The following is a 112842-nucleotide window of genomic DNA, read 5'->3' as shown; positions in this document are numbered from 1 at the left end:
GCGGAATCATCCTGATCGCCCTCATGATCGCCCGTGTGACGACGGGGCGCGCCCAGGACTGAGCCCGCCCGCCCCGTCACCTACCGAAAGGCCTTCCGTGTCCTCGACCCCCGCCCGTGTCACCGCGGTAGACACCTACGACATCCGCTTCCCCACCTCGCGCGAGCTGGACGGCTCCGACGCGATGAACCCGGACCCCGACTACTCGGCGGCCTACGTCGTGCTGCGCACGGACGCGGCCGACGGGCACGAGGGGCACGGATTCACCTTCACCATCGGGCGGGGCAACGAGGTCCAGGTCGCCGCGATCGAGGCGCTGCGCGGGCATGTGGTCGGGCGGTCCGTCGAGGAACTGTGCGCGGACCCGGGGACGCTGAACCGCGACCTGATCGGCGACAGCCAGTTGCGCTGGCTCGGACCCGAGAAGGGCGTGATGCACATGGCGATCGGCGCGGTCGTCAACGCCGTGTGGGACCTGGCCGCCAAACGCGCGGACAAGCCGCTGTGGCGGCTGCTGGCCGAGGGCGACCCCGAGTGGCTGGTCGGCCAGATCGACTTCCGCTACCTCACGGACGCGCTCACCCCGGAGGAGGCCCTGGAGATCCTGCGGCGGGGGCGGGCGGGGGCCGACGAACGGGTCTCCGAGCTCCTCGCCACCGGCTACCCCGCGTACACCACCTCCGCCGGCTGGCTCGGCTACGACGACGAGAAGCTCACCCGGCTCGCGGCCGAGGCCGTCGCCGACGGCTTCCGGCAGATCAAGCTGAAGGTCGGCGCGGATCTGGAGGACGACGTACGGCGCTGCCGTGTCGCCCGCCAGGTCGTCGGCGCCGACATCCGCATGGCGATCGACGCCAACCAGCGCTGGGACGTCGACGAGGCGATCCGCTGGACCAAGGCGCTCGCCGAGTTCGACCCGTACTGGATCGAGGAGCCCACCAGCCCCGACGACATCCTCGGCCACGCGGCGATCCGCAAGGCCGTCGCCCCGGTCAAGGTCGCCACCGGCGAGCACGTCCAGAACCGGGTCGTCTTCAAGCAACTGCTCCAGGCCGGCGCCCTCGACGTCGTCCAGATCGACGCGGCCCGCGTCGGCGGTGTCAACGAGAACCTCGCCATCCTGCTGCTCGCCGCCAAGTTCGGCGTGCCGGTCTGCCCGCACGCGGGCGGGGTCGGCCTGTGCGAGCTCGTCCAGCACCTGTCGATGTTCGACTACGTGGCCGTCACCGGCACGACCGAGGACCGCGTCATCGAGTACGTCGACCATCTGCACGACCACTTCCTCGATCCCGTGGTGATCCGCGAAGGCCACTACACGGCACCCGTCGCGCCGGGCTTCTCGGCCGCCATGCGCCCCGAGTCCATCGCGCGGTACACGTTCCCCGGCGGCGCCTTCTGGGCAGAAGACCTCGCCAATGACACACAGAAGAAGGGGCAGGCGGCATGAGCGACTACGAGGGCCTCAAGGCCCTGGTGACCGGCGGCGCCTCCGGCATCGGCCGGGCCACCGCGGAACTCCTCGCCGCACGGGGTGCCCAGGTCGCCGTCCTCGACCTGGACCCCTCCTCGGTCGAGAAGCCGCTGCTCGCCTACCGCGCCGACGTCACCGACGACGCCTCCGTCCGCGAGGCCGTGGCCGCCGCCGTGGCCGACCTCGGCGGACTCGACGTCGTGGTCAACAACGCGGGCATCGGCGCCCAGGGCACCGTGGCGGACAACGACGACGACGAATGGCACCGCGTCCTCGACGTCAACGTCGTCGGCATGGTCCGGGTCGCCCGCGCCGCCCTGCCCCACCTGCGCGCGTCCGCGCACGCGGCGATCGTGAACACCTCCTCCATCGCGGCCACCGCGGGCCTCCCGCAACGGGCGCTGTACAGCGCGACCAAGGGGGCGGTGTACTCCCTGACCCTCGCCATGGCCGCCGACCACGTCCGCGAGGGCATCCGCGTGAACTGCGTCAACCCCGGTACGGCGGACACCCCGTGGATCGGGCGGCTGCTCGCCAAGGCCCCCGACCCGGCCGCCGAACGTACCGCCCTGGAGGCCCGCCAGCCCACCGGCCGGCTGGTCTCGGCGGACGAGGTCGCGGGCGCCATCGCCTACTTGGCGAGCCCCCTCTCCGGCGCCACCACCGGCACCTCTCTCGCCGTCGACGGTGGCATGCAGGGCCTGCGCCTGAGGCCGGTGGGCCAGTGAACACCCTCGGTACGAGCGGTGTGCGGGTCAGCGGACTGGGCTTCGGCGGCGCCGTCATCGGCAACCTGTTCACCGAGGTCAGCGACGAACAGGCGTACGAGGCGGTCACCGCCGCCTGGCAGCGCGGCATCCGCTACTTCGACACCGCCCCGCACTACGGTCTCGGACTGTCGGAACGCCGGCTGGGAGAGGCACTGCGCGAGCATCCACGCGCGGAGTACACGCTCTCCACGAAGGTGGGCCGCCGCCTGGAGCCGTCCGCGGACGGCGGGGACGACCTGGCCGACGGTTTCGCGGTCCCCGCCACCCACCGCCGCGTCTGGGACTTCAGCGGCGACGGCGTACGACGCACCCTCGAGTCGAGCCTCGAACGGCTCGGCCTCGACCGCGTGGACGTCGTCTACCTCCACGATCCCGACGACCAGGCGGAGGAGGCCTTCCGCGAGGGCTACCCGGCCCTGGAGAAGCTCCGCTCCGAGGGTGTCGTCGGGGCGATCGGCGCCGGCATGAACCAGGCCGGGATGCTGACCCGCTTCGTCCGCGAGACCGACGTCGACGTGGTGCTGTGCGCCGGCCGCTACACCCTGCTCGACCAGAGCGCGCTCACCGAGCTGCTTCCCGCCGCCGTGGCACGGGGCGTCTCCGTGGTGATCGGCGGCGCCTTCAACTCCGGGCTGCTGGCCGATCCGAGACCGGGAGCGACGTACAACTACGCGCAGGTCTCCGGGGGCGTGCTGGACCGGGCCCTGCGCATGCGGGAGGTCGCCGAGCGGCACGGCATCAGCCTGCGGGCCGCCGCCCTCGCCTTCTGCGCCGCTCACCCGGCCGTCGCGAGCGTCCTGGTGGGCGCCCGCTCGGCGGCCGAAGTCCAGGACGCCGCCGACCAGTTCGCGACCCCGGTGCCCCCCGCCTTCTGGCAGGAGCTGCGCGACACCGGTCTCCTGACCACCGAGGAGCCGTCATGAGAGTCGCCCTGCACACCAAGGTCCGCGCGGACCGCGTCGACGAGTACGAGTCAGCGCACCGCGAGGTCCCCGTCGAACTCACCGACGCGATCCGCGCCGCCGGGGCCCGCTCCTGGACAATCTGGCGCAGCGGCACCGACCTCTTCCACGTCCTGGAGTGCGAGGACTACGGCCGCCTCCTCGCCGAACTGGAGAAGCTCCCGGTGAACGTCACCTGGCAGGCCCGCATGGCCGAACTCCTCGACGTGGCGCACGACTACTCCGACGAGGGCGCCGACGCCGGCCTGCCCGTCGTGTGGGAGCTGCCATGACGGTGGTGGACGCGCACCACCATGTGTGGGACCTGTCGGTGCGGGACCAGGACTGGATCGACTCGGGCAGCCCGCTGCGACGGAACTTCACGATCGGGGACCTCGCCCCCGAGGCCCGCGCGGCGGGCGTCGAACGCACGGTCCTCGTCCAGACGGTCACCGTGCCCGAGGAGACCCCGGAGTTCCTGGCCCTCGCCGCCGGGCACGACGTGATCGCGGGTGTCGTCGGCTGGACCGACCTGACCCGTCCCGATGCCGCCGAGGAGTTGGCACGTCTGCGCGAACTCCCCGGCGGGACCTGCCTCAAGGGCATCCGCCACCAGGTCCAGGGCGAGCCGGATCCCGAGTGGCTGCTGCGGCCGGACGTACGCCGTGGCCTGATCGCGGTGGCCGAAGCGGGTCTGGTGTACGACCTGGTCGTCCTGCCCCACCAACTGCCCGCCTGCGCCAAGGCGGCCGAGTCGCTGCCGCAACTCACCTTCGTCCTGGACCACTTGGGCAAGCCGCCCATCGCCTCCGGCGCCCTGGAACCCTGGGCGGCCGACGTCCGTGCCCTCGCCGCCCTGCCCAACACCGTCTGCAAACTCTCCGGCATGGTCACCGAGGCGGACCTCGACTCCTGGACGATCGACGACCTGCGCCCGTACGCCGACACGGTCCTGGACGCCTTCGGCCCGGACCATCTCATGTTCGGCTCGGACTGGCCGGTGTGCACCCTGGGAGCGACATACGGCGAAGTACTCGACACCGCACGCCGGCTGACGCCCGTGTCCGCGCACCCCCAGGTCTTCGGGGCCACGGCCACGCGCGTCTACGGACTCGGCGACCCGCTCTAGGGGCTCACGGCCTCCGCCAGCCGTGTGGGCGGCAGAAACTCCCGCACATACGTCCGCTCCCAGCACGCCCCCGTCTCCCGCAGCTCCCGCCACGTCGTGTACCGGTACCGGAAGAGGCGGGCGCGGACATGGCGGGGCGGCTCGTCCGGCGGGAACGGTGAGCGGCGCAGCAGCCTCAGCGTGGCGGGGTCGTTCTCCAGAAGCCGTTCGACCATGGTGCCGAACCACGCCTGGGCGTACGCCGGGGACAGCGCGGCGAACCACATCATCCAGTCCAGGCGCAGATGGTAGGGCGCGAACTGGCGCGGCCAGCGTCGTGGATCGCCCGGCTTGCCCTTGAACTCGTACTCCTTCCACTCGGAGTCCCCGCGCGGTGCGTCGTCCGCCGTCCCCTCGACGACCACCTCGTAGCGGATCCGGCTGACGCTGCCGAACGCGCCGTAGGTGTTGACCAGATGGAGCGGGTCGAAGGAGCGGTTCATGATCTGGCTCCGGGAGATCATGTTGCGGACCGGGTGGTAGCTCAGGCCCAGGAGCAGCGCGGCGACGGCGAGGACGACCACCTCGTACCAGAGCGGGGTGGCGGGCAGGTCGGGTGCCTCGCCCCTGAGGTCCAGCGCCGGCACCGCCAGCACGATCGTGATCCAGTTCAGCCAGGCGAAGTTGCCCGAGAGCACCAGCCACAGCTGGGTCACGATCATCAGGGACGCGGCCGCCGTGGCGATCGGCTGCGGGGTGAACAGGAGGAAGGGAACCACCAGTTGGGTGACATGGTTCGCGGCCACCTCCACCCGGTGCAGCGGCCGGGGCAGATGGTGGAAGAACCAGCTCAGCGGCCCCGGCATCGGCTGTGTCTCGTGGTGGTGGTCGAGGCAGGTGAGCTTGCGCCAGCAGGCGTCGCCGCGCATCTTGATGAGCCCCGCGCCGAACTCGACCCGGAACAGGATCCAGCGCAGGAGGAACAGCACCAGGACCGGCGGGGCCACTTCGTCGTTGCCGAGGAGCACCGCGAGGAAGCCGACCTCCAGCAGCAGGGACTCCCAGCCGAAGCCGTACCAGGTCTGGCCCACGTTGACGATCGACAGATACAGCAGCCAGGGCACCAGCCACAGCAGCATCCCGCCCCACAGCGGCAGCAGGGAGTCGAGACCCGCCGCCAGCGCGACCGCCACCGCACAGCCCGTCCACGCGCAGAGAGCGAAGAACCGGTCCGAGTAGTGGAGCTGGAAGAGACTCGGCGCCCTCCGGAAGGGCACGCGGGCGACGAAACGCGGGATCGGCAGCATCCCGCGCTCCCCGAGCAGCGCCCGGAACTGCAGGGCCGCCGCCAGGAACGCGACGAAGTACAGCCCGGCCAGAGCCCGCTGGAAGACCAGCCGGCTCAGCCAGTAGTCGGGTGCGGTGAACCAGTCCACGGCCGTGTTCTCCTGCCTCCATTGTCCCGCCGAGTCCTGCGTGACTCTCCGTGTACCTTGCCTCTGCTTGCGCAACCCACGTGTGTGGAGCAGACAATAGTGACGAACTGCCCGGGACGGACGGGAGAACGTGGTGCGGACACCCCACCGGACCCTCGTCACGGCCTGCACGCTCGCGGTGGCACTCCTCGTTGCCGGATGCGGCGGAGACGGCGACAAGGGCAACGCCGAGACGAACGGCGAACTCCTTCTTCAGCCGGCCGCGGCCCACGGGCCGAGCCCCTTCACCCGCTCCACGGCGACCTCGGTGGCGTTACCCCTCACCCGAACGCCCCAGCGGGCCTCGACCGCCCCGCGGACCGTCTCCGGCGGGATGCCCGGTCTCTACGGGGGCACCGAGCGGGTCGCCAGTTGTGACGTGGCACGGCAGATCGACGACCTGACCGCGGACCGGTCAAGGCAGAGCGCGTTCGCCCAGGTTGTGGGTGTCCCTCCGGCCGCGGTGCCGGACTTCCTGCGCGGGCTCGCCCCGGTCGTCCTGCGGGCCGACACTCTCGTCACCGACCACGGGTATAGCGCCGGCCGGGCGAGCGGCTTCCGGTCCGTCCTCCAGGCGGGCACCGCCGTCCTCGTCGACGACCGTGGCGTCCCACGCGTCCGCTGCGCCTGCGGCAACCCCTTGACGCCGCCGGTGGCGATGCGGAGCGGCGCGGTCCGGGGCGGGCATCCGTGGCCCGGATACCGGCCCGACCGGGTGGTCGTGGTGGCCCCCAGCGAGCAGGTCGTCGCGGACATCACGATCATCGACCTCGTCCACCACACCTGGATCGAACGGCTGATCGACCACGACTGCCGGCACGACCATGTCGTACCCCCGCCGCAGCCGGAACCGCCGACTCCCACGCCGGCTCCCCCGACGCCCCTCGGTCCGCGCCCGGACGAGACGGCGTCCCCGGACGCCTTGCCGAGCGCCGAGAGCGACTGCACCACTCCCACCGGCACACCTGGCGCCGTCGGGACCGAGGAGCCGTACGACGAGAACTGCCCCATGGCCACCCCGCCGCCCACGACCGGGCCCGGCGTCCCCGCGGCCCCGCCGGACGGCACCCGTACGACCGTCCCCGTGGAGCCGGAGACCGGGATCGGCCCCGAGACCGTTCCGGACATCCCCGATCTCCCCGACGGCGGCGGGCTGATCCCCGACGATCCGCCGGAGCCGGCCGGCACGGCCGACGGCTCTGGTGTCTGACGGCTTCGGAGCGCCCCTGCCGCCGGGTCGAAGAATCGGACAAATCCTGGCAAGGTAGCCCCATGGTTGATCGGGGAGCGAGCGCCCTGTCACTCCCGGACGACTGGCCCGCCCACCCGGATCCGATCCTGGCGCTCAACCGTATGGGCAGCTTCGACTGGGACCTGGACAGCGGTCTGTTCCACATGGACGCCCAGGCCCACGAGGTCTTCGACCTGCGCCCCGACGAATTCGACGACAACCCCGTGAGCCTCGCCGGCCGGGTGCCGAGGGCCGAGGCCCACCGCCTGGACGCCCTGGTCGCCCAGGCGATCAAGGACGGCAGCGAGAACTACGGCACCTACTTCCGCCTGCGATGCCGCGACGGCAGCCTGCGCTGGACCCACACCCAGGGCTACATCCGTCGCGACGAGACGGGCCGCCCGCGGCGGATCATCGGCATCGTCCGCGACGCCACCCAGGAGATGGGCGAGCTGGAGGCCCGCCGGGAGCAGGCCGCCCAGGACGAGGCCAGGCGCCAGCAGACCAACGTCGTCCAGCTCACCACCGCCGCCCTCGCCCACGCCCGCACCGTCCAGGACGTCATCGACGTCCTCAAGGACACCCACGGACTCACCCACCTCGGCGCCACCAGCCTGGTCATGGGCCTGGTCGAGGCCGGCCGGATCCGGCTGATCGCCGAGGGCCCCGCGGGCAGCTTCGTGCCCGGCACCGACATCACCCGGATCGACGAGCCGTACCCGATGAGCGAGGCCGTGCGCACGCTCACCCCGCGCTTCATCGAGTCACCGCAGGAGTTCGCCGATCGCTACCCGATCCTGTGGCCGCACATCACCGGCCTCAACATCACCTCAGCCGCCTACCTCCCGCTGATCGCCGAGGCCCGTCCGATCGGCGCGATGGGTCTGCTGTACAGCGACCGGTACGGCTTCACTCCCGAGGACCGCAACGTCCTGATCGCCCTCGGCAGCAGCATCGCCCAGAGCCTCCAGCGGGCCATGCTGTACGAGCAGGAGAAGGACCTCGCCACCGGGCTCCAGCAGGCGATGCTGCCGCGCACCATCCCGAGCGTCCCCGGCGCAGACGTCGCCGTCCGCTACCGGGCCGCCAGCACCGAAGGCTCACTGGGCCGGGACATCGGCGGCGACTGGTACGACCTGATCCCGCTGCCCGGCGGCCGCGTCGGCGCCGTCATCGGAGACGTCCAGGGCCATGACACGCACGCCGCCGCCGTCATGGGCCAGCTGCGGATCGTCCTCCGGGCCTACGCGGCCGAGGGGCACACCCCGGCCACCGTGATGGCCCGCGCCTCCGTGTTTCTCCACGAACTAGACACCGACCGCTTCGCGACCTGTCTGTACGCGGAGGCCGACCTGTCCACCGGAGTCGTCCAGGTGGTCCGGGCGGGCCACATCGACCCGCTGGTCCGGCAGGCCGGGGGCAGCTGCCGCCGGGTGACCGTGGACGGGGGACTGCCGCTCGGGCTGTCCGCCGAGTTCGGGCAGCTCGACTATCCCGTGGCCACCCTCGAACTCGGCCCCGGGGACACCCTGCTGCTGTGCACCGACGGGCTCGTCGAAGAGCCCGGCGCCGACCTCGACGACGGCATGCAGACCCTCACGACCCTCATCACGGCCGGCCCCACCGACGTGTGGGAGCTGGCCGACCGGCTCATCGACGTGGCCGAGGAACGCGCCGGCGACGACGACGTGGCGCTGCTCCTGCTGCTCCGCCGCGGCCTGGACGGCCCGCAGTCCGGCGGCCGCGTCCAGCAGCACGTGGCGCCCGGGGACCCCGAGGCCCTCACCCAGGCCCGGCACATGATCCGGGCCGCGGTCGGCTCCTGGGGCGCGCGGGAGCGCTCCGACGAGATCGAACTGGTCGCCGACGAGCTGATCACCAACGCCCTGATGCACACCGAGGGCGCCGCGATCGTCACCCTGCGGGTCCTGACCCGCTCCGACCGGCGGATGCGCGTCGAGGTCGAGGACTCCTCCAGCGCCCTGCCCCGCCGCCGGGAGGCGGGCGAGTCGGGGGTCTCGGGCCGAGGCCTGCTCCTGGTCGACCTGCTGAGCGACGTCTGGGGCGTGGAGGCGCGGGGCGGCGGGAAGTGCGTGTGGTGCGAGTTCGTCGTACGGGAGCGGACCTGACCTGACCACAGCGGCCCCCGGTGGCACTCTGGACGTATGCCGGAACTCCCCGAGGTGGAAGCGCTCAAGGACTTCCTGACCGAGAACCTGGTCGGCCACGAGATCGTGCGTGTACTGCCGGTGGCCATCAGCGTCCTGAAGACGTACGACCCTCCGCCCACCGCCGTCGAGGGCCGCGAGGTGATCGCCGTGCACCGCCACGGCAAGTTCCTCGACCTGGAGACGGACGGCGGCCCGCACTTCGTCACCCACCTGGCCCGCGCGGGCTGGCTGCACTGGAAGGACCGCCTCCCCGACGGCCCGCCCCGCCCCGGCAAGGGCCCCCTCGCCCTGCGCGTGGCCCTGGAGACCGGCGCGGGCTTCGACCTCACGGAGGCGGGCACCCAGAAACGCCTGGCGGTGTACGTGGTGGCCGACCCGCACCAGGTCCCCGGCATCGCCCGTCTGGGCCCGGACCCGCTGGCCGAGGGCTTCGACGAGACGAGCTTCGCGGCCCTGCTGAAGGACGAACGCCGGCAGCTGAAGGGCGCCCTGCGCGACCAGACGCTCATCGCCGGCGTGGGCAACGCCTACAGCGACGAGATCCTGCACGCGGCGAGAATGTCCCCGTTCAAACTGGCCGCCTCCCTGACCCCCGAGGAGACGGCGACCCTCTACCGGGCCCTGCGCGAGACCCTCACCGAAGCGGTGGAACGCTCAAGGGGTGTGGCGGCGGGCCGCCTGAAGTCGGAGAAGAAGTCCGGCCTCCGCGTCCACGGCCGCACCGGTGACCCCTGCCCGGTCTGTGGCGACACCATCCGGGAGGTCTCCTTCAGCGACTCCTCCCTTCAGTACTGCCCCACCTGCCAGACGGGCGGCAGACCACTGGCGGACCGGAGGATGTCGAGACTGCTCAAGTGATCCGACGTGCTCAGCCGGGATCCAGCGTCACCAGGTGCTCCCCGCCCGACGTCCTGACCTCGTAGTGGTCGATCTGGTCGGCGTGGAAGGTGGAGCTGCCCATCATGGTGGTGTCGTCGGAGGCGTGCCCGGTGGCGTTCCAGCCGGTGACGGTCTCCTCCTTGCCGTCGCGGCTGATCGCGACGAGGTGACAGGCGCGGGGACCGGACTCGTCCTTGACCTTGAGCTCCACCTGGGTGCCCCACTCCTCGTCCTCGGCGGTGACCTGGGCCCACACGCCGGACCGGACGTCGGTGGCCTCGACACTCCTGGTCCCGCCCGGGTCGCCGCCCGCCGTCAGCGCGAGGGTGGAGCCGCCCACCGCCAGGACCACCGAGGCGGCGACGGCGTACAACAGCCGCCTGCGGCGCGCCCGGTGACGCGAAGCGACCTCGCCGAGCAGGCGGTTGAGGAGCTGAGGGCCGGGCTGGGCCATCGGGTGCACGACACGCGGAGTCGCCCGGCGGTAGAGCATCATCTGACGGGTCACGGGACCGAACTCGGTCACGTGTGCCGCGCACTTGGGGCACTCCATGAGGTGATCCTCGAAGCGGAAGGCCTCCGCCTCATCCAGCACGCCGAGCGCGTACGCGCCGACGTCGCGATGCCTCTCCAAGGACCTCATGCGGAAACCTCGTGCCGTTGAGTGTGGGTGGGGTTACTGGTTGCTCCCACCGGTACGCACCAGCCCGCCGAATCACTCAAGGCATGCACAGAATCGTGACCAAGGGATTCGGAGCGGTCGGCCCCGCGGATTGGTCCGAATCGAAAGGAATCTAGAACAGGTGGATGGCGAGGTGCCCGAGGGGCAGACCGAGCTGCCACGCCGGTGTCCACACCTTCGGACCCTCGTCCTCACCGACGCCCGCCCCGCCGCCCGGCACGGCGTTCAGATCGGGTGCGAGCAGCTCCGTCTCCTCCAGCCAGCGCCAGGCCGCCGCCGCGAGTTCGAGGTCCGGCGAGGGCTCGCCGGTGGCCACCGCCGCGGCGGTCAGCGCGGCCATCCGCTCGCACACCCAGTCCTGCCACGGCTGGTCGTACGCCGTCAGTGACAGCCAGTTCTCCAGCTGGGAGACGACCTGGATGCCCGAAAGCTCCCCCTCGGTGTCGGCGAGGAAGACGGTCAGCGCCAGCGCGTCCCGCCCGGCGCGGAACTCGAAGGACGTCGGCGGCATCAGATCGCCGGAACGCAGCAGCTCGTCGGCGATGTACTCGGCGTACAACCAGGCCATGGGGACGACGAGTTCGTCCCCGCCGGTGCCGTCCGTGCTCTCTTGACCTCTGTGCAGCATCCCTTCCTGCCTTCCTCCGGTGCGTGCGCGTCGCCCGTCGCCGGGACCCCAGTCCGGAACACGGATGAGGACAGCCGATTACTCAACCGGGGTCCTCAGCAAGGCGCTTTACGGAGGTTTGACTTTCCCATTGGTTTCACCGCAGGTCGGCCGCGTATCCCGGAAGCACCCGGCGCAGGGCCCGCAGCGCGTAGTACGCGCGGGACTTCACCGTACCGGGCGGAATTCCGAGGATTTCGGCGGCTTCCGCCACACTCGCCCCCTGGAAGTACACCAGCACCAGGACTTCACGGTGCTCCGGAGTGAGTGTCTTCACAGCCTCGCGTACATCGAGGGCGGCGGCCGCCCGTTCGGCGTGATCGGCGCACACCCGGGCGTTCTCCAGCACCGCGTCGCCGACCTCGGCGGGGCGCGCCTGCCGGGCCCGTCGCGCGTCGATGGCGAGCCGGCGTCCCACGGTCAGCAGCCATGGCCGTACGGACTCGAAGGCGTCGGCGCGCAGCGCCTCGGGGTGCTGCCAGGCGCGCACGAGGGTCTCCTGCACCAGGTCCTCGGCACGTTGCCGGTCGCCGTCACTGAGCCGGAGCAGGAGCGCGAAGAGGGGCCGGCCGTGCTCCCGCTGCAGTGCGGCGAGCTCGTGCTCGGCGGTCGTCCCGTTCGTGAGGGTGGTTCCGGCCGTCATGGCCGTATGGCACCTCAGCACGGGGCCGGGGGACAGGGCACGCACAAGGATCTGCGGCGGACGGTCGATCGCGTCGACGAACGGTCCGATGAACGGTCCCTTCCGCCTCCCTTCCGCGTCCCGTTCACCCCGGACGGGTCAAGAAGGCGGCCGGACCGTTTGCGGACACGGACAAGCTCATACCTATTCGTCAGCAAATATGACCACAGTGGGGTGAGCTGATGATTGCACGCAGACGGCAGGTTGCCCTGGCCCTCACGGCACTTCTCGCCGGGGGTGCCGCCTGTCAGGCGCACGACCACGAGACACCGGGGCGTCCGGCCCCGTCCGCCGCCGCACCGCGCGGCTTCACACTCGTCGCCTCCGGTGACGTCCTGCCGCACAGTTCGATCATCGACCGGGCCCGCTTCGACGGCGGCGGGAAGGGCTATGACTTCCGTCCGATGCTGGCCGGAATCCGCTCCGTCGTCTCCCGCGCCGATCTGGCGCTGTGTCACATGGAGACCGTCTACGGCGCGAACGGCGACTACACCGGCTACCCGACCTTCAAGTCACCGCCCGAGGTGGCCCAGGGCCTTGCCGCCACCGGCTACGACGGCTGCTCCACCGCCTCCAACCACAGCCTCGACGACGGCTCCGGCGGCATCCGCCGCACCCTCGACGCCCTGGACCGCGCGGGCGTACGGCACGCCGGGTCGGCCCGCACGGAGGCCGAGGCGCGCACGGTCACCGTCCTGCGTGCCGGGTCGGCGAAGGTCGCCCACCTCGCCTACACCTATGACACCAACGGCTTCCCGCTGCCCAAGGGACAGCCCTGGGCGGTCGGCCTGATGGACGAGAAGAAGATCCTTGCGGACGCCCGGGCCGCCCGGAAGGCGGGCGCCGACGTGGTCGTCGTATCGCTGCACTGGGGCACCGAATGGCAGGACGCGCCCGATGAGCAGCAGGTGACCCTGGCGCGCGATCTGACCGCCGCCCGCACCGGCGCGCGTCCCGACGTCGACCTGATCCTGGGCACCCACGCCCATGTCCCGCAGGCGTACGAGAAGGTCAACGGCACCTGGGTCGTCTACGGCATGGGCGACCAGATCGCCGGCGAGATGTTCAACCACGAGGGCGCCCAGGACCCGCGCGGCAACCAGTCCACCCTCGGCCGCTTCACCTTCGCCCCGCCCGCCCGGCCGGGTGAGCGCTGGCGGGTCGCGAAGGCGGAGTTCGTGCCGCAGATGTTCGACGTGGACGCCGGCCGGGCGGTGAACCTCAACCAGGCGATCGCGCGGGGCGCCGATCTCGAGGGCGTCCGCGACCGGATCCGGGAGGTGGTGCTGAGCCGGGGCGCGGCGAAGGACGGGCTGGCGATGGGGGAGTAGGTCAGCCGGAGGCGGTGTCCTCGTGGTCGAAGGTTCGCAGCATCTCCTTCAGGACGCGCGCGCAGGCCCGCAGTTCGGCGTCCGTCAGATCGCCGCCGACCTGGCGGTTCAGGGCGTGCTCGCGGGCGAGGATCGCGTCGATGACGGCCTCGCCCTCGGCCGTGATCCGGATCAGTGAGGACCGCTGGTGCGCGGGGTTCGGTGTGACCTCCGCCCGGCCCGCGGCCACCGCGTCGTTGACCATGCGCTGCACGAACTGGCGGGTCAGCGCCATGAGCCGGGCCATCTGAGGCACCGTCATGGGGCCGTACCTGCGCAGCAGGACCAGCACGGAGCGCACCCCGACGGAGACCCCCTCGATCTGTTGGCCCTGTTCGAGCTTGCGCAGGCCGCGTCGGTAGAGCGCGCCGATCAGGTCGAACACCTCGGAGACGCGGTGGCCGAGTTCGTCCGGGGGAAGCGGGGCGTCGATGTCGTTCACCCGCTCATCATGCACCGGTTCATCATGACAACCGGGTTGTCAAAGTCGCCGGAAGATGACACCTTGGTTGTCATGACAGCTGCTTCGGAACTGAGCTACTTCGCGTCCGCCGACGGGGACATCGCCTATCTCGACACCGGAACCGGGGACCCCGTGGTCCTGCTGCACGCCGGCTACGTCGACCACCGCCTCTTCGAGGCCCAGACACCGGTCCTCGCCGCCGACCACCGCGTCATCGCCGTCGACATCCGCGGCCACGGCTGGACCGCCAACGCGACCAAGCCCTTCCGCTGGGCCGACGACCTCGCCGGACTGCTCCGCCACCTCGACGCGGGCCCCGCGGTCCTGGTAGGCGTCTCGATGGGTGGGGCCATCGCCGGTGACACGGCGATCGAGTATCCGGAACTGGTCCGGGGGGTCGTGATGAGCGGGGCCTCGGTCAGCGACTTCCAGTACACCCACGAGGTGACCCGACAGGTCGTGGCGGAGTCCCAGCGGACCCTGCACTCGGGCGACATCGAGGGCTGGCTGAAGGTGTTCCTCCGGTCCGTCGCGGGCCCCTTCCGCGAGGCCGACGAGACCGACCCGCGGATCCTCGACCACCTGCGCGAGATGGCCCTGCACACCATCGCCAAGCACACGCCGGGCGAACGGAACTGGCACGTGCCCATGACCGACACCTGGGCCCGGGTCCCGAAGATCGACGTCCCGGTCCTCACCGTCAACGGCACGCTCGACTCACCGGACCTGCTCGCCGACGCGGAACGCTTCGCCGACACCGCTCAGCACGGCCGCTCGGTGCTGGTGGAGGGCACCTCGCACTTCCCGAACCTGGAGAGGCCCGAGGAGTTCAACACGATCGTGCGGGACTTCCTGCGCTCGCTCTGACGCCCCGTCGGCGCCGACCGTAGGGACGAGTACCCGAAACGGATCACGGTCAGGAACCGCATCGAACGGGCCTACGGCACCACGGTCACCGGCCACCGCCCCGCCTTGACCAGCCGCACCGCGACGGAACCGACGATCCGGTGGCCGGCCTGCTCCGAGGCTCCGACGACGACCGCGTCGGCCTTGAGCTCGTCCGCCGCCTTCGTCAGACCGCTGTAGGGGTCGCCGCGGAAGGTGTGGAACTCCCAGCGCACATCGAATATCCCCTTGTTCTGCTCGGTCGCGAGCCGGATCTGGGCGACCAGGTCCTCCGCGATCTCGTCGGTCGTCTCGGCGACCGGCGCGCCGAGCGCGGCGCCCGAGGCGATCACCGGCTGGACGTACACGACGGCGAGCAGCGCGTGCTGCCGCCGGGCCAGACCACCGGCGTATGCCGCCGCGCGGAGCGAGGAGTCGGAGCCGTCCACACCGACGACGATGACCTTGGGCCCGTCCGTGCCCCGCTCGAACTGGTGCGCATGCTGTTCCGTCACGGCTGTGAGGCTATCGGAAGCCGCAGGTCCGGACGGCGTTCGGGGACCCGTCGACATGGGTGCGCAAGTTTTTCGGAAAGGGGGCACCCGAAGGGCGGGCGGCGAGCGGGCCGCCATCGAAGCCCGCCGCCGCCCCTCGGCACCCGGCCTCGACGGAGGGGACGAGGCCGGGGCCGAAGCCGATTGCCCTCCTACGACATCGGCCTGACGTTCCGCCATGCCGCCGGGGACGCCCCTGTTCACTGGGCCGGGCGGGTGTATTCGTGCCGCCGCACCGGTGTTGCCGTGGTGCGTCTGAGCTGTCCCGGGCGACTGATGAGTCATGACGAAGGATCAGTTGCTCACACGGCTGTCGTCGACGACGGCGGTGCTCACCCGGCGCCGGGCCCTGCTGGCCGGCGCCGCCGTCGTCGGGGCCGCCGGCACGGCCGGAGTGCTCGCGTCGGTCATCGGCGAGGAGCCGGTCGGGCCGGCGCTCCCCGCCGCAGGCCCGCCGGCTCGTCGCACGGTCAAGTCGTCGGCCTACCGCCTCCAGCCCCTGACCGGATACGGGCCGCCGCACACCAGCCACCGCAGGACGCCGGTGCGCCACGAGCCGTTGCTGAAGGTCTCCGGACGCGGCAGGACCATGGTGCTGAGCTTCGACGACGGACCCGACCCCCGCTACACCCCGCACATCCTGGACACGCTGGCCGAGCACGACGTACGGGCGATGTTCTTCGTGTGCGGGGAGATGGCGGTCGGCAACCAGGACCTGCTGGCCCGGATGTCCGACGAGGGACACGTCGTCGGCAACCACACCTGGTCCCACCCCCTGCTCACCCGGCTCAGCCGCTCCCGCATCCGCTCCGAGATGGAACGCACCTGCGACGTCATCGAGGACGCCTACGGCGAGCGGCCCGAATGGTTCCGAGCTCCCTACGGCGCCTGGAACCGTGCCGCCTTCCAGCTCGGCGCCGAGCTCGGCATGGAACCCCTCGCCTGGACCGTGGACACGCTCGACTGGACCACCCCGGGCACCCGCCGCATCGTCGGCGCGGTGGAGCACGGCGCCGCCCCCGGCGTCGTGGTGCTCTCGCACGACGCCGGGGGCGACCGCTCCCAGAGTGTCCGGGCGCTGCGCGCCTATCTGCCGCAACTCATCGATTCCGGCTATCACATCACCGTCCCGCGACGGGAGTACGTATAGCCGGAACGCGCCCGCCGGGTCGGGGAACGCTCAGCGGACCTCGACCAGGCGGGCGAAGGCGACGACGTTGCCGTCGTAGCCGTTGTGCTTGGAAAATCCGCCCCCGCAGGTGATGACCCGCAATTCGGGGGTCCCCTTGGAGCCGTAGACACGGTCTCCGGGGAAATTGTTCTTCTCGAAGACCTCGATGCCGTAGATCTCGAAGACGGCCGTCTTTCCGTCCTTGCGCCTGATCTCGACGCGATTTCCCTTCTTCAGGGCCCCGAGTCCGTAGAACACGGCGGGGCCCTGTTTGTTGTCGACATGGCCGACGACGACCCGCGGTGCCCTTCTCGCCGGGGGAGACCGCGCCGGTGAACCAGCCGGCCAGATTCGGGTCCTCCGGCGGCGGCGCGCCGACCCAGCCGTCCGAGTCCAGGCCGACCGGCAGCATCGGCGCGTCGACCCGGATCGCCGGGATGGAGACCCGGTCGGGCGCGGCGTACGGCAGGGGAGCGGGGGCGTTGCCGAAGACGGAGCCGTGCACCCGGCTGTCCGCCGCGGCCGCCGACGCGGGCTGCGGCGGGCCGACGTCGAACTCCCCCGAACCGTTCCGAATGAGCGCGAGACCGGTCAGCAGAACAAGCGCTATCACGCCCCAGGGAGCGCGCTTCTTCCGCTGCTCCTCCTCTTCGGCCAGCCCGGCCAGCTCGGACGCAGACATTGACTTCCCCTCTCGACGCGGCCGTCGCCACGTCATTCGCGCATACGAGAACGCTAAGTCCCGCGCGCGAAACCGGCGACGGGGCGGAGGCGAACGGGTGGCCACCGAACGCGGCTGGTGCGCCATCCGAGTTGCCGTGAACAGGAATTTTCTGACGGTCCGTGACCTGCGAAGATATCCGATTGTGCGCTTTTCGTTCGGCGTGTCCTCTCACCAATACGGACCAGTGCCGAAATGCGGGCTCGCGCACGGCATCTGAGGGTCTGTCTGGGAGGCGTTTTCTCGCCGATACACCGGGGACCGTTCCCGGGGCGTCTCCCGCGGAGGATTCACATGCGTACTACTCGTGCCCTGGCGGCCGCCGGCGCCGCGGTCGCCGTGCTCGGACTCGCCGCCCCGGCGGCCGTCGCGCGGGACGGCATGAACCTGAGCCCCAGCAATGTCGTCGCCCTGCCCAACGTCATCGCCCGGGGCGGACAACTGACCATCACCGTCAACAACTGCACCGGCAACGCCACCGCGAGCTCGGACGCGTTCCGGACCATCAGGCTGAGGACGGGGGCCAACAACCTGGCGACGGGACGCGCCACGGTCAACCGGAACGCGGCCACCGGATCGCACAGCATCAGCGTCGTCTGCGGCAACGGCACCGTGATCAACCCCACGGCCTTCACCGTCATCGGCGGAGTCCGCGGCGGTCTCGGTGGCAGCAGCTCCGCCGGGGCCACCCCGACCGACATGGCCATCGGCGGCGGTCTCGTGGCCCTGGCCGTCATCGGCGGCGGGGTGTTCTGGATGCGCCGGCGGTCCGAGAAGCACATCTGATCTCCGCCCCCTTCGGAGACGTCCGACCGCACGTGGCACAGGCCTTCGCCCCGGATTCCGAGAGGAACCACCGGGGCGGAGGTCTGCGCGCCCGGCGGAGCCGTCAGGCCTCGTCCTCGCCGGCGTGACGGCGGGAGAAGTTGTACGCCGCCCCGATCGACCCCGTGATCAGCGCGGCGCCCATGCCGAGCTCCTTGAGGTCGAACCCGGCGATGCTGCCGCCCCCACCGGCGTGCACGCCCCGGTCGGGGTGGAGCGGCACCGGTGTGGGACCGTCCGGGCGGCCGCCGGCGATGGTCACCCTCGTGGACCCGCTCACGCCGTCGCAGGTGAACGTCACCCGGTACACCGAACCGGGTCTGGCGTCCCAGTCGACGACGGCCGTCGCGTAACTCTTGTGCGGCGGGATGATGACGGTGTCGAGGACCTCCGACGTGACGGTCGCGGAGCCCCTGCAGCCGCCGTGGTTCCGTTCCAGCAGGAGGGCCACCTGTCCGCCCGCGGCGACGGTCGAGGGCAGGACGCTGAAACCGAAGGGCGTGATGTCGGTGTCCTTCGCCACGGCGGCCGGTGCCGAGAAGGACAGGGCGGCCATGCCCAGGAGTGCGGCCGAAGCGACGCGTATCGCGCGCATGGTGGTTCCTCCGGTCCCCGAGGAGCAGCTGCGGATCTTTTCCGCCTGTGTCAGAAATGCACCTCGATAACCGAAACGCTAGGAACGGGTGTACGTCCGCGCGATCGTTGTCGCTCCGAATGGGGCATGCGTGTGGGCCGCTCAGGGGACGCCGACGGCGTGTCGGACGCCGGACATCCCCCGGATGTGCCCGCGGTGGGACGCCGTCAGCCCTTGCTGTCCGGGAAGAGGGCGAAGAACGGCTCCGCCGACGCCGTGATGCCCCGGCTGTAGGGGGCGTCGAAGTCCCAGATCAGGAAGAGCAGGAAGGCGATCAGTGCGGAGAACAGGCCGGCCAGGATCAGCTCGCGTGCCGTACGCCGGATCTGCAGCGCGAAGACCATGCCGATGGTGACGACGCCGCCGCCCAGCAGACCGAACCAGACCACCCCGGGCATGGTGGGCTCGACCGAGTCGGCGCGGGCGTTGCGGGCCTGGTCCACGGCCGCCACCTGGTCGACGAGCGGCTGGTAGGCCTGGGCCTCGAAGTCGGTCTTCGGCTGGTAGGAGGTGACGTCCGTGCGGATCCGGTCGAGGAGTTCGGTGCCGCGCCCGGTCATGCGGCGGTGGTCGGCCATCTCCTTCCACTCGGTGGTGACGACGTGTCCGACATAGGCGTTGACATCGTCCCGAATGCGGTCACGGGCGTCGGCCGGATAGACCTGGACCCGCTCCGAGATCTCGTGCAGCGCCTGGGCCTCCGCCTGGACGTGGTCCTGGGCGGAGCTGCGGGCCTCCCAGACGCCCGCGATGGCCAGACCCAGGACGATGGCGTACACCACCCCGATCCACATCGTCATGTACTCGATGACGTCCGGGGTCTCGCTGGGATCCTCGTCCACGGGTGCCGCCTTGTGGCGGATGAGCGTGATGGCGACCACCACGGCGCATGCGGCCAGCATCGCGAGGATGAGAACAAGCCATTCCGGCAAGGGATGCCTCCAGGATCGGCATTAGCGGGGCCGCAGGGCGGCCACGGCGACCACCGCGGGCGCGGTGATGAGCAGGACGTAGATCACGGGCGAGGTCGTGCTGTGCGTGGGCCGGTCGGGCGCCTTCGCGTGGTGGTAGGCCGGGTAGGTCACCGGGGCCGCGGAGGGGCCCGGGGCCGGGCTGGGCGGCGGCTTCCGCGCCGGGGTGGAGGTGGGAGTCGGGGTCGGGGCGGGTGCGGGGGGCGGGGTGGGCCGCGGCCGCGGTGTGGCCGGTTGCGGTGCCGGCGCGGGCGGCGGTGCCGGCGGGGGCGTGGGAGCCGGCGGCTCGGGGGTCGGCGTCGGCGTCGGCTTCGGCGGCTTCGGTGTCGGCGTGGGCTCGGGAGTGGGGGTCGGTGTACACGGAGGCTCAGGGGGTGTGGGTGTGGGTGTGGGGGTGGGGGTGGGTGGAGGCGGAGGCTCGGGCTTCGGGCACGGCGGGAAAGTGGGCCAGGTGGAGCTTCCGGCGACCGCCACCGCCTCCGCGCCGCCGGGGCCGGCAGAGGCGTAGGCGCAGGCATCCGCCTCGGCCACCCCCGCCGTGGGGCCGATGAGCGCCCACGTCAAGGTCAGCAGGGCCAATACCCGTATGGCGGAGGCGGATTGGGGCGATTCGGGTCGATGCACGACGGAGATCATGAGGCCTGCTACGCCACCACACGCGCGGGCGCGAAGAGATTGGTCCGAAGGAGGGACAAAGGGCCGCCCGATGTTTGAATTCTGTGCGCTCGTCCGTCCGACGGGGGGTACATCTGTGCGGCCTGGGGCGGGTGTGGTCACAGCTTCCGAAAAGAAATATGCGGGACGGTTGAACACAACCCCTGCTCCGGTGCGTACCCATTGTCGTGCGGCGGCGCAGCAGGGCGCTGCAACACCCTTTTGAATTATGGGGAGTTGACGATGAAGACCTCCTGGCGGAACGCCTCACTCGTGGCAAGCGCCGCGGCGGTGCTGGTGCTGACGACGGCGTGCGGTCAGGAAGGCGGCACGTCGTCGGTGGGCAGCCAGAACGTCGGTGCCACGGCGGCGGCGGGCGGTTATGGCGGTGTCGGCTCCGGTATCGGGACCGGTACCAGCCCGAGCGCCAGCTCGACCGTGGGCGGTGGCCAGGGGAACCTGGGAGCCCAGTCGGCCTCGGCCGGCAAGCTCGAGGTTTCCGCGAACGCCGAGCTCGGGGACGTGCTGACCGACAGCGCCGGTCTCAGCCTCTACCGCTTCGACGAGGACACCGCCGAGCCGCCGAAGTCGAACTGCAACGGCGACTGCGCGACGGCCTGGCCGCCGGTACCCGCGAACGACGCCTCGGCCGGCGCCGGTATCGACAAGGCGCTGCTCGGTGAGGTGACCCGGGCCGACGGCAGCAAGCAGTTGACCATCGGCGGCTGGCCGGCCTACCGCTATGCGAAGGACACCAAGGCCGGCGATCTGACCGGCCAGGGCGTGGGCGGCAAGTGGTACGCGCTGGCGCCCACGGGCAAGAAGGCGTCGGTCGCCGGCCTGCCCGGACTGTCCACGCGCAACGACCCCAACCTGGGCGAGATCGTCGTCGACAAGAACGGCATGACGGTCTACCGCTTCGCCAAGGACAAGGCCTGGCCCGAGCCGGTCTCCAACTGCAACGGTGCCTGCCTGGAGAAGTGGCCGGTCGTGGCGCCGGTGTCGGCGAACGACACCAAGGACGTCCAGAAGAAGGGCCTGATGAGCTTCACCCGCTCCGACGGCGCCAAGCAGCAGACGGTCAACTGCTCGCCCATCTACACCTTCGCGGGCGACAAGAAGGCCGGAGACACCAACGGCCAGGGCGTCGGCGGCACCTGGTACGCCGTCCGCCCCAACGGAGAGATGGTCGGCGTCTCCGACAAGTGACGGCGGTCCCGCCCGAACCGCCGGTCCGCCCCCTCCGCGCCGCACGGAGGGGGCGGACCGGTTTGCCGTGATTCCCCCAACTCCCCGCGAGTCGGCGCCCGCTCCGGAACTCTCCGGAGTGCGGCGCCTACGTTTCGTAGGGAATCCACAGCGTTCCCGAGCGGCACGTGCCGCAGGCAGTGACCGGGAACGGACGGTCAATTTCCGTTTCTGCTCGCTCCATTGGCGGCCGATCAGTAGCCTCAGCTCGAACACCGGATCGTCTACGCCTTGGAGAGATACATGGAGCGTCCCGCCTGGGCTCCCCGGAGCATCGACATCTCGGTGCCGAGTGTCTCGCGTATCTACGACTTCTACCTGGGCGGTTCGCACAACTTCGAGGCCGACCGGGAGGCGGCCCGCAAGGTCATGGAGTTCGCACCGGGCCTGCCGAAGACCATGCAGGCGAACCGGGCCTTCCTGCGGCGGGCGGTGCGGTTCGCCGCCGACGAGGGCATCACCCAGTTCCTGGACATCGGCTCCGGCATCCCGACCTTCGGCAACGTCCACGAGGTCGCCCAGAGCGCCCGCCCCGGCGCCCGTGTCGTCTACGTCGACCACGACCCGGTGGCCGTCGCGCACAGCCAGGCCGTCCTGGAGGGCAACGCGGACGCGGGAGTCGTCGCCGCCGACCTTCGCAAGCCCCGGGAGATCCTCGCGAGCCCCGAGGTTCAGCGACTGATCGACCTGAACCGGCCGGTGGCACTGCTTCTCGTTGCCATACTGCACTTCGTGGAAGACGCGGACGACCCCTACGGAGCGGTGGCGGAGCTGCGCGACGCACTCGCGCCCGGCAGCCTGCTGGTGCTCACGCACGCGTCGTACGAGGGAATCCCGCTGCCGCCGGAGCGGGCCGAGGGGGCGGTGGACGTGTACAAGGACATTCGCAACCCGCTGATCATGCGCTCGCGCGAGGAGATCGCGCGGTTCTTCGAGGGGTACGACATGGTGGAACCGGGACTGGTGTCGCCGCCGTGGTGGCGGCCCGAGTCGGCGACCTGGAACCCCGACGACGAGGATCCGTGGGCCTTCTCCGGGTTCGCCGGCGTGGGGCGTACGGCGTGATCGCCGAGCCGGACGGGCCGGAGGACAGACTGCGCCGGTTCGCGACGATCTGGAGCCGGGCCGTGTTCCCGGTGACGTCGACGTCCGCGACCCGGCCGGAGTTCGAGGAACAACTGCTGCCGCTGGCCCGCCGGTTGAGCGAGGCGCTCGCGGCCAGGGTCGTCGACACGGACGAGGGCCGGGCGGTCGGCGCCGCCCTCGTCGACGCGCACTGCACGGATCCGGAGGCGCTGACCCGCTCCCTGGACTGCGTCGACGCCTATCTGGTGCTCTACTGCGGCGGCGACGGCGACCGCGAGGACCTGCGGTCCCGTTCCGCACGACTCCAGCACGCCATGGCCGCCGGGTTCGCGCACGCGCTGCGGGAGCGGACGCTGGCCGAGCAGGAGGCCATCGCACAGGCCGCCCTCGAGGCGCAGGGCGTGGTGGCGCAGGCGCTGCACGCGACCGAGGCCCGGTTCCGCGCGGTGTTCGAGGGCGCGGCCATAGGGATCGGCATCGCCGACCTGGACGGCAACGTCCTCCAGGTCAACGGCGCGCTGCTGCGCATGTTCGGCATCACCGACCAGACGATGCGCGGGCGCAGGGTCCAGGAGTGGGTCCACCCCGAGGACGCCCCCCAGACCTGGACGCTCTACGACGAACTCGTCCGCGGCGAGCGCGAGCACTACCACCTCGAAAAGGCCTTCTACCGCCCGGACGGAACGGTCCTGTGGACCAACCTGACGGTCTCCCTGCTGCGCGACGCCGACGGCGTCCCGCAGTACCAGCTCGCCCTCATGGAGGACACCACCGAGCGCCGGCTGCTCAACCTCCGGCTGCGCTACGAGGCCACGCACGACGCGCTCACCGGACTGCCCAACCGCACGCTGTTCTTCGAGCGCCTGGAGAAGGCGCTGAACGCGGGCGAGGGCCAGCGGTTCGGCCTGTGCTACCTCGACCTCGACGGCTTCAAGACCATCAACGACAGTCTCGGCCACGCGGCCGGCGACCGGCTGCTCGTCGAGGTCGCCGACCGGCTCCAGTCGTGCGCGACGGCGCCGGGCGAGATGGTGGCCCGGCTCGGCGGTGACGAGTTCGTGGCGCTGACCACCGGCCCCGACACCGAGAGCGAGGTCGACGACCTCGCGGCGCGCATCATGAACGTGCTGCTCGCCCCGGTCCGTATCGACGGCCGCGAGCTGACCGTGCGCGGCAGCATCGGCATCGTCGAGGGCCCCACGGGCGAGCGGGGTCCGGCGGAGGTCCTGCGCAGCGCCGACATCACCATGTACCGGGCCAAGTCGGCGGGCGGCAACCGCTTCGAGCTGGCCGACCCGGAGGCCGACGCCCGCGCCATCACCCGGCACGGGCTGACCACGGCACTGCCCGCGGCCCTGGACCGCGGCGAGTTCTTCATCGAGTACCAGCCGCTGGTCCACCTCGGCGACGGCAGTGTGCGGGGCGCCGAGGCGCTGGTGCGCTGGCTGCATCCGCAGCACGGCGTGCTGGGACCGGACCGGTTCATCCCGCTCGCCGAGCACACCGGGCTGATCGTGCCGCTCGGCCGCTGGGTCCTGGAGCAGTCGGTACGGCAGGCCCGTGAATGGCGAGAACGGTACGGGGAGAACGGTCCCCTGAGGATCAACGTCAACCTCTCGCCGTGCCAGCTCACCCACCCCGGCCTGGTCCAGGACACCGTGTCGACATCCTGGAGCGCGCCGGCGTCGAGCCGAACGCCCTCTGCCTCGAAGTCACGGAGTCGGCCCTCATCGGCGCCGACGACGACCTCCTCAAGCCGCTGCGCCGGCTCGCCGAGATGGGCGTCGACATCGCCCTGGACGACTTCGGCACCGGCTACTCGAACCTGGCGAACCTTCGCCGCCTCCCGGTCAGCGTCCTGAAGCTGGACCGCTCCTTCACCCAGAGCATGCAGCAGTTCCCCGCCGATCCCGTCGACCTCAAGATCGTCGAGGGTATCGTTTCGCTCGCCCACGGCCTGAACCTCGCGGTGACGGTCGAGGGGGTCGAAACCGGGGCCCAGGCCGAGCAGTTGCGGATACTGGGCTGCGACACGGCCCAGGGCTGGTACTACGCCCGCCCGGGCCCGCCGGAGCGGCTGCACGAGCTGGCGCTGGTGGACGCGACGGGCTGAGTCCCGCCCGGTCCTAGGGCAGCGGGAGTGAGCGCAGGGAACCGTGGGTACGGGCCATGACGACGACGTGGCCCGTGTCCCCGCCCGGCACGACGAACACCGGGTGTTCGCCGTCTCTGGTCTGCGAGTACGCCGCGGACATGCGGGGCGCGGCATTTCCGGTCCCCTGCGGACCGGCGTGCAGGTCGATCGTGAGCACGCGGCCCCGCGCAGTGCGGTCGTTGACGGGGGTGAAGGTCACGAACCGGCCGCCGGCCACGGCGGCGTCCGCCTCGGTGGCGTACGTGCTCCACAGTTTGCGGTCGTTCGCGAGGTCGTACGCGAACCAGTTGCCCGCGCTGGTGTCCTCGGCGCCGGCCTCGTACAGCACCAGGACCCCGTCGTCGGAGATCACCCCGTGCACGGGTTTGTCGATCGTGTTCCTCGGGGTCGGCAGCGGCCTCAGCGTCGCCGGATCCAGGCGTCGCATGGGCGGGAAGGTGTCCCCGGCGGAGAACGGGCTGCCGGTGCAGACCAGGTAGTGGCCGCCGGTGACGAGGTGCGGGCACTCGACGCCCGTGGGGCTGGTCGCCACGGTGTCGCCGGTGCGGGCGTCGCGGGAGGTGACCCGGGTGCCGTCGGCCGTGTAGACGCGGCCCCGGAAGGCGGCCAGGGGTTCGCCCGTGCTCCAGGCGACGGTCCGGTGCCAGAGGGGCGTGCCGTCGGATGCGCGAACGGCGTCGAGGACGGCGGTGCCGGCGAAGGGATCCGGCGCGTCGAGAGCATAGACGGTCCCGTCCGCGGCGCCGAGAGCGAAGTACGCGCGGCTGGTGCGCAGTTGATGGGTCCACGCCTGCTCACCCGTCCGCAGGTTCGCCGCGCGGAGCCTGCCCGCGACCCCGGTCACGGCCCGTTCGTCGGCCGCGTCGACGAGCAGTCCGGCGCTCTTGCCGTGGTCGTCGGCGGGCACGGTCCAGGTGATACGGCCGTCCGCCCGCGAACGCCCCACGATTCCACCGGAGTTGGTCGCGCACACCACCTGGTGCGCCGTCGCGCCGCAACTGCCGCGGGCCTCCCCGCTGGAGAGGGACGCCGCCCACGCGCGCCACGGGCCCGAGACCGACCTCGAGGTCGTCTCCACCGTCGGCCCGGAGCTCCGCGATCCACCGGACGCGGTGTTGTCCACGCACCCCGCGAGCACCATCAGCGCCGCGCCCACCACGGCGATCCGCCGCTTCATCCGCCCACCCCCGTGCCAGAAAACCCCATGCTACGACCGCTCAGCGCTCCAGAAGCATCCGCTGCAACTCCCGTGCCGCCCGCGGCGGAGCCACATCGCTGCGGTGGGCCAGCGCGATCGTCCGGCGCAGGCCGGGCCGGGCGAGCGGGGTGACCCGCAGCCCCCGGCCCGAGCGGGTGGCGACCATGCGCGGTACGACGGCCACGCCCAGGCCCGCCCGGACGAAGCCCAGCACCGCGTCCATCTCCCCGCCCTCCACCGCGAAGTCCGGCTCGAAGCCCTCGGCGCGGCACGCGGCCACGGTCAGTTCGCGCAGGTCGTAGCCGTGCCGGAACATCACCAGGGGCTCGCTCTCCAGGTCGGCGACGCGCACGGTACGGTGGCCCGGGCCACCGGGGGCCGGCGCCTCCGGCGAGGACACGACGACGAGGTCCTCGCGCAGCAGCTCCACCGTCGTCAGCGCGGGGGACGGCGACGGCAGCGGGAGGACCACCAGCGCCAGGTCGAGGGCGCCGCGCGCGAGCAGCCGTACGAGATCGTGGGAGCCGCCCTCCTCGATCATCAGCCGGATGCCGGGATAGCGGTCGTGGAAGGCACGCAGCACGTCCGGCAGCAGGCCGGTGCACAGGCTCGGGGTCGCGCCGAGCCGCACCCGGCCGCTGCGCAGCTGCACCAGCTCCTGCACCTCGTGCCGGGCCGTGTCCGCGTCGGCCAGGATGCGTCGGGCCAGCGGCAGCAGGGCCTCGCCCGCGTCGGTGAGCGCGATGTTGCCGCGCGCCCGCAGGAACAGATCGGCCCCGAGCTCCCTCTCGAGCGCCTTGATCTGCTGCGACAGGGACGGCTGCGCCACATGGACGAGTTCGGCGGCGCGCGTGAAGTGCCGGGTCTCGGCGACCGCCACGAAGTACTGGAGCTGCTGGAACTGCATCCCCGTACGATAGTCGCTCTCTATGGAATCAAGCCGGACCATGTCTTGGACCGATGGGGCCGTTCGGCCCTAGCGTCTTGCCCATGGCTCTGGCAACGCGGACGGACCGACGGCCGTCCATGGCACGCACCGTGTGGGACAGCTCCGTCGGCAAGAAGACCGTGATGGCCGTCAGCGGCCTGATCATGCTGCTGTACCTGGTCGTCCACATGATCGGCAACTTGAAGATCTTCTTCGGGGCGGGCGAGTTCAACCACTACGCGCACTGGCTGCGCACGGTCGGGGAACCGTTCATGCACTACGAGTGGACGCTCTGGATCATCCGCGTCGTGCTGGTGGTCGCCGTCGTCGCGCACGCCACCTCGGCCTACCAGCTCAGCCGCCGCGACATCCGGGCACGGCCCAGCAAGTACGTCCACAAGAAGCCGCAGGCGAGCTACGCGACGCGCACCATGCGCTGGGGCGGGATCATCCTCGGCCTGTTCATCGTGTGGCACATCCTCGACCTGACGACCGGCACCGTGCACTCCGGCGGCTTCCAGGAGGGCCACCCGTACCAGAACGTCGTGGACACCTTCTCCACCTGGTACGGCAACGTCATCTACATCGTCGCGATGCTCGCCCTCGGCCTGCACGTCCGGCACGGCTTCTGGAGTGCCGCGCAGACCCTCGGCGTCGGCAGCCGCACCCGCGACCGTGCCCTCAAGGCCGTCGCCAATGTCCTCGCACTGCTGCTCACGGCCGGCTTCATCGCCGTGCCCGTGGGTGTCATGACCGGAGTGGTGAGCTGAACATGACGTACACCGACTACGTGACCGGCGAACCGGTCGTCGACACCAAGGCTCCGACAGGGCCGGTGGCCGAGCGCTGGGACAAGCGCCGTTTCGAGGCCAAGCTGGTCAACCCCGCCAACCGCCGCAAGCACACGGTGATCGTCGTGGGTACCGGCCTCGCGGGCGGCTCCGCGGGCGCGACCCTCGCCGAACAGGGTTATCACGTCGTCCAGTTCTGCTATCAGGACTCCCCGCGCCGCGCCCACTCCATCGCCGCTCAGGGTGGCATCAACGCGGCCAAGAACTACCGCAACGACGGCGACTCGATCCACCGCCTCTTCTACGACACCGTCAAGGGCGGCGACTTCAGGGCGCGCGAGTCCAACGTCCACCGCCTGGCACAGATCTCGGTGGAGATCATCGACCAGTGCGTGGCGCAGGGCGTGCCCTTCGCGCGGGAGTACGGCGGTCTGCTCGACACCCGCTCCTTCGGCGGGGTGCAGGTCTCCCGGACCTTCTACGCCCGCGGCCAGACGGGTCAGCAGCTCCTGCTGGGCGCGTATCAGGCGCTGTCGAGGCAGATCGCGGCCGGGAACATCGAGATGCACCCGCGCACCGAGATGCTCGACCTGATCGTCGTCGACGGACGGGCCCGCGGGATCGTGGCCCGCGACCTCGTCACCGGTCGCATCGACACGTACTTCGCGGACGCGGTGGTGCTGGCCTCCGGCGGCTACGGCAATGTCTTCTACCTGTCGACGAACGCCATGAACTCCAACGCGACGGCCATCTGGCGGGCCCACCGCCGTGGCGCCCACTTCGCCAACCCCTGCTTCACCCAGATCCATCCGACCTGCATCCCGCGCACCGGCGACCACCAGTCCAAGCTCACGCTGATGAGCGAGTCGCTGCGCAACGACGGCCGGATCTGGGTGCCGAAGGCCAAGGGCGACACCCGTCCGCCGAACAGGATCCCCGAGGACGAGCGCGACTACTACCTGGAGCGCATCTACCCGTCCTTCGGCAACCTGGTCCCGCGCGACATCGCCTCCCGCGCCGCGAAGAACGTCTGCGACGAGGGCAGGGGAGTGGGGCCGGGCGGACAGGGCGTGTACCTCGACTTCGCCGACGCCATCCAGCGCATGGGCCGGGGGGCCGTGGAGGCGAAGTACGGCAACCTCTTCGACATGTACCAGCGGATCACCGACGAGGATCCGTACGAGGTGCCGATGCGGATCTACCCCGCCGTGCACTACACGATGGGCGGCCTGTGGGTCGACTACGACCTCCAGACCACGATCCCCGGCCTGTTCGCGATCGGTGAGGCCAACTTCTCCGACCACGGGGCCAACCGCCTCGGCGCCTCCGCGCTGATGCAGGGCCTGGCCGACGGCTACTTCGTGCTGCCGGCGACCATCAACGACTACCTCGCCCGCAACCCGCACCAGGACGCGGTGACCGGTGAACACCCCGCCGTGCAGGAGGTGTTGGCGGAGACCGAGGACCGGCTCAACCTGCTCCTCGCCGTCGACGGCGACCGCACGCCTGACTCGTTCCACCGCGAGGTCGGCGAACTCATGTGGGAGTTCTGCGGGATGGCGCGCACCGACTCCGGTCTGCGCAAGGCGCTGGAGCGCATCCCGCAGATCCGCGAGGAGTTCTGGCGGCGTATCAAGGTTCCGGGCACCGGCGAGGAGTTCAACCAGTCGCTGGAGAAGGCGAATCGCGTCGTCGACTATCTGGAGCTCGCCGAGCTGATGTGCCTCGACGCGCTGCACCGCGCCGAGTCCTGCGGCGGTCACTTCCGCGAGGAGTCCCAGACGCCCGACGGCGAAGCCGCCCGCCGGGACGACGAGTTCGCCTACGCGGCGGCCTGGGAGTTCACCGGCACCGGCGAGGCTCCCGTCCTGCACAAGGAAGACCTGGTCTTCGAGTACGTCCACCCCACTCAGCGGAGCTACGCATGAAGCTCACCCTGCGCGTCTGGCGACAGAAGAACGCCGACGCCGACGGCGCGATGTCCACGTACGAGGTGGACGGCATCTCGTCCGACATGTCCTTCCTGGAGATGCTGGACACCCTCAACGAGGAGCTCATCCTGCGCGGTGAGGATCCGGTGGCCTTCGACCACGACTGCCGCGAGGGCATCTGCGGCGCGTGCTCGCTCGTCATCAACGGCGACGCCCACGGGCCCGAGCGGACGACCACCTGTCAGCTGCACATGCGGTCCTTCTCGGACGGCGACACGATCGACGTCGAGCCGTGGCGGGCGTCCGCGTTCCCGGTGATCAAGGACCTGGTCGTGGACCGGTCGGCCTTCGACCGGATCATCCAGGCCGGGGGATACATCACGGCGCCCACGGGTGCGGCACCCGAGGCCCATGCGACCCCGGTACCCAAGCCCGATGCCGACCTCGCCTTCGAGCACGCCGAGTGCATCGGCTGCGGGGCGTGTGTCGCCGCGTGTCCCAACGGGGCGGCGATGTTGTTCACCTCGGCCAAGGTCAATCACCTGAACGTGCTGCCGCAGGGGGCGCCGGAGCGGGAGACCAGGGTCCTCGACATGGTGGAGCAGATGGACGAGGAGGGCTTCGGCGGGTGCACGCTGGCGGGTGAGTGCGCGACGGCCTGTCCCAAGGGGATTCCGCTGGTCTCCATCACCAGCATGAACAAGGAGTGGCTGCGGGCGACCCGGAAGGTCGCCAGGCGCTGAGAGACGTTCGCCGACAAGGTGCGGACGGGCGGGGTCGGACGTGGTGCTCAGGTCCGGCCCCGCCAAGGTCACGTGGACTTGGACAGGGCAGCCTCTCGTCGTACGGCGGGATCGGCGTCGGTGAGACTCCCGTCACCGGCGGGACACCGGCTGGTCGACGGAGTCGGAGGCCCCGGACACCTTGCCCGAGGCGTTCAACCTCCGCACATCCGCACTCTCGGAACCCGTCACGTACACGCCAACCGGCGTCGGGAGAACAGGGACAGCGGCACCGCTCGCCGCCTCCGCCTGTGACCTGGAGAGTGCCATGAACGGCGTTTCCACCCTGGACCGTCCCCCGCAGAGCGTCGCCCCCACCCGCTACACCGTCGGCCTGGCCCGCGACGAGGACGACGTACGGGCCGCGCAGCGGCTGCGGCACGACGTGTTCGCCGGGGAGATGGGCGCCCTCCTGTCCACCCCGGAACCCGGCCTAGACGTGGACGGCTTCGACGCCTACTGCGACCACCTGCTCGTCCGCGACACCGTGACCGGCCAGGTCGTGGGCACCTACCGGCTGCTGCCCCCGGAGCGGGCCGCGGTGGCCGGACGCCTGTACTCGGAGGGCGAGTTCGACCTCGCGCCGCTCGACGGGATCCGCCCGGGTCTGGTCGAGGTCGGCCGCTCCTGCGTGCACCCCGACCACCGCGACGGGGCCGTCATCGGCCTCATCTGGGCCGGGATCGCCCGCTACATGGTGGACCGCGGCCACGACTGGCTGGCCGGCTGCTGCTCGATCCCGCTCGCCGACGGCGGCGCGCTGGCGGCCGGCACCTGGGACCGGGTGCGCACCAAGTACCTGGCTCCCGAGGAGTTCCGGGTACGGCCCCTGCTGCCCTGGGAGCCGGCCGAGGGGACGCCCGCCGCCCACACCGAGCTGCCCCCGCTGCTGCGCGGCTACCTCCGCCTCGGCGCCTGGGTGTGCGGTCAGCCCGCCCACGACCCGGCCTTCGGGGTCGCCGACATGTACGTGCTGCTGTCGATGCGCCGGGTCAACGCCCGCTATCTGCGGCACTTCCTCTCGCTCGCCCCGGCCTGATGAGCGTCTGGCTGCCCAGCGCGCCCTGCACCCCGGGGGCGTGTGTGGAGCGGACGGGGGCCGTCATGGCCGTACCCCGGGCCGTGCTGCGGCTCCTCGGGGTCACGTCGGTGCTGCTCGCCGGGATCGCGTTGCTGCCGGTCGGCCGGTTGATCCCGGCCGGCGCGGTCAGGTGGTGGTGCCGGGCGGTGGTGCGGGCCTCGGGGGTCCGGGTCCGCATGTCCGGCGCCACCACGCCCCCGGGCGGCGTGCTCCTGGTCGCCAACCACATCTCGTGGCTGGACATCCCGCTGCTCGCCGCCGTCCGCCCAGCGCGGATGCTCGCCAAGGCCGAGATCCGGCAGTGGCCCGTGGCGGGATGGCTGACGGCCCGCAGCGGGGCGCTGTTCATCGAGAGGGACCGGCTGCGTGCGCTCCCGGACACGGTCGCCCGGATCGCCGACGCGCTGCGCGGGGGCTCCGCGGTCGCCGTCTTCCCCGAGGGCAGCACCTGGTGCGGCCGCGCCCAGGGCCACTTCCGTCGTGCGGTGTTCCAGGCGGCCCTGGACGCCGGGGTGCCCGTCCAGCCGGTGAGTCTGCGGTACGGCCTTGTCGACGGCGGGTCCAGTACGGCCCCCGCCTTCATCGGCGACGACTCTCTGCTCGCGTCGGTGTGGCGGGTGGTGTCGGCGCGGGGGCTGATGGCCGAGGTGGAGGTCATGGACCCCGTCACCCCGGGCAGCCACCCCGACCGCCGCTCACTGGCCCGCGCGGCACAGTCGTGCTCGTGCCACGGCCGGACCGGAGAACACACGGCCGACCGACACCCCCGGCGGTCAACAGCCCTGAGCCTGCTGAGCGACGGCACGCGGCGGGGGCGCTGAGAGTCGGGTGCCCGCGAGTCAGGTGCCCGAGTTCAGTGCCCGTGCCAGATAGGGGGCCGTGGCGCTCCCCTCCACCCCGGCCACTTCCCCCGGCGTACCTGCCGCCACGATTCGTCCGCCGGCGTCGCCGCCGCCCGGGCCCAGGTCGATGACCCAGTCCGCGCCCGCCACGACCGACATGTCGTGCTCGACGACGATCACCGTGTGGCCGGCGTCGACGAGGCCGTGGAGTTGGCGCATGAGGACCTCCACGTCGGCCGGGTGCAGACCCGTCGTGGGTTCGTCGAGGAGGTAGAGCGTGTGGGCGCGGCGGACGCGCTGGAGTTCGCTCGCGAGCTTGATGCGCTGGGCCTCGCCGCCGGAGAGTTCGGTGGCGGGCTGTCCGAGGTGGAGGTAGCCGAGACCGACGTCGAGGAGGGTGGTGAGACTGCGGGCCACCGCCGGGGTGTCCGCGAAGAACTCCGCCGCCGACTCCACCGTGAGGTCGAGCACCTGGGCGATGTTCCGTCCCCGGTACGTCACGTCGAGCGTGGCGGGGTTGTAGCGGGCCCCGCCGCAGTCCGGGCAGGGCGCATAGGTGCTCGGCAGGAAGAGCAGCTCGACGCTGACGAACCCCTCGCCCTGGCAGGTCTCGCAGCGTCCTCCCGCCACGTTGAAGGAGAACCGGCCGACACCGTAGCCGCGTGCACGCGCCTCATCGGTGCCGGCGAAGACCTTGCGCACGACGTCGAACAGGCCCGTGTAGGTCGCCAGGTTGGAGCGCGGGGTCCGGCCGATCGGCTTCTGGTCCACCGAGACCAGACGGCCCACCCCCTCCCGCTCCTCCGTGATCTCGCCGACCAGCGTGGACTTGCCCGAGCCCGACACCCCGGTCACGGCGGTGAACACGCCGAGCGGGAACTCGGCGGTCACCCCGCGCAGGTTGTGCCGGTTGACCGGGCCGACCTTCAACCGGCCGCGCCATGAACGCACTGCACGCTCCACTGCGGGGGAGCGGTCGAACAGGAACCGAGCCGTCGCCGATTCCGCGACCTCGGCAAGCTGCTCCACCGGACCGCTGTGCAGCACCCGCCCGCCGTGCTCACCCGCCCGCGGCCCGACGTCCACGAGCCAGTCCGCCCCGCGCATGACGTCCAGCTGGTGCTCCACCACGAACACCGAGTTGCCGGCCGCCTTCAGCCGCGCCAGCACGGTGAGCAGTGCCTCGGTGTCCGCGGGGTGCAGTCCGGCGGAGGGTTCGTCGAGGACGTACACGACTCCGAACAGCCCGGACCGCAACTGGGTGGCGAGCCGCAGCCGTTGGAGCTCACCGGCGGACAGGGTGGGCGTCGCGCGGTCCAGGCTGAGATAGCCGAGGCCGAGCTCGACGATCGGCGCGATACGGGACTTGAGGTCGTCGGTGAGGACCCGCGCGGTCTCGCCGCGGGCGACCAGTGAGGCGGCCAGCTCGGTCAGCGGCAGTGCCGCGAAGTCGGCGATCGTGCGGCCCGCGAAGGTGACCGCCAGCGCCTCCGGACGCAGCCTGCTGCCGCCGCAGACCGGGCACGGGGCGGAGACCAGAAACCCCTCGGCCCTCGCCCTGAGGGTCTGGCTCTTGGAGTCCGCGAACGTCTTCAGGACATAGCGGCGGGCGCTCATGTACGTGCCCTGGTACGGGCGTTGAATGCGGTCCGCGTCCCGCACCGGGTGCACGGTGACGACCGGCTGCTCGTCGGTGAACAGGATCCACTCCCGCTGTTCGGCGGGCAGTTCACGCCAGGGCCGGTCCACGTCGTGGCCGAGCGCGTCGAGGATGTCCCGCAGGTTCTTGCCCTGCCAGGCACCGGGCCACGCCGCGATGGCGCCCTCCCGGATCGACAGCGACGGGTCGGGGACCAGCGACTGCTCGGTCGTACGGTGGACGCGGCCCAGACCATGACACTCCGGGCAGGCGCCGGCCGCCGTATTGGGGGAGAAGGAGTCCGAGTCGAGCCGTTCGGCGCCCGGCGGGTAGTCACCGGCCCGTGAGAACAGCATGCGCAGCGAGTTCGAGAGATTGGTGACCGTCCCCACCGACGAACGGGACGTCGGTGCCGAACGGCGCTGTTCGAGCGAGACCGCGGGTGGCAGTCCGGTGATTTCCCCGACCTTCGGCGCGCCCACCTGATGGATCAGCCGGCGCGCGTACGGAGCCACCGACTCGAAGTACCGCCGCTGGGCCTCCGCGTAGATCGTCCCGAACGCCAGCGACGACTTCCCCGACCCGGACACCCCCGTGAACACGGCCAGCACATCCCGCGGAATGTCGACATCCACCCCTTTGAGATTGTGCTCACGGGCACCGCGGACGCGGACGTACGGGTCGTGGGAGCCGTTGGGGTCGTACATGCAAACGACTCTAACCGGAGGTGATCGTCGACAGCCGCCGGTAGGAGTCCAGCAGGGCCTCGCGGTCGTAGGTGCTGGTCGTGACCAGGACCTCCTGCGCCGCCGTCTCCTTCAGTACCGTCTCCAGCTCGTGGGCGACCTGTTCCTCGGTGCCGGCGATGTGCCCGGCGAGACCGCCCTCGTAGAGGCCGCGTTCCTTCTCCGTCATCGCGAGACCCTCGACGCGCTCCGCGGGCAGGAGCGGCGGGAAGGTGCCGTGGGTGCGCGAGTACGCCATCGCCCAGGCCTCCGGGATCAGCAGGCGCCGTGCCTCCTCCGGTGTGGCGGCCACCGCGACCGTCCCGGAGATGACGACGTACGGCTCCCGCGCCCAGGGGGAGGGCCGGAAATGCGCGCGATAGTGGTCGATGCCGCGCCGCATCCTGTCGCGGCTCCTGAGGTCGCCGATGACCATCGGCAGGCCCGCGCGGGCCGCGATCGTGGCCCCCTCGCCCATGGCCAGCACGAAAGGCGGCACGGTCAGGCCCTCGGCCGGCCGGGCGTGCACGCCCGTCGGGGAGGTGCCGCGGAACCAGCCCAGCAGTTCCTCCAGCTGTACGGCGAAGTCGTCGGCGTCGTCCTTGCCGCGGCCCAGAGCCTTGCGCACACCGTCGGTGAACCCGACCGAGCGACCCAGGCCCATGTCGATCCGGCCGGGGAAGAGGGACTCCAGCACCCCGAACTGTTCGGCGACGACCAGGGGTTGGTGGTTGGGCAGCATGACACCGCCGGTGCCGACCCGGATCGTGTCCGTGGCGGACGCGACGGCGGCCGCCAGCACGGTCGGTGCGGAGCCCGCGACTCCCGGCACGCCGTGGTGCTCCGAGACCCAGAAGCGGTGGTAGCCGAGTCCCTCCAGCTCCCGCGCCAGCCGCACGGTGTCCTGCAGCGCCTGCGCGTTCGTACCGCCCTCGCGGGTGCGGGAGCGGTCCAGGACGGAGAAGCGGGTGGCGGCGATCACGGAACTCACACAGGGTTCAACGCGAGACCGGGTCCGGTATTCCCGCCGGAAAACCGGATGACCGCGATCGCCGCAGGTCAGCACAATGGACCGCGTGACCGCCCAGAACATCCTGCTCTCCGGCATCGTCGGCTCGACCGCGTACGGACTCGCCCGCGAAGGCTCCGACGTGGACCGCCTCGGCATGTTCGCCGCGCCCACCGAAACCCTGCTCGGCCTGCACACGCCGAAGGAGTCCCACGTCACCACGGCACCGGACCGCACCCTGCACGAGGCGGCGAAGTGGTGCAGGCTCGCCCTCGGCGGCAATCCGACCGTGATGGAGCTCGTCTGGCTGCCGGACGAGCTGTACGAGGTGCGCACCCCGCTGGGCGACGAACTCATCGGCATCCGCGGGTCGTTCCTGAGTGCCCGGCGGGTCCGGGACGCCTATCTCGGGTACGCCGCCCAGCAGTTCAGGAAACTGGAGAGCCGTGACGGCGACCACCGCACCGCCAAGCACGCCCGGCATCTGAAGCGGCTCTGCCACCAGGGCCTGGAGCTGTACACCACCGGACGGCTCGCGGTGCGGGTCGTGGATCCCGAGGAGTACCACCGCTTCGGGGACGCCGTCGCCGCCGATCCCGCGTCGGCCCGGTCACTGCTCGCCCACTACGAGACGGCGTTCGCCGAGACCCGCAGTGTGCTGCCGGACCGGCCCGACGAGGCACCGGCCGAGGTGTGGCTGCGGCGCGTCCGCGCGGAGTTCTACGACACGGCGGCGTGAGCGTGGGCTTCGGCGGCCTCGTGGTCGCAGGTGTCCTCGACGCCGTACGTCTCCCACGCGGGGAAGGGGTCCAGGAGCGGGCGGTCCTCGCCGGGGGCCATGAGGCAGGCCGTCAGAGCTCTGCGGAGTCCGTGCGGCTCCAACTGCGTCCCGATGAAGACCAGTTCCTGCGCGTACGGCGCCTCGGCGTCCCTTGCGGCGGACGGCTCGAACCGGGCCACCGAACCGGCCTGTGACCACAGGCCCGTCACATGCGGGCGGCTGGCCAGGGTGAAGAAGCCCTTCGAGCGCAGGATCCGCCCGTGCGCCCCGCTGTCCAGCTCCTCGGTGACGAAGTCCCACAACCGGCCCGGATGGAAGGGGAGTTCGGAGCGGAAGACGGTGGAGGAGACGCCGTACTCCTCGGTCTCGGGCACGTGCTCGCCGTTGAGCTCCTGGACCCAGCCCGGCGCCTGCTGGGCACGCTCCAGGTCGAACAGGCCGGTACCCAGGACTCGTTGAAGGTCCACGCGGGCGTGCTCGGCCTGGACGATCCGGGCGACCGGGTTGAGCCGTACGAGAGCCGCTCGCAGCCGGGCGGCGGCCTCGGCGTCCACGAGGTCGAGTTTGTTGAGGACGATGACGTCCGCGAACTCGATCTGGTCGACGAGCAGATCGCTGACCGTGCGTTCGTCGTCCTCGAAGGGAGCGAGGCCGCGCTCGGCGAGTTCGTCGCCCCTCTCCAGCTCGGGCAGGAAGTTGGCCGCGTCCACCACCGTGACCATGGTGTCCAGTCGGGCCACGTCCCCGAGGGTGGCGCCGTCGTCGCGGGCGAAGGCGAAGGTGGCGGCCACCGGCATGGGCTCCGAGATGCCGGACGACTCGATGAGCAGATGGTCGAAGCGGCCCTCTCGGGCCAGCCGGTCCACCTCCTCGAGCAGGTCGTCGCGGAGGGTGCAGCAGATGCAGCCGTTGGTCATCTCGACCAGGCGTTCCTCGGTCCGCGACAGCGCGGCCTCGCCGCCGCGCACCAGCGCCGCGTCGATGTTGACCTCGCTCATGTCGTTGACGATGACGGCGACCCGCAACCCCTCGCGGTTGGCGAGGACATGGTTGAGGAGCGTCGTCTTGCCCGCCCCGAGGAAGCCGGAGAGAACGGTGACGGGCAGGCGGTCGTACGGCATCGGACCCGGCCCTCAGCCTTCGGGGCGCAGCAGGCCGCGCTCGTACGCCTTGACCAGGTTCTGCGGGACGAGATGGGTGACGCCCTCGATCGTGACCGGCACCAGCTGGGTGGTGGTGGCCTTCCACTGCGAACGGCGGTGGCGGGTGTTGCTGCGGGACATCTTCCGCTTGGGGACAGCCATGGCGGGAACCTCCTCGGTGGGTGAGCACCGAGGACGCTACATGAAAATGGATCCCATTAACAATTAACGGCGGCGGCGGGACCGCACCCTCGCCTCCCGCGGCGGCTCGATGAACTGCAGCTCCAGCGTCAGCGGCGGCTCGGCGACCCCGGGCCCGCCCGCGGCCGCCCACTGCACGACCTCCTCGGTGCCCCCGTCGTCCATGACGAACCCGATCCAGGCGGCCCGGCCACCCGCCCGGCGCCCGGCCGCGGAGGGCCGCACGACGATGACGTTCGCCTGGTCGCAGGGGCCCAGACAATCGGTCGTACGGACCTGGAAGCCGTGCTCGGCCGCCCCCGCCCGCAGCAGCTCCAACTGCCAGGCGTGGTCGGTGCCGGGGTGTTTGCGGCCGTCGCCGCAGCAGCAGCCCCGGCAGACGACGACGGTGCAGGAGGCGGAGCCGATCAGGGAGGTGCGGGGCGTCGAGGGCATGGGAGAAGCATGATCCATACGGTTCGCGCCCCGTGCCACCGGGTCGGCAGGATCAGAACCTCGCGCCTACGGCGGCCCCGCTCCGCGGCACCAGGAACGACGGCGCCGACGGCAGTGAACCGTCGGCCCCGCGTGCGCCCGTGAGCGGCGCCTGGTCCGTGCTCAGTACCGAGGACGCGTTCCAAGTGCCGCCCAGATCCCAGGAGTTGCCGCTGGAGACGGTGGCTGAGCCGAGCGCGGCGGCCCTGGCGTCGGCGACGGACAGGTTGCCGGTCAGCTTGGCCTTGCCACCCGAGACGTCGGCGTCGAAGCCGGTTCCGCCGTTGGCCCACGTGGAGTTGCGCGACAGGGCGAGGGCGCCGGTGTTGCCGTTGTCCGTCACGCCGTGCGCCGCGTTCTTGAAGGCGATCGAGTTGCGCAGGGTGTGCGCCACCGCCGGTGCCGGGCTGCCGCCGCCGAGCTTGAAGCCGTTGCCGTCGCCCGCGAAGTCGGGGAAGTTCCAGCGGTTGAATCCGTTGCCGTACGCGATCGTGTTCTCGACGACGACCGGCGAGGTGAACTTCCAGTCGTCGAAGCCGTCGTCGACGTTGTTCCACAGCCGGGCGCCCCGCACGACGTTGCCGGTGCCCGAACCCTCCTTGATGGCCAGCCCGTCCGCGCTCTCGCCGTTCTTGCGCGGATCGCGGTTGCCGTAACTGTCCAGGTTCAGGATCTGGTTGTTGCTGGAGGCACCCTGGAGCTGGAAGCCGGACTCGTAGTTGTCATGGGTCCTCAGACGGGCGAAGACATTGTTGTTGCACCCGTCGCAGTAGACGCCGTAGGGGCCGTTCACGATCTCCAGGTCCGAGATCCGCCAGTAGGAGGCCTCCTGGTGGATCGCCCCGCGTTCGGCCCGCGGGATGCTGCCGCCGACCGGGGTGTGGCTCGCGGCCAGCTGCTCGCCGTCGATCACGACCCGCTCGCCCTGATAGGCGCCGAGCGAGATGGGCTGGGACGCGGTGCCGGAGGTGGCGATGGTGATGTTGTCGGTGAGCGCGTAGGTCCCCGCCCGTACCGCGATGGTGTCGCCGGGCTTCGCCAGGTCCACGGCCCGCTGGACGGTGCGCAGCGGCCGGTCGAGGGTGCCCGCGGCGGTGTCGTTCCCGTTCGTCGCCACCACCAGCGTCGTCGGGGCCGCGGATGCCTCGGTCGCCGGTAATGCCGTCATCAGTACGGCGCTCACCGCTGCCGCCGTCCAGATCGCCTTGTTCACGTGCATGGGGTCTCCCGCCTCGGCCTGACTGCTGTATCGCCAGGCAGTGGTCGCCCGGGGCGGGAAGGTTGCCGGGTCTAGGGTGGGTGAGGTGACCGACAGCAGCAAGCGCCCGCTCGCCGTGTTCGACCTGGACAACACCCTGGCCGACACGGCCCACCGGCAGCGCTTCCTGGAGCGCAGGCCGCGCGACTGGGACGCCTTCTTCGCGGCCGCGCCCGACGACCCGCCGATCCCGGAGGGCATCGCGCTGGTGCTGGAGCGCGCCGAGGAGTGCGAGATCCTCTACCTCACCGGGCGGCCCGAGCGCTGCCGGCGCGACACGCTCGCCTGGCTCGGCGCACAGGGGCTCCCCGAGGGGCACGTGTACATGCGGCGCAACGACGACCGGCGGCCCGCCCGGCGCACCAAGCTGGAGATCCTGAAGCAGCTCGCCCGCACCCGCGAGATCCGGGTCCTGGTGGACGACGACGAGTTGGTCTGCGAGGACGCCGAACGGGCCGGATTCACCGTCGTACGGGCACGCTGGACCGCCCCTTCCGCGGCGCTGGAGGTGGCGCAGGAGCGGGAGGGGCGGACCTGAGAGCCGTCAGTCGGACTCGTCCAGGCGGAAGCCGACCTTCAGCCCCACCTGCCAGTGCTGGATCTGCCCGTCCTCGATCTGGCCCCGCACCTGGGTCACCTCGAACCAGTCGAGGTTGCGGAGGGTCTGCGAGGCACGGGTGATGCCGTTGCGGACCGCCTGGTCGACGCCGTCCGGCGAGGTGCCGACGATCTCGGTCACCCGGTAGGTGTGGTTCGTCATGGTTCCACGGTGCCTCAGGCGGCGGCGGAGCGCGAGCCGTCCGACCCTATCGTTGACCCATGGACGGTATGCCCAATCCCCTGCGCCGGCTCACCTTGGAGCAGCTCCGGCGGCGTACGAGCATGAAGTGGCGGACCTACCCGGAGGACGTACTGCCGCTGTGGGTCGCCGAGATGGACGTCCCCCTGGCCGAGCCGGTCGCACAGGCGATCCGGGACGCGGTGACGCTGGGAGACACCGGGTATCCGGCCGGCACGGCGTACGCCGAGGCGCTTGCCGACTTCGCGAGCAAGCGGTGGGGCTGGGACGGGCTCGCGGTGGAGCGTACGGCGATCGTCCCGGACGTGATGCTGGGCATCGTCGAGATGCTCAAGCTGGTCTCCGGACCGGGTGATCCGGTGGTCGTCAACTCGCCCGTGTACCCGCCTTTCTACCAGTTCGTCGGAAACATGGGCCGGCAGGTCGTCGAGGCCGAACTCGGTGCGGACGGCCGGATCGACTTCGAGGTCCTGGAGGACGTCTTCGCACGGGTGCGGAAGGGCGCGGCCCGGCCCGCCTATCTGCTGTGCAGCCCGCACAACCCGACCGGCGCCGTCCACTCCGCCGCAGAGCTGGCGGACGTGGCGGCGCTGGCGCGGACGTACGGCGTGCGGGTCGTGGCCGACGAGATCCACGCCCCGCTCCTGGCGGCCGGTGCGACGTTCGTCCCCTACCTGAGCGTGCCCGGCGCGGGGAGCGGGCTGTCGCTGATGTCGGCCTCCAAGGCGTGGAACCTGGCCGGGCTCAAAGCCGCCGTGGCCGTCGCCGGGCCCGACGCGGCCGACGACCTCGCGCGCCTTCCCGAAGAGGTCGGTCACGGTCCCAGCCATGTCGGCGTCATCGCCCACACCGCCGCGCTGCGGGACGGCGGCGCCTGGCTCGACGCCCTGCTCACCGGCCTCGACGACAACCGCGGGCTGCTGGCCCGGCTCCTCGCCGAGGCGCTGCCCGCCGTGCGCTACGAACCGGCCCGGGCCACCTACCTCGCCTGGCTGGACTGTCGCGCGCTGGAACTGCCCGGCGATCCGGCGGAGGTCTTCCTGGAGCGTGGCCGGGTCGCCCTGAACTCCGGCGTTCCGTTCGGCACCGGGGGCGCCGGCTTCGTACGGCTGAACCTGGCGACGTCCCCCGAGCTGATCACCGAGGCGGTCCGGCGGATGGCCGCAGCCCTCGACTGACCGCGGGGGCCGGGACGAGCCGGCCCCCGCGACCGGTGCGCTACCGCACCACGCTCAGCGACAGCGCGAACCGGCCCTCGCTGTCCGTCCACCAGTGCGCCAACTCCAGACCGACGGCGGCCAGTTCGGAGTGGACACCCTCCTTGCGGAACTTCGCCGAGATCTCGGTGTGCAGCTCCTCGTCCGCCGCGAAGTCCACGGCCAGATCGAGCGCGGGCACCTTCACGGTCTGTTCCGTACGGGAGCGCAGCCGCATCTCGATCCACTCGTTCTCGGCGTCCCAGAGGGCCACGTGATCGAAGGCACCGGGATCGAAGTCGGCGCCCAGCTCGCGGTTGACGACGGTCAGGACGTTCTTGTTGAACGCGGCCGTCACCCCGGCCGCGTCGTCATACGCCCTGACCAGCACGTTCTCGTCCTTGACCAGGTCGGTGCCGAGCAGCAGCGCGTCACCGGGCGAGAGCAGGGCGTGGACGGAGGCCAGGAACGCGGCGCGCTCGACCGGCAGCAGGTTGCCGATCGTGCCGCCGAGGAAGGCCACCAGACGCGGGCCCGGCGTCCCCGGCAGGCTCAGACCGCCCGTGAAGTCGGCGATCAGCGCGTGCACGCTCAGCTCCGGCCGCTGGGCGATGAGCGCGTGCCCGGCCTGGGTGAGGGCACTCTCGCTGACGTCGACCGGCACGTACGTGTGCAGCCCGGTCAGCGCGTCGAGCAGGTAACGGGTCTTCTCCGACGAACCGGAGCCCAGCTCGACCAGGGTGCGGGCGCCGGTCGCCGCGGCGATCTCGCCGGAGCGCGCGACGAGGATCTCCCGTTCGGCGCGGGTCGGGTAGTACTCGGGCAACTCGGTGATCTGCTCGAAGAGTTCGCTGCCGTGGGCGTCGTAGAACCACTTCGGCGGCAGCGTCTTGGGCGTGTGCGTCAGGCCCTTGAGGACGTCGGCGCGCAGGGCGGCCCCGGTGGCGTCCTCGGGCAGGGTGCGGGTCAGAAGGAACGGACTCACGTGCTGGGCTCCTCGAGTGGTTCCGCGGACGGTTCCTTGAGCGGTGTGAGCAGGACGTCGGTGCGGCTCGCCGCGAGCAGGGTGCGGTCGGGGACCTCCTGCCAGTGCGGATCGTCGTCGTAGGGCTCGGAGGCCACGACGGTGCCGGTGCCGGGGCGCTGGAGGTACCAGAGGGTGTCGCCCCAGGCGGTCGCGGCGATGGACTCCCCGTTGGTCAGCAGGAGGTTGAGCCGGGAGCCCGGGGCCGCCTCGGCGACCTCCAGGACCGTGTCGGCCAGCGCCTGGCCCTCCTCGTCGCCGCCGTGCAGCCGGTTCAGGACCAGTGCCCACACGAACGCCGAGTCGTTGCGGGCCTCCATCGACAGCAGGTCCGCCGGGGGCAGCGCGGCGGTCAGGGGCGCCAGGGCACCTGGCCACCCCTTGACCGCGCCGTTGTGGCTGAACAGCCAGGGCCCCGAGGCGTACGGCGCCGCGGCGGCCTCGGCGTCGGCTCCCGCCAGGGTCGCGTCCCGTACGGCGGCCAGGATCGCCGTGCTGTGCACGACCCGTGCCAGATCCGCGAAGGACAGGTCCGCCCAGATGGGTCCGGCCCGTCGGTACCGGGCCGGGACCGGGTCACCCTCGGCGTACCAACCGACCCCGAAACCATCGGCGTTGACGGTGCCGTACCGCTGCCGCCTGGGCGCCCAGGACTGGCGGTAGAGGCTGTGCGGGGGCGCCACGAGGAGGTTGCCGAGCGGCTCCGCGGGTCCCAGATACGCCAGATGACGGCACATCAGACGGCTCCCGAACGGGCCGTGCGGAAGCCGGAGAAGATCTGCCGCCTGATCGGATAGTCCCAGTTGCGGAACGTGCCCCGGCAGGCCACCGCGTCCACGGCGAACGAACCACCGCGCAGCACCTTGTGGTCGGGGCCGAAGAACACCTCCGAGTACTCCTTGTACGGGAACGCCTGGAACCCGGGGTAGGGCTCGAAGTCGCTCGCCGTCCACTCCCACACGTCACCGATCAACTGCCTGACGCCGAGCGGTGACTCGCCCTCCGGGTAGCTGCCGGCGGGGGCGGGCCGCAGGTGCCGTTGGCCCAGGTTGGCGTGCTCGGGCGCGGGGTCGGCGTCGCCCCACGGGTAGCGCGTCGAGCGGCCGCCGGCCGGGTCGTGGCGGGCCGCCTTCTCCCACTCGGCCTCGGTGGGCAGCCGCCGTCCGGCCCAGCGGGCGTAGGCGTCGGCCTCGTACCAGGACACGTGGACCACCGGCTCGTCGGGCGGCACGACCTCGGTGACGCCGAAGCGCCTGCGCAGCCACTGCTTGCCGTCGCGGCTCCAGAACAGCGGTGCGTGGATGGAGTGCCGGCGGACGTGTGCCCACCCGGCCGGGGCCCACCAGCGCTCGGTGTCGTAGCCGCCGTCCTCGATGAAGGCCTGGTACTCGGCGTTCGTCACCGGAGTGGTGTCGATGTAGAAGGGCTCCACCTCACGCCGGTGCGCCGGGCGTTCGTTGTCCAGTGCCCACGGCTCGTCGGAGGTGCCCATGGTGAACGGGCCGCCGGGGACGAGGACTTCGGCCGGGCCGGTGAACAGCGGGGCCGGTTCCGGGTCGGGGGCGGTCAGGGCCTGGGGGCCCTTGCGGAGCTGATGGGTGATCAGCATCGTCTCGTCATGCTGCTGTTCGTGCTGCGCGATCATCCCGAAGGCGAATCCGGCCTCGGTGAGCCGGGTCCCGTGGAGCGCGGCGCCCTCCAGGACGTCCAGCACCCGGCCGCGTACCTCCGCCGCGTAGCGCCGGGACTCCGCGGGCGACAGCAGGGGCAGCGTGGGGCGTTCGGAGCGCGGGTGCTCGAAGGCGTCGTAGATGCCGTCGATCTCGGGCCGTATCGCCTCCTGCCCGGCGACGGTCCGCAGCAGCCACTGCTCCTCCTGGTTGCCGATGTGGGCCAGGTCCCACACGAGCGGCGACATGAGCGGCGAGTGCTGGGCGGTCAGGTCGGGGTCCTCCACACAGCTGGTGAGGAGGGTCGTGCGGTCCCGGGCGGTGATCAGAGTGGTCACGGCCCGCTCGCGGACGGTCTCGGGGTCGACGGAGGTGTCGACGGACGGGTTGGTCATGTGCGGATTTCCTTCCCGAGCGAACCGTGCGTCCGGTCCAGCAGATCGTCGGCGGGGCACCGGCCCCGGATCACATAGCGATGCAGATACGTTTCGACGGCGTCCGTGACCTCGCGTGTGGCGCCCAGCCGTGGCAGCGCCTCCAGGGCCGCCCCGAAGCACGCGATCGCCGCCTCGTGCAGTTCGGGGTCGGCCAGGCCGTGGCGGGCCGCGTCGATCCACAGCGGGTTGTGCGGCGCGGGCAGCGAGAGGGTGCGCTCGGCCAGCGGCTTCACCACCCGGTAGGCGGTCTCGGCGGCCTCGGGGTCGTCGAAGAGCGCCGTCGTCACCGCGAGCGGCACGACCCAGCCGTCCTCGCCCGGCTGGGCGTCGATCATGCGCAGCTCGAGATGGCCGCGCGGTCTGACCGGCGGGAACAGGGTCGAGACGTGGTAGTCGAGATCCTCCCGGGTCGGCTGCCGGGGCACTCCCGATCTGGCCCACTCCCGGAAGGTGAGCTGCTCCGGGACGTCCCAGGGGCCGCTGTCCCGTCGTATGCACATCACCGGCGCGTCCAGGACGTGCCGGGCCCAGGCGGTGCGGGGGTCGGTGTCCAGGGAGGGGCCGCCAGCCCGTCCCCTGCCGATCTCCGTCCACAGCAGCTGGCGGGTCGAGAGCCAGCCGGTGGGCTCGGAACCGGCGAGCGGGGAGTTGGCGAAGGCGGCCACCAGGACCGGGCCCAGCTGGTGCGCCAGCCACCAGCGTCGTCCGAGGCCGAGGGGGCCGGGCTCCTCGTGTCCGGCGTCCACGCACACCTGCACGGAGGCCGAGGTGCACATCATCGCGCGGCCCGCAGGGCCGGTGCGGTCGAGGCAGGCCTCCAGGGCGTCGTAGCGCGGTTCGTGCAGATACCTGCGGGGCGGGTGCCAGGGGTCGTGGCCGATGCCGACGAGGCCGAGACCGTGCTCGGCGAGGGCCGCCCGTACGGCGGCGAGGTCGGCGGAGACGGTACCGATGCACTCCATCAGGGAGTCGGCGGGCTGAGAACTCAGCTCCAGCTGACCGCCCGGTTCGACGGTGAGCGCCGATTTCAGGGGCACGGTCCGCAGTGCGGCGTAGGCCGCCGCGAGTCGTTCGGGTGTGACGGGGAGCCGAGGGCTGCTCAGCTCGTGCACGAGCCATTCCACTTCCACCCCGATGCGGCGGGGCGGGCCGGTCTTGAAGCAGATGCCGCGGACCAGGGCCTCGAGCTCCGCTTCGGGCAGGGATGTACGGGGCTTTGTACAGTCGCCCGGCGTACAGCCGCTGGGTGTGTCGGACATGTCGGGATCCTCCTGAGATTCCACCATGCCACCAGTCCGGGGATCATGTGGGTCGGACCGGCAACGCTCGTCCCACCCAAGACCCTCATCCCGTTCCGCACAAGGGGGCACATCCTCGCATTAGGGGCTGTGGATCTCCGTTTTCCCGGCGTTTTCGAGGCGTTTTCCGGCTGTGCCGGGCTCCGGAAACTCTGTTGCACCGCATCCATGCCATCGCCCACGATTCCTCCATGGGTACGACGGGGGAGACCGCGCGGCGCGCGGTCATGGCGCGCACGGGGGTGGCGCCATGAGCGCGCGTCTGCGCGGGATCGCGCACGAGACGGAACAGATCGTCGCGGCGGGGCACTATCGAGCCCCGGACGGGCGCGAGGTCTCGCTGGCCGCCGAGATCGCAGCGGCGCGGGCGGGGACGCGGATGTACGGACCGGGACCCGTGGGGGTGCCGGACTTCGCCGCTGTGGACACGTTCATCGAGGTCACGGGCGAGAGCAGCCTGGAGGCGGCCCATCGGCTCGGCGGGCGCACCGCCGTGCTGAACTTCGCCTCGGCGCGCAATCCGGGCGGCGGTTATCTGAACGGCGCCCAGGCGCAGGAAGAGGCCCTGTGCCGGGCGTCCGCGCTGTACACCTGCCAGCTGGAGGCCCGCGAGTTCTACGACCACCACCGGGCCCACCGCGACCCGTTCTACTCCGACCGGGTCATCCATTCACCGGCCGTGCCGGTGTTCCGGGACGATCGCGGCCGTCTGCTGGACGCGGCACACCTCGTGGGTTTCCTGACCGCGGCCGCCCCGAACGCCGGGGTGATCCGGCGGACGGCACCCGAGCGGACCGCCGAGCTGCCCCGAGCCCTCGCGGCGCGGGCCGGCCAGGTGCTGTCGGTCGCCGTCACGGAGGGCTACCGGCGGCTGGTGCTGGGCGCCTGGGGGTGCGGGGTCTTCCAGAACGACCCCGCACAGGTGGCGGGGGCGTTCCGGGCACTGCTCGAGCCCGGCGGACGGTTCGCCGGGGCCTTCGAACATGTGGTGTTCGGGGTGCTGGACCGGACGCGCGACGCGGCGGTGCGCGCAGCGTTCGCACGGGCGTTTCCGGAGCCTCAGCTCCAGCGGTGACCGTCAGCCCTGCGAAGGGGGCCTCAGCGCCAGCCGTACCGCTCGTGAAGCCGCTGCCTGACCAGGTTGAACCGCCCCCGGTCCAGCGCGCACGCCTCCCGGCGCATCCCCTCCTCGTGGAGGCGCAGGATGCGGTCGACGTCCACCCAGGAGTCCCGCCCGGTCCGGTCCCAGGGCCCGCTGCCGATCGGCACCCACTCCCGGTCCCCGTCGTGCCGCTTGCTCGACAGCTGTACGGCGAGCAGGGTGCCGGCCGCCTCACGGGCCACCACGAGCACGGGACGGTCCTTGCCGCGTCCGTCGTTCTCCTCGAAGGGCACCCAGGTCCACACGATCTCGCCGGGGTCGGGGTCGCCGTCGTGCGCGGGGGAGTACTCGGTGCGCACCCTGCCGACCTCGCGGGGATCGGCCTCGGTGGTGGCGGTGGCGCCGAAGCGGCCGGGGACGTTCTCATCGGTAAACGCAGTCACGTGGGGAACCTTAAGGCGTCCGGCGAACCGGGCCAGAGGTACGGTCGGTTGGATGAACGCAACGTCGGCCGCGACGGCGAGCGCGGTCACCTTCGTGTGGCTGGGGATGGTGCTGGCGATCTCCTTCCTGGAGGCGCCGCTGAAGTTCCGCGCCCCGGGCGTCAGTGTCCGCATCGGCCTGGGAATCGGGCGACTGGTCTTCCGGGCCCTGAACATCGTGGAGTGCGTCCTGGCCACCGCGGTCGTCGTGGCCGTCGCCGCCGGTGACCCACCGGGCCGGATCGTCGGGTGGACCGTGGCCGCGGTGGTGCTGCTGGCCGGCCAACTGGCCGTGATCCGCCCCCGTTTGAACCGCCGCTCCGACCGCGTCCTGGCGGGCGAGGACCTGCCCCGCTCGCGCGGCCACCTCTTCTACGTCGCCTTCGAGGCGGCCAAGGTCGTCGCCCTGCTCGGCCTCGGTGTCACGCTGCTCGCCGTGTGAACGCGGGCCGTCCGGGACCCTCGTACCCGAGAGCCCCGGACGGATGTCGGGGTGCCGCTGCCCGTTACTCCTGGACCGGCACCTTCTGGGAGGGCGGCGACGCCACCCCGTTGAGCGAAGTGCCGTTGACGGGCTGACCGTTCTGGTTCATCGACGCCAGCAGCTGACGGGCCAGACCCAGCCCGGTGCCGCCCATGGTGAGCGCCTTGGCGAACATGTCCGCCATGCCGTCGGCGCCGTTGAGAATCACCATGTTGTCGGCGTTGCCGAACGCGGACGCGCCGGCCCTGACGATCTCCGGCCAGTTCTCGGCGAGTTGCTGGGCGACGACCGCCTCCTGGTTCTCGGCGAGGGCGGCGGCGCGGGCCTTGATGGCCTCCGCCTCCGCGAGTCCCTTCGCCTTGGCCGCCTCGGCCTCCGCGAGACCCCTGGCCTGAGCCGAAGCGGCCTCGGCCTCACCGGTGGCCCGGGTCGACGCGGCCATGGCCGTACCACGGGCCTTTGTCGCCTCGGCCTCGGCGATCGCGGCCGTCTTGACCCGCGTGGCCTCGGCCGCCGCGGCGAGCTCGGTCTCCTTCGCCTTGGCCTCGGCCCCGGAGATCCGCGCGTCACGCTCGGCCTCGGCGAGGGTGCGCTTCTCGTAGGCCTTGGCGTCCGCCGGCTTGCGGACGTCCGCCTGGAGCTGCTGCTCGCGCCGGTTCGCCTCCAGTTCGGCGATCCGGGTCTCCTGGACGACGACCTCCTGCCGGGCCGCCGCGTCGGCGAGCGGACCGGCCTGGCGCGCCTTGGCGCCCGCCTTGTCCCGCTCGGCCTGGTAGCCGGCCTGGAGGATCTCGCTGTCCCGGGTGGCCTCCGCCATCCGGGCGAACGACTTCTGCTCGGCCTCGGTGGCGAGCCGGTTCGCCTCGGCCTGCGCGATGCGCGCGTCCCGCTGGACGGCCGCCGCGTGCGGCATCGCCAGGTTCTGGATGTACCCGGTCGGGTCCTCGATCTCGTGGATCTGCAGGGAGTCGACGATGAGCCCCAGCTTCTCCATCTCCGTGCCGCAGGCGGCCCGGGTCTGCCCGGTGAGCTTCTCCCGGTCGCGGATCATGTCCTCGACGGTCAACCCGCCGACGATGGACCGCAGATGACCGGCGAACACGTTGTGCACCCGCTCGGACATCAGCTTCTGCTGGTCGAGGAAGCGACGCCCCGCGTTGGCGATCGACACGAAGTCGTCGCCGACCTTGAAGATGACCACGCCCCGCACCTTGAGCGGAATGCCCTGGTGGGTCACGCAGTCCACATGCAGTTCGGTCTCGTTCAGGTCGAGCGAGAGCTTGCGCACCGCCTGTACACCGGGCAGCACCAGCGTGCCGCGTCCGGTGACGATGCGGAATCCCATTCCCGCTTCGAGCCCCTCCGTCTTGTGGTTGGAGCCCGAGATGATCAGTGCCTCGTTGGGTTCCGCGACACGCCACATCAGTTTGAACAGACCGATCACAACGGCGATGGCAGCTACGGCCACCCCCGCAACGACGCCGACAATCATCGGCATACGCCCCCTTTGGATGGTGCCCTTTCGGCACCGAACGAAGGGAGTCTGCGCCTGTTCGAGGCCCGGGAGAAGACGCTGACGCATCCTTGTCGAAACCTTGATACACACGCCTCTCACCTGCGCGTGAGCAGGCTCAACTGTCGTACGCCGCCTGTACGTAGACCGTCCTCGGCGGCAGGTACTCCACCACCATCACCACCGTCCCCCGCTCGATCCGGTCCGTACCGGAGGCGGGGTAGGCGAGGAAGTGCTCGGCGCCGCCCCGCACCCGGACGATCACCTCGCCGACGAGCCCCGGCCCGATCGTCCCCGTGACCCGCCCCATGAGCCCGACCATCGACGCATCGTCCATGGTCACAGGGTACGGGCCAGGGCCGCTCACACGACCGGTGAATCCGCGCCGACGCGAGGCTCCGGCCAGACCTCGGGCCAGCGCAGCTCCGCCTCCAACTGCGCCGCGAGCGACAGCAGTAGCGGCTCGCTGTTCGCAGGACCGAGCAACTGGGCCCCGACGGGCAGCCCGTCGCCGACGAACCCGGCGGGCACATTGACCCCGGGCCACCCCAGCACGTTCCAGGGCCAGGCGTAGGGACAGGCCGCGATCATCGCGCGGTCCGTGGCCAGCCCGCCCAGCTCCAGCATCGCCCCGATGCGCGGCGGGGGAGCGGCCGTCGTCGGGGCGAGGACGACGTCGTACGACGTGAAGAACCCGCCGATACGGCGGTGCAGGACCGCCTCCGCGCGCCGAGCCACCCGCAGCGGGACCCCGCCGAGCAGTCCGCCGAGCCGGGCCGCGTCCCGGGTGCGGCGATCGAGGAGCGCCGGGAAGGGCGCCTCGCGGACCCGCTCGGCGATACCAGCCGTGGCGCGCGGGATGAAGGTGAGCCCGATCTGCCCGTACGGCGGATCCGCCTCCTCGACCGTGTGCCCCAAGTCGCTCAGCTTCTCGGCGAGTTCGACGACCCGCGCCCGCACCTCCGGCCGGAGCCGGGCGGGCAGCGCGGTGAACGGCGGTTTCAGGGCGAGCGCGATGCGCAGCCGGCCGGGGTCGCGGCCGACCGCCGCCGAGGCATCGATGGCGTGCGGGCGATGGGGGTCCAGCGCGTGGTTGCCGGCGGCCGCGTCGAGGAGGAGGGCCGCGTCGGCGACCGTGCGGGCGAGCGTGCCGTTGACGGTGATGCCCTGGAAGGACTCGCCGCGCGGCCAGGTCGAGATACGGCCGCGCTGGGGTTTGATGCCGACGAGGTGGGTCCAGGAGGCGGGGATCCGTACCGAACCGGCCCCGTCCGAGCCGAGGGCTGCGGGCACCAGACCCGCGGCGACGGCCGCGGCGGACCCGCCGGACGAGCCGCCCGGTGTGTGCTCCGGGCTCCACGGATTGCGGGTGGCACCGAAGGCGGGCCCCTCGGTGAACGGCCACTGCCCGAACTCGCAGGTGTTGGTCTTGCCGACGATCACGGCCCCGGCCGCGCGCAGCCGCCGTACCGCCTCCCCGTCCCGGGCGACCGCCGGGAACTCCCCCCGGCAGCCGAACGCCGTGGGTTCGCCGGCCACGTCCATGTCGTCCTTGACGGCGACGGGCACCCCGAGCAGCGGCTTGCGCACCCCGGCGGCCAGTTGGGCGTCCGCGGCCTCGGCCTCGGCGAGAGCGGCCTTCGTCCGTACGATCCGGAAGGCGTTGAGGGAGGCCTGGGACGTCTCGATCCGCGCAAGGGCCTGCTCGACGAGGGCCCGGGAGGTGATCGTGCCGTCGGCCAGTGCGCGGGCGGTCTCCACCAGGCCTGCGGAACGGTCGTGCGTCATACGGGGGCACCTCCGGGACTCCGGGACGACGTTGCCTACCGAACGGTAACGTCGGAAAGCGCTTCGCGGAACGTACCTGGCGGGAGTGGCGGCCAGGCGGGTGCCACAGCTTTCGCACAGGGCTCACCGGGTCGTGCGCGAAGCATTGACGCGTTCAGGTCACAGCCCTACCTTCTGATCGACTTCCCGAACTGTGTTCGGTATGTCGGACATCAAGGCGACCGTCAGAGTCGCGTCTTGTTCTTGTTCCTGTTCTTGTTCGAGGGAGAGCCGCCCGTGAGCACACGACCCCCCACGCCGTCCCGCCGCACGCTGCTGCGCGCGATGGCGGCCCTGCCCGCCTCGGCCGTCCTGCTGGGCGAACTGCCCGGTCTCGCCGGCACGGCACTGGCCGCCGCCCCGCCCAGCGGCTCGGCCACCCGCTACACGATCGTGCCGTTCCTCAACAGCAATGACGGGACCGTGAACGTCTACCAGTCCGACGACGCCACGGACTTCCGGCTGCTCAGGTCCTCCGCCTACACACCGCCCAGCAACAGAATCCGCGACGCGAGCGTCTTCAAGCACACCGACGGCTACTACTACCTGACGTACACGACCCACACCTGGCAGGACGTCAGCACCACCATCGGTTTCGCGCGGAGCTCCGACCGGGCCAACTGGACCTTCCTGTACGACTACACGGTCCCGATCACCAACCTGTCCCGTGCGTGGGCGCCGGAGTGGTTCGTCGACAGCGACGGCAGCGTGAACGTCATCGTGTCCTGCTCGGTCACCAGCAACGAGTGGATCTTCACGCCGTACCGGCTGAAGGCAGCGAACTCGGCGCTGACGGCATGGAGTTCGCCGGTCGCCCTGTCCGGGATCGGCTCGAACCACATCGACACGTACATCGTGCGGACCGGCTCGACGTACCACGCCTTCACGAAGAACGAGACGACCAAGTACATCGAGTACGCGACGGCCTCCTCGCTCACCGGCCCCTACACGATCTCCCGGACCGGCGACTGGGCGGGCTGGGGCAGCTATCGCGAGGGCCCGTCCGTGATCCAGCTCGACAACGGCGCCTGGCGGATCTTCTTCGACGGCTACGGCGACGGCAACTATTACTACAGCGACAGCTACGACTCGTTCGCGACGTGGTCCGCCCCGACCGCGCTGCCGGTGGTCTCGGGCACCGCCCGGCACTTCACGGTCATCAAGGAGACGGTGTCCGGCGGCCCTTCCCTCGCGAAGAACGTCAGGCGGTCCTTCCAGTCGGCCAACTTCTCGACGCGCTACTGGCAGGTGCAGTCCTCGCTGCTCAACCTCCCGGTGGTGACCGGCTCCAGCACGGCTGCCGAGAAGTCGGCGTCCACCTTCACGGTCGTCGCGGGCCTCGCCGACTCGAACGGCTACTCCTTCCGCGACTCCTCCGGCAACTACCTGCGCCACTGGGACTTCCGCGGCCGCTTCGACGCCAATGACGGCACGTCGACCTTCGCCAAGGACGCGACCTTCATCGCCCGCACGGGCACGTCCTCGAGCGCGGTCCGCTGGGAGTCGTACAACTATCCCGGGTACTACCTGCGCCACTACAACTACCAACTCCGGGTGGACCGGACGGCAGGGACGGATCTGTTCCGGCAGGACAGTTCGTTCGTGCCGGTGGGGGCCTGGGCCTGAGCGGCCGGCGCACCGGCCTGCCAGACGGCGGCGGCTACGGCCCCCGGGCACCCCGCGTCCCCTCCCTCTAATTCCCGATCCGCACGAGCTCGTCAGGCGAGAACGTCCGCGGCGACCTCGACGAAGTCCCGGATGAGGGGAGAGCGGCGGGTGGCCATCCAGGCAAGACACACCTGGTTGGGACCGATGTCGTTGATCGGTACCGGGATGACGTCCGGCCGGGTGTAGAAGCGGGCAGTGGAGAGAGGGATGACGCAGACACCGGCTCTGGCAGCGACAAGCTCGAGTTTCTCCTCAACCTGGTAAATGGGGGGAACCTCGGTGCGGTTTCCTTCGCGCATCTCCAAGGCCACGTCGCGCCATTCGGGAACCGCGTCCGGGTCCTGCAGGAGATGTTCGGCGGCCAGATCCGCGATCGTCACCGACTGCCTGTCGGCCAGATGATGGCCGGCCGGGAGTACGACGACCCTGGGCTCCTGGAACAGCGGCCGCACCTGCAGGCCGTGTTGGTCGATGGGCAGACGGACGATGCTCACATCGGCGCGCCCGTCACGTAGAACCTCCACCTGGTTGTCCCAGCTCGTGCGCAGGAGCCGGACGTTGACCCCGGGGTGGCGCGCGGTGAGGGCGACAACGGCGGGAGTGAAAGTGATACCGGGCATGAAACCGATGGTGAAGGTCCGACTCGCCTCGGTCGCCGATCTCACCCGCCGAAGCAACGCCTCTGATCCGGCAAGCAGAGGAGGCGCGTCCTCCAGCAACTGCTCGCCCGCGGCCGTGAGGGTGGTGCCGCGGCGATCGCGCCGGAACAGCTCCGCCTTCAGTTCTTCTTCCAGGGCTCGGATCTGCCGGGACAGCACCGGCTGGGCGATGTGCAGCCGTTCCGCGGCACGCCCGAAGTGCAGTTCCTCGGCCACCGCCACGAAGTACCGCAGCTTCCGCAAGTCAAGATCCATAGTGACCGTCCGTTCGCTCCCTTGTCACTACGGCGACCGGGCGCGCCTGCGCAAGGAGGCGTGCCCGGCTCACGTGCCATTTTCCCTCAGCCGTGTGCAAGCACCGCAAGGGGATCGGTGTGGAGAGGGGACCACCCCAGCTCGGTCCTGGCACGTGCCGGTGTGAGCTGCTGGTCGAGGGCGAAGGCGTCAGCGACCGGGCCCATCCGCTGACGGGCCTGTGCCAGGCTGATCGAGATGGTCTTTCCGCCCAGGCCTGCCGCCCGGCTCACCGCCACGGCCACCTCCTTGGCGGTCGGGTTCACGCCTCCGACGCCGGCATAGACCGAGCCTGCCTTCGCCCCGAGCGCGGCGACGTAGAGCTCGGCGGCGTCGTCGATGTGGATCAGCGCCCAGTGATTGCCGCCATCACCGATGTAGGGGACGGCACCGGCCTGCTTGCCCGGGCCGGTGTAGAAGAGGTCGATCAGACGGTTCTCACCTCCGTACAGCAGGCCCGGCTGAACCACGACCGGGCGGCCGCCGTGCTGGGCTCGCTGCAGCACCGCCTCCTCCACGGGCCGGCGCCAGGCGACGATGGCGGGCGGGTTCCAGGCCGCCGTTTCGTCGACGACGCCGTCGGTGTCACCGTAGACCCAGGTACCGCCTGTGTGGATGTACGTGCCTGTTCCGACCCCGTCCTGCATGGCGGTGGCGGCGGCGAGGTCGGCCTCACCACTGTCGGCCTGCGCCAGGTGCACCACCGCCTCGGCCCGCGCGGCTGCCGCATTGAGTACGCCCAGGTCACCGAGGTCGCCGATGACCGGGACGGCACCCAGGGCGCGGACCGCCGCGGCCGATCCCTCGCTGCGTGCCACCGCCTCCACGGCGTGGCCGTGCCTGATCAGGGCAGCGATCGTGGCCTTGCCGATGTAACCGGAACCGCCGGTGACGAATACCTTCATGAGCCTTGCACCTCGTTGGTCTGGAAACGTGTGCTTCCAGGCTGCGGCCGACGCACGCGCTTGGTCCAAGACCTGTCTCGGCGCCTGTGATGCCCTGAAGGTATGAGCTCCGCGGGCTCATCTCGGCGGCCTTGGGCGGGGTGGCTGCGGGTCGGCGGTGAACGCCTTCGCCTTCGCCGAGGCCGCGACGTCCACGGTCGCCTTCCGCTCGACGGCCACCTCGCCGCCGTCGAGGTCGTACCGGCGGGCCGTCACGGCGGCCCCGCGGGTCGCGCCTGAGCGGTCTCGGAGTCGGCGGCCGGCATTCGGCTCACGTCGACCGGCCAGGTGCGGTTGCCTCGATGAGGCACTCGGCACAGTGGTGCAGGGCGACGGTCACCGGGGCCTCACGGAGCCGGGTCTCCTTGGTGGGCCGCTCGGTGGCCGCCAGGCGGGCCTCGTGGATCACCGCCGACAACTCCTCGCGCGAGGCGGACCGCCGGTAGACGGTACGCCGGTCCACTCCGGCCTCCGTCGCGATGGCGGTGATGCTCGCCGCCTGATCGGCGGCCAGCATGAGCGAACCGGTCGTCATGACTGCTTCCAAGTTGCGCGCCGCGTCTGCTCCCATCCCCGGAGATAGTCAGCCCTGGGCGGAAAGACCCATCTATCGCCACGGCGATGTGCATCTCAGTGATCTAAGTACTACAGTAGCGTGACAGTTATCGTCCGGAATCCTCCGCTGTGCACTTGGGAGAAAGCGCATGCTCACCTATGACAGGCTCTTCATCGGCGGCACCTGGACCGAGCCGAGCAACCCGGAACTGCTCGACATCCTGTCTGCGCACGACGAGTCGCTTGTCGGCCGGGCGGCCCAGGCGCAGCCGGCCGACGTGGACCGTGCCGTGGCCGTCGCCCGCGCCGCCTTCGACGCGGGCACCTGGCCGAACACCCCGCCGACCGAGCGGATCGCGGTGCTGCGCAGGCTGAACGCCCTGCGCGAGGCCCGCGCCGAGGAGATTGCCGCCGTGATCACGTCGGAGAACGGATCGGCCGGCTGGTTCACCCGAGCCGGGCAGCCGGGCCTGTCCCGCCAGGCCAACGCCTACCTGAAGGCGGCCGAGGAGCTGGCCTGGGAAGAGGTCCTGACGCCCTCCGACCCCGCAGCCACCGTCCGCAGCGTGGTCCGCCGGGAGGCCATCGGCGTCGTCGCCGCTGTCATCCCGTGGAACTCACCGTTCTCCGCCTCCCTTGCGAAGATCATTCCGGCACTGCTGGCAGGCAACACCGTCGTCCTGAAGGTCTCTCCGGAGAACTCGCTGAGCATGGGCCTGCTGGCCGATCTGCTGGCCGAGTGCGGGCTGCCCGAGGGCACGATCAGCGTGCTGCCGGCCGACCGCGAGACCAGTGAGCACCTGGTGTCCCACCCCGACGTCGACAAGGTCGCGTTCACCGGCTCGACCCGTGCCGGGCGCCGGATCGCCTCCATCGCCGGTGAGCAGCTCAAGCGGGTCAGCCTGGAGCTGGGCGGCAAATCCGCCGCCATCTTCCTGCCCGACGCCGAGCTGGAGAGGTTCAAGGCGGGTCTGAAGTTCTCCTCCCTGGTCAACAACGGTGAGGCGTGCATCGCGCACACCCGCATCCTCGCGCCGCGCGACCGTTACGAGGAGGTCGTGACCGCAGTCAAGGAGGTCGTCGAGTCGTTGCGGGTCGGCGACCCCCGGGACCCGGACACATTCATCGGCCCGATGGTCCGCCGAGACCAGCAGCAGCGGGTGCGCGACTACATCAAGATCGGCGTCAAGGAGGGTGCGCGCCTGGTCACCGGCGGCCCCGAGGTGCCTGTCGGCCTGGAGAAGGGCTACTACGTCACCCCGACCGTCTTCGCCGACGTCGACAACTCGATGCGGATCGCCCAGGAGGAGATCTTCGGCCCGGTGCTGGTCGTCATCGCCTACGACGACGAGGACGACGCCGTGCGCATCGCCAACGACTCCGAGTACGGCCTGTCCGGCGGCGTGTGGTCCGCGGACGAGGCCCGGGCCCTGGAGATCGCCCGCCGCATGCGGACGGGCACGGTCACGATCAACGGCACCTCCGTCGGCTTCGACGGCCCGTTCGGCGGCTTCAAGGCCAGCGGCCTGGGCCGCGAGTACGGCTTCGCCGGCCTGAACACCTACATCGAGTACAAGACCGTCACCGTCTGATCAGCCGTCATCCGGGGCGTGCGGGCACCGGGGGCGCAGATGACGGCCACCGTCGCACCGAACGCCACCCGGCTTGCGCGCCGCCTGCTGGGAGTACGGCTCCCGCCCGCCTCCATCGCGAGCGAGCTGAGGGAAAGCCGGGGCAGCCTCCAGGCGATTTCCGGCGAGGTACCCGCGCGGATACGCGCAGCGCCTCTCGTGGTCGTGGTCGTATCGGCTCCTCACCCCCGCGGCCGTCCGGTTGTTCCTGCCTGCACTGAATCCGGGCCCGATTTCGCTGGCCGCCGCCGCGAGCGTGGCCGCGGCCGGCGCCCGGAGCATGGGCGCCGGCTGCTCGCGGAACTGGTCCGGGACCACCTGGTGTCCGAGCACGCGAAGGCTCTGTTCGCTTACGCCGGGAAGCTGCCGCACGCGGAGCGGCTCCACAGCACCGAGGGCTCGGTACGGGGCCGGCTCCTCACCGTGACCCGCAACCTCGTCGTCGACCGGATGCGCAGCGCCTCGGCCCGGCACGAGACCGTCGGCGCCGACGACCGTGACCGCACTTCATGGCCGAGCGAGCCAAGGCCGAGGTGGTCGTTGCCATCGACGGGGCCTCCCACGCGGTGTTCGCTTCCCAACCCGGCAGAGGTCGCAGAGGTCATCCTGCGCGCCGCAGTGCTTCACGACTGAAGCAGGCCCGGACAAAGCTGTCCGGGCCTGCTTCATGTCTCGATCCCGGTGTCGACTCACCGATCATGAGCATGATCATGAGCACTGGCCGGATCGTCCACGACCGCCTGCCAGGCTTCGACTGCACCCGGCAGCAGGTGCGGGAGGCCGCGCTTCGGGCTTCAACAGCATGGCGCTGCCTGTCGGCAGGGCCGGTACGTCGGCTCGGGCTGCCAGAAGACTCTGGCGGCGCGGGCGACGTCCCGCGCCGAGGCAATGCCGATTTCACGTTCGGCCCAATGCCCCAGGCAGACCCTGCCCTGAAGGCGTAGGACCTTCCGAGCCTCGTGACAAGGTGTCCGGCGCCGACCGTCATCGCCCCAGTCATCTGACGGTCGCAGGATGACGAGGGCTGTTCGATATTGGATTGAGCAGGGTCGAGCAATGGAGCAGCCACCGTGGACAGGGGGAGGATTTCGGCTTGACCCGAGCAGCCCACACGTGGACCGAGAACGGAGATCGGAAATGCCTTTCATCACCACGGACGACGGTACGGAGATTTTCTACAAGGACTGGGGTTCGGGTCAGCCGGTGGTGTTCAGCCACGGTTGGCCGCTGTCGGCGGACGACTGGGACAACCAGATGCTGTTCTTTCGTCGGAACGGCTACCGGGTAGTCGCTCACGACCGGCGAGGGCACGGCCGATCGGCCCAGGTTGACGAGGGGCACGACCTGGACCACTACGCCGACGACCTGGCTGCGGTAACCGCTCACCTCGACCTACGCAACGCCATCCACGTCGGCCACTCGACGGGCGGCGGTGAGGTGGTGCGCTATCTCGCCCGCCACGGCGAGGAGCGCGTGGCCAAAGCGGCGATCATCGCTGCCGTCCCGCCTCTCATGGTGCAGACCGAGGCCAACCCGAACGGCGTGCCCAAGAGCGTATTCGACGACATTCAGGCGCAACTGGCCCAGAACCGCTCAGAGTTCTACAGGGCGCTGCCGTCCGGCCCGTTCTACGGCTACAACCGCCCGGGTGTCGAGCCGTCCGAGGCCATCATCCAGAACTGGTGGCGACAGGGGATGATGGGTGGCGCGAAGGCGCACTACGACGGCGTCGTGGCGTTCTCGCAGACCGACTTCACCGAAGACCTCAAGAAGATCTCGGTCCCGGTTCTGGTCATGCACGGCGACGACGACCAGATCGTGCCCTATGAGAACTCCGGGCCGTTGTCGGCGAAGCTGCTTCGGAACGGCGAGCTCAAGACGTACGCCGGATTCCCTCATGGCATGCCGACCACGCATGCGGACACCGTGAACGCTGACCTGCTGGAGTTCTTCCGGTCTTGACGTCCTGAGGAGGACGACTGAGCCCGGGTATCTCCTGTACGTCAGGATTTCCCGGGCCGGACGCTTTGACGCCCCGGGTGGCCGTCCCCTGTGGAAGTGGGACACCGTCGGCTTCACATGATGCGGGAGGTGGGTTCCGGAAGCGGTCTAGTTGGTCGCCGCGCGCCAGGAAGCGGCTGCGTACATGCCGGCCTCGGACACGCCATGTCTGGCCTATCCGTCGCTGCCCGAGGGGTAGGGCAACCGCTTCATGGAGCTGCTCGTCGGTGATCCGGAGAGCATCGGCGCACTGCGCATCGATCCCGGCAACCCCGATCCCGCGGTCCAGGCCGCCATACGTGCGGCGTTCTACGGCAGCGGGGGTTGTCCGCGCGCGAGGGGCTCCCGGTATCCGTACCGACGAAGTGTGTCCTGGCCGAGCGGCCTCGCCTCGTCAGGACACCGAGAACCGTCGCGGGTCTTGTCACCAGTGCGGGTGGCGTGCCAGTGTCCGGGCAATGGTTACGTAACCATTGCCGGTTTGAACGGGTTTGAGGGTCTGTTTCCGGACCCTCATTCATCACTGCCTCGGCTCAGGTGACGAACCCGCACTCCGCTTTCCACGCTTTCCGTCACTGGAGACGACATGACCAAGACCCCGACGAGACCGAGAAGACTGGCCAGTGTGCTCATGGCCGGGTTCGGCGCGACACTCATGTTCCTGACCGCCCCCGCCTTCGCCCAGCCGGCGGCCGAGACGTCAGCCGCCTCGTACGCGCCGGTGAAGCCCGCGCCGAAGGGTGCTACCAGTGACTTCCGCGGGGTGAACTGGGCAGACCCGCGGGACAACTACGCCAGTGACGCCGTGGTGCCCAGTGGGCTGAAGGTGACCGACGACTACCGCACGGTGTACCGCACCACGGGTCGCATGGTGCGCGGCTTCAAGAAGAACCTGGGCGCCAACACGCTGCGACTGCCGATCAACCCGGCGAGCGTGGGCACCACCTGGTGGAAGTCGTACCGGGCGACCATCGACGCGGCCACGGCCGACGGTGACAAGGTCATCGTCAGCTACTGGGAGGCCGACAGCAGCAAGGACGGTCTGGTCGACGACACGGCCGCCTGGAAGACGATGTGGAACACCGTGGTGCGGGAGTACAAGCACAACCCGCGGGTCTACTTCGAGCCCATGAACGAGCCGCACGGCTACACCCTGGACCAGTGGGTGTCCGTCACCAGTGGCTGGCTCGCCCAGCACAAGGACGTCCCGCGCGGCCGTGTCGTGATCAGCGGTACCGGCTACAACGACAACGTCACCGGTGTCGGCGCGGCACCCGAACTGCGGGGAACCCTGCTGTCGCTGCACTTCTACGGCTTCTGGGCCAGCTACACCCAGCAGGCGGACTGGACAGCCGACCTCGAGGCCCGCATCGGCACGTACGCCGGCCGGACCGTCATCGACGAGGCCGGCTCCCCGATGACCATCGGTCTGAACTACGGCGCCTGGAACGGCAACGTCTACACCTCGTATCTCGCGGCTGTGGCCAACACCGCCCGCAGCAAGGGGATGGGACTGGTGTACTGGCCGGGGCTGCGGTTCGGCGACGCCTACTCCATCGAGTCGCTGGACTCCGAGGGCAACATGGTGGACAACAGCGCCACCGGAGTCGCCCTGCTGCGCTGGGGCTACGGCTTCGGCAAGACCCCGCCCGTCAACGACCTGCCGCCCGCGCCTCCCGGAGAGGTCCTGCGCGGAGTGGGCTCGGGCCGCTGCGTCGACGTGCCCGGCTTCAGCACGGCCAACGGCACGCAACTCGACCTCTGGGACTGCAACGCCGGTGGCAACCAGACCTGGAACTGGAACGCGGACAAACAACTCACCGTCTACGGCAACAAGTGCATGACGGTGGGAGGCACCGGAGCCACGGCGGGAGACCCCGTGGTCATCGACGACTGCACCGGCGCAGCGGCACAGCAGTGGAATGTGAACGCGGACCTCTCCGTGACCAGCGTCGCCAACCCGGCGCTCTGCCTGGACGCGGCCGGAGCCGGCACCGGCAACGGCACGGCGGTCGATGTCTGGTACTGCAACGGAAGCAGCAACCAGCAGTGGGCCAGAAGCTGATGACGGCACCCGTTCCCCGCGACCACTGATCCGCACCGTACGGGCCCTTCGAACACTCTCGCCGGCCCGTACGGTCAGCGCGCGCGGATCACCTTCCGGGGTTGACCCCTTGCGCCCCCGCCAGAGCCAGATAATGGAGTCCTCCGGGCCCGGCTCCGGTGGTGTGTCAGGACGCCCCGAGGCCGTTCAGCAAGGTGTCGACGACGACGTCCGCGGCCTGGCCCGGGCTCAGCTCGGGCAACTGGCGCGACACGAGGTGCATGAGCTGTGGCAGCAGCGCGCTCGCCCATCCCTCCCGGAGGCCGGGGCGCAGGAGGCCTTCGTCGGTGGCCCGTTGGAGGAAAGTGTCGACCTCGCGGACGGAGGTGTCGCGGCGTGCGCGGACGGCGTCGTCGACGAGCATGCGGGTGAGGTCGACGGGCCAGGTGCGGTTGACCGCGATGATGTTCTCGACGTAGCGGTGCAGGGCGACGGCGACGGGGGCCTCGCGCAGCCGTGCGTCTTCGATGGCGTGCTCGATGGCCGTGAGGCGGGCGTCGTAGACGGCCGCGAGCAGGTCCTCCCGGGAGGCGAAGCGGCGGTAGACGGTGCGGCGGTCCACACCCGCCTCTGCGGCGATGGCCGCGATGCTCGCGCCGGGGTCGGCGGCGAGCATACGTGCTCCTGTGGTCAGGACTGCTTCCAGGTTGCGTGCTGCGTCGGCTCTCACCGCACCGAGTCTAGATGGCCGAATGTGAAACCTGAGACCTCTAACGCCTCGCTGGAGTGGACCTCTAGGTGCTAAGTGCTACATGAATCGGGTAGCTAGGGTCTCTGCTGTCACGGTACTCAGAGACGGTCGGCGTCGATCACGGCCCGGGCGAAGACGCTCGGCGCCTCCTGCGGCAGGTTGTGACCGATGTCCGCGATGGTGCGGTGCTCGTAGGCGCCGGTGAAGTGACCGCGGTACGCGGAGCCGTCGCCGGGCGCCGTGAAGGGGTCCAGGGCCGCGTCGAGGGTGATCGTGGGAACGCCGATGGAGGGCTGGGCCGCCAGCAGCTTCTCGTAGCGGTCGTAGCGGGGCTCACCCTCGACGAGGCCGATGCGCCAGCGGTAGTTGTAGAGCACGACGGCGGCGTAGTCGGGGTGCTTGAAGGCCTCGGCGGTGCGCGCGAAAGTGGCGTCGTCGAAGTTCCAGTTGGGGGAGACGAGGGTCCACACGTAGCGGCACAGCGCGATGCGCTTGTCGACGTCCTCCATCGTCTCCTTGCCGCGCTCGGTCGCGAAGTACCACTGGTACCACCAGTTGTGTTCCACGGCCGGGATCGCGGGCGTCAGCTGCGCCTTGCGGTCGGTGATGAGGTAACCGCCGGTGGAGACAAGGGACTTGACTCGTTCGGGCCACAGCGCGGCGATGATGTCCGCGGTGCGTGAGCCCCAGTCGAAGCCGGCGAGGACGGCCTTGTGGATCTTGAGGGCGTCCATCAGGGCGACGATGTCCAGCGCGACGGCCGACTGCTCGGCGGTACGCGGGGTGTGCCGGGACAGGAAGCGGGTGCTGCCGTGGCCGCGCAGGTGAGGAACGATGACGCGGTAGCCCTGGTCGGCGAGCAGTGGTGCGACATCGACGAAGCTGTGGATGTCGTACGGCCATCCGTGCAGGAGGAGGACGACAGGGCCGTGGGCGGGGCCGGCCTCGGCGTAACCGACGTTCAGTAGCCCCGCCTTGACCTGCTTGATCGCGCCGAACCCGGTGTGGGTGCCCGGGGTGACGATGGGCACGGTGGCGCTGCTCGGCTGAGCCGGGCCGGTCGCGGCGGAGGCGTTGGGCTGCAGGGCGGACAGCGAGACCGCGGCCGCGCCGGTGCTCAGGCCTACGGCCCTGTTGAAGGTACGCCTGTTGATCATGTGAAGCCCTCCGTCGTGTGTTTTCCGGTGCCACCGTCGTTTTCGACGCGATGACGCTCCCATGGCGGTCGTCACCTGTCAAACCGGTGATGGCAAGGTTTGGGTGTGGCGTTGGTGGCTGTCGCCGGGGGGGATGGCTAATGCTTCGGCAACCGTGATCTGAAATCCGTCACCACCTTGACTGGTGATGCCGATGACTGCAATGGTTGCGTCACCGCACAGGGCGGTGACCAACGAAAGTGAGATCACAGCCATGGACCTGAAGCTCGAAGTCGTCGTTCTGCCCGTCTCCGATGTCGACCGCGCCAAGGGCTTCTACGTGGAGCAGCTCGGCTGGCGCCTCGACGCCGACTTCCCCGTCAACGACGGCTACCGGATCGTGCAGGTGACTCCGCCCGGCTCCGAGTGCTCGATCATCTTCGGGAACGGTCTGACCCGGCAGGAGGCCGGCACACTGCACGGTCTCCAGCTGACCGTCACCGACATCCTCAAGGCCAAGGAGGAGTTGACCTCCTGCGGTGTGGAGGTCTCCGGACCGTTCCGCGACGAGACCGGCGCCTTCCACCACGCCGGTGACTCCCACCGGGTGCTCGGTCTGCACCCCGAACGGGCCAGCTACGGCACGTTCGCCGCCTTCAAGGACCTGGACGGCAACGAGTGGTTCCTGCAGGAGGTCACCGAGCGCGCCCCCCGGCCGCTGAGCCCCGGCTGCGCCAGGCGAGTGCTCCTACTGGGCCTGCGTGCCCGGCAAGAGAGCTCAACCCCTACGGGGGAGCAGCGCGGCTCGGGTGCTGCAGCGGGCCTCGGCCGGCCATGGACGGAATCCGTCCCGGAAGCCGGCCCGGCGCTCCACCTCGCTCGCCGCCATGTCGCTCGGTCACCACCCAGGCCGGGCGAGGACAGAACCGCGCCCCCCATGCGCGTCCCCGCGGCCCCGGCGGGGGAGAATGAGGGCCGTACTCAACGGTCGACCTTGCGGAGGAGCCGGGAAATGCAGAACGCGCGAGCGGGGCAGGTCGCCGGGCACGAGGACCTCATCGATGTGGCCCGTCTGGTCACGGCGTACTACACGCTGCACCCCGACCCGGCCGAACCGGGACAGCGGGTGGCCTTCGGCACCTCGGGACACCGCGGTTCGTCCCTCGCGGCGGCGTTCAACGAGGACCACATCGCGGCCACCAGCCAGGCCATCTGCGAGTACCGCGCCGCCCAGGGCACCGACGGCCCCCTCTTCCTCGGCGCCGACACCCACGCCCTGTCCGAGCCCGCCCGGGCCACGGCACTGGAGGTGTTCGCGGCCAACGACGTGACCGTCCTCATCGACCAGGCCGACGGCTACACGCCCACCCCGGCCGTCTCGCACGCCATCCTCACCCACAACCGGCACCGGACCGCGGCGCTCGCCGACGGGGTCGTCGTCACCCCCTCGCACAATCCGCCCGCCGACGGCGGCTTCAAGTACAACCCGCCGAACGGCGGTCCCGCCGGATCCGAGGCGACCTCCTGGATCCAGGACCGCGCCAACGAGATCATCACCGGCGGCCTGAAGGACGTACGGCGTATCCCCTACGCCCGCGCCCTGGCCGCACCCGGCACCGGCCGCCACGACTTCCTCGGGGCGTATGTCGCCGACCTGCCGAACGTGCTGGACCTGGAGGCGATCCGGTCCGCCGGTGTGCGCATCGGCGCCGATCCGCTGGGCGGCGCCTCGGTCGCCTACTGGGGCCGGATCGCCGAACAGCACCGGCTCGACCTGACCGTCGTGAACCCGCTCACGGATCCCACCTGGCGCTTCATGACGCTCGACTGGGACGGCAAGATCCGCATGGACTGCTCGTCGCCGTACGCCATGGCCTCGCTCATCGAGCAGCGCGACCGGTTCGACATCGCCACCGGCAACGACGCCGACTCCGACCGGCACGGCATCGTCACGCCGGACGCGGGCCTGATGAACCCCAACCACTATCTGGCCGTGGCGATCTCGTACCTGTTCTCGCACCGGGACCAGTGGCCCGCGGGCGCCGGGATCGGCAAGACCCTGGTGTCCTCGAGCATGATCGACCGGGTCGCGGCGGACCTCGGCCGGACGCTGGTCGAAGTACCCGTCGGCTTCAAGTGGTTCGTGGACGGCCTGTCCGACGGCACGATCGGCTTCGGCGGTGAGGAGTCGGCCGGCGCGTCCTTCCTGCGCCGGGACGGCTCGGTGTGGACCACCGACAAGGACGGCATCATCCTGGCCCTGCTCGCCTCCGAGATCACGGCGGTCACCGGCAAGAGTCCCTCGCAGCACTACGCCGAGCTCACCGAGCGCTTCGGTGCCCCCGCCTACGCGCGCGTCGACGCCCCGGCCTCCCGCGAGGAGAAGGCCCTGCTCGCCAAGCTGTCCCCGCGCCAGGTCACCGCCGACACCCTCGCCGGAGAGCCGGTCACCCAGGTGCTCACCGAGGCCCCCGGAAACGGTGCCGCCCTCGGCGGTATCAAGGTGTCCACCGCGAACGCCTGGTTCGCGGCCCGCCCTTCGGGCACCGAGGACGTCTACAAGATCTACGGGGAGTCGTTCCTCGGCCCGGACCATCTGCGCCGGGTCCAGGAGGAGGCCAGGTCCGTGGTGCTGGCGGCGCTGGGCGCCTGACCCGACATGGACGATCGCGACGTGGAGTCGAACGAGGAGGCCGACGAGATCCGCCGTTTCTGGGGCGGGCTCGGTCTGCCGGGTCTGATCGACGTCCACACCCACTTCATGCCCGAGCGGGTCCTGCACAAGGTCTGGGACTACTTCGACACCAACGGGCCGCTGATCGGCGGGCTGGGATGGCCGATCACCTACCGCAAGGAGGAGGCGGAGAGAACGGCCTTGCTGCGGGCCTTCGGGGTCAGGGCCTTCACCGCGATGCTCTACCCCCACAAGCCCGGCATGGCCAGGTGGCTGAACGGATGGGCGGCTGACTTCGCCCACCGCACCCCCGACTGTCTGCACACCGCCACCCTCCACCCCGAGCCGGACGTCGAGACCTACGTCCGCGAGGCCGTCGAAGCAGGGGCGCGGGTCTTCAAGGCGCACGTCCAGGTGGGCGCGTACGACCCGGCCGACGAACGCCTCCACCGGGCCTGGGGCCTGCTGGCCGAGGCCGGCATCCCCGTGGTGATCCACTGCGGCTCCGGGCCCGCGCTCGGCAAGCACACCGGCCCCGAGCCCGTCGCGCGGGTGCTGGCACGGCACCCGAAGCTGCGGCTGATCGTCGCGCACATGGGCATGCCCGAGTACGAGGAGTTCCTCGACCTCGCCGAGCGGTACGACCAGGTGCGGCTGGACACGACGATGGCGTTCACCGACTTCACCGAGGGGTTCATGCCGTTCCCGCGCCAAGCCCTGCCCCGGCTCGCCGCACTCGGCGACCGCATCCTGCTCGGCTCCGACTTCCCCAGCATTCCCTACGCCTACCTGCACCAGCTCCACGCCCTGGAACGGCTGGACCTCGGACCGGAATGGCTGCGGGCCGTGTGCCATGACAACGCGAGAAGCCTGTTCGACCTGTGACGGCGCTGCCGCGCACGGGCCAAGGGGTGGGAGAAGGGCCGCCTCGACCTCCCCAGGTGCGACGGCCCTTCCCCCGGGTAAGCATCGACTCTGCTACCCCGAAGATCCGGACTCATGCAGGAGGGGTTGACGGACACGCGTGGTGCGGTCACGTTGAACAGCGCCAGGGGTGTGGGAGCGCTCCCGTGCCGTACGGGTCGTACAGGCAGTACTGGCCGTACTGAGCATTCCGGGGCGGGCACCGCACCCCGCCCGACCGCGCCCACCAGCCAAGGATGGCCAGATGCAGCCCCCTTCGCCCCGTCGCTTGTCCCGCAGGACACTCGTGACCGCCACCGCTGCTGGCCTGGTCGCCGCCGTCGCCGCTCCCTCGCGGGCGTCCAGCGCCGCCCCGACCAGGTTCCACACCGTGGGCCGCGTCAAAGCGGCCGCCGACGGGTTCGTGCGGTACAGCTGGCCCGGGATCTCCTTCGAGGGCCGGTTCCGCGGTACCGGAGTCGGCGTCGTCCTCGACGACTCCGTCAACGACTACGACGTCCAGATAGACGGCAGAACCACGGCCACCCTCGTGACCCCGGGCCGAACCACCGCCTGGGTCAAGGGACTCACCGACACCGAGCACCGCGTGCGGCTCGTCAAGCGGACGGAATGCCCTTGGGCCGAGGGCCGGTTCGGTGGCTTCGTCGCCGCTCCGGGCGGCGCGATCCTCGCCAGGCCGCCCGCCCGGCGCAGGCAGATCGAGTTCATCGGCGACTCCTACACCGCGGGCTACGGCAACGTCGCCGGCACGCGTGACTGTTCGAACAACGGGGGAGTCGACCGGAACACCAACTCCGACCTCTCCTTCGGCGCCCTCACCGCCCGACGCCTCGGCGCCGACTACCAGATCAACGCCTTCTCCGGCCGCGGCATGGTCCGCAACTACAACGGCAGCAGCCCCGGCACCGACTTCCGCACCTACTACGACCGTGCCCTGCTGAACGTGGAGGGCGACGTCTGGCGGAAGCCGGCCGGCTGGCGGCCGCAGGCCGTCGTCGTCGGGCTGGGTCTCAACGACTTCTCGACACCCCTCAATCCGGGCGAGCGCTGGAGCACGGAGGCCGATCTGGTCGCCGCCTACGAGTCCGCCTACCACGGCTTCCTCGACAAACTGCGTGCCCGCTACGGCCCCAGGACGTTCCTCGTCGTCAGCGCCACCAACCTGGGCTCCAGCCCCTTCGCCGAGACCGCCGAGCGCATCGTCCGGACCCGCGAAGCACAGGGCGACGAACGAGTCGGCTACTGGTACTACGACGACCCCGCCCTGGACCGCCTGGGCTGCGACTGGCATCCCTCCGCGGGGGACCACCGGATCATCTCCGGCCTGCTCGACGACCACCTCGCGACGCTTCCGCTGCGCTGGTAGCCGACGGGCGGTCAGCACGCCCTCATGCCGCTCCGGTGTTTCAGTTGATGCAGAGCAGGTTGAGCACGCACAGCCCTGATGGATCGGTGGCAGAGGACGAGGACGTCGTCGTCTGCGAATTCTGCGAGCTGTTGCTGCTCGTGCCCGTGTTCGTGGTCGTGTCCGTCGTGCTGTCCGTGGCCGTGGACGAAGGAGTCTGCTCCGTCGTCGTATCGGTGGTGCCGGACGTGCCGCCGGTGCCGGCGCCCGCCGCGACCGACGTCGAGAGCGTGGCATGAGACGTCGACTGCGAGGCGGTCGTCGCCGTGGGCGTGGGGGAGACGGCGGAGTCCGTGTGGACCGACGACCGGGTCGTGGTGGACGCCGCGTCGCCCGTCCGCCGGTGCGAGGCGACCGACTTGGAGGGCGTGGTCGTGGACGCCTGCTGTGCCTTGGCGGGCGTCGACGCCGGCAGTGCGTCGTCCGAGGTCGGCAACTCCGCCACGCCCATGGACCGGTTGTCCGGCGAAGTGGCCGCCTGGGTCCGGACGTTGGACTGCTGGTTCATCGCGGAGACGGTCAGGCCACCACCGACGAGGGCGACGGCGGTCGCGACCACCGCCTTGCGCTGGTTCTTCCGCCAGCGGGCCCGCTGGCGTCGGCGCGCCGCCCGGCCCTCCGCCGCCACCGGCGCGTCCGTCACGTCGTCGGACGGCACCTCGGCCGGGTCGGACCCGGCAGCCGGCTCCTCGTGAAGTCCCGCGTCGTGCCACGTGGGTGCTTCGTCCCATGCCGCTGCCGCCGCGCCGGTCGTCGCGTAGAGGTGGGCGGGGGGAGCGATGTCCGGGGCGTAGGCGCCGCATCCGGGACACGCCAGGGCGCCGTTGAGATGCCGACGGCACGAGGAGCAGTAGTCCATCTGGTCTTCCTGAGTCGACTGCACCATCGGCCCAGTGGCCGTGGCCGGTCTCGTTCGCACGGAGGATCGAGCCGGAGGCAAAAGTAGCGAGGCTTTCGAAAGGCGGTGTGCAGCCTGTGTGATGCTCCTGCGCAGATGTCCGAGGGGTGCGGTGGGCAGGAGGGACGTAAGGCGTATTCGCGCCCTTGTTCCTCCGTGAGGCGGCATCTGTCGGGTCGACGGGTGGTCGGCGGCTGGGGAGCGAACTGGCGCCAGGTTCGCTCCCCCCGGTTGCGGTCAGGCTCCGCCGCTCAGGCCGAGCCCGGGTGATCCGGCCGGCAGCAGTCTGCCGAGGGTCTCCGGGGTCGCGATGCCGGGCAGGATCTGCTCCCACCAGTTCGTCAGGCGGTCGTGGAGATCGCGGTGGGCACTGGTGACGTGAGAGAGCATCTGGATGCCGGTGAACGAGCCCACCACGCTTGCCGCCACGTCTTCGGGCGCCAGCTCCTTGCGGAGTTCTCCGGCCCCCTGGGCACGCGCCAGCTCCCGGCTGAAGGCCCGCAGCCACCAGTCGTACATGTCGGAGTCGTTCGTCTGGAACGTCCCCCGCTCCACGGTGAGCCGGATGCTCGCGCGGAACAGGACGTCCGTGCGCAGCCGACGGGCCAGCTCGTGGGTGAGGTCGATGGCTTGCTGCATCGGTGACGCCGAGGGGCTGCGCACCTCGACCGGCACCTCGGTCTGGGCGGTCATGACGCCCTTGGCGATCTCCTCCTTGGATGCGAAGTGGAAGTACATCGCTCCTTTCGTGACGCCGCTGCGCTCCTGGATCTCGTTGATACTCGCCGCGGCGTAGCCCCGTTCGTCGAAGACCTCGGCCGCCCCGACCAGGAGCCTCTTCCTCGTCTCGATCGCTCTTTCCTGTCGTGCCATCGGGTCAGTCCTTGTTTCAAGGGCGTGTCAGCCATGTGAGCAGTTTGGTCAGTTAATTCAAAAACAAACCGTACGTTGGGTATTCTATGCCCCCGTAACCCGTACGTCGATCACCCGCTGGAGTCCGTGCCATGTCGGTCCACCTGTCCCTCCCCGCCGAACTCGCCGACGACCTCTCTGCGCCCGCCACCGAGTCCTTACATTCCCTGACCTTCGAGCGGACGGCGCCGCGCGATCTCGTCCACCGGCGGGCCATCGGCGAGGTGCTGCTGACCGACGACTGGATACGTCTCGGCGCGCACCGCTTCAAGGTGGGAGCCCAGTGGCCGCGCGGACACGGCTTCTACGGCCCGGTCGGAGGCCGCTGGCACGATCCGCTGCTGGCCGCCGAGAGCATCCGGCAGACCTCCTCTCTGGTCAGCCACGTCTTCTACGACCTGCCCCGCGACCACCCGACCCTGATGACCGAACTGAGCCTCGCCCTGTCCCCGGACGCCCTGCGACTCGACGACCGGCCGGTCGACGTCGAACTGACCGTCGGCTGCGGTGAGGTGACCCGGCACGGCAGTCGGCTCGCGGGGATGACGATGGAGATCGGACTGGTCCGTGACGAGGTGCCCCTGGGGCGTGGCCGCATGACCTTCAACTGCATGCGCCGCTCCGTCTACCGGCGGCTGCGGGGCTCGTACGCCGAGATTCCCGCCCGCCTGCCCGAGCAGCCCGAACCGCTGCCTCCCCATGAGGTCGGCCGGGCCGTCGAGGCCGACGTGGTGCTCGGCCTGCCCCTGGACGATCCCGGTGCGGCCGATCCGCGCCGGGGGGCCTGGCCGCTGCGGGTCAACTGGGCGCACCCGACCCTCTTCGACCACCCTACCGACCATGTGCCGGGGATGCTCCTGCTGGAGGCCGCGCGGCAGGCGGCGCAGCGCCTGGCGGGTCCCGACCCGGTGCTGGTCACCGTGATGACCAATCAGTTCCACCGCTATGTGGAGTTCGACGCACCCTGCCTCGTCCGGGCGCGGCTGTCCGCCTCCGGCGACGGCGGGCACGAGGTGCGGGTGGCCGCCGAACAACACGGTGCCGTCGTCTACGAGTGCACCCTCACCCTCCATCGCGCACCGGCGTCCGCGGGCGGCCCGCGATGAACCGTCCGCTCGTCCTCGTCACCGGCGGATCCGGGTTCGTCGGCGGCACGGCCGTCCCGCTGCTCCGGTCCGCCGGAGTGCGGGTGCGCGTCCTGGCTCACCGGCGACCCGTGACGCCGATACCGGGTGCCGAGGTCGTGGACGGCGACCTCACGGATCCCGCGGGCCTGCGCGGCCTGTGCCGCGATGTGGACGCCGTGCTGCACCTGGCCTCCTACATCGGCAAGGACGAGGACCGGTGCTTCGCGGTGAACGTCGACGGCACGCGCCGCCTGGTGGCTGAGGCCGGCCGGGCCGGTGTGAGCAAGTTCGTGCAGCTGAGCACCGCGGCCGTGTACGGCAACGGGCCCTTCCGCGAGGCGGCCGAGGGCGCGGTGGAGCCGCGCCCGGTCTCGCCGACCAGTCGCAGCCGCCTGGCCGGTGAGCGGTTCGTGCTCGCGGCGGGCGGTGCGGTCCTGCGCCCGTACCTCGTCTACGGCACGGGAGACCGGTGGGTGATGCCTGCGCTGCTGCGCATGGTGCACGCCTTGCGATCGGGACTGCCCGAGCGGGGCTCGGCGCTGCTGTCGCTCACCGAGGTCGGCTCTCTCGCCACTTCCCTCACCCGCATGGCCGTCACCACGCCGCCCCGGCGGGCGACCGGTGTCTTCCACGCCTGTCCGCCCCAACCGGTCAGCCTGCGCGAACTGGTCGTCGCCGCGCACCGCCACCTCGGGTTCCCGCTCGTGGGTGGGGGCCAGCCCTTCGAGCAGGCTCGGGAGGAACTTGTGGCCGCCGGATGTGACCCCCACATGCTGGACCTGCTCGGTGTGGACCACTGGTTCGACGCGACCCGGCTGCGCACCGTGGGCGATCACGCCCCGGACGTCGGCCTGACAGCGGGGCTGTCGGCCCACGCCGCCTGGTATCGGGGCCAGTTGCTCTGACGCTCCGGGCCGCGATGTCCCGGCACTCCGCTGCCGGGGCCGCGGCTCACCTCCTCCTGCCACGGTCCCCGGATTGAGTGACCGAGGACACACAGGGAGTTCCTTGCCCGTGAAACAAACCGAACGTTAGGGTTTTTCTAGAAACAAACCAAACGTTCGGATTAATAAAGTGGACCCGACACCTCCCGAAGGAGAGCTCCGTGCCCGCACCGGTCGTGATCGTGAGCGACGTACTGCCCGGCGACAGCATCGCCGCCCTGAGGGCCGTCTGCGACGTCCGGCACGTCGACGGCCGTGACCGCCCGGCGCTGTTCGCCGCGCTGCCCGACGCGGACGCCCTGATCGTGCGCAGCGGCACCCGGGTCGACGCGGAAGTCCTGGACCGGGCGCCCGGCCTGCGTGTCGTCGCACGCGCCGGCGTCGGCCTCGACAACATCGACACCGACACCGCCAGGGCCCGCGGCATCACCGTGCTCAACGCCCCGGACTCCAACACCGTGAGCGTCGCCGAACTCACCGTGGCACTGATCGTCGCCTCGGTGCGCCACCTCAACGCCGGGGTGCGCTCCCTCGCGAACGGCGAGTGGCGTCGCACAGAACTCACCGGCGTCGAACTCGCCGGCCGCACCCTCGGCATCGTCGGCTACGGCCGCGTCGGCAGGCAGGTCGCGCGCCGGCTGGCCGCCTTCGACATGCACATCCTCGTGCACGACCCCTACGCGGACACCCTCGGCGACGACGTGCACCCCACGGGCCTCGACGAACTGCTCACCGCGAGCGACGTCGTCACCCTGCACCTGCCCAAAACCCCCCGGACCGCAGGACTCATCGGCGCCCGGGAGCTGTCCCTGATGAAACCCACCGCACATCTGGTCAACGCCGCCCGGGGCGGCATCGTCGACGAGACGGCCCTGCACCGGGCACTGCGCGACGGCCGGCTCGCCGGTGCCGCACTGGACGTCTTCGCCACCGAACCACCCGGCACCTCACCCCTGTTGGCCCTGCCGAACGTGGTGGCCGTCCCGCACCTCGGCGCGAGCACCCACGACGCACAGCTGCGGGCAGGACAGGAGGTCGTCCGCAAGGTCCTCGCGGAACTGACCCCGGTCGCCGTCCCCGCACCCACCGCCGTCTGAGCGGTGCCACCCGCACGCCGGAGACCCACCATGCCTGCCCCACTCTCAGCAGCGATCACCCCCGCCCTGATGACCAGAGCCCGCGACGACCTCGCCGAACTGGTCGCCCTGCGCACCGTCGTCGGAGCCGCGCCGCCGGACCACTTCCCCCGAGCGGCCCGCACCATCGCCGATCTGCTCGCCGAAGCCGGCCTTCCCGAGATCCGGCTGCTGCCCGCCGACGACGGTACCGAGACCGTCCACGCCCGCCGCCCCGGCCCGCCCGGCGCACCCTCCGTGGTTCTCTACGCCCACTACGACGTCGTCTCGGCCCAGGACGAGACGGTCTGGCGCACACCGCCGTTCGCACTGACCGAACGCGACGGACGGTGGTACGGCCGCGGCAGCGCGGACTGCAAGGGCAACGTCGTCACGCACCTCACGGCGCTGCGCGCCCTCCAGGAGGCCCTGCCCCACGAGCCCTACCCCGACCTCGACATCACGGTCCTGGTCGACGGGAGCGAGGAACCCGGCGAAGGAAGCCTGGAGAAGGTGCTGCGCGCGCACCCCGGGCTTGTGGCACCTGACGCGGTCGTCATCGCCGACACGGGTAACGCCGCCCCGGGCATTCCGACCCTGACCACTTCCCTGCGCGGCATGGCCGTCGTGGAGATCACGCTCTCCACCCTGTCCAGGACCCTGCACTCGGGTCAGTTCGGCGGACCCGCACCCGATGCGATGACCGCCCTCATCCGTCTCCTGGCCACGCTGCACGACCACCGCGGCACACCCTGCCTGCCCGCCGTGGACACCGACCAGGCCGGGTGCGACGCCCGCCAGGACCAGGCGGAGTACAGCGAAGCCGACTTCCGCGCGGACGCCGGAGTCCTGGACGGCGTCGAACTCATAGGTACCGGCTCCGTCGCCGACCGGCTGTGGCGGCTGCCCGCCGTCACCGTCCTCGCCGTCCAGTCGCCGTCGCTCGACGATGCCGTACCCGCTCTCCGGCCCTCGGCGAAGGCACTGGTCAGCGTGCGCACCCCGCCCGGCTCGGACGTCCTGCACACCCATGAGGCGCTCGCCGCCCATCTGCGGGCCCACACCCCCTGGGGTGCGCACCTGGACATACGCCGGGTCACCAGCGGCCCGTCCTTCCGCGCGGACACCGGCCGGACCGCGCACACAGTGCTCCGCGACGCCCTGCGGGACGCCTTCGGAACACCGCCCCGCGAGGTGGGAGCCGGCGGTTCCATCGCCGTCTGCTCCGTCTTCAGGAGGCTCCACCCCGACGCGGAGATCCTCCTGTGCGGCGTCGCGGACCCGCCGTCGAACATCCACGGCACCGACGAGAGCGTGAACCCGGGTGAGATCGCCTCACTGGCCCAGGCCGAAGTCCTTTTCCTGCGCCGCCTGGCCGCGCTCCGGAAGGACACGCCCGAGGCCGGCGACCCCGTCCCTTCGCCGACCGGCGAGCAGGAGGACCGATGATCTACCAGCGCGCCTGTGACATCGTCACCGACGACGTCTTCCTCGAGCTGGACGGCGTCCTGACGGACAGCCGGCTCTTCCTGAAGCTGGAGGGGATGAATCCGGCCGGGTCGGTGAAGCTCAAGTCAGCCCTCGGCATGGTGGAGGACGCCGAGAAGAGGGGTGTGCTCCGGCCCGGTGGACGGATGGTGGAATCCTCGTCCGGCAGCCTCGGTATCGCCCTGGCCGTCATCGCCGCCGCTCGCGGCTACCACTTCACCTGCGTGACCGATCCGAACATCTCCCCCCAGAGCCTTTCCCTCATCCGGGCGCTGGGAGCCGAGGTCGTCCAGGTCACGCGGCGGGACCGCAACGGTGGCTATCTGGGGACCCGTATCGCCCGCATCCGTGAGATGACGGGGGCCGACCCCGGGCTGGTGTGGCTCAACCAGTACGCCAACCCCGCCAACGCACAGGCACACGCCCGCCGGACCGCCACCTCGATCCTCAAGAACATCGGACACGTCGACGTCCTCCTGGTCGGCGCCGGCACCACCGGCACGCTCATGGGCTGCACACGGCACTTCCGGGCGTTCTCGCCCTGGACGAGGATCGTCGCGGTGGACACCACCGGGTCGGTCACCTTCGGTGGTCCGCCCGGCCCACGCCAGATCCCCGGCCTCGGCACCAGCCGCCGTCCCGAACTGTGCCGGCCCGACCAGGTCGACGAGGTCGTCCTCGTCGACGAGCCCGACGCCGTGCGCATGTGCCGCCGTCTGGCCCGCGAACACGGGCTGCCGCTCGGCGGCTCCACCGGATCCGTGCTCGCGGCCCTGGAGTCGATCACCGACGGGATCCCCGCGGGGTCGCGGGTCGTGGCCCTCTCGCCCGACATGGGCGACCGCTACGCCAAGACGATCTACGACGACCTGTGGGTGGCCGACACCTTCGGCGCGGACGTCCTCGACGACTCCGGCAGTTACCCCGTCGCCGTGTGACCGGCCGTCGGCACTCCAGCTCCGACAACGCAACAAGAAAAGGGAAACCCCATGTTCGACTTCCACGTGGTGGGCGGCACCGCCCTGCGCGCCCTCATCGACGTCTCCCGCCCCGAGATCGTCGAGACGGTCCGCTCCGCCTACCTCACCCACGACGCCGGGGACTCGGTCAACCCGAACAGCTACTTCCTGCGCTTCCCGCAGAAGCCGGACGCCCGCATCATCGCGCTGCCCGCCCATCTGGGCGGCGACTACGGCCTGTCCGGCATCAAGTGGATCGCGAGCTACCCCCGCAACATCGAGCGGAACATCCCGCGCGCCTCCGCCACGCTGCTCCTCAACGACTACGAGACCGGCTACCCCTTCGCCTGCCTGGAGGCGTCCCAGATCAGCTCCGCCCGCACCGCCGCGTCCGCGGTCCTGGGCGCCGAGGAACTGACCGGCGGACGCACCGCGCAGCGGATATGCCTGGTGGGCGCCGGCGTCATCGCACGCAACATCGCGGAGTTCTTCGCCGCGCAGTCCTGGTCCGTGGACCGCTTCGTCGTCCACGACCGGGAAGCCTCCTACGCCGCCGCCCTCACCCGGCGCATCACCGACCTCGGGTACCGGGCCGAGCAGGAGGACTCCTTCGAGCGGGCCGCGGCCGACGCCGACCTCGTCGTCTTCGCCACCACCTCCTCGGAGCCCTGGGTCACCCGGGCCGACACCTTCGCCCCCGGCCAGACCGTCCTCAACATCTCACTGCGCGACCTCGGCTGGGAGATCGTCGCCGACGCGCAGAACATTCTCGACGACGTCGACCACTGCCTGACCGCGGACACCTCACCGCACCTGGCAGAACAGCGGCTCGGCCACCGCGACTTCATCGACGGCACCCTCGCGCAGGTGCTGCGCGGCAAGGTCGCACCGGCCGCCGACCGGCCGCGGATCTTCTCGCCCTTCGGGCTAGGTGTCCTCGACCTCGCGGTGGGACAGCGCCTCCACCGGCAGGCCGTCGAGAAGGGGCTCGCTGTCGGTGTGCCCGACTTCTTCGGCGAGACACAGCGCTGGAGCTGACACTCGCGCCCTCCCCGCCGTACGACGAAAGGCACTCCCTGATGCCGCACACCGCCACCGCCCTCGCCACCCGCACTCCCGCACGGGAGGCCGAACTCGCCGCTCTCGCGGCCGGTCACGCCCAACGCTTCCCCTGGTACCGCGATCTCCTCCTGGGCCGCGGCGCCCTCGGTTCCGGCAACCTCGCCGACCTGCCCCTCATCGGCACCGACCTGCTGGCGGCCCACTACTACACCGCCGGACACCCGCACCTGCCCGAGGCCTCCGTGTACCACACGTCCGGAACCTCCGGCGGACAGCGCAAGCGCATCCTCTACTCGCCCGCCGACGAAGACGCGTACGTGGCCCAACGACGGGAGTTGTTCGGGGAGTTCACCCGGACCCTGCCGCGCGGCGCCGTCGCGGTCGCCGACCTCGGCACCGGCCACGCCGCGGCCTCGGCACGCCGCGTCTTCCTCGAACTCGGCTTCCAGGCCCACGACATCGACTTCACGCGGCCCGTCGACGAACACGTGGCGAAGCTCAACGAGTGGCGCCCGGACGTGTTCTTCACCATGCCGATGATCCTCGACCGGCTCCTCCAGGCCCGCCCCGGCCTGGACATCCGGCCGCGGAAGATCATGGTCGTCGGCGATGTGGCGCCACCCGCCTGGCGCGCCCATGTGGCGGACCGGTTCGGCCTCGAACCCGCGGACGTCCTCGACGTGTTCGGCTCCATCGAGATCGGCGCCATCGCCCACTCGTGCGCGCAGACCGGCCTCTACCACTTCCACGACCACATCGTTCCCGAGGTGCTGCCTCCCGAGGAGGTGACCGGCCGCACCGAGAACGACCGGGTCCCCTCCCGTCAGGAAGGCAGCGGGGCTCTCCTGCTCACCTCCCTCACCCGCGGATACTTCCCGGCGATCCGCTACGTCACCGGCGACGCCGTCACCGGGTTGCGCCGCATCCACCACGACGGCCGCGAGGTGTTCGCGTTCGAACGCATCGACGGACGCCTCGCCGGTGACCTGAAGCACGGCGAGCGCATCAGCAACCACGACCTGGCCCAGATCATGGCCGAGGTCTTCCCGGGCAGCCCGTTCGAGGCGGCCGACGACGACGGCCTCGTCATCCGGGTGGTGGCCGACACCGTCGACCACGACCGGCTCGCCGCGATCCGCTCGGCCGTCGACCGGCGGGCCCCCGACGTCGCCCAGATGATCGCCTCGGGTCTCGTCGGACCCGTGCGGGTGATCGGTGTCAGTCCCGACGGACTGCGCTCCGGCCATGCCAAGCGCCGTCTCGACCTCAAGGAGGGCTGACCCGTGTGCGGAATCGCCGGATCGGTGTCCCTGGGACACGCTCCCGTCCACGCCCCCTACACGTCGGCCGCCTGTGCGGCCATGGCACACCGGGGACCCGACGAAACGGGGTCCTTCGTCACCGCCGAGGCAGCCCTGGCGATGTGCCGGCTGAAGGTCATCGGCCTGCACGACGGCTCGCAGCCCGTCTTCAGCGACGACGGCACCGTCGTGTGCGTCCTCAACGGTGAGATCTACAACCACCAGGAACTGCGGGACCTGCTCGCCACCCGCGGCCGTCCGGTGCGCGGCGGCAGCGACGCCCAGGTACTGCCGCACCTGTACCAGGAGTTCGGCGAGCACTTCGTCGAGCGGTTGCACGGCATGTTCGCCCTCGCCGTTCACGACACGCGCCGCGACCGGCTCGTCCTGGCCACCGACCGCGTCGGCAAGAAACCGCTGTTCTATGCGCGGCCCGCCGGCGGAGGGGTGGCGTTCGCCTCCGAACTGCCCGCGCTGATGCTGCACCCGGGGATCGGCCGGGAGACCGACCCCGTCGCGATCGACCAGTACCTCAGCTACCGGGTCGTGCCCGCACCGCACACCATCTACCGGCAGGTGCGCAAACTGGAGCCCGCCACGGTCCTCGTCCTTGAAGCGGGCCGCCCCGAACGCCGCCGCACCTACTGGCAGTTCGACTTCACCGCCGAGCTGACGGACGTGCCGCAGGCCGAGATCGACGACCGGATCGACGCGTTGCTCCAGCAGGCCGTGCAGGACAGGCTGGAATCGGAGGTTCCACTGGGAGCGATGCTCAGCGGCGGGCTCGACTCCAGCCTGGTGGTCGCCCTGGCCACCCGGCAGCTGGGCCGGCCGATCCACACGTTCTCCGTCGGGTTCGAGCACGCCGCGTTCGACGAGTCGGAGTACGCCCGCGCCGTGGCCGAGCACTGCGGCACCCGGCACCACGTGTACCGGATCGGCGCCGAGGACGCGCGGGAGGCCGTCGACACCATCCTGACCCACATGGGCGAGCCCTACGCCTTCCCCTCGGCGATCGCCGCGTCATGCATGTACAAGCTGGCCCGGCAGCACGTCACCGTCGTGCTTACCGGCGACGGATCCGACGAGATCTTCTGCGGATACGGCCGCTACCAGCGCCTGCGCGACCTCCCGGGCGATGACGGACTCGCCGACCGCTACGAGCATGTCCTCGCTGACGGCGTGCCCCACCCGCTCAAGAACAGGCTGTACGCGCCCGACTTCGCGGCCCGGATCCCGGACCGTCCGCACAACTACCTGCGGGCCCGCTTCGACCGCACCGACCCCTCGGTTCCGGACCTGGACCGCGCCATGCAGGTCGACAGCCGTTTCTGGCTCTCCGACGCACAGCTGGTGAAGATCGACCGGATGTCGATGGCGCACTCCGTCGAGCCCCGGAGCCCCCTGCTCGACCACCGGCTCATCGACTACGTCACACGGGTCCCCGCGGCCCGGAAACTGGTCGGCGCGAACGAAAAGGCCCCGCTCAAGCGCGTGGCCGCCCGCTACCTGCCCGCATCCGTCCTGGAGCGCCGCAAGCAGGAGCTGGCGGTGCCCCTGGAGAGCTGGCTCGGCGCGGAGCTGCGCTCCTCCATCAGCGACACACTGCTGTCCGAAGCCTCCCTGGAGCGCGGCTACTTCCGCCCGGACGCGCTGCGCTCGGCGGTCCGCGAGTTCCGTCCCGAGCACACCTACGCGCTGTGGACGCTCTACATGCTCGAACGCTGGCACCACCTCCAGGAGAACGGCACGGCCCGCGAGGCGGCCGCCGTGGCGCACGCCTGAGCCCGCGATGTCCTGCCGCGGACCTCCGCCGACCCGACGCCCACCCGAATCCCGACACCCGCGAAGGAACCTCCATGTCATCCACCACCTCGCTCGTCGACTCCCCGCCCATGCCCGCCGAGGGCGTACGGCTCGAGCCCTCCTTCGACGCCGGCCGGCTGCTGCGCGAACTGACCTCCCTGCGCGAGCACACCTGGGACCAGCAGCGCGTCTACACCGAGGACGGCGTCGGCGCCGCCACCGAGGTCGACTGGCGCTGCCTGGCCCTGCGCAGCCCCGGCGGCGACGCCGACCGCACGGACCCGGGCGGCCCCGGCCCGCGGGACTTCGAGGAGACCGTGTGGCTCGACCGCATCCCGTACGTCCGTGACGTGCTGGACTCCATACCGGCCCCGCTGCACGCCGTACGGTTCATGGCGCTCGGCCCCGACACCGTCGGCATGGACCACACCGACCCCAAGTACGGGCCGCGCTGGGGCGTCGGGCGGCTGCACGTGCCGGTCGTGACCAACCCGGGCGCCGTGCTCGTCCTCGACGGGGTGGAGCACCGCTGGCAACCGGGGGAGTTCTGGTTCGGCGACTTCAGCCGCACCCACCGGGTCCAGAACACCGGCACCGAGCACCGTGTCCACCTCGTCGTCGACGTCCTGGTCACCCCCGGTCTCGCGGCCCTGTTCCCGGAGACCTGGCAGGAGTACTTCCGCCACGGCGAGGTGCTCTTCAACCGCCAGGAGTGCCCGCAGACCGCGGACGAACGACGGCGGCTGGCCACCCGCTTCCCCGTCCCGGCGACGTTCCACCTGTGGGAGGACGACACACCGCTGTCCGCCGACGCGCACCAGGAGACGGCGACCCTCGCCGAAGAGGGCGACCGGATGACCCTTCGGCTGCCCGGCGACCGTGTCTTCGCGCTGGTGCACCTCGGCGACAACGAGTACCGGCTGAGCGGCTGGAGCGAGGAGCGCACGCTCCAGGTCTTCCCCGACGGCCCGGAACCCAGGGTCGTGCTGCGCACCCGTGAGGGCAGCCAGGTCCACGAGCTGACCGTGACCGCCGAGCGCCTCGCCGCCTGAGACATCACCGTGCGGGGCGCGGCACGGCCGCGCCCCGCACCCGACCGAGGGAAGCCATGACCGACTTCCGCGACAGCGGCGCCCCGTCCGCAGCGGACGCCGCGCACCCGCCCGCCGTCATCGTCATCACCGATCTGGTCGTGCTCGCCAAGCACCTGCGCCTGCTGGACGCGGCCGGACGACGCGGACTGACACCGCTGTTCGTCTTCGGACCCGAGACACCCGCCGACGAGCTCGCCCGCCGCCGCGCCGACCCGGAGCACCCGCTCTTCCGTCTCGCCGACGAGGAGTTCCGGCACCTCGCGGACACCTCGCTCGACACCCTGCTGCGCGCCGTCACGCCCTGGCTGCACGACCGCACGGTACGAGCGGTGCTCAACGTAGGGGAGGTGTTCGTGGAGGCCGCCGGAGCCCTCGCCCAGACCCTGGGGCTGCCCGGGCCCGGCACTCATGCCGCCCTGGTCTGCCGCAACAAACTGCTGCAGCGGCTGACCGCTCCCGCCCTGGCACCGCGCTTCACCCTCGTGGACCCGGACCGCCACACCACGGTGACGGACTTCCCGGCCTTCCCCGCCGTCCTCAAACCCGCCTCCAGGATGTCCAGTTCGGGCGTGCGCGCGGTCGCCGGGCCGGACGCCGTCCTCCCGCTGCTGCCCGACTACGGCCCCGGTGAACTGCTCCTGCTGGAGGAACGCGTGACCGGGCGCGAGTTCTCCGTGGAGACCTTGGTGCGCGACGGCCGCCTGCTCTGGTCCGGCATCACCGCCAAGGACACCAACGAGTCCGGCACGTCGTTCTTCACCGAGACCGGCCACACCTCTCCCGCGCCGCATCTGACCCCTGCCCAGGAGAAGCTGCTGCTCGACGCCAACGCGGACTTCCTGCGCGCCGTCCGGTTCCGGACCGGCATGAGCCACGCCGAGTTCCGGCTGACCGCCGAGGACCGGGTGGTGCTGATGGAGGCCGCCGCGCGTCCGCCCGGGGACGCCATCACCCGCCTGTGGCGGCTGGCCACCGGCATGGACCTCGACGCCGCCCTGCTGGACCTCGCGCTCGGCACCGAGCCCGCCACCGCACCGGCCGCCCGCCGTGCCCGGCAGGTCTATCTCGACCACCCACGGGGCCGCCTGACGGACGTGACCTGCGACGGCGCACCGGTCCACTGGGTCGGCGAACAGGGCCGGTGGCCCGACCTGCCGCCCGTCGCGGCGGACGCCCCGGCCCGCGGCCACGCCGTCCTCGTGAGCCGGCACCGCGGCGACCTGCTCGGCGCCCAGTCCGACTCCCAGGGCCGCTCGGTCTCCGTGGTCCTGGACGGCCCCCTCGACACCGACCTCGACCTCGCGGCAACCGAGACCGTCCGGAGGGTGACGATCCACACCGAGCGGGCCTCGGGAGCCGAGGGGATCGCGAGCGTCGGACCCGGTGAGGGCGCCGGGAGGGCCGAGGCCGTCGAGGAGGTCGTACGGTGACCGGCCGTCCCGGCGCCGCGCCCGCGCCGCACGACACCGTGGCGACGGCGCGCGACGCGGCCAACGCGCGGGCGGTGGCCCGTCTCACCGAGGCCCGCCCGGTCCTGGAGACCATCGCTCCCGCCGGCGAGGTGGTGCCCGGCATGACCGCCCGGACGATCCTCGTCTCCGGACCGCCGATGCTCTGGCAGGGGTACGAGGGCGGTCAACGGCGGGCCGTCATCGGGGCCGCACTCTACGAGGGGCTGGCCGGGGACGAGGCGGAGGCCGAGGCCCTGCTCGCCGACGGCACCCTCGCGGTGCGCCCCTCGCACGACCACGCCACCGTCGGCTCGCTCACCGGCGTGTGCACCGCGTCGATGCCGGTGGTCGTCGTGCGGGACGAGGCATCCGGGCGGCGCGCGTTCTGCCGTATGAACGAGGGCGCCGACCGGAACTCGCTCACCTTCGGTGTCTGGGACCAGGGAGTCGACGCCCGACTGCGGCACGTCTGCGACGTCGTGTCACCCGCACTCGCCGAGGTCCTGGACCACCTGGGCGGGATTCCCCTCGCCCCGATCGTCCGCCGGGCCCTGGCCATGGGCGACGACCTGCACAGCCGGCACCGGGCCGCCGGGACGCTGCTTCGGGCCGCGCTGCTGGAGGCCGTACTGGATCTCTCCCGCGACCGGGTCGCCGAGCGCCACCGGCAGCTGGCCGCTTACCTGCGCACGGCCGACTACCTGTTTCTGCACCTGGTGATGGCGGCCGCCAAGGCGGCGGCCGACAGTGCTTCCGGCATCCCCGGCAGCACGCTCGTCACCGCGATGAACCTCAACGAGAAGGAGTTCGGGCTCCGCGTCTCAGGTCTCGGCGACCGCTGGTTCACCGCTCCGCTCCCGCCGGTGTCCACGCTGCGCGGCCGACTCGACGACGGCTTGACCACCGACGATCTGGCGTATGTCGGCGGCGAGAGCCTGATCACGGAGACGGTCGGCCTCGGCGGCATGGCCGCCGCGGCCGCCATGCCCCTCCAGGACCACTCCGCCGGGAGCCCCCGGGAAATGATCCGCCTGACCGAGCGCATGTACCGGATCACGCTCGCGGAGCACCCCGAGTACCGCGTTCCCGCCCTCGCCCACCGCGGCGTGCCGTGCGGCATCGACGTACGGCGAGTCGCCGACACCGGCATCGTCCCCGCCATCCACCTCGGCGCGACGCTGCGCGACGGCGGTCACGCCGGCGCCGTCCTGTTCCTTCCCCCGATCGAACCGTTCCGGCGAGCCGCGGACCTGCTGTCCGCGTCCGCGCCCGCCACCGCATCCGCCTGACCCGGAGATCCCCGTGACACCCTCGTCCCCCTCGCGCCACGACACGGCCGCCGTGCCCGACACCACCCCGGAGGGCGCCGAACGGCAGGCCGCGCCCCCCGCCCTCCTCGGCCCGCTGCGCAGCTGGCTCGCCGTCGTCGCCGTCGGCATGGGCGTCTTCGCCTTCACCACCACGGAGATGGTCCCCATCGGACTGCTCCCCGCCATGAGCGGCGACCTCGGCGTCTCCGAGGGCACCGTCGGTCTCTCGGTCACTCTGTACGGTGCCATCGCGGGCCTGTTCGCCCCCGTGCTCACGGTGGCGACCCGCCGCTTCGACCGCCGGCTGCTACTGCTGGTCGTGCTCACCGTCTTCGTCGCGGGCAACGCCTTCACCGCTCTGTCGTCCTCGTACGCGATCCTCATGACCTCACGGCTGCTGACGGGCTTCGCCCACGGCGTGATGTGGTCGATCGCGGCGAGCATCGCCATCCGCCTGGTGCCGCCGGAGAAGTCCGTCCGGGCCACCGCGGTCGTCTTCAGCGGCATCTCCATCGCCTCGGTGGCCGGCGTGCCGTTCGGCACCTTCGTCGGCGGACTGTCCGGCTGGCGTACGGCGTTCTGGGCCATCGCCGCGATCGGTGTGCTGATCCTCGCCGCGGTGGCCGTCCTGCTGCCCCCGCTCGCGCCGCGTTCCGTCGTGCGGCTGGCCGAAGTGCCCAGGCTGCTGCGGGACGGCAACCTCAGGATCGCCACGCTCGTCACAGCGGCCATGGTGATCGGCCACTTCGCCGCGTACACCTATGTCGCGCCCTTCCTGGAGCAGGACGCCGGCATCCCGTCCCACTGGGTCAGCGCACTGCTGCTCCTGTACGGCGTGGCCGGCGTCGTCGGCAACTTCGCCGGCGGTGCGGCGGCCGCCCGAGCACTGCGCGCCACCACGCTCACCTGCATCCTGCTGCTCGCCGCGGCCGTCGTGCTGCTGGTGGTCAACGGCCGGTGGCATCCCGGCACGGTGATCCTGCTGCTGGTGTGGGGCATCGCGTACACGGCGCTGCCGGTCTGCCTCCAGACCCTCGTCTTCGCCAGCGCCCCCAAGGCCCCCGAGGCCGCGACCTCGCTGTACATCTGTGCCTTCAACGTCTCCATCGCGCTGGGCGCCATGGTCGGAGGCTGGTTCGTGGATTCGTCCGGGCCTTCCGCGGTGATGTTCCTCGGTGCTGGATTCAGCGTCCTGGCTGCCCTGTTGATGACCCGGTACCGCGTCGCACGGCCCGAGTGACCGGCTGTTCCTTTCGTGGAGGCTTCCGTGACACCACCCCCGACCGGACCGCCGGTCGACCTGCGCTCCGACACCGTCACCCGTCCCGACGCACGGATGCGGGAGGCGATGGCCCGTGCCGAGGTCGGCGACGACGTCCTGGACGGCGACCCCACCATGCGCGCGCTGGAGGAGGAGGTCGCGGGCCTCCTCGGTACCGAGGGCGCCCTGTGGGTGCCCAGCGGGTCGATGGGCAACCTGATCGCGCTGTGCGTGCACCTCGACCGCGGCGACCGCTTCCTCGCCCCGGACCGCGCGCACATCCTGGACCACGAGGTCGGCACCGCCGCCTGGCTGGCCGGCGGCATGCCGCGCGCCCTGGCCTGGACTGCCGGCCCCGGCGCCATCAGTCCCGCGGACATCACCCGGGCGGTCGGTCGCGGCGGACCGTACTTCGCGCTGCGCGACCGGCTGTTGTGCCTGGAGAACACGCACAACGCGGCGGGCGGCACCGTCACCACCCCGCCGGAACACCGTCGGCTGACCGACGCCGCGCACGCCGCCGGGCTGTTGGTGCACCTGGACGGCGCCCGCATCTGGAACGCCGCGGTCGCCCTCGGTGTGACCCCGGCGGAGCTGGCCGAGGGTGCCGACACCGTCCAGGTCTGCCTGAGCAAGGGGCTGGGCGCGCCGGTGGGTTCGGTACTTGCGGGCGACAGGGCGTTCGTGGGAGAGGCGCGCAGGGTCCGCAAGATGCTCGGGGGCGGAGTCCGGCAGGGCGGCGTACTGGCGGCAGCCGGCCTCGTGGCGCTGGAGCGCGTCGACCGCCTCGCCGAGGATCACGACCATGCCCGGCTGCTCGCGGCCGGACTGGCCGACCGCGGCTGGCAGACCGGGGTCCCACGGACCAACATCCTTGTCCTGCCGGTCGACGACCCACCGCGCACCGTCTCCGTCCTCGCCGAACGCGGTGTACTCACGGTCCCCACGGACACCGGCGTGCGGATGATCACCCACTGCGATGTGTCGCGCTCCGACATCCTGCGGGCGGTGGAGTCCTTCCCACCGCCCGGCTGAGCGCGTGCGCGCGAAGCGCCCGAGCGCCACCACCCGCGGCCACTGCCGCCCCACTCCACCGGGAGTAACCATGCCGTTGTCGCGTACGTCGCACGGTCGAACCCACGAGGTGAGCCCGGCGGCCTCACCCGGGCCGCCCGCCCCACCGCGGGCCCCGGCCCGGTCCGGGGCCCTGCCGCTGACGGGGGCCGTCGCCGGCGGTGCCGCGCTGGCGCTGGAGTCCGTGGTCAACGGCAGGCTCGGTGAGCACACCGGAGCCGTGGCCGCGGCCGCCTGGTCGAACACGCTCAGTCTGGGCGTCGCGGCGATGGCCGCCTTCCTCCTGGCAGGACTGCGGCCTGCGTTCGCCGCACTGCTCCTGGCGCTGCGTTCCCGCGGACTGCGGCCATGGCACTGCCTGGGCGGCCTCGCGGGCGGCGGCATGGTCCTGACGCAGGCGCTGACCGCCGCCGCGCTCGGGCCCGCCGCCTTCACTCTGGCGCTGGTCGCCGGCCAGACCCTGAGCGGCGTGGTCATGGACCATCTCGGCCTGGGCCCCGGCACGCCCCGCCGTGCCACCCGGCGCCGGCTGTCGGGCGGGCTGCTCGCCGTGTGCGCTGTGGCGATTCCGGTGCTGGCCGCCCCGGACGCGGGCCGTACGCTCGCGCTCGCCGTCCTGCCGTTTCTCGCCGGCTGCGCTCTGTCCTGGCAGATGGCGGTGAACGGCCGGGTGGACGAAGCCGCCGGACACCATCCGTACCCGGCGGTCCTGCTGAGCTTCGCCACCGGCACCGCGCTCATGGTCACCGCCGTGGTCGTGCTGACGGTGTCCTCCGAACTGCCCCGGCCTCGGTCCGGACCGCTGTGGCACTACGCCGGCGGCCTGCTCGGCTGTGTGGTGGTGCTGTCCGCGGTACTGACCGTGCGCCGCATCGGAGTCCTGGCCGCGGGCCTGGGCATGATCAGTGGTCAGGTGCTCGGTTCGCTCGCTCTGGGGCCGCTGCTCGGGGAGCCGCCGGCACACCAGGGGGCGGTCGCGGCCGCGGCGGTGCTGCTGATCGGCGCAGCCGCGCTGGCGGCGCCCTCGCCCGCGCGAGCCCCGCGGCTCGGTGGGAGAGGGGACTGACCTGCCGTGCCACGACAACAACGCGCCGTCCGCTCGCGCGAGGCCATCGTGAGGGCGGCGGCTCACGTCGTCGACCGCTACGGTCTCAAGGGCGCGACTCTCTCCAGGGTGAGCGGTGAGGCCGGACTGTCCAAAGGCGCGGTCTACTTCCACTTTGCCGACAAGGACGCGCTGGCCACCGCCTTGGAGCAGGAGGCGCAGCGTGCTCTGGACGGACTGGCCGCCGCCCGCGGACGCCCGTCCGGCCCGGCCATGGCATCCCTGGTCGGGACAACCCGTGAACTGGTCGGACTGCTGAGCCGGGACGTCGTCGTACGAGCCGGCTTCCAGGTCAGCTGCGACCGCGCCGAAGGCGGCGTCCCGACGCTGCGCCGCCGACTGGTGACCCTCCTGCTGCGACAGCTGGAGGACGCCCGGCGCGACGGAAGCCTCGCGCCGGGCGTCGCGATCGAGGACCTCGTCGCCACAGTCCTCACGGTCACCATCGGCGTCCAGATTCTCTCCCGCGAACCGGGCGCCGCACAGAACGTGCCACGGGCACTGGAGTACTTCTGGCAGGGCGCACCCGCTCTCGGAACCGACGGGCGGGTGCGCGCGGAGCACGAAGGCGGGTCGGGAGGCACCTGCTGACGCGCCGAGGCCGAGCAGTGCGAATACGAGCGCCGTGACCGTGGCACGGGCACTTGATCGTCTGCGTCTCATGGAGTCCCCCCTGTGGACGCCCGGCGCACCGGGGCGCGCGCCTCCAGCGCCTCCAGCAGCAGGTCCACCGCCTCCTCGAACGAGCTGTCCGCCATGCTCGGCAACTCGCGCCGTACCGCGGTGAGCGCCGGGTACGCCACCGGGTCCAGGTCCTGGTAGACGTCCCGCCACGCCCGATGGTCGGCCTCGCGCTGCTGCCGGGGGAGTGCCTGGAACGCCGCGTCGGTCGCCGCGTGGCTGAGCACGGTGTCGATGAAGGCCAGGTACAGGCGCGCGGCGGCGGCCCGCTCGAAGCCCGCGGAGAGCAGCAGGCCGATCCCCGTGTCCACCGCCTGGATCTCGCTCCTGCGCCGGGTCACCCGGTGCGCGGCCAAGGCGGCCGCCCGCGGATGGGCGAGGTATCCGGCACGGACCCGCAGGGCCATCTCGCGCAGCGCGGCCACCCAGTCCTCCCCGGGGACGAACCCCGCCATCGCGTCCCCGATGATCCGGTCGGCGATGGCGAGCACCAGGTCGTCGGTGTCGTGGAAATAGCGGTAGAGGGCGGTCGGGTCGCAGCCCAGCGCCGCGCCGAGCCGGCGCACGCTCAGCGCCTCGGGGCCGTGCTCGCCGATCAGCCGCAGGGCCGTCTGCACGATGAGGTCCTCGGACAGCAGGACTCCGGAGCGGGTGGGCCGTCGGCGTCGGCGCTCCTGGGGGACACGGCTGGACATGGGCACGTTCCTCTCGTCCGGGCGCGCTCAGTGAACGGCTCCCACCCGCCTTACGTCAACAGGGTTGACCCAATGTGGACGTCGGCTGTTCCATCACCTCACCGCGCGGCTCTTCCCCGTCTCCCGTCCCCGAGGAGCCCTTCATGTCGTCAGCACCGCCCCTCCCCTCCGCTCCGGGCTCGGCCCTGCGCCGTTCCCTCGGCGTCGTCGACGGCGTGGCCATCGCCGCGTCCAGCACCGCGGCCACCACCAGCATCGCCATCGGCATGGGCACGATCGCGACCATCGTGGGCCTCCAGGCCCCGGCACTGCTGCTTCTGGCCTTCCTGCCGGTCCTCGGCATCGCCACCGCCTACGCCCGCCTGAACCGCTCGGAGCCGAACTGCGGCAACGGCTACGTCTGGGTCGGCAGGGCCCTCGGCCCCTGGCCCGGCTTCCTGACCGGCTGGGTCACCCTGGTCGGCTCGGTCATCTTCTGCGCCTACACCAGCGCGATCATGGGCTCGGTCGTCCTGGCCTTCGCCAACAAGGCCGGACTGCACAGCCTCGCCGGCATCGCCCTCGACCCCACGTCCACCGGTGTCACCACGGCCGTCGGGCTGGTGATCCTCCTCGGCCTCACCGCCCTGGCCGTCACCGGGGTGCGGTCCGCCACCCGCTTCCAGTTCGCCCTGCTGATCTTCGAGTACGCCGTGCTGCTGGCCTTCTGCGGCTGGGCCCTGGTCACCGGGGACCACGCCGTCTCGCTGTCCTGGTTCAACCCCTTCGAGATCTCCAGCGGCACCACCTTCGCCCAGGGCATGGTGCTCGCGGTCTTCTTCTTCTGGGGCTGGGACGCGGCCTTCAGCGTCAACGAGGAGACGAAGAGCCCGGGCGACGCGGCCCGCGGCGGCCTCATCGCCCTCTTCGCCATGCTCGGTCTGTTCCTCTTCGCCTCGGTCGCCTTCCAGCGCGAGATGAGCCTGGCCGAACTCGTCAGGAACGGCCCCCAGGCCCTCCCGTACCTCGGCGAGAAACTGGCCGCCGAACCCTGGGCCACCCTGCCCCTGGTCGCGCTGATGTTCTCCGCCGTCGCCTCCGTGCAGGCCACCCTGATCCCCACGGCACGCGGCCTGTTCGCCATGAGCCGTGACCGCACGATGGGACCGGTGTGGACCCGGATCCACCCGCGCTACGGCACCCCCGCCGCCGGCACCGTCGTCGTGATGGGCATCGCCGGAGTGATCGCCCTGCTCGCCGTGGCGATCCCCAAGCTGAGCGACATGCTGCTGGCCGCCGTCAACGCCATCGGTCTGATCGTCGCCCTCTACTACGGCCTCACCGCGCTCGCCTGCGCCGTGCGCTTCCGCTCCGCACGTCACGAAGGAGCACGGGAGGCGCTGCTCGCCATCGGCGTGCCCGCCGTGTCCGGCCTGATCCTGCTCGGCCTCGGCGGCTACCTCGGATACTCGTACCTGACCATGAGCGACCACTTCGAACTCAGCCCGGACAACGGCTGGTTCATGTTCTCGCTGCCCGCCGCGATCATCCTCGCAGGCCTCGGCATGGCCGCCGTCGCCAAGTACGTGAGGCACTCGCCGTACTTCACCACGGGGCGCGGCACCGACGCCGAGTCCCTGACCCTGCCGATGGACCGTACGGCGGTCTGATCCCTTCTGGAGTTCACTCACATGTCACACACCGCGGACCTCGTCCTCACCGGCGGTCCCGTGCACACCGTCGATCCCGCCCGCAGCCGCGCCACCGCCGTGGCCGTGCGCGACGGGCGGATCGCCGCCGTCGGCCACGACGAGGTGCGCGAGCTGATCGGCCCGCGCACCGAAGTCGTCGACCTGGCCGGGAAGTTGCTGCTCCCCGGCTTCCAGGACGCCCACGTCCACCCGCAGGGCGCGGGCCTCGAACTCGGCCTGTGCCACCTCGCCGACACCGTCGACCCGGCCGAGTACCTGCGCAGGATCAAGGCTTACGCCGATCAGCACCCGGACGCCGAGTGGATCACCGGCGGCGGCTGGTCCCTGGAGGCGTTCCCGGGCGGCGCTCCCACAGCTGCGGCCCTCGACGTGATCGTCCCGGACCGACCCGTCTTCCTGCCCAACCGCGACCACCACGGCGCCTGGGTCAACAGCCGGGCCCTGGAGCGCGCGGGCATCGACTCCCGTACCCCGGACCCGGTCGACGGCCGGATCGAGCGCGACGCCGACGGCAACCCCACCGGCATGCTCCAGGAGGGCGCGGTCCACCTCGTGGGAAGACTGGTTCCGGACCCCACGCCGCAGGAGCAACTCGCGGCCCTGCTGCGGGCCCAGGCCGTGCTGCACTCGTACGGCGTCACCGCCTGGCAGGACGCCATCGTCGGCGCGTACGCCAACATGACCGACCCGGCGCCCTCCTATCACGAGGCCCTCGACCGGGGACTTCTCACCGCCCGCGTGGTCGGCGCCCTGTGGTGGGACCGTGAGCGGGGTGCCGAGCAGATCCCCGAACTCCTCGCCCGACGCGAGGAGTTGAACCGTGGCCGGTTCCGTGCCACCACGGTGAAGGTCATGCAGGACGGCATCGCGGAGAACCACACCGCCGCGATGCTCGCCCCGTATCTGACCGGCTGCGGCTGCTCCTCGGACAACAGCGGCATCAGCTTCGTCGAGCCGGACGAGCTGAGGAAGTACGTCACCGAACTCGACGCGTCCGGCTTCCAGGTCCACTTCCACGCGCTCGGCGACCGCGCGGTGCGTGAGGCCCTCGACGCCGTGGAGTCCGCCCGCGCGGCCAACGGGTGGCGCGACACACGGCACCACCTCGCACATCTGCAGGTCGTGCACCCGCACGACATCCCCCGGTTCCGCACCCTGGGCGCGAGCGCCAACCTCCAGATGCTGTGGGCCGCCCACGAACCGCAGATGGACGAACTGACCCTGCCCTTCCTCGGCGCGGAACGCGGCGCACGGCAGTATCCGTTCGGTGATCTGCTGCGCGCAGGCGCGACCCTGGCCGCCGGCAGCGACTGGCCGGTCAGCAGCCCCGACCCCTTCCAGGCCATCCATGTCGCCGTCAACCGGATCGCCCCCGACGCCCCCGAGGGCACCCCGGAGTTCCTTCCGGAGCAGCGCCTCGACCTGGGCACCGCCCTCGCCGCGTACACGGCGGGCAGCGCCCATGTGAATCACCTCGACGACATCGCCGGCAGCATCACCGTGGGCAAGTCGGCCGATCTCGTCGTCCTCGACCGCGACCCGTTCGCGGGGCCGCCCGAGGAGATCGCCGCCACCCGGGTCCTGGAGACATTTGTCGACGGGCAGCGGGTTCACGCGGCGCGGGACGCCTGAGCTGATGTGTGCCGGCTCGACCGACCCTCAGGTGATTTCGATGTCCGGGGAGGGGGAAGGTGGGATGGAGCGCGCAAACCTCCACAACATCCGCCGCCCCTGAAGCCCCTCGACCTGAGGAACGTCATGGCAACACCCAACACTGCCCGTGCCCACGGAGCGGCCCTGCTCGCCGATCCCCTCCGGAACAAGGGCACCGCGTTCAGCCCCGAGGAGCGTGCCGAACTCGGCCTGGACGGGCTGCTGCCACCGGCGACGGAGACGCTCGACGAGCAGGCGGACCGGGCGTACGAGGCGTTCCTCGGCTACGACAAGCCGCTCAACCGGCACATCTACCTGCGCCAGCTCCAGGACACCAACGAGGTGCTGTTCTACCACCTGCTCACCCGGCACCTGGAGGAGATGCTGCCGGTCGTCTACACGCCGACGGTCGGCGAGGCGTGCCGGCGCTTCAGCGAGATCTACCGCAGGCCGCGCGGTCTGTTCCTGACCTACGAGGACCGCCACCGCTTCCGGGAGATCCTGCGCAACCGGCCCGGCGGCGAGGTCGACGTCATCGTCGTCACCGACGGCCAGCGCATCCTGGGCCTGGGCGACCAGGGGGTGGGCGGCATGGGCATCCCGATCGGCAAGCTCAGCCTGTACACAGCGATCGGCGGCATCCACCCGGCGCGCACCCTCCCGGTCCTCCTCGACGCCGGCACCGACAACGAGCAGCTGCTGGCCGGCGAGCACTACCTCGGCCGCAGGCAGCACCGCGTCACCGGGGACGCCTACGACGAGATGATCGAGGCGTTCGTGTCCGCCGTGGAGGCCGAACTGCCCGGGACCCTCCTGCAGTGGGAGGACTTCGCCACCGCGCACGCCCGTCCGATCCTTGGCCGCTACCAGGACCGGCTGCTGACCTTCAACGACGACATCCAGGGCACCGCGGCCGTGGCGCTCGGCGCGCTCTCCACCGCCACGAAGGTCGCCGGAACGCCCCTGACGGACCACCGCATCGTGGTCCTGGGCGCCGGTTCGGCGGCGGTCGGGGTCGCCGACATGATCCGCACCGCGCTCGAGGAGGAAGGCCTCACCGAACAGCAGGCGGCCGACCGCTTCTGGTTCGTCGACATCGACGGCCTGCTGGTGCGCTCCCGCACCGATCTCACACCCGAGCAGCGGGTGTACGCGCGCGACGACGCGGACGTACGACAGTGGGGTGCGCTCGACCTCGCGCGGGTCGTCGGCGAGGTGAAGCCGACGGTGCTGATCGGGCTCTCCACGGCGCACGGCGCGTTCAGCGAGGAGATCGTGCGGACGATGGCCGACGCCTGCGACCGGCCGGTGATCCTGCCGCTGTCCAACCCGACCTCGAACGCCGAGGCCGAGCCCGCCGACCTTGCCCGCTGGACCGACGGCAGGGCCCTGATCGCCGCCGGCTCGCCCTTCCCGCCGCTGAAGCTGGACGGGCGCGAGGTGCCGGTCGCGCAGGCCAACAACGTCTACGTCTTCCCCGCCGTCGGCCTGGCGGTCACCGCCTGCCGGGCCACCCGCGTGACCGACCGGATGATGGTGGCGGCGGCGCGAGCGGTGGGGGAGTGCGCGGTACAGGCCGGCGTGGACGGGGCGACCCCGCTGCTGCCCCCGCTGGCGAGCATGCGGGACGCCGCCCGCGAGATCGCCCTGGCCGTGGCCAAGGCCGCGGTGGAGGACGGCGTCGCACCCCAGGCCACGGAGTCCCAGCTGCGCGAAGCGATCGCGACGACGCAGTGGACACCGAGGTACGCGTCCTGACATGCAGTTGCCGGACCTGGCAGCTCTCCGGGCCTGTGACAGGATCTGCGGTGGGCGCGAGGCCTGCTGGGGTTGAAGGCAGAGGACGAGTGACATGGACCGGCCGCCAGGCATGATGGACGTGGCCCGGGAGGCCGGCGTCTCGCACATCACCGTCTCCCGTGTCATCAACGGTCATCCTTCGGTCCGTCCGGAGACTCGCACCCGGGTCGAGGCCGCGATCCAGAAGCTGGGCTACCGCCGCAACAGCGTCGCCAGGGCCCTCAAGAGCCGACGTTCCTCGACGATCGGCGTGGTGATCGTCGGGTCGGAACTGTTCGAGCTGCCGCGTATCCTCCTGGGCGTCGAGACGGCAGCCAAGCAGGCCGGTTACTGGGTGAGCCTGGCCAGCAGACAGGGTGAGAGCACCTCCGCCGACCTCATGGAGACCCTGCGACGGCTCACCGACCAGTCCGTGGAGGCGATCGCGGTCGTGGCGGACCGGCCCGTCGTGGTGGAGGCGTTGTCCGGCCTTTCCTTCGGGGTGCCGGTGACGGTGGTGATGTCCGGCGGCGCACCCAACCCCGGTCTGGGCTTCGTCGAGGTCGACCAGGAACTGGGCGCCCGTCTCGCCGTTCGCCACCTCCTCGGCCTCGGGCACCGGGACATCGCCCACCTGACGGGTGCGCTGCGCACCTTCGACGCCCGGGCACGCGTCGACGGCTGGCAGGCCGAACTCACCGCGGCGGAAGCCGAAGGAGCCCTGCTGGAAGGCGACTTCAGCGCGGAGAGCGGATTCCGCCTGGCCCACGAACTCTGCGGCGCCGGCACCGGCCTGCCCACCGCGGTCTTCGCCGGGAACGACCAGATGGCGATGGGAGCGCTGGCCGCCTTCGCCGAGCGGGGCGTGGAGGTACCGCAGGACGTCTCCCTCGTCGGCTTCGACGACATGAAGGGCGCCGGATACCTGGTCCCCGCTCTGACCACGGTCCGGCAGGACTTCGCCCACCTCGGCAGGACGGCTATCGAGCAGCTGGTGCGGATGCTGGGCGGGGAGCGGGCGGAACGGCAGAAGATCACCCCGGAACTCGTCGTACGGCGAAGCACCGCCGCGCCTCGCGCCGGTTCCTGAATCCCGCCACATGCGCTATCGGGAACTGGGCCGCACCGGCCTGACCGTGTCGGAGAACCGGAGTGCTGGACACCGTTCAGGTCCTACAACGGGAACTCGCCGTGCTGATCAAACACCGCTGGGCGAAGAACTTCTACGGCTGATCCCCGCGAGCGGCGTCAGCGGGCCGGGGCGTACTCGAACCAGTGCACATGCGCCTCGCCCGCGTCGCCGATGCCGTACAGGCCGAGGTGGACCCCGACGAACCCGCCGGCGCGTTCCGTGCTGAAGAAGGGCCGCTCGATGCTGCCCAGAGTCGTCCACGTGCCGTCCTCCACGTGGAAGGTGTAGCCGGAATCGTCGCTGTCGACCACGAGGACGACCTCGTCGGCTGTCACGGCGACTGCCCCGACCCGGGTGGGGGAGCCCGCCTCGTGGGCGGTGAGTACGACGTGCGGGGTGCCGGAGGCGTCGGCGGTCAGCGCGAGGGTGGCGTGGTGCGCGTGCTGGAAGACGACCAGCCCCGCTTCCTGCGTCGGAGCGGTGGCGGTGAAGCGGACCCGGGCCCTGGCGCGCATACGGAGATGCCGCTGACGGCGTGCGACGAACGCGGGAGTGCCCGTACCGCTGAGGGGCTCGGGAGAGAGGCGGATGGTCAGGCCTCCCTCCTCGGCTCCGGTCGAGACGAGATGGCCGACCGGTCCGCGCAGGCTGCTCCACTCCGGGCCGAGCACTGCGCCGCCGAAGTCGTCCCGCACCGGCCCGACCGGCGCCACGGTTCCCGCGCCGACTCCCGCAGGCGATCGCTCGGACAGCCTCACGCGACCCGTGTCCGGCGCGAACACCGGCCCGTCCGCGGTCCATTCGACCGGGACGAGGAACACCTCGCGGCCGAGGGTGTGCGTGCCGTCGAGCGGTCGTATCCCCAGAGCGACGGCCCAGGTCTCCCCGGCGGGCGTGTCGACGAGGTCGACGTGACCGACGTGGTGGATCGGCTCCGCCGCCCCGCGGTGGCGGTGGGTGAGCAGCGGGCTCCTGGGGTCGGTGGAGTAGGGGCCGGTGATGGTGTCGGCGCGGGCCGCGGTCACGGCGTGATGTCGCCCGGTTCCGCCCTCCGCGCCGATCAGGTGGTAGACGCCGTCGCGCTTGTACAGATGCGGTGCCTCCACCCAGGCGCCGCGCATCGCGCCGTACCACAGCGCATGGGTCGGACCGGTCAACGCCAGCCTGTCCAGGTCGAGTTCGCGCATCCACAGCTCGCCGGGGCCCGTCACCTCCGGCTCGGCGGCGTCGCGGCAGGCGGTGAACCAGCAGCGGCCGTCGTCGTCGAAGAAGAGCGACGGGTCTATGCCTTCCGCCTCCAGGACGACCGGGTCGGACCAGGGGCCTGCGGGGTCGGACGCCGTGAAGAGGTAGGTGGTGCTGCCCTGGCGGCCCCTCGCCAGGGCCACGACCACGTAGAAGGTGCCTTCGTGATGGCGGATCGTCGCGGCCCAGAGGCCGTCCGAGACGTCGAGCCCGGTCAGCGACACCTGGGACGGGCGGTCCACCACGTGTCCGAGCGGCTGCCAGCCCACCAGGTCGCGGCTGTGGAGGACCGGGATGCCGGGGAAGTACGCGAACGATGACGTGACCAGGTAGAAGTCCTCGCCGACCCGGCAGATCGAGGGGTCGGGGTGACTGCCGGCGAGAACGGGGTTGGAGAAGGTCGGCACGGGGCGCACTCCGAGTCGGACGGAAAGGGAACGAACGAGGGCGGGACAGGGACTGGGACTGCTTGTTAACGTTAACATCGCCATCAGTCAAGACAACGGAGAGACGTGCATGCCCACTGCCGCGAACACCCAGCAGCTGACGTTCCCCGCCGGCTTCCTCCTCGGCTCCGCGACCGCGGCCTACCAGATCGAGGGTGCCGCCGACGAGGACGGACGCGGCGCCTCCATCTGGGACACCTACTCCCACACGCCGGGCAAGACGTGGAACGGCGACACCGGTGACGTGGCCGCCGATCACTACCACCGCCTCGACGAAGACCTCGACCTCATGGCGTCCCTGGGCCTGAAGGCGTACCGGTTCTCCATCGCCTGGCCGCGCATCCAGCCCACGGGCCGCGGCCCGGTCAATCCCAAGGGGCTGGACTTCTACAGCCGCCTGGTCGACGGTCTGCTCCAGAGGGACATCGCGCCCGTCGCGACCCTCTACCACTGGGATCTGCCCCAGGCCCTGGAGGACGAGGGCGGCTGGACGAACCGCGAGACCGCGTACGCCTTCGCCGACTACGCCCGTGCGGTCGGCGAAGCGCTCGGCGACCGCGTCGCGATCTGGACCACGCTGAACGAACCGTGGTGCTCCGCCTACCTCGGCTACGGCGCCGGAGCCCACGCGCCCGGCCGCAGCGACGGCGCCGCGGCGCTGACCGCGGTCCACCACCTCAACCTCGCCCACGGACTGGCCGTTCAGCAGCTCAGGGCGGTCACCACCAACGACCCGCAGTACTCGGTCACTCTCAACTTCCATGTCCTGAGGGGCCAGGGCGAGGGCGCCGACGAGGCCGTACGGCGCATAGACGCGCTGGCCAACCGTGCCTTCACCGAACCCCTGTTGCGCGGCCACTACCCGCAGGACCTCATCGAGGACACCGCCGCCGTCACCGACTGGGCGTTCGTGCAGGACGGTGACCTCGCCCGGATCCACCAGCCCCTGGACCTGCTCGGCGTCAACTACTACGCCACCACCACCGTCCGCCTCTGGAGCGGTGTGACACCGCGTCAGAACAACGACGGGCACAAGGACATGGGCGGGTCTCCCTGGCCCGGCTCGACCCACGTCGAGTTCGTCGCGCAGGAGGGCCCGCACACCGCCATGGGCTGGAACATCGACCCCGACGGGCTCGAGGAACTCCTCCTGGACCTCCACACCCGGTTCCCGGACCAGCCTCTGGTCATCACCGAGAACGGAGCGGCCTTCGAGGACCACCTCACCGCCGGCCCCGACGGCAGCCAAGCCGTCCACGACCCGGAGCGCATCGACTACCTCCACCGCCACTTCGTCGCCGCCCATCGGGCCCTCACCGCGGGTGTTGATCTGCGCGGGTACTTCGTGTGGTCCCTGATGGACAACTTCGAGTGGGGATACGGCTACTCGAAGCGCTTCGGCATCGTCCACGTCGACTACGAGACCCAGCGGCGCACGCTCAAGGACAGCGCCCTGTGGTACCGGGAACTGGCGACGACGGGAAGCATTCCGCTTGGGTGAAGTGTCAACTATGTCTACACTTTCTCCATGGGAGAGACGGTGCGATGGCTGACGCCGGAAGAGCAGCGCGCATGGCGTGGCTTCGTCCGGTTGCACGAGCGGCTCGGCGGGCGCCTCGGGCGCCTGCTGCAGTCGGAGTCCCATGTGTCGCCTGCCGACTTCGCGGTGCTGGTCCATCTGACGGACACCCCGGAGGGCCGACAGCGGTACCAGGATCTGGCCCGGGCGCTGGAGTGGGAGAAGAGCCGGATGTCCCACCACATCGCGCGGATGGCGGGGCGGGGAACGGTGGTCCGGGAGGACTGCCACGAGGACGCGCGGGGCGCCTTCGTGGTGATCACGGACGTCGGCCGAGCGGCGGTCGAGGCGGCGGCCCCGCGCCATGTCGAGGCGGTACGTGAACTGTTCATGGACCACGTCACCCCGTCCGAACTGCGGGTCCTGGCCGAGATCTCCGAGCGCGTCATCCGCAAGCTGGACGAGGACCCGTCCTGACCCGGTCCGGTCGGCCGCAGGGGTGCTCAATCAGTTGCCCGCCGGCCACGGTGAGGATGCAATGTCCGGCATGATCCCCCAGGTGTGTCCGCCGCAGCCGGTCACGATCGGCGCTCTCGCTCCGCTGACCAGGCCCGGCTGGGTCGAGGCGGGCCGACACCTGCTCGCCGGACTCGAACTGGCCGTCGGCGAAGTCAATGACGCCGGCGGGGTCGGCGGAAGACCGCTCGAGCTGCTGGTCCGGGACACCGCGGCCGATCCGCAGCGGGCCGCGGCGGCCGTGGACGAACTGGCCCAGCTGGGCGTGGCAGCCGTGGTGGGGGAGTATCACAGCGTCGTCGCCCGCGCGGCTGCCGCCAGGGCCGATGCCCTCGGACTGCCGTACCTCTGCTCCTCAGCGGTTCTCGACGCGCTGACCGAAGAGCCCACGGAATGGGTCGCGCGTCTCTCCCCGCCGCAGTCCCACGGCTGGCGGGTCTACGCGGACTTCCTTCTCGACGCGGGCCACAGCCGCATCGCCGTGGCGACCGAGCCGAGCGTCTACTGGGCTTCGGGGGTCCGCATCCTGCGGGACCACCTCGCTCCACGCGGCGGCACCGTCCTCGAACTCGATGCACGGGCGCTCGCCCCCGCGGCCGTGTGCGACGCACTCGTCGACCATCGCGCGACGGCCCTCCTTCTGCTGGTCGGCTTCCCCGAGCCCGCGGTGTCGATCGTCAGGTCCGTCCGCCGCGACCAGCGCCTCGCCGAGACCATGATCGGTGCTCCGGCCGGGCAACCGGAGTTCGCCGCATGGGCGACGTTGCTCGGCGGCGACAGCACCGCGATCCCGTTCCTGCGCTATCTGCCAGGGCGTCTCGGCCCGCTCGGCGCACGAGTCGCAACGGCCCTGCGTGAGCGGCTGGCCGAAGCGCCCTCATTCGTTGCCTTCGAGGGCTACGACACGATCACCGTCCTCGCCGACGTGCTGCGTACTCACGGCACCGACCGGGCGCGCATCGCCGCATCGTGGCCGCATGTGGCGGTCGAGGGCACCCGCGGGCAGATCCGGTTCTCCCGCACGCCCGGCATCAGCGTCTGGCAATGGGCTCGGACGCCGGTCCAGGTCGTTGATCGGGACCCGGCTGAACCCTGCCGCCTACGGATCCGGCACGTCGGCTGAGAGGCGGGGCTCCGGCCGGTCAGGCGGGCTGCCACAGCTCGATGCGATTGCCCTCCGGGTCGGTGACCCAGCCGAAGCGACCGACACCCTCCATGTCCTGCGTCTCCTCGGCCACGTCCGCTCCGCCGTCCCGCAATTGCGCGAGCATCGCGTCGAGGTCGCGGACCCGGAAGTTGAGCATGGTCTGCTGGGCGCGGGACCCGAAGTAGTCGGTCCCGGACTCGAACGTCGCGAACACCGTGGGCCCGGCTTCCTGACGCCACAAGCCGTTCTTGTCGGCGTCCAGGCCCAGGCGGTCCCGGTACCACGCGCTCAGGGCAGCCGGGTCCGCGGCCCTGAGGAAGTAGCCGCCGATTCCAAGTACACGTTCCATGCCGGTCATCCTGCCAGGAGGGCAGGAGGGCAGGAGGGCAGGCGGGCAGAAGGGCAGGCGGGCGGCGCGGCGTCGCCGGGGCGGGCGCCTACGGGGCTGCCTCGCCGGGTTCCTGCGCGTCTGCGGGCCGGTGGGGGCTGGTCGCGCCCGCGCGGCGGTAGCCGCACATCGATACAGCCCCGCGCCCCTGGGGAGTTGCGGTCACCCGCACCACGGCGGACCGTTCGCCGGGGGGTCCGCCCGGTGGGAGCCGGGCGGCACGTCACCGATGTCCGCACCGGTGACGTGCAGCCCGTAGCTCAGGCCGTCATGGCGTCGCGGACGAGGGCGGTGTCGACGAACTGCTCGAAGCGCACGATGAGTCCGCCGCGTACGACGAAGTGGTGTGCGACGCGTACGTCGATAGCCTTGCCGGTGGCCTTGTTGACGGCGGTGTAGCGGGCCAGGACGACGACGTTCTCGCCGTCGACGACGTAGGTGTCGTCGTGGGCGGCCCAGCCCTCCCAGTCCTTGCCGAGCTTCTCCATCACGTTGGAGGTGACGCCGTCGGGGGTGCGGTAGGTGCCGGCCAGCGGGAAGCCGGCCATCTCGGTCCACTCCACGTCCGGGGCGAGGGTGGCGCGCAGGGCCTCCAGGTCCCCGGCGGCTGAGGCCAGGTACTGACGCCGTACGACGTCGGCGGGTGCGGTGGAGGTGGCGAACTCGCTCATGGTCAGCCCCACTTCATCTCGCCCTTGGCGACCTTCGCGCCGATCTGGGCGGCGATCAGCATGCCGTTGTCCGGGTAGCGGGCCACGAGCGCCTCGGTCAGCGCGGCGCCGTCGGCCGCCTTGCCGAGTTCCTCCTCGAAGGCGACGAGGTAGTCCCGGGTTGCCTTGATGGCGGAGGCGTCGGCGGCGGTGCCGGGCAGGCGGTGGCCTGGGACGACCAGCTCCGGGTCGAGGGCGGCCATCTCGTCGAGCAGGTCGATCCAGGCGGCGCGGGAGTCGGGGGTGGCGGTGTCGGCGACCCAGACGTGCTCCTGCTGGAACAGCAGGACGCCGCCGAGCAGGGCGCGGGACTCGGCCTGCCACAGGTAGTGGCGGTCGGGCAGAGGTGCCGGGCCGCCCCTGAGCTCGAAGCGGTGGCCCTCCAGGGTGAGGTCGCCGGTGAGCGGTTCGAGGTCGACCAGGCGGGTGGGGAGGTTGGGGCCGAGCGCCGCCCAGGCCTTCAGCTTGCCCTCGTAGGAGTGCTGGATGTGCTCGATGACGATCGGGGTGGCGACGAACTTCGCGTCGGGGAACGCGTCGGCGATCACCTCGGCGCCGAAGTAGAAGTCGGGGTCGGCGTGGGAGACGAAGACGGTGGTGAGCTTCTTGCCGGAGTCGAGGACCGCGGCGGCCAGGCGGTGGCCGTCGGCGCGGGTGAACGCGGCGTCCACCAGCAGGGCATCACTCTCGCCGGTGACGAGGGTGGCGGTCTTGTTCTTGGATCCGGCGGGGAAGTCGAGGTCGAGGACCTTGAAGTCGAGGGCGCTCATGCTCGGGGCTCCTTGGAGGGATGAAGGATGACGGGGTCAGGAGAGGTTTGCGAGACGTCGGTCCACCTCGTCGGCGGTGGCGTGTCCGAGGGCCAGGGGGACGACGTGCCCGCCGTCGACGGCGAGGAGGGTGGGGAAGGCGGAGACCCCGTGCTGGGCCGCGCGGCGGAAGTCGGCGTGGGCCGCACTCTGCGCCTCGGGCGCTTCGAAGGCGGCGACGACGGCATCCGCGTCGAGCCCGGCCGCCTGGGCGACCGTCCGGTACGTGGCCGCCTCCGACAGGCTCAGGCCGTCGACGTAGAAGGCGTGCTGCAAGGCCGTGGCCAGCTCCGCCGCGCGGTGGGGGGCCACCTGACGCATGGCTGCGACACCACGGGCGGCGGCCTCGGAGTCCATCACGAACGAACCGTCGGCGATCAGCCGCTCATAGGCCTCGCCGAATCGGGCGCCGGTCTGCTCGGTGATCTGGGCGTTGGCCCCCTGGACGTAGCCGAACTCGCGGATCGGGACCCGGCGGCCGCCGGTGAACAGACCGCCGGAGACGACCTCGACCGGCAGGTCGGGATGCCGGGAGACGATCTCGCTCAGCGTGGCCGAGAAACCGTGCGACCAGCCGCAATAGGCATCGAAGACGTAGACGAGCTTCATCGGGGACCTCGGGGGACGTGGCGTCCGCCTGGTACGGGCGCTCACCCCTGGCAACATTATCTGACTCGTCAGATATTTCACGCGAGGGGGTCCGGTCGGGTGACGCGCGTCTCAGTGGGCCGTTCAGGGCAGCTGGGGCAGGGAGTCCCGGGCGGCGTGACTGAGAATGCGCAGGTCCTCCGCGAAGCGTTCCCGGTGGGCGGCGGGCAGGGGCTCCAGGAAGTACCGCTTGATGTTCTCCACGTGCAGCCGCGATGCGCGTACGGCGGTCTCCTCGCCCAGCGGGGTCAGGCGCACCAGACGTCCGCGCCGGTCGTCCGGGTCCGTGACGCGCAGCACCAGGTCCGCCGCCTCCATCCGGTCCACCAGCCGTGTCGCCCCGCCCGTGCTGAGCACCTGCTCCTGGCTGATCGCCCGCATCGACAGCCCCGGCTCACCGGCGCGTCCCAGGATCAGCAGCACCTCGTACATCAGGTGGCTGATCCCGCACTCCTCCTCCATCCGCCGGCCCAGGATGTACTCCAGCCGGTTCGCGGCGCCCTGCAGCCGCCCGAACGCCAGGACCAGCGCGTCGTCGGCCGCCTCCCTGGCGGTCGTGATCTCCGTCTGTGCGTCCTGCTCGCCCACGGCACCTCCCATGTGTTCCTAGAGGCGGAACCTATCGCGGTCGATCGGGTGGGGGCGGCTCGGTGTGCTGCCCGCGGGCCGGGGCGGCCACGTCGTCCTCGACGCACTGGGCGCGGCCGAAGCTGAACGACGAGTCCCGGGGCCGCTATGACCTGGAGGGCCGCGTCGTCGACGGTACGTCGGGACGCCGGCCGCGAACGTGGCCGCGACCGGCGGACAGGCGCCGGCGGCGGCAGGCCGATGCGCCGGACGTGTCCCGTGCGGCCCCGCAGCTCAGCGGCCGTGCACCGGTGCCCGCTCGTCCAGGAGTCCTTCGCCCCGCAGGTCGTCCCACAGCTGTTCCGGGATCTCCGCGCCGAACGCCGCCGTGTTGCCGCGTACTTCCTCCGCCGTGCGCATGCCGACGACGATGCCCGCGACCGCCGGGTGGCGCAGCGGGAACGCCATCGCCAGTTCCGGGAGGGTCACGCCGTGCGCCTCGGAGACGTCGGCGATGCGGTGCGCACGGTGCAGCAGGCTCGGCGCGGCGGGAGCGTAGTCGAAGGTGCTGCCCTCGGTGGGGCGGGCCGTGGCGAGCAGACCGGAGTTGAAGACCGACGCCGCCAGGACCGACACCCCGCGGTCCGTGCAGGCGGGCAGGAGTTCGTCCAGGGCGCTGTGGTCCAGGAGCGTGTAGCGGCCGGACAGCATCACGACGTCGACGTCCGACTCCCTGACCAGCCGGGTCAGTTTGCCGGGGTGGTACATCCCCGCGCCGATCGCCCCCACCACGCCCTCGGCGCGGAGTTCGGCGAGGGCCGGGTATCCGTCACGCAACGCGTCCTCGAAACGCTCCTCCGCGTCGTGCAGGAACAGCACGTCGATACGGTCCACGCCCATCCGCTCCAGCGAGTCCTCCACGCTGCGCCGCACACCGTCCCGCGTGAAGTCCCACACCCTGCGGTGGGTGGCGGGCACCGCGAAGCTCTCGTCCATGCGGCCCGCCGGGTCCTGCGGGACCAGCAGCCGGCCGACCTTCGTCGACAGGGTGAACTCGTCGCGCGGCCTGCTCCGGAGCAGGGCTCCGGTGCGGCGCTCGGAGTGGCCGATGCCGTAGTGCGGGGAGGTGTCGAAGTAGCGGATCCCGCTGTCCCAGGCCGCCTCCAGGGCGCCCGCGGCCGTCTCGTCGTCCAGCGGTGCGAAGAGTCCGCCGAGCGGACCGCCGCCGTAGCCCAGCTCCGTGACGTGCACATCGGTCTTCCCGAGCCGGTTGCGCCTCATCCACCGTTCCCCTCGTAGGGCCGACATCGCGCGATCATCCTGCCGTGGCGAGTGCCCCACGGCCAAGGCGATTCACCGGGGCGAGGCTTCCTCCACCGGTTCGTCGGCCTACCGGTCGTTCCAGGCCTCGTAACCGCGGGCGGTGCCCTCGGGGAACCCGTTGTCCGTGAAGGCGGCCAGGGCCATGGTGTCGATGTCGGACTCCGCTTGCGTGCCTCGATAGGTGATCGTGTCCGGGAGCATCGCCAGCGCCGTCGTCCCCTGTCCCTGCTCGTTCGGGCGCAGCTGGACGCGGATGCCGTGCCGGTCCGCCAGCCGTCCGACCACGTACAGACCCATGCGCTGCGAGATCGCCACGTCCACGGTGGGCGGCTCGGCCAGGTGGTGGTTGATGTCGGCCAGTTCCCCGGGCGGCAGCCCGATGCCCCGGTCGTGGATCTCGACCATGATCCGGCCGTCGGGCAGTCGCGCCGCGGTGACCAGGACACTGGAGTGCGGCGACGAGAACGTCGTCGCGTTCTCCAGCAGTTCCGCCAGCAGGTGCACCAGGTCGGTCACCGCACGGCCGTGGATCTGGGCCTCCGGGACACCCGACAACTCGACCCGCTCGTACTGCTCCACCTCCGAGGCGGCGGCGCGGATCACGTCGACCAGGGGCAGCGGCTGGTCCCACTGCTGGGCGGGGGTCTCGCCGCCGAGCACGAGGAGGTTCTCGCCGTTGCGGCGCACACGCGTGGCCAGATGGTCGAGCTTGAAGAGGTTCTCCAGCTGGTCCGGGTCGGCCTCTTTGTCCTCGAGACCGGTGATCAGGGCGAGTTGACGCTCGATCAGCGACTGGTTGCGGCGCGCCAGGTTGCTGAAGATCGTGTTGATGTTGGCGCGCAGCAGGGCCTGTTCGGCGGCGAGCCGGACGGCCTCGCGGTGCACGTGGTCGAAGGCGCGGGCGACCTCGCCGATCTCGTCCGTGGTGGTGATCGGGATCGGAGCCACCTGGGCGTCGACCCGGCCCGGGATGGCCCGGGTGAGCTGGGTGAGCAGCGCCGGGAGACGCTGCTCGGCGATCTCGAGGGCCGAGGCGCTCAGCCGGCGCATGCTGGTGCTCATCGTCCGGGCCACCCACGCGGCGAGCAGGAAGGCGGCGAGGACGGCGGCGAGCACCAGCGCGGCGTTGATGACGGCGTCGTTGCGGGCGTTGTCGGCGATGCTGTGGGCGTCCGCCAGCGCGCTGTCGGTGAGGTACACCTCGACGCTGCGGTACGCGTCGAAGCTGAGGGTGGAGGCGGCGAAGAACGTCTCGGGCGTGATGCCCTGCGCGGCGAGCTGCGCGGCCGACTTGCCCGAAGCGATCTCGGCGGCCATCTTCTCCAGGCTCGGCGGGGCCACGAAGGTCTTCCCCGCCGCCTCGGCCTGCGCCTGGGCCTTCTCGGCCTGTTCCTTGCCCCGCTCCTCCGCGTCGGACAGGGCCTTGCGCAGCCGCGTCATGTCCCCGGCGGTGCCGGCGCCGGCGTACTCCTGGAGCGCGACCTGTTCGAGATAGACGTAGGAGCTGAACGAGCCGAGCTGGGCCTGGAGTTCGCCCTCGGCGAGCTTGCCGCGGTCCTCGACGAGGAGGTGGGTGCCGATGGCCCGGATCAGGGATTCGGCGGCCTGGGTGAGGGAGGCGGCGTAGAGGGTGCGGCCGAAGCTGGCCTGGTTGCTGCTGCCGAAGCCGAGCTCGTTGGAGATCTCCATCAGCGGATGCTGGACGGCGTGGTAGCTCTCCTCGGTCTGCACGCCGGTCAGCCGGGAGGTGAAGGCGTTCGCGCGCACCGACGCGAGCTGCTTCTCGCCGGTGCGGACCAGCTGGACCCGGCGCAGCAGCCCGGCGGTCTGCGGCATCCGCTCCACCGCCTCGTCGAACGCCTTCGCGTCCGCGTCGGTGACGGCCCGGGCCTTGGCGACCACGCTCGACGTCCGGTCGCCCTTGACCAGGGGAGTGACCGACACATCGCGTTCGTCGATGGCGTCGCTGGCGTACTTGTTCGCCGCCTGGACCAGTTCGGCCACGCGGACCGCGTCGTCGGCGTCCTGCCAGGTGTCCACGGAACGTTTGACGCGGATGCCGCCGAGGACAAGGGCCACGATCACCGGGATGAGGAGGATGGCCTGGAGTTTTCTGGCCACGCGCCAGTTGCGGGTCCCCCATCCCCTGCGGGGGGCGGACGGTGTGTTCGACAAGATGGCCTCACGGTTCTGGTTCGCCTCGCGTCCTGCACTCTTAAGAACGTGGCCCACAGGGGTAGTTGTTCAGATCGGCCCACCGGGCGATTCGGGGAGGGGTGCGCAGGATGAGCGGTTGTGGCCAATTCCTAGCACCACGTCTTCACTTTCGACCGGCCTTTCGTCGAAGTGGGTGTCGCCCGGCTGTCACGGATCCCGTCGCTGTCCTGTCCTGCTGAAGGAAACCCCGAACAGGAAAGGGAGACAGCGATGAAGATCGTCGTCATCGGAGGTACGGGCCGGATCGGGTCGCAGGTGGTGAACCTGCTCCAGGACCGCGGCCACGAGGCCGTGGCGGCTGCGCCCGGCACGGGCGTCGACACCCTCACCGGGGAGGGCCTCGCGGAGGTCCTCAAGGGCGCGGACGTGGTCGTGGACGTGGCGAACTCCCCGTCCTTCGAGAAGGAGGCCGCCATCGACTTCTTCACCCGCGCCATGCGCAATCTCACCGCGGCGGAACAGGAGGCCGGTGTCCGCCACCATGTGGCGCTCTCCATCATCGGCGTCGACGAGGTGCCGGAGCTCGGCTACTACCTGGCCAAGGTCGCCCAGGAGGAGGCCGTGCGTGCGAGCGGCGTGCCCTTCAGCATCGTGCGGGTCGGTCAGTTCTTCGAGTTCATCGCGCCGGTGATGGACCTGACCACCCAGGGCCAGGAGGTGCACCTGCCCTCCACCCAGCTGCGCCCGATCGCCGCCGCGGACGTCGCCGCCGTCGTCGCCGAGACGGCCCAGGGCGAGCCCGTGAACGGCCTGCGCCTCAAGGCGGGCCCCGAGATCCACCGCCTCGACCGGCTCGCCGAGATCACCCTGGCGGCGAAGCCGGACGGCCGTACCGTCGTCACCGACGAGAACGCCGGCATGTTCGCGGGCATCCCGGACGGCGTCCTGACCGGCGACGGCACCGTGGAGACGGCGCCCACCCGTTACGAGGACTGGCTCAAGCAGCACTGAGCCGGGTGCCGGCCCCCGTGACACCGGCACATTCCGCCGAACACAGGCCGGAGCACGGCTAGGGCTCCTGGCGTACGAGCCGGTCCGACGACCGCTCGTACGCCCGGAGCTTCTCCGGTGCCAGCACCCAGTAGAGCCCGTCGATGCCGTCCGCGCCCACCGTGACGCTCACCAGGCCGACGGTCTCCCCACCCTTGCGGATGAGCAGGCTGGGCAGGCCGTTGGCCTCTGCCATCGCGAATTCCGCCCCCGGGATGAACTTGTTCACGAAGGCACTGATCCTGGCCACCCGGCCCGCGCCCACCACCTCCAGCCGCGCCACGCCCCGCAGACCGTTGCCGTCCGCGTAGGCGACCACGTCGGCCGACAGCACGCTCTCCAGAGCCGCCACGTCACCGTGTCGCGCCGCCGCGACGAAGGCGTCGAGCAGTCGGCGGTGCTCCGCCGTGTCGACGGGGTCACGGCGCTCGGCGGACAGCCGCTTGCGGGCCCGGCTGACGATCTGGCGCACATCGGCCTGGCTCAGCCGGACGATGCCGGCGATCTCGTCGTACGGATAGTCGAAGGCCTCCCGCAGCACATAGGCGGCCCGCTCCACGGGATTCAGTCTCTCCAGAACCAGCAGCACAGCCAGCTCCAACGCCTCACCGCGCTCGGCGCCGACCTGCGGATCCACGCTGGTGTCCACGGGCTCCGGCAGCCACGGCCCGATGTACGCCTCCCGGCGCACCCGCGCCGACTGGGCCACGTTGATGGCCAGCCGCGTGGTGATCTTCGCCAGGAACGCCCCGGGATTCAGCACCTCGCTCCGGTCGGTGTCCTGCCACCGCGGCCACACGTCCTGCACCACGTCCTCGGCCTCGGACACACTGCCCAGGATCCGGTAGGCGATCCCGAACAGCCGCGGACGCAGTCGCTGGAACGCGTCCGCCTCCTCGTCCAGAGAGCCGTCGCGAGAGCCGTCGGTCAGCGGCGGAAGCTTGTCCATGGAGCCGATGCTACGGCGGTCCCGCCAGGCCCCCCGGCAGCGCGACGGAAGCCGCGCGGGGAGCCTGCGGACCTGGGGACCTGTCTCAGAGGCGCGGGGAGCGGCGGACCGTAAGGACGGCGACGTCGTCGTGCGGGCCACCGCTGCCGGCGAACGCGCGGGCGTCGTCGTGCAGGGCCTGCGGCAGCTCGGTGGGGGAGAGGCCGACGTACATCGTCAGGCGCTCGTCGACCGGGTAGAACGTGCCGTCCGCGGAGCGGGTCTCCGTCAGGCCGTCGGTGCTCAGCAGCAGCGTCGCGCCGTCGGGGAACTCGAACCAGCCCACGGTCGTGGGCTCGTGGGCGAGCTCGGCCAGGCCGAGCGGGACGCCGGGCTCCAGTTCGGGAGTGCTGATCGTCCCCTCGTACAGCACATGCGGCAGGACGTGTCCGCAGTTGACGGCCTGTACCTCGGTCTCCGCGGTGACGCCGACGACGAGGGCGGTGACGAAGCGTTCGTCGTCACCGGTGTGCATGGCGTAGGAGTTGTGCCGCACGACGGCGGCGTCCAGGGTGTCCACGAGCCCGGTGAGGGTGGGCTCGCGGTGGGCCGCCTCCCGGAAGGCACCGATGACGGCGAACGCGGAGCCCACGGCGGCGAGCCCCTTGCCCTGCACGTCCCCGATCAGCACCCGGGTCCCGAAGGGCGAGTCGACGACGTCGTAGATGTCGCCGCCGACGAGCCGCTCCTCCTGGAGCGGCTCGTACACGCCGTTGACCAGGACGTCGTCGGTGAGCAGGGGGAGAGGGTGCAGGATGTGCCGCTGCATGGCCGCGGCGGTCGAGCGCAGACGCAGCATCGCGCTCTCGCGCCGGATCCGCCGGTGGCAGGCGTAGACGGAGGTGGCCGCCAGGGCCAGCGTGAACAGGATCAGCAGGAGCCGGTCGAACCAGTGGCCCCCGTCGCGGTCCCGCAGCAGCACACTGGCGGTGACGACCATCGACGTCCACACCGCGACGAACGTCGTCTGCCGGACCGTGCCCAGCGCCGAGGCGGCGCCCGGCAGGAACACCAGGAGCCCCAGGAGCCACACCTCGGACCCGGACAGTGTGCCGAGGACCTCGACCAGGCCCGTCACGGTCACCACCCCGGCGACCAGTTCGGCGTTGCCCGGAGGCTCGATGGCGTCGAAGGTGTCGCCAGGTCTCTTGCGGCGGCTACCTGTCATGCGTGCTCCCGGGCAGGTGGTGATCTCCCCCTACGTTATGCAGGCCCGCCCCGGCCCGGTGACGCGCCCCGCCGATCCGGCCGGGGGCTGACGGGAGGCACCTCCTCGTGCCACGAGCTGTTCGCCTCGGCTATCCGCCCAGCTCCTTGCTGATCCGGTCCAGCATGAACGCCGAGGACTCGCGCGCCCGCTCCTCCCAGGCGAAGACACAGGCCGTCGCCACGCCGTCGAAGTCGAGCTCGCGCAGAGTGCCGAAGAAGGTGTCCCAGTCGACCTCGCCCTGGTCGATGTCCAGGTGCTGGTGGATACGGGCCGTGGTGCCGGGCGGGTTGAGGATGTAGCGCAGGCCGCTCGACCCCTTGTGGTTGAAGGAGTCCGCGATGTGCACGTGCTGGAGCTTGTCACCCGCGTAGCGCATCATCTGCGCGATGTCCGCGCCTGCGTCCGAAGCGCCCGAGAGGTGGAAGCTGTGCGGCGCGCAGTACAGGTAGTTCACCCACGGCTTGTTGATGGCCCGGACGAGGTCGACCGCGGGCGTGTTCTCCTCGCAGAAGTCGTCGGGGTGGGCCTCCAGGTTCAGAGCGATGCCTTCGCGCTCGAACAGCGGGAGCAACTCCTCCAGCGAGTGCCAGAACGCGGCCTCGCTCTCGGCGGCGCGCTCGGGACGACCGTTGAACTCGCTGTTCATCAGCGGGCATTCGAGGTCCGCGGTGATCTCGATCATCCGCTTCCAGTAGCGGACGGCGGCCTGCCGCTCGGTCTCGTCGGGCGATGACCACTTGTACAGCGGCAGCACGGAGGACAGCTTCACGCCGTGCGTGCGCAGGGCGTTCTTCAGCTCCGCGATGCGCTCGTCGTCCGCCCGCGGGTGCAGGAAGAACGGCATGAAGTCGTCACGCGGCGACAACTCGATGTATTCGTAGCCGAGTTCGGCCACGGTGCGCACCATGTCGTCGATCGGCAGGGCGCGGAACATGTACGGGTCGAGGGCGATTTTCACGCGGCACCTCCGTAGAAGGCGGGACGGGGCTTGAGGTCCGTGGCGACGACGCGGCCCGACTCCAGGGCCTCGACGGTCGCGGCGGTGATGACGGTGGCGGCGTACCCGTCCCAGGCGGACGGTCCGGTGGGCTCGTCACCGGCGGCGAGGCCCGCGACCCACTCACGGAACTCGGTGTCGAAGGCGTCCCGGAAGCGCCCCACCCAGTCCGTGAGTACCTCGGTGCTGTGCCGAGCGGCGGTCCGGACTCCCACGGCGGCCGGATCGGGCAGCCGTACGAGGCCTTCCTCGCCGACCGCCTCGCACTGGATGTCGTAGCCGTACTGGCAGTTGACGAAGACCTCCAGATCGATGCGGACGCCCTTCGCCGTCTCGAAGAGCATGATCTGCGGGTCCCTGAGGTGGGCGAACCGCTTGCTCGTGGCGCGCGGGGTGAGCACCTGGGTGGAGACGATCTCGTCGTCCAGGAGCCAGCGCAGCACGTCCACCTCGTGCACGGCCGTGTCCAGGGCCGCCATGGCGGAGGTGTACGACTCCGGGACGGTCGGGTTGCGGTGGGCGCAGTGCACGATCAGCGGCTCACCGATCCGGCCCGCGTCGATGACCTGCTTCATCTCGCGATAGCCGGCGTCGTAACGGCGCATGAAGCCGACCTGGACCAGGCGGCGGCCGTGGGCCGTCTCCGCCTCGATGATCCTCAGGCAGTCCTCGGCGGTGGTGGCCAGGGGCTTCTCGCAGAACACCGGCTTTCCGGCGGCTATCGCGGTCAGCACGTGCTCGGCGTGGGTGGGGCCCCAGGACGTCACGAGGACGGCGTCGACGTCGTCCGCCGCGATGAGGTCGGCACCGCTCGCGTACACCCGGGCGCCGACCGGTGCCGCCGCCTCCTCGGCCCGGGCCGCGTCGATGTCGGTGACCGCGGTGACCCGGGCACCGGTCACGGTGTGGGTGAGACGCCGGATGTGCTCGTGGCCGATCCAGCCGGCGCCGATCACCCCTACACGTACAGTCATGGTCGTTTCCTAACGAGTCGTAACTAGGAGAAGCGCGCCCGGAGTTCGGCTTCGAGGGTTTCGAGGGTGCGGCCCTTGGTCTCGGGGACGCAGCGCTTGACGAAGACGATCGAGAAGACGCCCGCCACCACGAAGAGGAAGAAGGTGTTGGAGATCCCGATGCCGGAGACCAGCGACGGGAAGACAAGGCCGATCACGAAGTTGGTCAGCCACAGCACCACCGCGGCCACGCCCATGCCGAAGCCGCGCATCCGCATCGGGAAGATCTCCGACAGCATCAGCCAGGTCACCGGCGAGATCGCGCCCTGCTGGAAGGCGAGGAACGTGACGGTCATCGCGAGCACGGCGTAGGCGCGACCGTCGCCCGAGGGCAGCACCAGCGAGAAGACGCCGATGAGCAACAGGGCCGCCGTGGTACCTGTCTGACCGGTCATCAGCATCGGGCGGCGCGGCACCCGGCCCAGCAGCCAGATCCCGACGAAGGTCGCCAGCACCGAGATCACACCGTTGGCGATGTTCGCGGTCAGCGCGCTGTCGGCGGCGAAACCGGCGTCGGTGAGGATCTGGGTGCCGTAGTACATGATCGTGTTGACGCCGGTGATCTGCTGCACGATCGCGATGCCGAAGCCGACGAACATCAGCTTGCGGATCCACGGCGTGGACTTCATGTCCTGCCAGCCGCCGAGCCGTTGCTCCTCCTCCTTGACCGCGAGCGCGGACACCTCGGCGAGTTCGGCTTCGGCGCGCTGCCGTGAACGCACCTGCTTCAGGACCTCCAGCGCCTCGTCGAAACGCGTCCGGGAGGCGAGCCAGCGCGGGCTCTCCGGCATCACCAGCATGCCGAACCACAGCACCACGGCCGGGACCGTGGCGATCACCAGCATCCACCGCCACACCCCGCCGGACTCGCCGCCCGCCCGCGCGATGACCGCGTTGGAGGTGAAGGCGAGCAACTGCCCGCTGACGATCATGAGTTCGTTACGGGTGACCAGCGCGCCACGCCGCTCGGCGGGGGAGACCTCGGCGAGGTAGACCGGCACGGTCACCGAGGCACCGCCGACCGCGAGACCGAGCACGAACCGCGCGACCACCATCACCGCGGTGGTCGGCGCGAGCGTGCAGCCCAGCGCCCCGACGAAGAACAGCACCGCGAGGGCGAGAATCGTACGGCGCCGTCCGCGAGCGTCCGACAGCCGTCCGCCGATCACCGCGCCCAGCGCGGCACCCAGCAGCAGCGAGCTGGTGACCATGCCCTCGGTGACCGCGGTCAGACCGAGGTCGTCCGTCATGTACGGCAGGGCGCCGTTGATGACGCCGGTGTCGTAGCCGAAGAGCAGTCCGCCGAAGGTGGCGATGATCGTGATGACCCGCAGCCGCCGGGAGACGGCGGGCGGGGCGTCGTCCGTGAGGGCGGGGACCTGAGTCGCGTCGTCCCTGACGTCCATGGCCACCTCCTAGCGGTCGTCGTTCGGGCGTCGGGTTCCGGTGAGGCCGCA

106 protein-coding genes and 3 pseudogenes (2 of these 109 cut by a window edge) are annotated in these 112842 nt (G+C 71.1%); 58 read left to right on the top strand and 51 right to left on the bottom strand.

Annotation, left to right across the window (positions count from 1 at the left end; genetic code table 11):
* The 6 genes in view from M2157_RS07810 to M2157_RS07785 are tightly spaced (at most 35 nt apart) and all read left to right on the top strand, a layout consistent with a single transcriptional unit that may run on beyond the window.
* Positions 1 to 62 carry the 3' end of an ABC transporter permease gene (locus tag M2157_RS07810; protein ID WP_280861070.1) on the top strand. It extends 964 nt beyond the left edge of the window, so the window shows 62 of its 1026 coding nt (coding positions 965-1026); its start codon lies beyond the left edge, outside the window; its stop codon occupies positions 60 to 62.
* Positions 63 to 97: 35 nt separating this feature from the next.
* Positions 98 to 1447, top strand: a complete 1350-nt coding sequence (locus M2157_RS07805) for an L-fuconate dehydratase (RefSeq protein ID WP_280861069.1) — start codon at positions 98 to 100, stop codon at positions 1445 to 1447.
* Positions 1444 to 2199: an SDR family oxidoreductase gene (locus tag M2157_RS07800; protein ID WP_280864853.1), complete on the top strand. Its 756-nt coding sequence runs from the start codon at positions 1444 to 1446 to the stop codon at positions 2197 to 2199. The genes M2157_RS07805 and M2157_RS07800 overlap by 4 nt, the downstream gene beginning before the upstream one ends.
* Positions 2196 to 3164, top strand: a complete 969-nt coding sequence (locus M2157_RS07795; RefSeq protein WP_280864852.1) for an aldo/keto reductase — start codon at positions 2196 to 2198, stop codon at positions 3162 to 3164. Before M2157_RS07800 ends, M2157_RS07795 begins: the two co-directional genes overlap by 4 nt.
* Positions 3161 to 3475 carry an L-rhamnose mutarotase gene (locus M2157_RS07790; RefSeq protein ID WP_280864851.1) on the top strand — a complete coding sequence of 105 codons (315 nt, stop codon included), beginning with the start codon at positions 3161 to 3163 and terminating at the stop codon, positions 3473 to 3475. The genes M2157_RS07795 and M2157_RS07790 overlap by 4 nt, the downstream gene beginning before the upstream one ends.
* Positions 3472 to 4311, top strand: a complete 840-nt coding sequence (locus M2157_RS07785; protein ID WP_280864850.1) for an amidohydrolase family protein — start codon at positions 3472 to 3474, stop codon at positions 4309 to 4311. Before M2157_RS07790 ends, M2157_RS07785 begins: the two co-directional genes overlap by 4 nt.
* On the opposite strand, the gene M2157_RS07780 is transcribed toward M2157_RS07785, so the two are convergent.
* Positions 4308 to 5726, bottom strand: coding sequence for a lipase maturation factor family protein (locus tag M2157_RS07780; RefSeq protein ID WP_280864848.1), 1419 nt, complete (start codon positions 5724 to 5726; stop codon positions 4308 to 4310). The two genes, M2157_RS07785 and M2157_RS07780, sit on opposite strands and share 4 nt — an antisense overlap.
* 133 nt (positions 5727 to 5859) lie before the next feature.
* On the opposite strand from M2157_RS07780, the gene M2157_RS07775 reads away from it, so the two are divergent.
* From M2157_RS07775 to M2157_RS07765, 3 genes are all read left to right on the top strand, one after another.
* Positions 5860 to 6975: a DUF6777 domain-containing protein gene (locus M2157_RS07775; RefSeq protein ID WP_280864847.1), complete on the top strand. Its 1116-nt coding sequence runs from the start codon at positions 5860 to 5862 to the stop codon at positions 6973 to 6975.
* A gap of 62 nt (positions 6976 to 7037) precedes the next feature.
* Entirely contained in the window at positions 7038 to 9125 is a 2088-nt protein-coding gene (locus tag M2157_RS07770) for a SpoIIE family protein phosphatase (protein ID WP_280864846.1), read from the top strand.
* Between the two features lie 36 nt (positions 9126 to 9161).
* Positions 9162 to 10025, top strand: coding sequence for a DNA-formamidopyrimidine glycosylase family protein (locus tag M2157_RS07765; RefSeq protein WP_280864845.1), 864 nt, complete (start codon positions 9162 to 9164; stop codon positions 10023 to 10025).
* Positions 10026 to 10035: 10 nt separating this feature from the next.
* Here M2157_RS07765 and M2157_RS07760 read toward each other — a convergent pair whose 3' ends face one another.
* The 3 genes from M2157_RS07760 to M2157_RS07750 form a co-directional block, all read right to left on the bottom strand.
* A complete protein-coding gene (locus tag M2157_RS07760) occupies positions 10036 to 10689 on the bottom strand; it encodes a zf-HC2 domain-containing protein (protein ID WP_280864844.1) in 654 nt (217 codons plus the stop codon).
* Positions 10690 to 10840: 151 nt separating this feature from the next.
* Positions 10841 to 11356, bottom strand: coding sequence for a hypothetical protein (locus M2157_RS07755; protein ID WP_280864843.1), 516 nt, complete (start codon positions 11354 to 11356; stop codon positions 10841 to 10843).
* Positions 11357 to 11492: 136 nt separating this feature from the next.
* The gene (locus M2157_RS07750) at positions 11493 to 12038 is read right to left on the bottom strand and encodes a sigma-70 family RNA polymerase sigma factor (RefSeq protein WP_266511400.1); all 546 of its coding nucleotides are present in this window, start codon (positions 12036 to 12038) and stop codon (positions 11493 to 11495) included.
* Positions 12039 to 12259: 221 nt separating this feature from the next.
* Here M2157_RS07750 and M2157_RS07745 point away from each other — a divergent pair, with 221 nt between their 5' ends.
* Positions 12260 to 13408, top strand: coding sequence for a CapA family protein (locus M2157_RS07745; RefSeq protein WP_280864842.1), 1149 nt, complete (start codon positions 12260 to 12262; stop codon positions 13406 to 13408).
* 1 nt (position 13409) lies between these two features.
* Here M2157_RS07745 and M2157_RS07740 read toward each other — a convergent pair whose 3' ends face one another.
* Positions 13410 to 13889, bottom strand: a complete 480-nt coding sequence (locus M2157_RS07740) for a MarR family winged helix-turn-helix transcriptional regulator (RefSeq protein WP_280861056.1) — start codon at positions 13887 to 13889, stop codon at positions 13410 to 13412.
* Positions 13890 to 13961: 72 nt separating this feature from the next.
* On the opposite strand from M2157_RS07740, the gene M2157_RS07735 reads away from it, so the two are divergent.
* A complete protein-coding gene (locus tag M2157_RS07735; protein WP_280861055.1) occupies positions 13962 to 14777 on the top strand; it encodes an alpha/beta hydrolase in 816 nt (271 codons plus the stop codon).
* Positions 14778 to 14848: 71 nt separating this feature from the next.
* On the opposite strand, the gene M2157_RS07730 is transcribed toward M2157_RS07735, so the two are convergent.
* Positions 14849 to 15310, bottom strand: a complete 462-nt coding sequence (locus M2157_RS07730; protein ID WP_007386389.1) for a universal stress protein — start codon at positions 15308 to 15310, stop codon at positions 14849 to 14851.
* Between the two features lie 322 nt (positions 15311 to 15632).
* On the opposite strand from M2157_RS07730, the gene M2157_RS07725 reads away from it, so the two are divergent.
* A complete protein-coding gene (locus M2157_RS07725) occupies positions 15633 to 16499 on the top strand; it encodes a polysaccharide deacetylase family protein (RefSeq protein ID WP_280864841.1) in 867 nt (288 codons plus the stop codon).
* A gap of 30 nt (positions 16500 to 16529) precedes the next feature.
* On the opposite strand, the pseudogene M2157_RS07720 reads toward M2157_RS07725, so the two are convergent.
* Positions 16530 to 17202, bottom strand: a pseudogene (locus tag M2157_RS07720) (class F sortase).
* Between the two features lie 333 nt (positions 17203 to 17535).
* Here M2157_RS07720 and M2157_RS07715 point away from each other — a divergent pair.
* Positions 17536 to 18027 carry a hypothetical protein gene (locus tag M2157_RS07715; protein ID WP_280861053.1) on the top strand — a complete coding sequence of 164 codons (492 nt, stop codon included), beginning with the start codon at positions 17536 to 17538 and terminating at the stop codon, positions 18025 to 18027.
* Between the two features lie 103 nt (positions 18028 to 18130).
* Here M2157_RS07715 and M2157_RS07710 read toward each other — a convergent pair whose 3' ends face one another.
* From M2157_RS07710 to M2157_RS07700, 3 genes are all read right to left on the bottom strand, one after another.
* Entirely contained in the window at positions 18131 to 18661 is a 531-nt protein-coding gene (locus M2157_RS07710; protein ID WP_280864840.1) for a hypothetical protein, read from the bottom strand.
* Positions 18662 to 18867: 206 nt separating this feature from the next.
* Positions 18868 to 19632, bottom strand: coding sequence for a DUF4239 domain-containing protein (locus tag M2157_RS07705; RefSeq protein ID WP_280861051.1), 765 nt, complete (start codon positions 19630 to 19632; stop codon positions 18868 to 18870).
* Between the two features lie 21 nt (positions 19633 to 19653).
* The gene (locus tag M2157_RS07700; protein WP_266511426.1) at positions 19654 to 19785 is read right to left on the bottom strand and encodes a hypothetical protein; all 132 of its coding nucleotides are present in this window, start codon (positions 19783 to 19785) and stop codon (positions 19654 to 19656) included.
* Between the two features lie 783 nt (positions 19786 to 20568).
* Between M2157_RS07700 and M2157_RS07695 the strand changes: the two genes are divergently transcribed.
* The 3 genes and pseudogenes from M2157_RS07695 (at position 20569) to M2157_RS07685 (ending at position 24772) form a co-directional block, all read left to right on the top strand.
* A complete protein-coding gene (locus M2157_RS07695) occupies positions 20569 to 21534 on the top strand; it encodes an SCO0930 family lipoprotein (RefSeq protein WP_280861050.1) in 966 nt (321 codons plus the stop codon).
* A 282-nt stretch (positions 21535 to 21816) separates the two neighbouring features.
* Positions 21817 to 22638, top strand: a complete 822-nt coding sequence (locus tag M2157_RS07690; RefSeq protein WP_280861049.1) for an SAM-dependent methyltransferase — start codon at positions 21817 to 21819, stop codon at positions 22636 to 22638.
* Positions 22635 to 24772, top strand: a pseudogene (locus M2157_RS07685) (EAL domain-containing protein). Before M2157_RS07690 ends, M2157_RS07685 begins: the two are co-directional and overlap by 4 nt.
* A gap of 13 nt (positions 24773 to 24785) precedes the next feature.
* On the opposite strand, the gene M2157_RS07680 reads toward M2157_RS07685, so the two are convergent.
* Positions 24786 to 25991, bottom strand: a complete 1206-nt coding sequence (locus tag M2157_RS07680; protein ID WP_280864839.1) for a PQQ-binding-like beta-propeller repeat protein — start codon at positions 25989 to 25991, stop codon at positions 24786 to 24788.
* 40 nt (positions 25992 to 26031) lie between these two features.
* Positions 26032 to 26919, bottom strand: coding sequence for a LysR substrate-binding domain-containing protein (locus M2157_RS07675; RefSeq protein WP_280864838.1), 888 nt, complete (start codon positions 26917 to 26919; stop codon positions 26032 to 26034).
* 119 nt (positions 26920 to 27038) lie between these two features.
* Between M2157_RS07675 and M2157_RS07670 the strand changes: the two genes are divergently transcribed.
* The 5 genes from M2157_RS07670 (at position 27039) to M2157_RS07650 (ending at position 32346) form a co-directional block, all read left to right on the top strand.
* Positions 27039 to 27710 (top strand): succinate dehydrogenase, encoded by a 672-nt coding sequence (locus tag M2157_RS07670; RefSeq protein WP_280868176.1) that lies wholly within the window; start codon positions 27039 to 27041, stop codon positions 27708 to 27710.
* A gap of 2 nt (positions 27711 to 27712) precedes the next feature.
* Positions 27713 to 29659 carry a fumarate reductase/succinate dehydrogenase flavoprotein subunit gene (locus M2157_RS07665; RefSeq protein ID WP_280864837.1) on the top strand — a complete coding sequence of 649 codons (1947 nt, stop codon included), beginning with the start codon at positions 27713 to 27715 and terminating at the stop codon, positions 29657 to 29659.
* Positions 29656 to 30405: a succinate dehydrogenase/fumarate reductase iron-sulfur subunit gene (locus M2157_RS07660; RefSeq protein ID WP_069760968.1), complete on the top strand. Its 750-nt coding sequence runs from the start codon at positions 29656 to 29658 to the stop codon at positions 30403 to 30405. The genes M2157_RS07665 and M2157_RS07660 overlap by 4 nt, the downstream gene beginning before the upstream one ends.
* 307 nt (positions 30406 to 30712) lie before the next feature.
* Positions 30713 to 31483 (top strand): GNAT family N-acyltransferase, encoded by a 771-nt coding sequence (locus tag M2157_RS07655; protein WP_280861044.1) that lies wholly within the window; start codon positions 30713 to 30715, stop codon positions 31481 to 31483.
* Positions 31483 to 32346: a lysophospholipid acyltransferase family protein gene (locus M2157_RS07650; RefSeq protein WP_280864836.1), complete on the top strand. Its 864-nt coding sequence runs from the start codon at positions 31483 to 31485 to the stop codon at positions 32344 to 32346. The genes M2157_RS07655 and M2157_RS07650 overlap by 1 nt, the downstream gene beginning before the upstream one ends.
* Positions 32347 to 32364: 18 nt before the next feature.
* Here M2157_RS07650 and M2157_RS07645 read toward each other — a convergent pair whose 3' ends face one another.
* Together M2157_RS07645 and M2157_RS07640 are read right to left on the bottom strand one after the other, a co-directional pair.
* A complete protein-coding gene (locus M2157_RS07645; RefSeq protein ID WP_280864835.1) occupies positions 32365 to 34713 on the bottom strand; it encodes an excinuclease ABC subunit UvrA in 2349 nt (782 codons plus the stop codon).
* A gap of 10 nt (positions 34714 to 34723) precedes the next feature.
* Entirely contained in the window at positions 34724 to 35722 is a 999-nt protein-coding gene (locus M2157_RS07640) for an LLM class flavin-dependent oxidoreductase (protein ID WP_280864834.1), read from the bottom strand.
* Positions 35723 to 35807: 85 nt separating this feature from the next.
* Between M2157_RS07640 and M2157_RS07635 the strand changes: the two genes are divergently transcribed.
* Positions 35808 to 36479 carry a nucleotidyltransferase domain-containing protein gene (locus M2157_RS07635; RefSeq protein ID WP_280864833.1) on the top strand — a complete coding sequence of 224 codons (672 nt, stop codon included), beginning with the start codon at positions 35808 to 35810 and terminating at the stop codon, positions 36477 to 36479.
* Here M2157_RS07635 and M2157_RS07630 read toward each other — a convergent pair.
* The 4 genes from M2157_RS07630 to M2157_RS07615 all read right to left on the bottom strand — a co-directional run bounded on the left by M2157_RS07630 (position 36461) and on the right by M2157_RS07615 (position 39557).
* Positions 36461 to 37642 (bottom strand): GTP-binding protein, encoded by a 1182-nt coding sequence (locus M2157_RS07630; RefSeq protein ID WP_280864832.1) that lies wholly within the window; start codon positions 37640 to 37642, stop codon positions 36461 to 36463. The two genes, M2157_RS07635 and M2157_RS07630, sit on opposite strands and share 19 nt — an antisense overlap.
* Before the next feature lie 12 nt (positions 37643 to 37654).
* Positions 37655 to 37825 (bottom strand): 50S ribosomal protein L32, encoded by a 171-nt coding sequence (rpmF, locus tag M2157_RS07625; RefSeq protein ID WP_280861038.1) that lies wholly within the window; start codon positions 37823 to 37825, stop codon positions 37655 to 37657.
* 63 nt (positions 37826 to 37888) lie between these two features.
* Entirely contained in the window at positions 37889 to 38299 is a 411-nt protein-coding gene (locus M2157_RS07620) for a (2Fe-2S) ferredoxin domain-containing protein (protein ID WP_280861037.1), read from the bottom strand.
* A gap of 52 nt (positions 38300 to 38351) precedes the next feature.
* Complete coding sequence (locus M2157_RS07615) at positions 38352 to 39557, bottom strand: right-handed parallel beta-helix repeat-containing protein (protein WP_280864831.1); 1206 nt, start codon at positions 39555 to 39557, stop codon at positions 38352 to 38354.
* 85 nt (positions 39558 to 39642) lie between these two features.
* Here M2157_RS07615 and M2157_RS07610 point away from each other — a divergent pair, with 85 nt between their 5' ends.
* Positions 39643 to 40134 carry an HAD family acid phosphatase gene (locus tag M2157_RS07610; protein WP_280864830.1) on the top strand — a complete coding sequence of 164 codons (492 nt, stop codon included), beginning with the start codon at positions 39643 to 39645 and terminating at the stop codon, positions 40132 to 40134.
* A 6-nt stretch (positions 40135 to 40140) separates the two neighbouring features.
* Here M2157_RS07610 and M2157_RS07605 read toward each other — a convergent pair whose 3' ends face one another.
* Complete coding sequence (locus M2157_RS07605; protein ID WP_266511476.1) at positions 40141 to 40356, bottom strand: dodecin; 216 nt, start codon at positions 40354 to 40356, stop codon at positions 40141 to 40143.
* 59 nt (positions 40357 to 40415) lie between these two features.
* Here M2157_RS07605 and M2157_RS07600 point away from each other — a divergent pair, with 59 nt between their 5' ends.
* The gene (locus tag M2157_RS07600; RefSeq protein WP_280864829.1) at positions 40416 to 41573 is read left to right on the top strand and encodes an aminotransferase class I/II-fold pyridoxal phosphate-dependent enzyme; all 1158 of its coding nucleotides are present in this window, start codon (positions 40416 to 40418) and stop codon (positions 41571 to 41573) included.
* A 40-nt stretch (positions 41574 to 41613) separates the two neighbouring features.
* Here M2157_RS07600 and egtD read toward each other — a convergent pair whose 3' ends face one another.
* From egtD to egtA, 4 genes are read right to left on the bottom strand one after another with little or no spacing between them, the layout of a single operon-like run.
* Positions 41614 to 42576: an L-histidine N(alpha)-methyltransferase gene (egtD, locus tag M2157_RS07595; RefSeq protein ID WP_280864828.1), complete on the bottom strand. Its 963-nt coding sequence runs from the start codon at positions 42574 to 42576 to the stop codon at positions 41614 to 41616.
* Positions 42573 to 43352 carry an ergothioneine biosynthesis protein EgtC gene (gene egtC / locus M2157_RS07590; RefSeq protein ID WP_280864827.1) on the bottom strand — a complete coding sequence of 260 codons (780 nt, stop codon included), beginning with the start codon at positions 43350 to 43352 and terminating at the stop codon, positions 42573 to 42575. The genes egtD and egtC overlap by 4 nt, the downstream gene beginning before the upstream one ends.
* The gene (egtB, locus tag M2157_RS07585) at positions 43352 to 44680 is read right to left on the bottom strand and encodes an ergothioneine biosynthesis protein EgtB (RefSeq protein WP_280864826.1); all 1329 of its coding nucleotides are present in this window, start codon (positions 44678 to 44680) and stop codon (positions 43352 to 43354) included. Before egtB ends, egtC begins: the two co-directional genes overlap by 1 nt.
* Entirely contained in the window at positions 44677 to 45981 is a 1305-nt protein-coding gene (egtA, locus tag M2157_RS07580) for an ergothioneine biosynthesis glutamate--cysteine ligase EgtA (RefSeq protein WP_280864825.1), read from the bottom strand. The genes egtB and egtA overlap by 4 nt, the downstream gene beginning before the upstream one ends.
* 289 nt (positions 45982 to 46270) lie before the next feature.
* Here egtA and M2157_RS07575 point away from each other — a divergent pair, with 289 nt between their 5' ends.
* Positions 46271 to 47095 (top strand): TIGR02452 family protein, encoded by an 825-nt coding sequence (locus tag M2157_RS07575; RefSeq protein WP_280864824.1) that lies wholly within the window; start codon positions 46271 to 46273, stop codon positions 47093 to 47095.
* A gap of 23 nt (positions 47096 to 47118) precedes the next feature.
* Here the strand turns inward: M2157_RS07575 and M2157_RS07570 are convergent, their stop codons facing one another.
* Entirely contained in the window at positions 47119 to 47565 is a 447-nt protein-coding gene (locus M2157_RS07570) for a type II toxin-antitoxin system PemK/MazF family toxin (RefSeq protein ID WP_280861028.1), read from the bottom strand.
* Between the two features lie 52 nt (positions 47566 to 47617).
* Here M2157_RS07570 and M2157_RS07565 point away from each other — a divergent pair, with 52 nt between their 5' ends.
* Entirely contained in the window at positions 47618 to 48046 is a 429-nt protein-coding gene (locus M2157_RS07565) for a hypothetical protein (RefSeq protein WP_280864823.1), read from the top strand.
* A 64-nt stretch (positions 48047 to 48110) separates the two neighbouring features.
* On the opposite strand, the gene M2157_RS07560 is transcribed toward M2157_RS07565, so the two are convergent.
* The 3 genes from M2157_RS07560 to M2157_RS07550 form a co-directional block, all read right to left on the bottom strand.
* Positions 48111 to 49586 carry a flotillin family protein gene (locus M2157_RS07560; RefSeq protein WP_280864822.1) on the bottom strand — a complete coding sequence of 492 codons (1476 nt, stop codon included), beginning with the start codon at positions 49584 to 49586 and terminating at the stop codon, positions 48111 to 48113.
* A 133-nt stretch (positions 49587 to 49719) separates the two neighbouring features.
* Positions 49720 to 49938, bottom strand: a complete 219-nt coding sequence (locus M2157_RS07555) for a hypothetical protein (protein WP_030044637.1) — start codon at positions 49936 to 49938, stop codon at positions 49720 to 49722.
* Positions 49939 to 49964: 26 nt separating this feature from the next.
* Positions 49965 to 51389, bottom strand: coding sequence for an amidase (locus M2157_RS07550; RefSeq protein WP_280864821.1), 1425 nt, complete (start codon positions 51387 to 51389; stop codon positions 49965 to 49967).
* A gap of 276 nt (positions 51390 to 51665) precedes the next feature.
* Here M2157_RS07550 and M2157_RS07545 point away from each other — a divergent pair, with 276 nt between their 5' ends.
* The gene (locus tag M2157_RS07545) at positions 51666 to 53054 is read left to right on the top strand and encodes a glycoside hydrolase family 43 protein (protein WP_280864820.1); all 1389 of its coding nucleotides are present in this window, start codon (positions 51666 to 51668) and stop codon (positions 53052 to 53054) included.
* 92 nt (positions 53055 to 53146) lie between these two features.
* On the opposite strand, the gene M2157_RS07540 is transcribed toward M2157_RS07545, so the two are convergent.
* The 4 genes from M2157_RS07540 to M2157_RS07525 form a co-directional block, all read right to left on the bottom strand.
* Positions 53147 to 54010, bottom strand: coding sequence for a LysR substrate-binding domain-containing protein (locus tag M2157_RS07540; RefSeq protein ID WP_280864819.1), 864 nt, complete (start codon positions 54008 to 54010; stop codon positions 53147 to 53149).
* 86 nt (positions 54011 to 54096) lie between these two features.
* Entirely contained in the window at positions 54097 to 54954 is an 858-nt protein-coding gene (locus tag M2157_RS07535; protein ID WP_280864818.1) for an NAD-dependent epimerase/dehydratase family protein, read from the bottom strand.
* A 117-nt stretch (positions 54955 to 55071) separates the two neighbouring features.
* Complete coding sequence (locus tag M2157_RS07530) at positions 55072 to 55209, bottom strand: hypothetical protein (protein WP_280861021.1); 138 nt, start codon at positions 55207 to 55209, stop codon at positions 55072 to 55074.
* Between the two features lie 55 nt (positions 55210 to 55264).
* A complete protein-coding gene (locus M2157_RS07525; RefSeq protein ID WP_348541784.1) occupies positions 55265 to 55528 on the bottom strand; it encodes a hypothetical protein in 264 nt (87 codons plus the stop codon).
* Positions 55529 to 55697: 169 nt separating this feature from the next.
* On the opposite strand from M2157_RS07525, the gene M2157_RS07520 reads away from it, so the two are divergent.
* The 4 genes from M2157_RS07520 (at position 55698) to M2157_RS07505 (ending at position 61245) form a co-directional block, all read left to right on the top strand.
* Complete coding sequence (locus M2157_RS07520) at positions 55698 to 57140, top strand: aldehyde dehydrogenase (RefSeq protein WP_280864817.1); 1443 nt, start codon at positions 55698 to 55700, stop codon at positions 57138 to 57140.
* A 360-nt stretch (positions 57141 to 57500) separates the two neighbouring features.
* A complete protein-coding gene (locus M2157_RS07515; protein WP_280864816.1) occupies positions 57501 to 57812 on the top strand; it encodes a hypothetical protein in 312 nt (103 codons plus the stop codon).
* A gap of 504 nt (positions 57813 to 58316) precedes the next feature.
* The gene (locus tag M2157_RS07510) at positions 58317 to 59141 is read left to right on the top strand and encodes an alpha/beta hydrolase (protein ID WP_280864815.1); all 825 of its coding nucleotides are present in this window, start codon (positions 58317 to 58319) and stop codon (positions 59139 to 59141) included.
* Positions 59142 to 59766: 625 nt separating this feature from the next.
* Positions 59767 to 61245: a ricin-type beta-trefoil lectin domain protein gene (locus M2157_RS07505; RefSeq protein WP_280864814.1), complete on the top strand. Its 1479-nt coding sequence runs from the start codon at positions 59767 to 59769 to the stop codon at positions 61243 to 61245.
* A 166-nt stretch (positions 61246 to 61411) separates the two neighbouring features.
* Here M2157_RS07505 and M2157_RS07500 read toward each other — a convergent pair whose 3' ends face one another.
* The 3 genes from M2157_RS07500 to M2157_RS07490 form a co-directional block, all read right to left on the bottom strand.
* Entirely contained in the window at positions 61412 to 61900 is a 489-nt protein-coding gene (locus M2157_RS07500) for a TetR/AcrR family transcriptional regulator (protein WP_280863719.1), read from the bottom strand.
* Positions 61901 to 62073: 173 nt separating this feature from the next.
* Complete coding sequence (locus M2157_RS07495) at positions 62074 to 63132, bottom strand: alpha/beta hydrolase (protein WP_280861016.1); 1059 nt, start codon at positions 63130 to 63132, stop codon at positions 62074 to 62076.
* A 78-nt stretch (positions 63133 to 63210) separates the two neighbouring features.
* Positions 63211 to 63387: a hypothetical protein gene (locus M2157_RS07490; protein ID WP_280864813.1), complete on the bottom strand. Its 177-nt coding sequence runs from the start codon at positions 63385 to 63387 to the stop codon at positions 63211 to 63213.
* Between M2157_RS07490 and M2157_RS07485 the strand changes: the two are divergent.
* The 4 genes and pseudogenes from M2157_RS07485 to M2157_RS07470 form a co-directional block, all read left to right on the top strand.
* Positions 63386 to 63823, top strand: a pseudogene (locus M2157_RS07485) (VOC family protein); the annotation flags it as partial. The gene M2157_RS07490 and the pseudogene M2157_RS07485 overlap by 2 nt on opposite strands.
* Positions 63824 to 64123: 300 nt before the next feature.
* Positions 64124 to 65764, top strand: coding sequence for a phosphoglucomutase (alpha-D-glucose-1,6-bisphosphate-dependent) (pgm, locus tag M2157_RS07480; RefSeq protein ID WP_280868175.1), 1641 nt, complete (start codon positions 64124 to 64126; stop codon positions 65762 to 65764).
* A 6-nt stretch (positions 65765 to 65770) separates the two neighbouring features.
* Positions 65771 to 66670 carry an amidohydrolase family protein gene (locus M2157_RS07475; RefSeq protein ID WP_280864812.1) on the top strand — a complete coding sequence of 300 codons (900 nt, stop codon included), beginning with the start codon at positions 65771 to 65773 and terminating at the stop codon, positions 66668 to 66670.
* A 283-nt stretch (positions 66671 to 66953) separates the two neighbouring features.
* Positions 66954 to 68075 carry an SGNH/GDSL hydrolase family protein gene (locus M2157_RS07470; RefSeq protein ID WP_280864811.1) on the top strand — a complete coding sequence of 374 codons (1122 nt, stop codon included), beginning with the start codon at positions 66954 to 66956 and terminating at the stop codon, positions 68073 to 68075.
* Positions 68076 to 68115: 40 nt separating this feature from the next.
* Here M2157_RS07470 and M2157_RS07465 read toward each other — a convergent pair whose 3' ends face one another.
* Positions 68116 to 69000, bottom strand: coding sequence for a hypothetical protein (locus M2157_RS07465; RefSeq protein ID WP_280861012.1), 885 nt, complete (start codon positions 68998 to 69000; stop codon positions 68116 to 68118).
* A gap of 249 nt (positions 69001 to 69249) precedes the next feature.
* Positions 69250 to 69885, bottom strand: a complete 636-nt coding sequence (locus M2157_RS07460; protein ID WP_280864810.1) for a ScbR family autoregulator-binding transcription factor — start codon at positions 69883 to 69885, stop codon at positions 69250 to 69252.
* 131 nt (positions 69886 to 70016) lie between these two features.
* Here M2157_RS07460 and M2157_RS07455 point away from each other — a divergent pair, with 131 nt between their 5' ends.
* The 15 genes from M2157_RS07455 (at position 70017) to M2157_RS07385 (ending at position 87612) form a co-directional block, all read left to right on the top strand.
* Positions 70017 to 71030 carry a ScbA/BarX family gamma-butyrolactone biosynthesis protein gene (locus M2157_RS07455; protein ID WP_280861010.1) on the top strand — a complete coding sequence of 338 codons (1014 nt, stop codon included), beginning with the start codon at positions 70017 to 70019 and terminating at the stop codon, positions 71028 to 71030.
* Positions 71027 to 71956 (top strand): NAD(P)-dependent oxidoreductase, encoded by a 930-nt coding sequence (locus tag M2157_RS07450; RefSeq protein WP_280864809.1) that lies wholly within the window; start codon positions 71027 to 71029, stop codon positions 71954 to 71956. Before M2157_RS07455 ends, M2157_RS07450 begins: the two co-directional genes overlap by 4 nt.
* 200 nt (positions 71957 to 72156) lie before the next feature.
* A complete protein-coding gene (locus M2157_RS07445; RefSeq protein ID WP_280864808.1) occupies positions 72157 to 73092 on the top strand; it encodes a hydroxyacid dehydrogenase in 936 nt (311 codons plus the stop codon).
* A gap of 69 nt (positions 73093 to 73161) precedes the next feature.
* Positions 73162 to 74559 (top strand): M20/M25/M40 family metallo-hydrolase, encoded by a 1398-nt coding sequence (locus M2157_RS07440; protein ID WP_280864806.1) that lies wholly within the window; start codon positions 73162 to 73164, stop codon positions 74557 to 74559.
* A complete protein-coding gene (gene sbnA / locus M2157_RS07435) occupies positions 74556 to 75536 on the top strand; it encodes a 2,3-diaminopropionate biosynthesis protein SbnA (protein ID WP_280861006.1) in 981 nt (326 codons plus the stop codon). Before M2157_RS07440 ends, sbnA begins: the two co-directional genes overlap by 4 nt.
* A 51-nt stretch (positions 75537 to 75587) precedes the next feature.
* Positions 75588 to 76595 carry a 2,3-diaminopropionate biosynthesis protein SbnB gene (sbnB, locus tag M2157_RS07430; protein ID WP_280861004.1) on the top strand — a complete coding sequence of 336 codons (1008 nt, stop codon included), beginning with the start codon at positions 75588 to 75590 and terminating at the stop codon, positions 76593 to 76595.
* 41 nt (positions 76596 to 76636) lie between these two features.
* Positions 76637 to 77899, top strand: coding sequence for a hypothetical protein (locus M2157_RS07425; RefSeq protein WP_280861003.1), 1263 nt, complete (start codon positions 76637 to 76639; stop codon positions 77897 to 77899).
* A gap of 3 nt (positions 77900 to 77902) precedes the next feature.
* The gene (gene asnB, locus M2157_RS07420) at positions 77903 to 79705 is read left to right on the top strand and encodes an asparagine synthase (glutamine-hydrolyzing) (RefSeq protein ID WP_280861002.1); all 1803 of its coding nucleotides are present in this window, start codon (positions 77903 to 77905) and stop codon (positions 79703 to 79705) included.
* A gap of 74 nt (positions 79706 to 79779) precedes the next feature.
* Positions 79780 to 80778, top strand: a complete 999-nt coding sequence (locus M2157_RS07415) for an aspartyl/asparaginyl beta-hydroxylase domain-containing protein (RefSeq protein ID WP_280861001.1) — start codon at positions 79780 to 79782, stop codon at positions 80776 to 80778.
* A gap of 56 nt (positions 80779 to 80834) precedes the next feature.
* Positions 80835 to 82250: an ATP-grasp domain-containing protein gene (locus M2157_RS07410; protein ID WP_280861000.1), complete on the top strand. Its 1416-nt coding sequence runs from the start codon at positions 80835 to 80837 to the stop codon at positions 82248 to 82250.
* A complete protein-coding gene (locus M2157_RS07405) occupies positions 82247 to 83560 on the top strand; it encodes a DUF1116 domain-containing protein (RefSeq protein ID WP_280860998.1) in 1314 nt (437 codons plus the stop codon). Before M2157_RS07410 ends, M2157_RS07405 begins: the two co-directional genes overlap by 4 nt.
* Before the next feature lie 13 nt (positions 83561 to 83573).
* Positions 83574 to 84821, top strand: a complete 1248-nt coding sequence (locus M2157_RS07400) for an MFS transporter (protein WP_280860997.1) — start codon at positions 83574 to 83576, stop codon at positions 84819 to 84821.
* Positions 84822 to 84848: 27 nt separating this feature from the next.
* Positions 84849 to 85877: a GntG family PLP-dependent aldolase gene (locus tag M2157_RS07395; protein ID WP_280864805.1), complete on the top strand. Its 1029-nt coding sequence runs from the start codon at positions 84849 to 84851 to the stop codon at positions 85875 to 85877.
* Positions 85878 to 85947: 70 nt separating this feature from the next.
* Positions 85948 to 86982 (top strand): DMT family transporter, encoded by a 1035-nt coding sequence (locus tag M2157_RS07390; RefSeq protein ID WP_280860995.1) that lies wholly within the window; start codon positions 85948 to 85950, stop codon positions 86980 to 86982.
* Between the two features lie 6 nt (positions 86983 to 86988).
* Positions 86989 to 87612, top strand: coding sequence for a TetR/AcrR family transcriptional regulator (locus M2157_RS07385; protein WP_280864804.1), 624 nt, complete (start codon positions 86989 to 86991; stop codon positions 87610 to 87612).
* A 68-nt stretch (positions 87613 to 87680) separates the two neighbouring features.
* Here M2157_RS07385 and M2157_RS07380 read toward each other — a convergent pair whose 3' ends face one another.
* A complete protein-coding gene (locus tag M2157_RS07380; protein ID WP_280860993.1) occupies positions 87681 to 88397 on the bottom strand; it encodes a helix-turn-helix domain-containing protein in 717 nt (238 codons plus the stop codon).
* 143 nt (positions 88398 to 88540) lie between these two features.
* Between M2157_RS07380 and M2157_RS07375 the strand changes: the two genes are divergently transcribed.
* The 4 genes from M2157_RS07375 (at position 88541) to M2157_RS07360 (ending at position 94610) form a co-directional block, all read left to right on the top strand.
* Entirely contained in the window at positions 88541 to 90046 is a 1506-nt protein-coding gene (locus tag M2157_RS07375; RefSeq protein ID WP_280860992.1) for an APC family permease, read from the top strand.
* A gap of 21 nt (positions 90047 to 90067) precedes the next feature.
* Positions 90068 to 91720, top strand: a complete 1653-nt coding sequence (locus tag M2157_RS07370; RefSeq protein ID WP_280860991.1) for an amidohydrolase — start codon at positions 90068 to 90070, stop codon at positions 91718 to 91720.
* A gap of 126 nt (positions 91721 to 91846) precedes the next feature.
* The gene (locus M2157_RS07365; RefSeq protein WP_280860990.1) at positions 91847 to 93499 is read left to right on the top strand and encodes an NAD-dependent malic enzyme; all 1653 of its coding nucleotides are present in this window, start codon (positions 91847 to 91849) and stop codon (positions 93497 to 93499) included.
* 94 nt (positions 93500 to 93593) lie between these two features.
* Positions 93594 to 94610: a LacI family DNA-binding transcriptional regulator gene (locus tag M2157_RS07360; protein ID WP_280860989.1), complete on the top strand. Its 1017-nt coding sequence runs from the start codon at positions 93594 to 93596 to the stop codon at positions 94608 to 94610.
* A gap of 158 nt (positions 94611 to 94768) precedes the next feature.
* Here the strand turns inward: M2157_RS07360 and M2157_RS07355 are convergent, their stop codons facing one another.
* The gene (locus tag M2157_RS07355) at positions 94769 to 96304 is read right to left on the bottom strand and encodes a glycoside hydrolase family 43 protein (protein ID WP_280864803.1); all 1536 of its coding nucleotides are present in this window, start codon (positions 96302 to 96304) and stop codon (positions 94769 to 94771) included.
* Positions 96305 to 96413: 109 nt separating this feature from the next.
* Between M2157_RS07355 and M2157_RS07350 the strand changes: the two genes are divergently transcribed.
* The 3 genes from M2157_RS07350 to M2157_RS07340 all read left to right on the top strand — a co-directional run bounded on the left by M2157_RS07350 (position 96414) and on the right by M2157_RS07340 (position 99501).
* Complete coding sequence (locus M2157_RS07350) at positions 96414 to 97844, top strand: GH1 family beta-glucosidase (RefSeq protein ID WP_280860986.1); 1431 nt, start codon at positions 96414 to 96416, stop codon at positions 97842 to 97844.
* Positions 97845 to 97871: 27 nt separating this feature from the next.
* A complete protein-coding gene (locus M2157_RS07345) occupies positions 97872 to 98339 on the top strand; it encodes a MarR family transcriptional regulator (protein WP_280864802.1) in 468 nt (155 codons plus the stop codon).
* A 70-nt stretch (positions 98340 to 98409) separates the two neighbouring features.
* Positions 98410 to 99501, top strand: coding sequence for an ABC transporter substrate-binding protein (locus M2157_RS07340; RefSeq protein WP_280864801.1), 1092 nt, complete (start codon positions 98410 to 98412; stop codon positions 99499 to 99501).
* Between the two features lie 19 nt (positions 99502 to 99520).
* Here M2157_RS07340 and M2157_RS07335 read toward each other — a convergent pair whose 3' ends face one another.
* The 7 genes from M2157_RS07335 to M2157_RS07305 all read right to left on the bottom strand — a co-directional run bounded on the left by M2157_RS07335 (position 99521) and on the right by M2157_RS07305 (position 106091).
* Complete coding sequence (locus M2157_RS07335) at positions 99521 to 99874, bottom strand: VOC family protein (protein WP_280864800.1); 354 nt, start codon at positions 99872 to 99874, stop codon at positions 99521 to 99523.
* A 299-nt stretch (positions 99875 to 100173) separates the two neighbouring features.
* Positions 100174 to 100584, bottom strand: a complete 411-nt coding sequence (locus M2157_RS07330; RefSeq protein WP_280860983.1) for a nuclear transport factor 2 family protein — start codon at positions 100582 to 100584, stop codon at positions 100174 to 100176.
* A gap of 2 nt (positions 100585 to 100586) precedes the next feature.
* Positions 100587 to 101393 (bottom strand): MBL fold metallo-hydrolase, encoded by an 807-nt coding sequence (locus tag M2157_RS07325; RefSeq protein WP_280860982.1) that lies wholly within the window; start codon positions 101391 to 101393, stop codon positions 100587 to 100589.
* 36 nt (positions 101394 to 101429) lie between these two features.
* Entirely contained in the window at positions 101430 to 102041 is a 612-nt protein-coding gene (locus M2157_RS07320) for a DsbA family protein (RefSeq protein ID WP_280864799.1), read from the bottom strand.
* Positions 102042 to 102164: 123 nt separating this feature from the next.
* Positions 102165 to 102680: a MarR family transcriptional regulator gene (locus tag M2157_RS07315; RefSeq protein ID WP_280860980.1), complete on the bottom strand. Its 516-nt coding sequence runs from the start codon at positions 102678 to 102680 to the stop codon at positions 102165 to 102167.
* Positions 102681 to 102941: 261 nt separating this feature from the next.
* Positions 102942 to 103928, bottom strand: coding sequence for an aldo/keto reductase (locus tag M2157_RS07310; RefSeq protein WP_280864798.1), 987 nt, complete (start codon positions 103926 to 103928; stop codon positions 102942 to 102944).
* Positions 103929 to 104036: 108 nt separating this feature from the next.
* On the bottom strand, positions 104037 to 106091 hold the full coding sequence (locus M2157_RS07305; RefSeq protein ID WP_280860979.1) for a nitrate- and nitrite sensing domain-containing protein: 2055 nt from the start codon (positions 106089 to 106091) through the stop codon (positions 104037 to 104039).
* A 306-nt stretch (positions 106092 to 106397) separates the two neighbouring features.
* Between M2157_RS07305 and M2157_RS07300 the strand changes: the two genes are divergently transcribed.
* Entirely contained in the window at positions 106398 to 107138 is a 741-nt protein-coding gene (locus M2157_RS07300) for an NAD(P)H-binding protein (protein WP_280864797.1), read from the top strand.
* A gap of 58 nt (positions 107139 to 107196) precedes the next feature.
* Here M2157_RS07300 and sigJ read toward each other — a convergent pair whose 3' ends face one another.
* The 6 genes from sigJ to M2157_RS07270 all read right to left on the bottom strand — a co-directional run.
* Positions 107197 to 108126, bottom strand: coding sequence for an RNA polymerase sigma factor SigJ (gene sigJ, locus M2157_RS07295; protein ID WP_280864796.1), 930 nt, complete (start codon positions 108124 to 108126; stop codon positions 107197 to 107199).
* Between the two features lie 85 nt (positions 108127 to 108211).
* Positions 108212 to 109333: a PP2C family protein-serine/threonine phosphatase gene (locus M2157_RS07290; protein ID WP_280860976.1), complete on the bottom strand. Its 1122-nt coding sequence runs from the start codon at positions 109331 to 109333 to the stop codon at positions 108212 to 108214.
* Positions 109334 to 109463: 130 nt separating this feature from the next.
* On the bottom strand, positions 109464 to 110333 hold the full coding sequence (locus tag M2157_RS07285; RefSeq protein ID WP_280860975.1) for a sugar phosphate isomerase/epimerase: 870 nt from the start codon (positions 110331 to 110333) through the stop codon (positions 109464 to 109466).
* Positions 110330 to 111346, bottom strand: a complete 1017-nt coding sequence (locus M2157_RS07280; RefSeq protein ID WP_280864795.1) for a Gfo/Idh/MocA family oxidoreductase — start codon at positions 111344 to 111346, stop codon at positions 110330 to 110332. Before M2157_RS07280 ends, M2157_RS07285 begins: the two co-directional genes overlap by 4 nt.
* 23 nt (positions 111347 to 111369) lie before the next feature.
* The gene (locus M2157_RS07275; RefSeq protein ID WP_280864794.1) at positions 111370 to 112791 is read right to left on the bottom strand and encodes a sugar porter family MFS transporter; all 1422 of its coding nucleotides are present in this window, start codon (positions 112789 to 112791) and stop codon (positions 111370 to 111372) included.
* Positions 112792 to 112800: 9 nt separating this feature from the next.
* Positions 112801 to 112842, bottom strand: the final stretch of a protein-coding gene (locus M2157_RS07270) for a TIM barrel protein (protein ID WP_280864793.1). The gene runs 909 nt beyond the window's last position; 42 of the gene's 951 nt are visible here — the last part of the coding sequence; the start codon falls outside the window, past its right edge; the stop codon is at positions 112801 to 112803.

The sequence above is a fragment of the Streptomyces sp. SAI-127 genome (assembly GCF_029894425.1).
GTDB lineage: Bacteria > Actinomycetota > Actinomycetes > Streptomycetales > Streptomycetaceae > Streptomyces.
The sequence above is the reverse complement of the archived record's forward strand: the minus strand, read 5'-3'. Positions and strand labels throughout refer to the sequence as shown.

Bases quoted from the DNA above. Each gene is read 5' to 3' on its own strand.
- M2157_RS07800 (WP_280864853.1), top strand. From the start codon at position 1,444: ATGAGCGACTACGAGGGCCTCAAGGCCCTGGTGACCGGCGGCGCCTCC.
- M2157_RS07790 (WP_280864851.1), top strand. From the start codon at position 3,161: ATGAGAGTCGCCCTGCACACCAAGGTCCGCGCGGACCGCGTCGACGAG.
- M2157_RS07785 (WP_280864850.1), top strand. From the start codon at position 3,472: ATGACGGTGGTGGACGCGCACCACCATGTGTGGGACCTGTCGGTGCGG.
- M2157_RS07770 (WP_280864846.1), top strand. From the start codon at position 7,038: ATGGTTGATCGGGGAGCGAGCGCCCTGTCACTCCCGGACGACTGGCCC.
- M2157_RS07765 (WP_280864845.1), top strand. From the start codon at position 9,162: ATGCCGGAACTCCCCGAGGTGGAAGCGCTCAAGGACTTCCTGACCGAG.
- M2157_RS07760 (WP_280864844.1), bottom strand. From the start codon at position 10,689: ATGAGGTCCTTGGAGAGGCATCGCGACGTCGGCGCGTACGCGCTCGGC.
- M2157_RS07755 (WP_280864843.1), bottom strand. From the start codon at position 11,356: ATGCTGCACAGAGGTCAAGAGAGCACGGACGGCACCGGCGGGGACGAA.
- M2157_RS07750 (WP_266511400.1), bottom strand. From the start codon at position 12,038: ATGACGGCCGGAACCACCCTCACGAACGGGACGACCGCCGAGCACGAG.
- M2157_RS07745 (WP_280864842.1), top strand. From the start codon at position 12,260: ATGATTGCACGCAGACGGCAGGTTGCCCTGGCCCTCACGGCACTTCTC.
- M2157_RS07735 (WP_280861055.1), top strand. From the start codon at position 13,962: ATGACAGCTGCTTCGGAACTGAGCTACTTCGCGTCCGCCGACGGGGAC.
- M2157_RS07725 (WP_280864841.1), top strand. From the start codon at position 15,633: ATGACGAAGGATCAGTTGCTCACACGGCTGTCGTCGACGACGGCGGTG.
- M2157_RS07715 (WP_280861053.1), top strand. From the start codon at position 17,536: ATGCGTACTACTCGTGCCCTGGCGGCCGCCGGCGCCGCGGTCGCCGTG.
- M2157_RS07710 (WP_280864840.1), bottom strand. From the start codon at position 18,661: ATGCGCGCGATACGCGTCGCTTCGGCCGCACTCCTGGGCATGGCCGCC.
- M2157_RS07695 (WP_280861050.1), top strand. From the start codon at position 20,569: ATGAAGACCTCCTGGCGGAACGCCTCACTCGTGGCAAGCGCCGCGGCG.
- M2157_RS07690 (WP_280861049.1), top strand. From the start codon at position 21,817: ATGGAGCGTCCCGCCTGGGCTCCCCGGAGCATCGACATCTCGGTGCCG.
- M2157_RS07680 (WP_280864839.1), bottom strand. From the start codon at position 25,991: ATGAAGCGGCGGATCGCCGTGGTGGGCGCGGCGCTGATGGTGCTCGCG.
- M2157_RS07675 (WP_280864838.1), bottom strand. From the start codon at position 26,919: ATGCAGTTCCAGCAGCTCCAGTACTTCGTGGCGGTCGCCGAGACCCGG.
- M2157_RS07670 (WP_280868176.1), top strand. From the start codon at position 27,039: ATGGCACGCACCGTGTGGGACAGCTCCGTCGGCAAGAAGACCGTGATG.
- M2157_RS07665 (WP_280864837.1), top strand. From the start codon at position 27,713: ATGACGTACACCGACTACGTGACCGGCGAACCGGTCGTCGACACCAAG.
- M2157_RS07660 (WP_069760968.1), top strand. From the start codon at position 29,656: ATGAAGCTCACCCTGCGCGTCTGGCGACAGAAGAACGCCGACGCCGAC.
- M2157_RS07655 (WP_280861044.1), top strand. From the start codon at position 30,713: ATGAACGGCGTTTCCACCCTGGACCGTCCCCCGCAGAGCGTCGCCCCC.
- M2157_RS07650 (WP_280864836.1), top strand. From the start codon at position 31,483: ATGAGCGTCTGGCTGCCCAGCGCGCCCTGCACCCCGGGGGCGTGTGTG.
- M2157_RS07645 (WP_280864835.1), bottom strand. From the start codon at position 34,713: ATGTACGACCCCAACGGCTCCCACGACCCGTACGTCCGCGTCCGCGGT.
- M2157_RS07630 (WP_280864832.1), bottom strand. From the start codon at position 37,642: ATGCCGTACGACCGCCTGCCCGTCACCGTTCTCTCCGGCTTCCTCGGG.
- rpmF (WP_280861038.1), bottom strand. From the start codon at position 37,825: ATGGCTGTCCCCAAGCGGAAGATGTCCCGCAGCAACACCCGCCACCGC.
- M2157_RS07620 (WP_280861037.1), bottom strand. From the start codon at position 38,299: ATGCCCTCGACGCCCCGCACCTCCCTGATCGGCTCCGCCTCCTGCACC.
- M2157_RS07615 (WP_280864831.1), bottom strand. From the start codon at position 39,557: ATGCACGTGAACAAGGCGATCTGGACGGCGGCAGCGGTGAGCGCCGTA.
- M2157_RS07605 (WP_266511476.1), bottom strand. From the start codon at position 40,356: ATGACGAACCACACCTACCGGGTGACCGAGATCGTCGGCACCTCGCCG.
- M2157_RS07600 (WP_280864829.1), top strand. From the start codon at position 40,416: ATGGACGGTATGCCCAATCCCCTGCGCCGGCTCACCTTGGAGCAGCTC.
- egtC (WP_280864827.1), bottom strand. From the start codon at position 43,352: ATGTGCCGTCATCTGGCGTATCTGGGACCCGCGGAGCCGCTCGGCAAC.
- egtB (WP_280864826.1), bottom strand. From the start codon at position 44,680: ATGACCAACCCGTCCGTCGACACCTCCGTCGACCCCGAGACCGTCCGC.
- egtA (WP_280864825.1), bottom strand. From the start codon at position 45,981: ATGTCCGACACACCCAGCGGCTGTACGCCGGGCGACTGTACAAAGCCC.
- M2157_RS07575 (WP_280864824.1), top strand. From the start codon at position 46,271: ATGAGCGCGCGTCTGCGCGGGATCGCGCACGAGACGGAACAGATCGTC.
- M2157_RS07565 (WP_280864823.1), top strand. From the start codon at position 47,618: ATGAACGCAACGTCGGCCGCGACGGCGAGCGCGGTCACCTTCGTGTGG.
- M2157_RS07560 (WP_280864822.1), bottom strand. From the start codon at position 49,586: ATGCCGATGATTGTCGGCGTCGTTGCGGGGGTGGCCGTAGCTGCCATC.
- M2157_RS07555 (WP_030044637.1), bottom strand. From the start codon at position 49,938: ATGGACGATGCGTCGATGGTCGGGCTCATGGGGCGGGTCACGGGGACG.
- M2157_RS07550 (WP_280864821.1), bottom strand. From the start codon at position 51,389: ATGACGCACGACCGTTCCGCAGGCCTGGTGGAGACCGCCCGCGCACTG.
- M2157_RS07540 (WP_280864819.1), bottom strand. From the start codon at position 54,010: ATGGATCTTGACTTGCGGAAGCTGCGGTACTTCGTGGCGGTGGCCGAG.
- M2157_RS07535 (WP_280864818.1), bottom strand. From the start codon at position 54,954: ATGAAGGTATTCGTCACCGGCGGTTCCGGTTACATCGGCAAGGCCACG.
- M2157_RS07525 (WP_348541784.1), bottom strand. From the start codon at position 55,528: ATGACGACCGGTTCGCTCATGCTGGCCGCCGATCAGGCGGCGAGCATC.
- M2157_RS07520 (WP_280864817.1), top strand. From the start codon at position 55,698: ATGCTCACCTATGACAGGCTCTTCATCGGCGGCACCTGGACCGAGCCG.
- M2157_RS07510 (WP_280864815.1), top strand. From the start codon at position 58,317: ATGCCTTTCATCACCACGGACGACGGTACGGAGATTTTCTACAAGGAC.
- M2157_RS07505 (WP_280864814.1), top strand. From the start codon at position 59,767: ATGACCAAGACCCCGACGAGACCGAGAAGACTGGCCAGTGTGCTCATG.
- M2157_RS07500 (WP_280863719.1), bottom strand. From the start codon at position 61,900: ATGCTCGCCGCCGACCCCGGCGCGAGCATCGCGGCCATCGCCGCAGAG.
- M2157_RS07495 (WP_280861016.1), bottom strand. From the start codon at position 63,132: ATGATCAACAGGCGTACCTTCAACAGGGCCGTAGGCCTGAGCACCGGC.
- M2157_RS07490 (WP_280864813.1), bottom strand. From the start codon at position 63,387: ATGGCTGTGATCTCACTTTCGTTGGTCACCGCCCTGTGCGGTGACGCA.
- pgm (WP_280868175.1), top strand. From the start codon at position 64,124: ATGCAGAACGCGCGAGCGGGGCAGGTCGCCGGGCACGAGGACCTCATC.
- M2157_RS07475 (WP_280864812.1), top strand. From the start codon at position 65,771: ATGGACGATCGCGACGTGGAGTCGAACGAGGAGGCCGACGAGATCCGC.
- M2157_RS07470 (WP_280864811.1), top strand. From the start codon at position 66,954: ATGCAGCCCCCTTCGCCCCGTCGCTTGTCCCGCAGGACACTCGTGACC.
- M2157_RS07465 (WP_280861012.1), bottom strand. From the start codon at position 69,000: ATGGTGCAGTCGACTCAGGAAGACCAGATGGACTACTGCTCCTCGTGC.
- M2157_RS07460 (WP_280864810.1), bottom strand. From the start codon at position 69,885: ATGGCACGACAGGAAAGAGCGATCGAGACGAGGAAGAGGCTCCTGGTC.
- M2157_RS07455 (WP_280861010.1), top strand. From the start codon at position 70,017: ATGTCGGTCCACCTGTCCCTCCCCGCCGAACTCGCCGACGACCTCTCT.
- M2157_RS07450 (WP_280864809.1), top strand. From the start codon at position 71,027: ATGAACCGTCCGCTCGTCCTCGTCACCGGCGGATCCGGGTTCGTCGGC.
- M2157_RS07440 (WP_280864806.1), top strand. From the start codon at position 73,162: ATGACCAGAGCCCGCGACGACCTCGCCGAACTGGTCGCCCTGCGCACC.
- sbnA (WP_280861006.1), top strand. From the start codon at position 74,556: ATGATCTACCAGCGCGCCTGTGACATCGTCACCGACGACGTCTTCCTC.
- sbnB (WP_280861004.1), top strand. From the start codon at position 75,588: ATGTTCGACTTCCACGTGGTGGGCGGCACCGCCCTGCGCGCCCTCATC.
- M2157_RS07425 (WP_280861003.1), top strand. From the start codon at position 76,637: ATGCCGCACACCGCCACCGCCCTCGCCACCCGCACTCCCGCACGGGAG.
- M2157_RS07415 (WP_280861001.1), top strand. From the start codon at position 79,780: ATGTCATCCACCACCTCGCTCGTCGACTCCCCGCCCATGCCCGCCGAG.
- M2157_RS07410 (WP_280861000.1), top strand. From the start codon at position 80,835: ATGACCGACTTCCGCGACAGCGGCGCCCCGTCCGCAGCGGACGCCGCG.
- M2157_RS07390 (WP_280860995.1), top strand. From the start codon at position 85,948: ATGCCGTTGTCGCGTACGTCGCACGGTCGAACCCACGAGGTGAGCCCG.
- M2157_RS07380 (WP_280860993.1), bottom strand. From the start codon at position 88,397: ATGTCCAGCCGTGTCCCCCAGGAGCGCCGACGCCGACGGCCCACCCGC.
- M2157_RS07375 (WP_280860992.1), top strand. From the start codon at position 88,541: ATGTCGTCAGCACCGCCCCTCCCCTCCGCTCCGGGCTCGGCCCTGCGC.
- M2157_RS07370 (WP_280860991.1), top strand. From the start codon at position 90,068: ATGTCACACACCGCGGACCTCGTCCTCACCGGCGGTCCCGTGCACACC.
- M2157_RS07365 (WP_280860990.1), top strand. From the start codon at position 91,847: ATGGCAACACCCAACACTGCCCGTGCCCACGGAGCGGCCCTGCTCGCC.
- M2157_RS07360 (WP_280860989.1), top strand. From the start codon at position 93,594: ATGGACCGGCCGCCAGGCATGATGGACGTGGCCCGGGAGGCCGGCGTC.
- M2157_RS07350 (WP_280860986.1), top strand. From the start codon at position 96,414: ATGCCCACTGCCGCGAACACCCAGCAGCTGACGTTCCCCGCCGGCTTC.
- M2157_RS07345 (WP_280864802.1), top strand. From the start codon at position 97,872: ATGGGAGAGACGGTGCGATGGCTGACGCCGGAAGAGCAGCGCGCATGG.
- M2157_RS07340 (WP_280864801.1), top strand. From the start codon at position 98,410: ATGATCCCCCAGGTGTGTCCGCCGCAGCCGGTCACGATCGGCGCTCTC.
- M2157_RS07335 (WP_280864800.1), bottom strand. From the start codon at position 99,874: ATGGAACGTGTACTTGGAATCGGCGGCTACTTCCTCAGGGCCGCGGAC.
- M2157_RS07330 (WP_280860983.1), bottom strand. From the start codon at position 100,584: ATGAGCGAGTTCGCCACCTCCACCGCACCCGCCGACGTCGTACGGCGT.
- M2157_RS07325 (WP_280860982.1), bottom strand. From the start codon at position 101,393: ATGAGCGCCCTCGACTTCAAGGTCCTCGACCTCGACTTCCCCGCCGGA.
- M2157_RS07320 (WP_280864799.1), bottom strand. From the start codon at position 102,041: ATGAAGCTCGTCTACGTCTTCGATGCCTATTGCGGCTGGTCGCACGGT.
- M2157_RS07315 (WP_280860980.1), bottom strand. From the start codon at position 102,680: ATGGGAGGTGCCGTGGGCGAGCAGGACGCACAGACGGAGATCACGACC.
- M2157_RS07310 (WP_280864798.1), bottom strand. From the start codon at position 103,928: ATGAGGCGCAACCGGCTCGGGAAGACCGATGTGCACGTCACGGAGCTG.
- M2157_RS07300 (WP_280864797.1), top strand. From the start codon at position 106,398: ATGAAGATCGTCGTCATCGGAGGTACGGGCCGGATCGGGTCGCAGGTG.
- sigJ (WP_280864796.1), bottom strand. From the start codon at position 108,126: ATGGACAAGCTTCCGCCGCTGACCGACGGCTCTCGCGACGGCTCTCTG.
- M2157_RS07290 (WP_280860976.1), bottom strand. From the start codon at position 109,333: ATGACAGGTAGCCGCCGCAAGAGACCTGGCGACACCTTCGACGCCATC.
- M2157_RS07280 (WP_280864795.1), bottom strand. From the start codon at position 111,346: ATGACTGTACGTGTAGGGGTGATCGGCGCCGGCTGGATCGGCCACGAG.
- M2157_RS07275 (WP_280864794.1), bottom strand. From the start codon at position 112,791: ATGGACGTCAGGGACGACGCGACTCAGGTCCCCGCCCTCACGGACGAC.